Source organism: Pseudomonas tritici (assembly GCF_014268275.3).
Taxonomy (GTDB): Bacteria; Pseudomonadota; Gammaproteobacteria; order Pseudomonadales; family Pseudomonadaceae; genus Aquipseudomonas; species Aquipseudomonas tritici.
Genome location: NZ_CP077084.1, coordinates 1 through 115343 on the forward strand (window position 1 = coordinate 1; position 115343 = coordinate 115343).

Consider the following 115343-nt stretch of genomic DNA (forward strand, 5'->3'; position numbering starts at 1 on the left):
ATGTCCCGACTCAATCCCCGGCAGCAAGAAGCCGTGAACTACGTCGGCGGCCCTCTATTGGTGCTCGCCGGTGCAGGCTCCGGCAAGACCAGCGTGATCACCCGCAAGATCGCGCACCTGATCCAGCAGTGCGGCATCCGCGCCCAGTACATCGTCGCCATGACCTTTACCAACAAGGCCGCGCGGGAAATGAAAGAACGTGTCGGCACCCTGCTCAAGGGTGGCGAAGGCCGCGGGCTCACCGTGTGTACGTTCCACAACCTGGGGCTGAACATTATCCGCAAGGAGCATGCACGTCTGGGCTACAAGCCAGGTTTCTCGATTTTCGACGAGACCGACGTGAAGTCGCTGATGACCGACATCATGCAAAAGGAATACGCAGGCGACGACGGTGTGGATGAGATCAAGAACATGATCGGCGCCTGGAAAAACGACCTGATCCTGCCCGCCCAGGCCCTGGAAAACGCACGCAACCCCAAGGAACAGACTGCCGCCATCGTCTACACCCACTACCAGCGCACGCTAAAGGCGTTCAACGCGGTGGACTTCGATGACCTGATCCTGCAGCCGGTCAAGCTGTTCGAGGAACACGCCGACGTCCTCGAAAAATGGCAGAACAAGGTGCGCTACCTGCTGGTGGACGAATACCAGGACACCAACGCCAGCCAGTATCTGCTGGTGAAGATGCTGATCGGCAAGCGCAACCAGTTCACCGTGGTCGGCGACGATGACCAGTCGATCTACGCCTGGCGTGGCGCCCGCCCGGAAAACCTGATGCTGCTCAAGGACGACTACCCGTCCCTGAAAGTGGTGATGCTGGAGCAAAATTACCGCTCCACCAGCCGCATCCTGCGCTGTGCCAACGTGCTGATCTCGAACAACCCCCACGAGTTTGAAAAACAACTGTGGAGCGAGATGGGCCACGGCGACGAGATCCGCGTGATCCGCTGCCGCAACGAAGACGCCGAAGCCGAGCGCGTGGCCGTCGAGTTACTGACCTTGCACCTGCGCACCGACCGCCCCTACAGCGACTTCGCGATCCTGTATCGCGGCAACTACCAGGCCAAGCTGATCGAGCTGAAGCTGCAGCACCACCAGATTCCGTATCGACTGTCGGGCGGCAATAGCTTTTTCGGACGTCAGGAAGTGAAAGACCTGATGGCCTACTTCCGTCTGATCGTGAACCCGGACGACGACAACGCGTTCCTGCGCGTGATCAACGTGCCGCGCCGGGAGATCGGCTCCACGACCCTGGAAAAACTCGGCAACTACGCCACGGAACGCAAGATCTCGATGTACGCCGCTACCGACGAAATCGGCTTGGGCGAACACTTGGACACGCGCTTCACCGACCGCCTGGCGCGCTTCAAGCGCTTCATGGACAAGGTGCGCGAGCAATGCGCCGGCGAAGACCCGATCAGCGCCCTGCGCAGCATGGTCATGGACATTGACTATGAAAACTGGCTGCGCACCAACAGTTCCAGCGACAAGGCCGCGGATTACCGCATGGGCAACGTCTGGTTCCTGATTGAAGCGTTGAAGAACACCCTGGAAAAAGACGAAGACGGCGAGATGACCGTCGAGGATGCCATCGGCAAGCTGGTGCTGCGCGACATGCTCGAGCGCCAGCAAGAAGAGGAAGACGGCGCCGAAGGTGTGCAGATGATGACCTTGCATGCATCCAAGGGCCTGGAATTCCCCTATGTGTTCATCATGGGCATGGAAGAGGAAATCCTCCCGCACCGCTCCAGCATCGAAGCCGACACCATCGAAGAAGAGCGCCGCTTGGCCTACGTGGGCATTACCCGCGCGCGTCAGACCCTGGCCTTCACCTTTGCAGCCAAGCGCAAGCAGTACGGCGAAATCATCGATTGCGCGCCCAGCCGGTTCCTGGATGAACTGCCGCCGGACGACCTGGCCTGGGAAGGCAATGACGACACCCCGACCGAGGTGAAGGCCGTTCGCGGCAACACCGCCTTGGCGGATATACGCGCGATGTTAAAGCGCTAGAATCGACTACTTTTTAATCTACTTTCGGCGCGCACCGCGCCATTAGAGGAAGCTTTCCGTGGAAGCACTGCACAAGAAAATTCGCGAAGAAGGCATCGTGCTTTCCGATCAGGTACTCAAGGTCGACGCCTTTTTGAACCACCAGATCGACCCGGCACTGATGAAACTGATCGGCGATGAATTCGCCGCGCTGTTCAAGGATTCGGGCATCACCAAGATTGTCACCATCGAAGCCTCTGGCATCGCACCGGCGATCATGACCGGTCTGAACCTGGGTGTACCGGTGATCTTCGCGCGCAAGCAGCAATCGTTGACCCTGACGGAAAACCTGCTGTCGGCGACGGTGTACTCGTTCACCAAGAAAACCGAAAGCACCGTAGCCATCTCGCCACGTCACCTGACCAGCAGCGACCGCGTGCTGGTGATCGATGACTTTTTGGCCAATGGCAAAGCGTCCCAGGCGCTGATTTCGATCATCAAGCAGGCGGGCGCGACCGTTGCCGGCTTGGGGATTGTGATCGAGAAGTCGTTCCAGGGCGGCCGCGCGGAGCTGGATGCGCAGGGTTATCGGGTGGAGTCGCTGGCGCGTGTGAAATCGCTGGCCGGTGGCGTGGTCACCTTCATCGAATAACTTGATAACACCGCAATTAAATGTGGGAGCTGGCTTGCCTGCGATGATGGCCTGTCAGTCGACATCTTTGTCGCCTGACACGCCATCATCGCAGGCAAACCAGCTCCCACATTTGGTCTGGATGTTCGTTAGTGCCCGGTGGCCTGGAGGCCGGCGAGTAATAACCGCTGATACAGATCCTCTTTCAGCCCCTCCGGCTTATCCAACCGCATCCGCTTCAAATGCTCCGGATAAGCCTCCGGTTCAGGCGCATCCAACGCCGCCTTGCCTAACTCCAGCATCTCCGTCAGCTTGAATTTGCTCTTGAGCCAGTTCAGCGCCCGCAACAAATCTCGTTCCTCATCGGTGAAATCACTGCCCAGTGGATATTCCGGAAACAACCGACGATGGCGCGCTTGAATCGCCTGTAGCCGCTCGGGCGTGTTATCGGCAAAGCGCGGATCCAGCTGGAAATCCTTGGGCAACTTGCCGGCTTTTTGCGCCTGTTCGATCAAATCGTCCTGGAAGCGTGAGTCAGTAATGTTAAGCAATGCCTCGATAACCCGGGCATCCGTCTGCCCACGTAAATCGGCGATCCCATACTCGGTGATGACAATATCCCGCAGGTGCCGGGGAATCGTGCAATGCCCATAGTCCCAAACGATATTGGAACTGACCTCCCCCGCTGACTCGCGCCAGCTGCGCAGGATCAGGATCGAACGCGCGCCTTCCAGTGCATGGCCCTGGGCCACGAAGTTGTACTGCCCGCCCACACCGCTGAGCACGCGACCGTCTTCCAACTGGTCGGCTACACCCGCGCCAAGCAACGTGACGATAATCGCGCTGTTGATAAACCGCGCATCCCGGCGTTGCAGGCGCTTGAGTTCTTCCTGGCCGTACAGCTCGTTGATGTAGCTGATGCGAGTCATGTTGAATTCGAGGCGCTTGGCGTGGGTCATTTCCTGCAGGCGCTGGTAAAAACTTCTCGGGCCGAGGAAGAAACCACCGTGGATCGAGATGCCATCAGGCTGCGCCGCATCGTCGAGCGTGCCGGCGTTGGCCTGCTCCTGGGTCGTTACATCCGGGTAAACCTTACGGCGAATAATCCCCGCGTCCGCCAGTACCAGCAGGCCGTTGACGAACATCTCGCTGCAACCATACAGGCCACGGGCAAACGGATCGACACCACCTTCCCGGCTGATCAAAGGCGCCCATTGATACACATCGATGTCGGTCAGCAGCAGCCGGTAGGCCTCGTTGTCGGCTTGGCGCGCCAGCAACGCAGCGGTCAGCGCATCGCCCATTGAGCCGATACCAATCTGCAAGGTGCCGCCATCGCGCACCAGGGTGCTGGCATGCAGGCCGATAAAGTGATCCTGGAAACCCACCGGCATATTCGGCGTGGAGAACAGCGTGGTGCTGTCTTTTTCATCGATCAGGTAGTCGAAGGCGTCCATACCCAACTCGGAATCGCCGGGCATGTAGGGCAAATCGCCATGGACTTGGCCAACGATCAGCACGGTTTCCCCCGCATCACGTCGCTTGGCGATCATCGGCAGCAGGTCGAGGGTGATGTCCGGGTTGCAGCTCAGGCTCAGGCGATCAGGGTGTTCGGCGCTGCTCGCAACCAATTGCGCCACCAAGTTCAGGCCGGCGGCGTTGATGTCGCGGGCAGCGTGGCTGTAGTTGCTGCTGACATAGTCCTGCTGCGCCGACTCGCTGTGGAGCAAGCTGCCGGGCTGCATGAAGAACTGCTGCACGTGGATATTTTTTGGAAGACTGTCTTTATGCAGGTCAGCGAGGAAATCCAGCTCGGGGTAATCGCCAAACACTCGTTCGATAAAGGGTTCGAGAAAGCGTTTCTGCAGGCCATCGCCCATCGTCGGCCGGCCAAGACTTAGGGCGGTATAGATCGTCAGCGCCCGATCCGGCAATTTAGCGATGCGCCGGTACAGCGCGTTAGCAAACAGGTTGGGCTTGCCCAGGCCAAGCGGCATGCCCATGTGGATATGCGCCGGCAAGCGCGCCAGTACGTCATCAACTGCTTGCTCGATTGAACACAACTGCACCATCCGACCCTCCTGAACATTCCGTGATTAGGGGTTGGACAGAGAGTGGCGGGTCTTTGCTGCAAAGAACAGTGGTGAAACACAATTTGCGGGCACAAAAAAGCCGCTCGTAAGCGGCTGTTTTGGCGAAGATCGGCTGATTAGAGGCCGGACATCTTCTTGATGGCGCCTTTAAGGTCATCATCCGAGCAGTCAGCGCAAGTACCCTTAGGTGGCATGGCATTGATACCGGTGATCGCCTTGGCCAGAATGCCGTCGAGGCCGCCCTGGTGGTCGGCTCGCTCTTTCCAGGCGGCGGTATCACCGATTTTTGGCGCGCCCAGCAGGCCGGTGCTGTGACATGCGTTGCAGTGTTTGGCGATGATTTCGTCGGGGGTTTTCGCCCCACCGCCACCCGCTGCCACGGCGACTTCCATTCCCTTGCATTCCTGACCCTGAACACACACCTGGCCGACAGGCTCCAGGCGCTTGGCAATGTCATCATTGGTCGCAGCTTGAGCGCTGACAGCCCATAGGGCCAGTACGGTTGCTGGTGCAGCCAGCATTTTCATAATTAGGTTCACGCGTTCACCCTCAATGGTGGCTATTCACGCCTGCGGCCACGGTTTCGCAGGCGGCGAAAGTATAACGGTTAGCCCGCCTGGCCGAAACAACCCTATTAAACAAAGGGAGATTCAGCTTCACGGAATACTGCTACGGGAACCTCTGCAATGCTGGCAGGGCGCCTCTATTCTTAAAAGTTCGCGGGTGTGGCTGCGCTGATTAGTCGCGCCGGCACATCGAACGGGTTGCGAAAACGATGGGGCTTGGTGCTTTCAAAGTAGTAGCTATCGCCAGCTTCGAGCACAAAAGTTTCAAGACCGACCACCAACTCCAGGCGACCTTCCACCAGAATCCCGGTTTCTTCGCCTTCGTGGGTGAGCATTTCTTCGCCCGTGTCGGCGCCCGGCGGGTAGATTTCGTTGAGAAACGCAATCGCCCGACTGGGGTGAGCCCGGCCGACCAGTTTCATGGTGACGGCGCCGTCAGAGATGTCGATCAGCTCATTGGCTTTATAGACGATCTGCGTCGGTATTTCCTGGAGGATCTCCTCGGAAAAGAACTCGACCATGGACATGGGGATGCCGCCCAGCACCTTGCGCAAGGAGCTGATCGAGGGGCTGACGCTGTTTTTTTCGATCATCGAAATGGTGCTGTTGGTGACACCCGCGCGCTTGGCGAGCTCACGCTGGGAAAGACCCTTCAGTTTACGGATGGATTGCAGTCGTTCGCCGACGTCCAATGCAGGTGCCTCCTAGGATTCAGGCTTTGTTGTAATTGAGCGTTATCATGGCGACAGCGTTCAGTATTTACAACACTTGGGCCTAAATCCCGGACGGTTGTGTTCGTGCCTGACGATCAGGCCCCGGAATAGAGCCTTGGCACGCGGCGCAGATTGCAGAACAGCTGATAGGGAATGGTTTCGGCGGCAACCGCCACATCACTGGCCAGGATGTTTTTGCCCCACAACTCCACTGTAGAACCTAGCCCGGCCTGCGGTACGTCCGTCAGGTCGATACACAGCATGTCCATCGACACGCGGCCCAGCAATTGGCTGCGCTGCCCGGCCACCAGCACCGGGGTTCCCGTCGGCGCGTGACGCGGGTAGCCATCCGCATAACCCATGGCAACCACACCAATGCGCATCGGCTTGGGCGTGATGAACTTCGCGCCGTAGCCCACCGGCTCACCGGCCGGCAATTCCCGTACACAGATCACCTTGGATTCCAGCGTCATCACCGGCTGCAAACGCGCCGCCACCGCCTGGTCTTCACCAAACGGCGTGGCGCCGTAAAGCATGATGCCGGGGCGAACCCAGTCGCTGGACACAGTCGGCCAGCCCATGACCGACGGTGAGTTGCGTAGGCTGACCTCGGCCGACAAGCCCTGGCGCGCTGCTTCAAACACCTCAACTTGTTCATCACTGCGCACGCAGTCGAGTTCATCGGCGCGGGCAAAGTGACTCATCAGTACGATTTTGGCCACTTTGCCGCTGGCCAGCAGGCGCTGATAAGCCTCGTGATAATCCTTGGGGTGCAGGCCAACGCGGTGCATGCCGGAGTCGAGTTTGAGCCAGATGGTCAGCGGCTTGGTCAGCCTGGCCTGTTCAATGGCTTCCAGTTGCCATAGCGAATGCACCACGCACCAGAAATCATGCTCGATGATCAGCGGCAGCTCGTCGGCTTCGAAAAAGCCTTCCAGCAGCAGCACTGGCGCACGAATCCCGGCGGCGCGCAGCTCCAACGCTTCCTCGATGCATGCCACGGCAAATCCATCAGCCTCGGCTTCCAACGCCTGTGCCACGCGCACGGCACCATGGCCGTAGGCATCGGCCTTGATCACGGCAAGGGCCTTGGCCCCCGTGACTTCACGGGCCAGTTTGTAATTGTGACGCAGGGCTTGGAGGTCGATCAGGGCACGGGCTGGACGCATGGCGGCAGGCTTCTAGGCGGCAGAGTGAAGAAAAACCGGTACCGACAGACAGCGTCGGCACCGGGAGAGGGATCTTGCTTAAGGCAGGGCCGCCACGACGGACAGCTCCACCAGGATTTCCGGTTCACACAGCTTGGCTTCAACCGTGGCACGGGCCGGGGCAACGCCCTTGGGCAGCCACTTGTCCCACACCGCGTTCATGCCGGCGAAATCGGCGTCGATGTCTTTCAAGTAAATCGTCACCGACAACAGCTTGGTCTTGTCGGTGCCGGCCAGGCCCAGCAAACGCTCGATATTGGCCAGGGTTTCACGGGTTTGCTGTTCAATCCCGGCGGTCATGTCGTCGCCGACTTGCCCGGCCAGATACACGGTACCGCCGTGGACAACGATCTGGCTCATGCGCTCATTGGTGAGCTGGCGCTGGATTGACATGTCGTGCGGACTCCTGGTGGTTGCCATAACGGGAAATATCGAGGCCTTCGGCGCTGATCTGTGGGGTTTTCTTGGCCATCAGGTCAGCCAGCAAGCGGCCGGAGCCACACGCCATGGTCCAACCGAGCGTGCCGTGACCGGTATTCAGGAACAGGTTCTTGAACGGGGTGGCACCGACAATCGGCGTGCCGTCGGGCGTGGTCGGGCGCAGGCCGGTCCAAAACGAAGCTTGGGTCAAATCGCCGCCCTGAGGATAAAGGTCGTTGACGATCATCTCCAGGGTTTCGCGCCGACGCGGGTTAAGCGACAGGTCAAAACCGGCTATTTCAGCCATGCCGCCGACGCGGATGCGGTTATCGAAACGGGTAATCGCGACCTTGTAGGTCTCGTCGAGAATGGTCGACGTCGGCGCCATCGCCGGGTTCGTGATCGGTACGGTCAGCGAGTAACCCTTGAGCGGGTAGACCGGCGCCTTGATCCCCAGCGGCTTGAGCAATTTCGGCGAGTAGCTGCCGAGGGCCAGCACGTAGCGGTCGGCAGTTTCCAGCTTGCCATCGATCCACACGCCGTTGATGCGGTCACCGGCGTAGTCGAGCCGCTGGATATCCTGCTCGAAGCGGAACTCCACACCCAGTTGCGTGCACATATCGGCCAGGCGCGTGGTGAACATTTGGCAGTCGCCGGTTTGGTCATTCGGAAGGCGCAAGGCACCGGCGAGGATATCCGTGACGCTGGCCAGGGCCGGTTCAACGCGGGCGATGCCGGCGCGGTCGAGCAGTTCGAACGGCACGCCGGACTCTTTCAACACGGCGATGTCTTTGGCGGCACCGTCGAGTTGTGCCTGGGTGCGGAACAGTTGGGTAGTACCGAGGCTGCGGCCTTCGTAGGCAATGCCGGTTTCAGCGCGTAGCTCGTCGAGGCAGTCGCGGCTGTATTCGGACAGGCGGACCATACGCTCCTTGTTCACCGCATAACGGCTGGCGGTGCAGTTGCGCAGCATCTGCGCCATCCACAGGTATTGGTCGATATCGGCGGTGGCCTTGATCGCCAGCGGTGCGTGGCGTTGCAGCAGCCATTTGATGGCCTTGAGCGGCACGCCCGGCGCGGCCCACGGCGATGCATAGCCTGGGGACACCTGGCCGGCGTTGGCGAAACTGGTTTCCATGGCGGCGGCAGGTTGACGGTCAACGACTACGACGTCAAAGCCGGCCCGCGCCAAATAGTAGGCACTGGTCACACCAATCACGCCGCTACCCAAGACCAGAACGCGCATTTTTATATCCTCATCGCGGGCATGGCCGCTGACGTGTGTTATTCGAGCAATGATGAGCGCAGTGTAAAAAACAATTGCCAGTGCATTTCACTATATAACTGCCTATATTTGGCGACAATTCTCGGCAAAAACCCTTTTCACAGAGGCGTATCCCCTATGCGTACCAACACCCAGACCAAGCGGGAGCTGGACAAGATCGACCGCAACATCCTGCGCATCCTGCAAACCGACGGACGTATTTCGTTCACGGAATTGGGGGAGAAGGTCGGGCTGTCGACCACGCCCTGTACCGAGCGAGTGCGCCGTCTGGAGCGTGAAGGGATCATCATGGGCTACAACGCGCGGCTCAATCCCCAGCATTTGAAAGGCAGTTTGCTGGTATTTGTCGAGATCAGCCTCGATTACAAATCCGGCGACACCTTCGAGGAATTCCGCCGCGCCGTGCTGAAACTGCCGCACGTGCTGGAGTGCCATTTGGTATCTGGAGACTTTGACTATCTGGTGAAAGCGCGGATCTCCGAGATGGCGTCGTACCGCAAACTGCTCGGCGATATCCTGCTCAAGTTGCCCCATGTGCGGGAGTCCAAGAGCTATATCGTGATGGAAGAAGTGAAGGAGAGCCTGAACCTTCCGATCCCGGACTGACTGACACAACACCGTCAACTGTGTCAGCTGGCTTGCCCGCGATAGCGGTGTATCAATCGGCACATGCGGGCCTGGCACACCGCTATCGCAGGCAAGCCAGCTCCCACATTAACCGAGTCAGACCAGCACTTGCCGCGTGCTCGCCATGTATTCGTGGATCTGCTTTTCCACCCGCGGGTGAATCAGCTCCACCGGCCGCCGCCCGTTAGGGCACGGCAAAGTCTTGGTAGTGCCGAACAGCCGACAGATCAACGGCCGCTCGTCGTACACCGTGCACCCGTTGGGCCCCAGGTGCACGCAGTTCAGCTCATCCATGGCCGCGTCCTGCTCGGCAGCAGTCTTGCGCGGCAGGCGCGACATTTCCTCGGGCGAAGTGGTCACCGGCCCACAGCAATCGTGGCAACCGGGGACGCACTCGAACGAAGGTATCTGCCGACGCAGCGCGCTGATTTTCTGACTGTTGCAACTCATCGAAACATTTACCGAACGGCGACTAAGTATGGATTCTGCCGTAAAACGCCCTGCGCAGACAGCTTCGTCCGACCGCTGTATCCTGCGTCAAATTTTCCAAACAGGGATGCTCCCATGACCGCCAGCGCCCGGCACACCGCCTCTTACTACGCCGCCAGCAGCGTGCCGCAACCGGATTACCCCGTGTTGGCAGGCGAAGTCACTGCCGATGTGTGCGTGGTCGGCGGCGGTTTTTCCGGGCTGAACACGGCGCTGGAGCTGGCCGAGCGCGGGTTCAGCGTAGTGCTGTTGGAGGCGCGCAAGATCGCCTGGGGCGCCAGCGGACGTAACGGTGGCCAGTTGATTCGTGGCGTCGGCCATGGCCTGGACCAGTTCGCCAATGTGATCGGCACCGATGGTGTGCGCCAAATGAAGCTGATGGGCCTGGAAGCCGTGGAGATCGTGCGTGAGCGCGTCGAACGTTTTCAGATCCCCTGCGACCTGACCTGGGGTTACTGCGACCTCGCCAACAAACCCCGAGACCTCAAAGGCCTGGCGGACGACGCCGAAGAACTGCGCAGCCTCGGTTATCGCCATGAGGTGCGCCTGCTGCAAGCAGACCAGATGAGCAGCGTGATCGGCTCCGAGCGCTACGTGGGCGGCATGATCGACATGGGCTCGGGCCACTTGCATCCGCTCAACCTGGCCCTCGGCGAAGCCGCCGCCGCGCAGCAATTGGGCGTGAAGCTGTTCGAGCAGTCCCAGGTCACGCGCATCGACTACGGCCCCGAGGTCAACGTACACACCGCCCAGGGCAACGTGCGCGCCAAGACCTTGGTGCTGGCGTGCAACGCCTACCTCAATGGCCTCAACCCGCACCTGAGCGGCAAGGTGTTGCCCGCCGGCAGTTACATCATCGCCACCGAGCCGTTAAGCGAAGCTCAGGCCAGCAAACTGCTGCCTCGGAATATGGCGGTGTGTGACCAGCGGGTAACGGTGGATTACTTCCGACTGTCCGCCGACCGCCGCCTGTTGTTCGGCGGTGCCTGCCACTATTCCGGCCGTGATCCCCAGGACATCGGCGCCTATATGCGCCCGAAAATGTTGCAGGTATTCCCGCAGTTGGCCGATGTAAAAATCGACTATCAATGGGGCGGCATGATCGGCATCGGCGCCAACCGCCTGCCCCAGATTGGCCGGCTCGCGGAGCAGCCCAACGTGTATTACGCCCAGGCCTACGCCGGCCATGGGCTCAACGCCACGCACCTGGCGGGCAAGCTGCTCGCTGAAGCCATCAGCGGCCAGCAACAGGGCCGCTTCGACCTGTTCGCCCAGGTGCCGCACATGACGTTCCCTGGCGGCAAGCACCTGCGCTCGCCACTGTTGGCGCTGGGGATGCTCTGGCACCGCTTCAAAGAGCTGGTGTGAATCAGCTGCGCCAGAAAGGTTTCAACCCTTCCTGGCGCGTCTGTTCAGCGCTCAGCCCGACGTCGCGCAATTGCTCACGGGTCAAGTGCAGCAAAGCCTTGCGCGTTTGACGGCGGTGCCAGAACAGGTTCCAGCGGCTGACGTTGCGCGGCGCCGTCGCCCGCTCCTGCCCAGCCTCCAGTTCCTGGCTGTGTAACGCCAGCCGCACATCGCTCATACCGTTCATTTTGCTGCCCCTCATTTGCGTTGTCGCCTTGAGTGACAAGCATGAGTGCGCAGCACAAACCAATACAGATTCAACCTGCTTATATTAAATCCATACAGACACTGCCTATTGGCGCCTGAATCCTGTATTTTCGCCCAATCTGTACTGGTCCCCGGGGAGCGACCACCATGACCCTTTATGTGAACCTCGCCGAATTATTGGGCACGCGCATCGAACAAGGCTTCTATCGCCCCGGTGATCGCTTGCCGTCTGTGCGGGCCTTGAGTGTGGAACATGGGGTCAGCCTGAGCACCGTGCAGCAGGCCTATCGATTGCTGGAAGATAACGGCCTCGCTATGCCCAAGCCGAAATCCGGCTATTTCGTACCGGTCGGCCGCGAGCTGCCAGCCCTGCCCGAAATTGGTCGACCGGCCCAACGACCGGTAGAGATATCCCAGTGGGACCAAGTGCTGGAGCTGATTCGCGCGGTGCCGCGCAAAGATGTCATACAGATGGGGCGCGGCATGCCAGATGTGCTGTCCCCCACCCTGAAACCTTTGCTGCGCAGCCTCGCCCGCGTGAGCCGCCGCCAGGACCTGCCCGGCCTGTATTACGACAACATCCTCGGCTGTATGGAGCTGCGCGAGCAAATTGCGCGACTGTCATTGGATTCCGGCTGCCAGTTGACCGCCGAGGACATCGTGATCACCACCGGTTGCCATGAGGCGCTGTCCGCCAGCATCCATGCCATTTGCGAGCCTGGCGACATCGTCGCAGTGGATTCGCCGAGCTTTCACGGCGCCATGCAGACCCTCAAGGGCCTGGGCATGAAAGCCTTGGAAATCCCTACTGACCCGATCACCGGCATCAGCCTCGAAGCGCTGGAACTGGCGCTGGAACAGTGGCCGATCAAGGTCATCCAGCTGACCCCCAACTGCAACAACCCCCTGGGCTACATCATGCCGGAGGCGCGCAAGCGGGCACTACTCACCCTGGCCCAGCGCTTTGACGTGGCAATCATTGAGGACGATGTGTACGGCGAATTGGCCTATAGCTACCCGCGCCCGCGCACCATCAAGTCCTTCGACGAAGACGGCCGTGTACTGCTGTGCAGCTCGTTCTCGAAAACCCTGGCGCCCGGTTTGCGCATTGGTTGGGTGGCTCCCGGTCGATACTTGGAGCGCGTGCTGCACATGAAATACATCAGCACGGGTTCCACGGCGACACAACCGCAGATCGCCATTGCCGAATTCCTGAAAAACGGGCACTTCGAGCCGCATTTGCGGCGGATGCGCACCCAATACCAGCGTAATCGCGACTTGATACTCGATTGGGTCAGCCGCTATTTTCCGACAGGCACCCGCGCCAGCCGGCCCCAGGGCAGCTTCATGCTATGGGTCGAGCTGCCGGAGGGCTTTGATACCTTGAAGCTCAACCGCGTGCTGATGGAGCAAGGCGTCCAGATTGCCGTAGGCAGCATTTTTTCTGCATCGGGCAAGTACCGGAACTGCCTACGCATGAACTACGCTGCCAAGCCTACGCCGCAGATTGAAGAAGCTGTGCGCAAGGTGGGGGCTGCCGCGAGCAAAATGCTGGCCGAGGCAGCCGACTGACCTTTCGCAGAAAATCGCCGTCATATGCCGACAACCGCCCTGATCTGGAAGCAACTCCCTTGATGATGCAACGGCTATTACCGTTTTTCCTGTTGGGAGCCCTGGCTCTGGGCGGCTGCGCCACGGCGCCTGCACCGCGTATCCCGAGCGATGCCCTGCCCGCGGCGCAGTCGTCGTTCGGCCGCTCTATCCAGGCCCAGGCCGCGCCGTATCAAGGGCGCTCGGGTTTTCGCCTGCTGCCCAACAGCAGCGAGGCCTTCATGGCCCGCGCCGAACTGATCCGCAACGCCCAGACCAGCCTGGACCTGCAGTACTACATCGTGCACGACGGCATCAGCACGCGCATGCTGGTGGACGAACTGCTCAAGGCCGCCGACCGTGGCGTGCGCGTGCGCATCCTGCTGGACGACACCACCAGCGACGGCCTCGACCAGATCATCGCCACGCTCGCCGCCCACCCCAAAATCGAAATCCGCCTGTTCAACCCCCTGCACCTGGGGCGCAGCACCGGCGTGACGCGCGCCATGGGCCGCTTGTTCAACCTGTCACTGCAGCATCGGCGCATGCACAACAAGCTATGGCTGGCGGACAACAGCGTGGCCATCGTCGGCGGACGCAACCTGGGGGATGAGTATTTCGATGCAGAGCCCAACCTGAACTTCACCGATATCGACATGCTCAGCGTGGGCCCGGTAGCCGAGCAGCTTGGACACAGTTTCGACCAGTACTGGAACAGCGCCCTGAGCAAGCCCATCGACAACTTCGTTTCCAATACACCTTCCAAAGGCGACCTCGCCGACGCGCGCGCGTACCTGGAAGCATCGCTGGCCGAATCGCGCCAGCAGAACCATGCACTCTACAACCGCTTGCGCACCTACCAGACCCAACCGCGCATGGACATCTGGCGCCGCGAACTGATCTGGGCCTGGAACCAGGCGCTGTGGGACGCACCAAGCAAGGTGCTGTCCAAAGCCGACCCAGACCCTCGGTTGCTGCTCACCACTCAACTGGCACCGGAACTGGAAGGGGTCAGCCATGAGCTGATGATGATCTCGGCGTATTTCGTGCCGGGGCAACCGGGGCTGGTGTACCTGACCGGGCGCGCCGATGCGGGGGTGTCGGTCAGCCTGCTGACCAACTCCCTGGAAGCCACTGACGTGCCGGCTGTACACGGCGGTTATGCGCCCTATCGCAAGGCGCTGCTGGAACACGGCGTGAAGCTCTACGAACTGCGCCGTCAACCCGGTGACCCCAGCGCAGGCAGCGGGCCGCATCTGTTCCGGCGCGGCACCTTCCGCGGCTCGGACTCCAGCCTGCACAGCAAGGCGATGATCTTTGACCGGCAGAAATCGTTTATCGGCTCGTTCAACTTCGACCCACGCTCAGTGCTGTGGAATACCGAAGTCGGCGTGCTGGTCGACAGCCCCGAGCTGGCGGAGCACGTGCGCAACCTAGCGCTGCAAGGCATGGCACCGGCCTTGAGCTATGAGGCGAAATTGCAGGATGGCCAAATAGTGTGGGTGACCGAGGATAACGGCCAACTGCACACCCTGACCCGCGAGCCGGGCAGTTGGTGGCGACGGTTCAATGCGTGGTTTGCAACGTCAGTTGGCTTGGAACGCATGCTCTAGAGCCAGAGGAGATCAACTGTGGGAGCTGGCTTGCCTGCGATGGCGGAGTGCCAGGCAACGGATAAACTGCTGACCCACCGCTATCGCAGGCAAGCCAGCCCCCACATATTGATCGCATTTCAGGGTCAGGCCGGTTGCGCCACGCCGAACGCGCCTTGGCGCAGCAACAGCACCACCAATCCCAACGCACCGGCTGCCATTAGCAGCGGCAGTGCATGCCCGCTGATCCACTGGCTGCCCGCCCCTGCCACCAAAGGGCCGATCAGGCAACCGATGCCCCACAGTTGCGCCACGTGGGCATTGGCGCGCACCAGGGCATCGTCGCGATAACGCTCGCCGATCAGGATCAGCGACAGGGTAAACAAGCCTCCAGCACTCGCGCCGAACAACACCCAGATCGGCCAGATCAACGACGTATGCATCAACAACGGAATCGCCAGGCTCGACGCAAGCAACAGCACCGCACAACTCAGGAACAGCGTGCGCCGAGGCAGGTAGTCGGCCAGTGCACCAATGGGCAACTGCAGCAACGCATCGCCGACCACCACCGTACTGACCATGGCCAAGGCGATTTCGGCGGTAAAGCCTTGTTGCAGGCAGTAAATCGGCAACAACGTCAGAATCATCGCCTCGAACGCAGCGAATAACGCCACCGCCCACGCAATCGCCGGCAGGCTCAGACAGAAACGCCACAAGTCAGCGAAGGTCACGCTGAAGGACTCGGCAGTCGGTGCGCCGGAGCGTCCCAGCAACAGCAACGGCGCCACCACCAACAGACCGACGCCGACCCAGAAACCGTAGTCATGGTCGGTGCCGATCAAGCCCAGCAACAATGGGCCAGACAGTTGGCTCAGGGCATACGTGCAGCCATACAGTGCCACCAGACGGCCGCGCCATTGCTCCACCACCAACTGGTTGATCCAGCTTTCGCCCAGGATAAATACGATGGTCAGGATCACCCCGATCATCAGGCGTAGCACCAGCCACACCGGGTAGCTGGGCAGGATCGCCAACAAGCCGATGGACACCGCGCCCGCCCACAAACACAGGCGCATGAGGTTGGCGGTTCCGAGCCAGGAGGCCATGCGACTGGACACCTTCGCGCCGAGCAGCACACCGAAGGCCGGCATCGCCGCCATCACGCCGATGGCAAAACTGCCATAACCCCAGCTTTCCAGGCGCAGGGACACCAGCGGCATACTGACGCCCAGCGCCAGGCCGACACTGAGCACCGAGGCCAAGACGGCGAAATAGGTCGCCCAACGCATGTCCACGCTCCTGTGGATAATTCTTAAGGTCATACAAAACAGTGTGGGAGCTGAGTTTGTGTAGAAGCTGGCTTGCCTGCGATCGCATCACCTCGGTATGACTGACATACCGAGGTGTCTGCATCGCAGGCAAGCCAGCTCCCACACAAGCCCGCTCCCACATTTGGACTGCGGTGTTGCTTAGAGCTTGATCCAGGTCGACTTCAGCTCGGTGTACTTGTCGAACGCATGCAGCGATTTGTCGCGACCATTGCCCGACTGCTTGAAGCCACCAAACGGCGCGGTCATGTCGCCGCCATCGTATTGGTTGACCCACACGCTACCGGCACGCAGGGCTTTGGCGGTCAGGTGCGCCTTGGAGATGTCTGCCGTCCACACCGCGGCAGCCAGGCCGTAGACGGTATCGTTGGCGATCTTGATCGCTTCTTCTGCGCTGTCGAAGGTGATCACCGACAGCACTGGGCCAAAGATCTCTTCCTGGGCGATCTTCATCGCGTTGGTCACGCCGTCGAAAATCGTCGGCTCGACGTACGTGCCGCCCGTCTCTTCCAGGGTGCGCTTGCCGCCAGCTACCAACTTGGCGCCATCGGCATGGCCGGCTTCGATGTACGAAAGCACGGTGTTCATTTGCTGGGTATCCACCAGCGCGCCCACGTTAGTGGCTGGGTCCAGCGGGTTGCCGGGCTTCCAGCCCTTGAGGGCTTCGATCACCAGCGGCAGGAAAGTGTCCTTGATCGAACGCTCCACCAGCAGACGCGAACCCGCGGTGCACACTTCGCCCTGGTTGAACGCAATGGCGCCAGCGGCAGATTCGGCGGCCGCTTGCAGGTCCGGCGCATCGGCGAACACGATGTTCGGGCTCTTGCCGCCCGCTTCCAGCCACACGCGCTTCATGTTCGATTCACCGGAGCGAATCAACAGTTGCTTGGCGATTTTGGTCGAACCGGTGAACACCAGGGTGTCGACGTCCATGTGCAGCGCCAGCGCATTGCCCACGGTGTGGCCGTAACCCGGCAGCACGTTGAACACGCCTTTTGGAATACCGGCTTCAACGGCCAGGGCCGCGATACGGATGGCGGTCAGCGGGGACTTTTCGGACGGCTTGAGGATTACCGAGTTACCGGTGGACAGCGCCGGGCCGAGCTTCCAGCAGGCCATCATCAGCGGGAAGTTCCACGGCACGATAGCGCCCACCACGCCGACAGGCTCGCGGGTCACCAGACCCAGTTGGTCGTGCGGGGTGGCGGCAACTTCGTCGTAGATCTTGTCGATGGCCTCGCCGCTCCAACTCAGGGCATTCGCCGCGCCGGGTACGTCGATGTTCAGGGAGTCGCTGATCGGCTTGCCCATGTCCAGGGTTTCAAGCAGCGCCAGCTCCTCGGCATTGGCCTTGAGCAACGAAGCGAAACGGATCATGGTGGCTTTGCGTTTGGCCGGTGCCAGGCGCGACCACACACCGGAATTGAACGTGGCGCGGGCGTTTTCCACGGCGCGCTGGGCATCGGCGACGTCGCAGCTGGCAACGGTGGTCAGCAGGCGGCCATCGACCGGGCTGATGCATTCGAAGGTGTCACCGGAAACGGCAGCGGTGTACTCGCCATTGATGTAGGCGCGGCCTTCGATCTTCAGATCCTTGGCGCGTTGTTCCCAGTCGGCACGGGTCAGGGTGGTCATGCGAGTGTCCTCCTCTTATTGAACACGAGGGCCAGGCGATGTCCCCCGGCAGCCTCAAAGAATGCTTGCCCCGCCAGCCATCTGTTCGGCTCAAGGCAGCTGCCACCCTAAACCAGCGGCTGGGGGTGTTTCAATATATTTGACATAACGCCAGTAAACGCCCTTGCGATGTTCATTTTAATAAACATAGACTTTGGGCTCTCCAACCGCAGGCCAGACGGGAACCGCACATGAGCATCCAGGACATCGTCGACTTCAGCCAAGCCAAGACCGCCGCCGAGCGCTACCGCCCTGCTGCCGAAAAAATCCTCAAGGGCGATCCCGAGCAAACGGTCTACAACCACTACAACAGCCCGTGCGGCCAAATGAGCGCCGGGGTCTGGGAAGGTGAGGTCGGGCACTGGAAGGTCAACTACAGCGAGCATGAGTACTGCGAGATTGTGCAGGGCGTGTCCGTCCTGCGTGATGCCGACGGCAACGCCAAGACCTTGCGCGCCGGTGACCGCTTCGTGATCCCGGCCGGTTTCAGCGGCTCCTGGGAAGTGCTGGAGCCGTGCCGCAAGATCTACGTAGTGTTTGAACAGAAAGCCTGATCAGCAAATTGCAGGCAAAAAAAAGCCCGAATCGTGAGAGACGGGCTTTTTTTCACATTGAAGAAAACCAATTACTTGATTTTGCCTTCTTTGTAGATCACGTGCTTGCGAACGCGCGGGTCGAACATTTTCTTTTCGAGCTTGTCCGGGGTAGTACGCTTGTTCTTGTCGGTAGTGTAGAAGTGACCAGTACCGGCGCTAGAGATCATTCGAATCAATTCACGCATGATATAGCTCCTTAAATCTTGCCAGCGGCACGAATTTCGGCCAGCACGACAGTGATGCCACGCTTGTCGATGATACGCATGCCTTTAGCAGATACGCGCAGACGGACAAAACGTTTCTCTTCTTCAACCCAGAAGCGGTGATGCTGCAGGTTTGGCAGGAAACGACGACGGGTTTTGTTATTTGCGTGGGAAATGTTATTCCCAGTCACCGGACCCTTACCGGTAACTTGACATACTCTCGACATGCCTCAGCCCTCTAAAACCACATGCCCAACCCGGCATGGGTTGGCCGCTTAATCTCTCAGTCATTTGGCGCCAGGCGCCGCGTTTCTTTAGGGTCTTACCGGCTACACCTACAAGCGAAGGAACCGGGCCCCTAGAAAAGAGCGCTGCTTTATACCAGAAAGACCCTAGTGCAACAACAGCCCGTGTGTTTTTACCGGCGTAAATCTCGGCGGCAAACGCCTGAACCGTTGCTAATAGGGGCCGCAGTAACAATCGACCACTCGTCGCACAGAATGATTTACAGCGCCCGCGCGCGCAGTGAAGCGCACGGCGGAACGCGCTGAGGCGCCATCAAAACAGCATTTCAGGCAAAAGCACAGGCAAAAATGGGCTAGTCATTTATCTGTCAGACCTCTACGGTAGGACTTTTCCAGACTGCACTCGCAGATGGGCCTTCGATCTGCAAAGGAAACCGAACATGCGCCTCGCTGCCCTACCGCTATTGCTTGCCCCTCTATTTATCGCTCCGGCGGCTGTTGCTGCCACCAATCTGAGCGTTTGCACCGAGGCCAGCCCCGAAGGGTTCGATGTGGTGCAATACAACTCATTGACCACCACCAATGCTTCAGCCGACGTGCTGATGAACCGCCTGGTGGACTACGACGCGGCCAGCGGCAAGCTGGTGCCAAGCCTGGCAGACAGCTGGGAAGTCTCGCCGGATGGCCTGACCTATACCTTCAAGCTGCACCCGGATGTGAAGTTTCATCGCACCGAATACTTCACCCCAAGCCGTACCCTGACCGCGGAAGACGTGCGCTTCAGCTTCGAACGCATGCTCGACCCGGCCAACCCGTGGCACAAGATCGCCCAGAGCGGTTTCCCCCATGCGCAGTCGCTGCAGTTGCCCGCACTGGTCAAGAAGATCGACGCTCTTGACCCGCTGACCGTGCGCTTTACCCTCGATCACGCCGACTCCACCTTCCTCGCCGCCCTGAGCATGGGCTTTGCCTCGATCTACCCGGCCGAATACGCCGACAAACTGCTCAAGGCCGGCACGCCGGAGAAGCTCAACAGCCAGCCCATCGGCACCGGGCCGTTCATCTTCAGCCGCTTCCAGAAAGATGCCGTGGTGCGCTACAAGGCCAACCCGGACTACTTCGCCGGCAAACCGGCTGTGGATAACTTGATCTTCGCGATCACGCCGGACGCCAACGTGCGCCTGCAGAAATTGCACCGCAATGAATGCCAGATTGCCCTTTCGCCCAAGCCGCTGGACGTGGGCGAGGCCGAAAAGGACCCGGCGCTCAAGGTGGAGAAAACCGCCGCCTTCATGACCGCCTTCGTGGCCATTAACAGCCAGCACCCGCCCCTGGACAAGCCCGAAGTACGCCAGGCGATCAACCTGGCCTTCGACAAGGGCAGTTACCTCAAGGCCGTGTTTGAAGGCACTGCCGAAGCCGCGAACGGACCTTTCCCGCCCAACACCTGGAGCTACGCCAAAGAGCTGCCCGGTTATCCACAGGACCTCGCCAAGGCCAAGGGGCTGCTGGACCGTGCCGGGCTCAAGGATGGTTTCAAGACCACTATCTGGACCCGCCCCACCGGCAGCCTGCTGAACCCCAACCCGAACCTCGGCGCACAACTGCTGCAGGCTGACCTGGCCAAGGTCGGCATCCAGGCCGAGATCCGCGCGATCGAATGGGGCGAGTTGATTCGCCGCGCCAAAGCCGGCGAGCACGACTTGCTGTTCATGGGCTGGGCCGGCGACAACGGCGACCCGGATAACTTCCTTACCCCGCAGTTCTCCTGTGCGGCAGTCAAATCCGGCACCAATTTCGCCCGCTACTGCGACCCCGCCCTGGACAAGCTGATCAGCGCCGGCAAGACCACCAGCGAGCAGGGAGTACGCAGCAAGCTGTATCAGCAGGCCCAGGCGCAGATCCAGCAGCAAGCGTTGTGGCTGCCGCTGGCGCACCCTACGGCATTTGCCCTGACCCGCAAGAATGTCGAGGGCTATCAGGTGAGCCCGTTCGGGCGCCAGGATTTCTCCAAGGTCAGCGTCAAGCCCTGACAACCAAGCCCGCCCCCATGGGCGGGCTTACATCCACCCGTATTCCGCCATCGACAACGGATCGCCATCGCCCACAATGATGTGATCCAGTACCCGCACGTCCACTACTTCCAAGGCCTTTTGCAGCAACTTGGTCAATTTTCGATCAGCCGCACTGGGCTCTGCGCTGCCGGAAGGATGGTTGTGGCACAGGATCAAGGCCGCCGCGTTATACGCCAGGGCGCGCTTGACCACTTGCCGGGGGTAAACCATCGCCGCGTCAATGGTGCCCTGGGATAACGCTTCGAAACCCAGCACCCTGTGTTTTGAGTCGAGAAACAGGCAACCGAAGATCTCGTGAGGCTCATGGCGCAGCAAAGCCTTCAGGTAATCACGCACGGCTACCGGGCTTTCCAGCACCGAATCCTTACGCAGGCGCTCGGCCATATGTCGCCGGGACATTTCCAGCACTGCCTGCAACTGGGCAAATTTCGCCGGCCCAAGGCCCAATTGCTGGTTGAACAGCACCTGGCTGGCCTCCAACAATGGGCGCAAGCCACCGAATTGCGCCAACAGATGGCGCGCCAAGTCCACCGCGCTCCTGCCAGCGACCCCGGTACGCAGGAAGATCGCCAGCAGCTCGGCATCCGACAGGCTCGCCGCGCCCCATTCCAAAAGCTTCTCTCGCGGCCGCTCTGCTGCTGGCCAATCGCGAATACTCATCCCGCCTCCCTTTCCCTATGCGTCCTATGCGCCACGTGCACCGCTGTTGCCTCGCGGACGCTGTGTTATCGTAGGCCCTCTTTTTTGCCGCGATTTCCCCTGGGGAGGGGGCATCGCAGGCGCCACTGAACTGGCATCACTGAACTGGAAAGGCAAACCAATGCAGCGTCTGTATCGGAAACGCATCGTTCTCGGCGTTGGCGGCGGCATTGCCGCCTACAAGAGCGCAGAGCTGGTCCGCAGGCTCCTGGACCAAGGCGCCGAAGTGCGCGTGGTCATGACTCGCGGCGGCAGTGAGTTCATCACGCCGTTGACCATGCAGGCCTTGTCCGGGCACCCGGTTCACCTGGATCTGCTGGACCCGGCGGCCGAAGCCGCCATGGGCCATATCGAGCTGGCCAAATGGGCCGACCTGGTGCTGATCGCCCCGGCCACCGCCGACCTGATCGCCCGCCTGGCCCAAGGCATCGCCGATGACCTGCTGACCACCCTGGTACTGGCCACCGACGCCACCGTCGCCATCGCCCCGGCCATGAACCAGGCCATGTGGCGCGACCCGGCCACCCAGGCCAACACCCAACTCCTGCAAAGCCGTGGCCTCAAGGTATTCGGCCCGGCGTCCGGCAGCCAGGCCTGCGGCGACGTCGGCATGGGTCGCATGCTTGAAGCCACCGACCTGGCCCAGTGCGCCGCCGAGTGCTTCCAGCACTTGGCACTCACTGGCAAGCATGTGCTGATCACGGCTGGCCCAACCCAGGAAAACATCGACCCGGTGCGCTACATCACCAACCATAGCTCAGGAAAAATGGGCTTTGCGCTGGCCGAAGCGGCGGTCGAGGCAGGCGCACGCGTTACCTTGATCACCGGCCCGGTGCATTTGCCGACCCCGGATCGGGTCACGCGAATCGACGTAGTCAGCGCCCGCGACATGCTCGCGGCCTGTGAGGCGGCCATTCCGTGCGACCTGTTTATCGCCTCGGCAGCGGTTGCGGACTACCGCCCGGAAGTCGTCGCCCCGCAAAAGCTCAAGAAAGACCCTACGAGCGGTGACGGCCTGCTCCTGCAAATGGTGCGCAACCCGGACATTCTGGCCACCATCGCCACGCGCCCGGACCGTCCGTTCAGTGTCGGCTTCGCCGCCGAGACCGAGCATTTGCTGGACTACGCAGCACGCAAATTGAAAGACAAAAACCTCGACCTGATCGTTGCCAATGATGTCGCCAACCCGAGCATCGGCTTCAACAGCGAGGAAAACGCCTGCAGCGTGATCGACCGCGAGCTGCACGCCACCCTTTTCGCCCAGACCAGCAAAGGCAAGATTGCCCGCCAACTGATCTCTTTTATCGCCCAACGGCTGAACCAGGTTTAATGTCCATGCACGCTTTGCAAGCCAAGATCCTCGACCCACGCATCGGCAACGAATTCCCGCTGCCAGCCTATGCCACCCCGGGCTCCGCCGGCCTCGACCTGCGCGCCATGCTCAAGCAAGACACAGTGCTTGAGCCGGGCCAGACCATTCTGATTCCCACGGGCCTGTCGATCTACGTCGGCGACCCTGGCCTCGCTGCGCTGATCTTGCCGCGCTCCGGCCTGGGTCATAAACACGGCATCGTGCTGGGCAACCTGGTGGGCCTGATCGACTCGGACTATCAGGGCGAGCTGATGGTGTCATGCTGGAACCGTGGCCAGACCGCGTTCAACATCGCCGTCGGCGAGCGCATTGCCCAGTTGGTACTGGTGCCGGTCGTACAGGCACATTTCGAACTGGTAGAGGAATTCGACGAAACCCAGCGCGGCGCGGGCGGGTTCGGGCATTCCGGCAGCCACTGACTAAGCTGAATCTGGCCGGGCGCCGTTGCCCGGCCCGACGCCACCGCTGGGCTTTCAGGACGAAGAATGCGCGGATTTTATCAGCGAGATTTCTCCATAGAAATCAACGCATTACGCAGACAACAAGTCGGGGCCAGCACTCCGATGGCATTTTTGCACAACGAACTCTCTGCCGAAAACACCGTCATACCCTTCAGTTTGAGCCTGCCGGTCAGTCACATTAAGGCCAGCCTTGCCCCCTTCAGATGGAGTTTCCCCCCGCGATGAGTACCGCAGCCCGCGTAGCCCCGACATTCCCCGACAGCATCTTTCGCGCCTATGACATTCGTGGCGTGGTGCCCAAGACCCTGACTGCCGAAACGGCCTACTGGATTGGTCGCGCCATCGGCTCCCAGAGCCTGGCCCAGGGCGAGCCCAACGTCTCGGTTGGCCGTGACGGTCGCCTGTCCGGCCCGGAGCTGGTGGAACAACTGATCCAGGGCCTGGCCGACAGCGGTTGCCATGTCAGCGACGTGGGCCTGGTGCCGACGCCTGCGCTGTACTACGCAGCCAACGTACTGGCCGGCAAGTCCGGGGTGATGCTCACCGGCAGCCATAACCCGTCGGACTACAACGGCTTCAAGATCGTCATCGCTGGCGACACCCTGGCCAACGAACAGATCCAGGCCCTGCACAACCGCCTGAAGACCAACGATCTGACCAGCGGCCAGGGCACCGTCACCAAAGTCGACATCCTGCAACGCTACTCTGATGAAATCACCCGTGACGTCAAACTCGCGCGCCGCCTGAAAGTGGTGGTGGACTGTGGCAACGGCGCGGCCGGCGTGATCGCGCCGCAGCTGCTCGAAGCCCTGAACTGCGAAGTGATCCCATTGTTCTGCGACGTTGACGGCAACTTTCCGAACCATCACCCGGACCCGGGCAAGCCTGAAAACCTGGTGGACCTGATCGCCAAGGTCAAGGAAACCGGGGCTGATGTGGGCTTGGCCTTCGACGGCGACGGCGATCGCGTAGGCGTGGTGACCGAAACCGGTGAAATCGTGTTCCCGGATCGCCTGCTGATGCTGTTCGCCCGCGACGTGGTCGCGCGCAACCCCAACGCCGAGATCATCTTCGACGTGAAGTGCACCCGCCGCCTCACGCCGCTGATCAAGGAATATGGCGGTCGCCCGCTAATGTGGAAGACCGGTCACTCGTTGATCAAAAAGAAAATGAAGGAAACCGGCGCGCTGTTGGCCGGCGAAATGAGCGGCCATGTGTTCTTCAAGGAACGCTGGTTTGGGTTTGACGATGGGATTTACAGTGCCGCACGCCTGCTGGAGATCCTCAGCAAGGAAAAATCCACGGCCGAAGAGCTGTTTCAGACCTTCCCGAATGATATTTCTACGCCAGAGATCAATATCCATGTGACCGAGGAGAGCAAATTCAGCATCATTGACGCACTGCACGATGCGCAATGGGGCGAAGGCGCCAACCTGACCACCATTGATGGTGTGCGAGTCGATTACGCCAAAGGCTGGGGCCTGGTTCGCGCGTCCAACACCACACCGGTGCTGGTCCTGCGTTTCGAGGCGGATACCGAGGCTGAGTTGCAGCGCATCAAGGACGTGTTCCACGCCCAGTTGAAACGTGTTGCCCCTGATCTCCAATTACCGTTCTGATTTTTAACCGGAGCCCTGAATGACCCTCGAACGCGAAGCCGCTGCCAACACTGCCAAGGTCCTTTCCGAAGCGTTGCCTTACATCCGACGCTACGTCGGCAAGACGCTGGTGATTAAGTACGGCGGCAATGCCATGGAAAGCGAAGAGCTGAAAACCGGCTTTGCCCGCGACATCGTGTTGATGAAAGCCGTGGGGATCAACCCGGTGGTAGTCCACGGTGGCGGCCCGCAAATCGGCGATCTGCTCAAGCGCTTGTCGATCGAGAGTCACTTCATCGATGGCATGCGCGTCACTGACGCGCAAACCATGGACGTGGTGGAGATGGTCCTCGGCGGCCAGGTCAACAAGGACATCGTCAACCTGATCAACCGCCACGGCGGCAGCGCCATCGGCCTGACCGGCAAGGACGCAGAGCTGATCCGCGCAAAAAAACTGACGGTGACCCGCCAGACGCCAGAGATGACCCAGCCGGAAATCATCGACATCGGCCAAGTGGGTGAAGTCATCGGCATCAACACCGACCTGCTGAACCTGCTGGTGAAAGGTGACTTCATCCCGGTGATCGCGCCGATCGGCGTGGGTGCAAACGGCGAGTCCTACAACATCAACGCCGACCTGGTGGCCGGCAAGGTGGCTGAAGCGCTGAAGGCTGAAAAGCTGATGCTGCTGACCAACATCGCCGGCCTGATGGACAAGGAAGGCAAGGTGTTGACCGGCCTGACCACTCAACAAGTGGACGAGTTGATCGCCGACGGCACCATCTACGGCGGCATGCTGCCTAAAATCCGTTGCGCGCTGGAAGCGGTGCAAGGCGGTGTGGGCAGCTCGTTGATCCTGGATGGCCGGGTACCGAATGCGATCCTGCTGGAAATCTTCACCGACACGGGTGTGGGCACGCTGATCAGTAACCGCAAGCGTCCGTAGCTGCAAACAAAAAGGCCCCCGCTTAACTCAATTGAGCGGGGGCCTTCGTGTTTGTACGCGGTCCCACTGTGGGAGCTGGCTTGCCTGCGATGGCGGCGACACATTCAACAATTCTATTGCCTGATACACTGCTATCGCGGGCAAGCCCGCTCCCACAGGAGATCTGTGTCAGACGCCGAATTGTTCGCGGTACGCACGCACAGCCGGCAGGTGTTGCTTGAGCTGCGGATCATCTTCCAGGAACTGCAGCACCTGGTTCAACGACACGATGCTCACCACCGGAATACCGAAGTCGCGCTCCACTTCCTGGATCGCCGACAATTCACCGTTGCCACGTTCCTGGCGGTTCAGCGCGATCAGCACGCCGGCGGCCTTGGCGCCGTCCTGGGACGCGATGATCTGCATCACTTCGCGGATAGCAGTACCGGCCGTGATCACGTCATCGATGATCAACACATCGCCAGTCAGCGGCGCGCCCACCAGGCTACCGCCTTCGCCATGGGCCTTGGCCTCTTTGCGGTTGAAGCACCACGGCAGGTCCTGCCCGTGATGTTCAGCCAGGGCCACGGCAGTTGCAGCCGCCAGGGGAATGCCTTTGTAGGCCGGGCCGAACAAAACGTCGAAGGAAATACCGCTTTCGACGATGGCTGCCGCGTAGAAACGACCCAGCTGAGCCAGGGCCGAACCCGAGTTGAACAAGCCCGCATTGAAAAAGTACGGGCTGGTGCGCCCGGACTTGAGAGTGAACTCACCGAAGCGCAAAACGCCGCGATCGATGGCAAAACGAATGAAATCGCGTTGATACGCCTGCATGAAAAAAGCCTCAGATACCACGGATTTAGCTAATTAGGTAGACGGCGTGTATCATACACGCACGCGATTTTTGGGGCCATTTATGCGGATCATCAGTGTGAACGTTAATGGTATTCAGGCTGCAGTCGAGCGTGGTTTGCTCAGTTGGCTGCAAGCCCAGAATGCCGACGTCATCTGCCTGCAGGATACCCGCGCCTCCGCCTTTGAACTGGACGACCCAGCCTTCCAACTGGATGGCTACTTCCTTTATGCCTGCGATGCCGAAGTGCCCACCCAAGGTGGCGTGGCTTTGTATTCGCGGTTGCAACCCAAGGCGGTCATCAGCGGCCTCGGCTTCGAGACAGCCGACCGCTACGGGCGCTACCTGCAAGCCGATTTCGATAAGGTCAGCATCGCGACCTTGCTGCTTCCTTCGGGGCAGAACGGCGATGAAGACTTGAACCAGAAGTTCAAGCTAATGGACGATTTCGCCCGTTATCTGGATAAACAGCGGCGCAAACGTCGCGAGTACATTTATTGTGGCTCGCTGTACGTGGCGCAACAGAAGCTGGATATCAAGAACTGGCGCGACAGCCAGCAATCCCCGGGTTTCCTGGCGCCAGAACGCGCCTGGATGGACGAGATTGTCGGCAACATGGGCTACGTGGATGCCCTGCGCGAAGTCAGCCGCGAAGGCGACCAGTACAGCTGGTGGCCGGACAACGAACAGGCTGAGATGCTCAACCTGGGCTGGCGTTTCGACTACCAGTTGCTGACCCCAGGCCTGCGCCGGTTCGTTCGCAGCGCACGCCTGCCGCGCCAGCCGCGCTTCTCGCAGCACGCGCCGCTGATCGTGGACTACGACTGGACATTGACCATCTGAGGTCTTTTTCCAGGCACAAAAAAACCGGCATCGCTGTCGGTTTTTTTGTGCCTGCTCATTATTTGATCACGCGCCAGGTCAAGGGGTAGCGATAGGCAATGCCCTTGTTGGCCTTGATACTGCCGATGATCGTCAGCACCACAGTGGCAATCGCCAGCGCAAACATCAGGAAAAACCCAACCACCGCAAAGGCCAGCACGATGCAAACCATCCAGGCGATGGCCACGGTGATCTGGAAGTTCAGGGCTTCCTTGCCCTGATCATCAATGAACGGGTCCACTTCTTTCTTCATCTGCCACAGGATCAGCGGCCCTACGACACTGCCGAAAGGGAACACAAACCCCAGAAACGCCGCGAGATGGCACAACATTGCCCCCTGACGCACTTCGTAGGAAGGCGTAGGCACCGGCATTTGGCTGTCATTCATGGCGTTTCTCCTTGAGGCCGACTCAGTCAGCCAGTGCGGCGTTCTGCAGTTCGAAAATCTCGGTCATGCCTTTCTGGGCCAGGGCCAGCATGGCGTTCAGATCAGCCGGCTGGAATGGCGCGCCTTCGGCAGTGCCCTGCACTTCGATGAAGCCACCAGTGCTGGTCATCACCACGTTCAGGTCGGTCTCGGCGGCCGAGTCTTCCAGGTAGTCCAGGTCCAGCACAGGCTCGCCTTGGTACATGCCTACCGATACGGCAGCGATCATTTGCTTGAGCGGGTCACCGCCTTTCAGGCCGCCACGCTTCTTGATCACTTTGAGTGCATCAACCAGGGCGACCATGGCGCCGGTGATGGACGCGGTGCGGGTGCCGCCGTCGGCCTGGATCACGTCGCAGTCGACGTACAGGGTCACGTCGCCCAGCTTGGACATATCCAGGGCTGCGCGCAGGGAACGACCGATCAGGCGCTGGATTTCCAGGGTGCGGCCGCCTTGCTTGCCACGGCTGGCTTCACGCTGGTTACGCTCACCGGTGGCGCGCGGCAGCATGCCGTACTCGGCGGTCAACCAACCCTGGCCCTGGCCTTTAAGGAAACGCGGTACGCCGTTTTCGACGCTGACGGTGCAGATCACCTTGGTATCGCCAAACTCGACCAGTACAGACCCCTCGGCGTGTTTGGTGTAGTTGCGGGTGATGCGGATCGAGCGGAGCTGATCGGCAGCGCGACCACTTGGACGTTTCATAGGGAGACACCTGTACTGAGGACGAAAAACTGCCGAGCATTATAGAGCCGCGAGCCGATTCGGGGCACTGCTAAAAAATCCGGTTACGAATGGTCGAGTTTGGGCGTGCTCGCCCACTGCGCTACAATCCTGCGCCTTCTTAACCATCAGCCCGTGTTTGCGGGACTGCAACGCGAGGTACCTCCATGGTGCACAGCATGACCGCCTTCGCCCGCGTCGAAAAAGCCGGCGTACAAGGCACCCTGAGCTGGGAGCTGCGCTCGGTCAACAGCCGCTACCTGGAACCGCACCTGCGTCTGCCGGAGTCATTCCGCGACCTCGAAGGCGCCGTGCGTGAGGCGCTGCGCCAGGGCATCTCCCGAGGCAAGCTGGAATGCACCCTGCGCTTTACCGAAGAAACCACCGGCAAGCCGCTGCAGGTTGATCGCGACCGCGCGGCACAATTGGTGGCCGCCGCCGAGACCATCGCCGGCCTGATCAAGCAGCCTGCCGCGCTCAACCCACTGGAAGTGCTGGCTTGGCCTGGCGTATTGGTGGCCGACGCCACCGACCCGCAAGCCCTCAACGCCGAAGCCCTCGCCCTGTTCAACCAGGGCTTGAAGGAGCTCAAGGCAGGCCGCGAGCGCGAAGGCGCCGAGCTGGCACGCCTGATCAGCGAGCGTCTTACCTCCATCGAAGAAGACGTGGTCACCCTGCGCGAGCTGGTGCCGCAGATGCTCGCCACCCAGCGCCAGAAGGTGCTCGACCGCTTTACCGACATGAAGGCCGACCTCGACCCGGTGCGCCTGGAACAGGAAATGGTGTTGCTGGCGCAGAAGAGCGACGTCGCCGAAGAACTCGACCGCCTGAGCACCCACATCCTTGAAGTGCGCCGCGTGCTCAAATCGGGCGGTGCCGCCGGTCGGCGCCTGGACTTCCTGATGCAGGAACTCAACCGCGAAGCCAATACACTGGGCTCCAAGGCGTTCGATCCGCGTAGTACCACGGCTGCGGTCAACCTCAAAGTGTTGATCGAGCAGATGCGCGAACAAGTACAGAATATTGAGTAAGGCAACCTCCATGACCCACAGCACCGGCACCCTTTACATCATTTCCGCCCCCTCGGGCGCGGGCAAAAGCAGCCTGGTCAAGGCCCTGACCGACGCTGACGAGCAGATCCGCATCTCGGTTTCCCACACCACCCGCGCCATGCGCCCGGGTGAGGTGAACGGCGTGCACTATCACTTCGTCGAACGCACCGAGTTCGTCAAGATGATCGAGCACGGCGACTTCCTCGAGCGCGCCGAAGTCTTCGGCAACCTCTACGGCACGTCGCAAAGCCACTTGCAGCAGACCCTGGACGAAGGCCACGACCTGATTCTGGAAATCGACTGGCAGGGCGCCGAGCAAGTGCGCCAACTGATGCCCAAGGCGCGTTCGATCTTCATCCTGCCGCCGTCGCTTGAAGCCTTGCACCAGCGCTTGAAAAATCGCGGCCAGGACAGCGACGAGATCATCGAAGGCCGCATGCGTGAGGCCGTCAGCGAAATGAGCCATTACGTCGACTATGACTACCTGATCATTAACGACGATTTTGCCCACGCGTTGGACGATTTGAAGGCGATTTTTCGCACCAACCAGCTCCAGCAAAAGCGCCAACAACAGCGTTTCGGCAAATTACTGGCCGAACTGCTCGGCTGATTGGCTCTTCCCAAAACCGCTGCAAGGGCTTTACATTGGCGCTTGTAGCGGTTTTGCGAGGGCCTGCGAAAAATCAGCGCTTCCCTAAACGCTGGTGATTTTTTAAACTGTTTAGTCCGCTCGCCCAACCGGGCAGCGCGCATCTTGCATTCGCTCCGAGGAATACCATGGCCCGCGTAACCGTTGAAGACTGCCTAGAACACGTGGATAACCGCTTTGAGCTGGTCATGCTCTCTACCAAGCGTGCCCGTCAACTGGCCACTGGCGGCAAAGAGCCCCTGGTCCAGTGGGAAAACGACAAGCCTACCGTTGTAGCCCTGCGTGAAATCGCTGAAGGCCTGATGAGCTACGAGTTCATCGCCAACGCCGAAATCGTTGAAGACGAACCGCTGTTTGCAGCGTTCGAGGACGAGTCCAACGAGGCCGTCTAAGCCTATGCCTGGTCGACGTAGCACGGCGCGGGGTCACAGCCAACGGCAGGAGTTCACACTTTGCCGAGCATAGACGCCCTCGCCGATCGCTTATCGGCCTACCTCGGCCCAGACCAGGTCAACCTGGTCCGCCGAGCGTATTTCTACGCCGAACAAGCCCACGACGGCCAACGCCGCCGTAGTGGCGAGGCGTATGTCACGCATCCCCTTGCGGTGGCAAATATTCTTGCCGACATGCACATGGACCATCAAAGCCTGATGGCCGCAATGCTGCATGACGTGATCGAAGACACCGGTATCGCCAAAGAAGCGCTGCAAGCGCAGTTCGGTGAAACCGTGGCCGAACTGGTCGACGGGGTCAGCAAACTGACCCAGATGAACTTCGAGACCAAGGCCGAAGCCCAGGCGGAAAACTTCCAGAAGATGGCCATGGCCATGGCCCGCGACATTCGGGTGATTCTGGTCAAGCTGGCCGACCGGCTGCACAACATGCGCACGCTGGAAGTGCTGTCCGGCGAAAAACGCCGGCGCATCGCCAAGGAAACCCTGGAGATCTACGCGCCCATCGCCAACCGGCTGGGCATGCATGCCATCCGTATCGAGTTTGAAGACCTCGGTTTCAAGGCCATGCACCCGATGCGTTCGGCGCGCATCTACCAGGCGGTGAAACGCGCCCGGGGCAACCGCAAGGAAATCGTCAACAAGATCGAAGAGTCGCTGAGCCATTGCCTGGCGATCGACGAGATCGAAGGCGAAGTCAGCGGGCGGCAGAAGCACATCTACGGCATCTACAAGAAGATGCGCGGCAAACGTCGGGCCTTCAACGAGATCATGGACGTGTACGCGTTCCGGATCATCGTCGACAAGGTTGACACCTGCTACCGCGTGCTCGGCGCTGTACATAATTTGTACAAGCCCCTGCCCGGCCGCTTCAAGGACTACATCGCGATTCCCAAGGCCAACGGCTACCAATCGCTGCATACCACGCTGTTCGGTATGCATGGTGTGCCGATCGAGATCCAGATCCGCACCCGCGAAATGGAAGAGATGGCCAACAACGGCATCGCCGCCCATTGGCTGTACAAATCCAGCGGCGACGAGCAGCCCAAAGGCACCCATGCCCGCGCCCGCCAGTGGGTCAAGGGCGTGCTGGAAATGCAGCAACGTGCCGGCAACTCCCTCGAATTTATCGAAAGCGTGAAGATCGACCTGTTCCCGGACGAGGTCTACGTGTTCACGCCCAAAGGCCGGATCATGGAGCTGCCCAAAGGCTCCACGGCGGTCGACTTTGCCTACGCGGTGCACACCGACGTGGGCAACAGCTGCATTGCCTGTCGGATCAATCGCCGCCTCGCGCCGCTGTCCGAACCGCTGCAAAGCGGCTCCACGGTCGAGATCGTCAGCGCGCCGGGCGCACGCCCGAACCCAGCCTGGCTCAACTTTGTGGTCACCGGCAAAGCGCGCACACATATCCGTCACGCCCTGAAGCTACAGCGCCGCTCCGAATCCATCAGCCTCGGCGAACGCCTGCTGAACAAGGTACTTAATGGTTTCGACAGTGCCCTAGACAAAGTTCCTACAGAGCGTGTGCAAGCGATGCTTCACGAGTATCGCCAGGAAACCATCGAAGATCTGCTGGAAGATATCGGCCTGGGCAACCGCATGGCCTACGTCGTCGCCCGCCGCTTGCTCGGCGAAGGTGAGCAGCTACCAAGTCCGGAAGGCCCACTGGCGATTCGCGGCACCGAAGGCTTGGTGCTCAGCTACGCCAAGTGTTGCACGCCGATCCCGGGCGACCCGATTGTCGGCCACTTGTCGGCGGGCAAAGGTATGGTGGTGCACCTGGACAACTGCCGCAACATCACCGAAGTCCGTCACAATCCGGAAAAATGCATCCAGCTCTCGTGGGCCAAGGATGTCACCGGCGAATTCAACGTCGAGTTGCGCGTCGAGCTGGAACACCAACGCGGCCTGATCGCCCTGCTGGCCAGCAGCGTCAACGCGGCCGACGGCAATATCGAGAAAATCAGCATGGACGAGCGCGATGGTCGCATCAGCGTGGTCCAGCTGGTGGTCAGCGTGCACGACCGTGTGCACCTCGCCCGCGTGATCAAGAAACTGCGCGCCCTGATCGGTGTGATCCGCATCACCCGTATGCGGGCATAGGCCTTCAAATACGTCATCACCTCTTACAAGGAGTCATAAATGACCAAGACCGTTATCACCAGCGATAAAGCCCCGGCCGCGATCGGCACTTACTCCCAGGCGATCAAGGCGGGCAATACCGTCTACATGTCTGGCCAGATCCCGCTGGACCCAAGGACCATGGAACTGGTGGAAGGCTTTGAAGCACAGACCGTGCAGGTCTTCGAAAACCTCAAGTCGGTTGCTGAAGCTGCTGGCGGTTCGTTCAAGGACATCGTCAAGCTGAACATTTTCCTCACCGACCTGAGCCACTTCGCCAAGGTCAACGAGATCATGGGCAAGTACTTCGAACAGCCGTACCCAGCCCGCGCTGCCATCGGCGTTGCTGCCCTGCCAAAGGGTGCACAGGTTGAGATGGACGCGATTCTGGTCATCGAGTAAAACACCCGGCGCGGCCCTCCCATAGGCTGCGCCGACTTCGTTTTAAAAGGATTTCATGATGCGCAAAGCGCTTGTAGCCTCATCACTGCTCGCCCTGCTGCTCGGCGGCTGCGCCAGCAACCCTGCCGACCTGGACGTGAGCGGCACCTGGATCAACCAGGTCGCCATCGATGCGGCAGCCAAAGGCGGCCCTTTGCGTGAAGCCTTGCAAAGCTATGGCCCTAACCTCGAATGGGAGGTTAATACCAAGGCTTCGCAGGCGCGCTACTACAACGGCTTTGAAGTAGCCGAAGGCAAATTGCTGGGTGAAAAATCCGGCGCCTGGAGCGTGGATTTCTACGGCAGCTCAGCTACCGAACTGAAGCGCAAAGGCAAACAACTGCTGCAATCGGCCAACGACAACGAGCCGGAACAGCTGTTTGCCCGCGCCAAGGACCCCGCGCCGGAAGGTGCCCCCATAGGCGCCAACTTTGAGCGTGCGCTGTACGCGACCTACATGGGCGGCGACTGGAAGATCAGCGACGGCTTCGGTAGCGGCGCCATCGTGCAGTTCCAGGCTGACGGCAAGGTTGTCGGCTTGCCTAATGTTGATCGGTACTCGCTGTGCCTGGCCGGTGATTGCGCCTCGATGAGCGGCGGCTATGACAGCATCTGGCTGCAACTCAACGGCCAGGGCAACCCGTGGATTTTCTTGCGCAAAGGCAAGCAGCTGGAAATCTTCCAGGCGATCAATACCGCGCGAGCGGATGAAGTGCCTTCGTTTACGCCCGGACCGCGGCAGTGGTTGCTGGAAAAATAATTAAGTAGCCAAACACAGCTCCCACATTTTTTGACTGTGTTTCAGCCTTTGAGGATCGCCGCGTAGCCTTCGCGGTAAGTTGGGTAGGTCGGCGCCCAGCCCAGCGTCTTCGCTCGCGCATTGCTGCACTGCTTGCTGCCGGCACGACGCACACTCGCATCCTCGGACCACTCCGTCACACCCAGATACTCGCGCAACCACGCCACCACTTCCGCCAGCGGTGCGGGCGCATCGTCGACGCCGATGTAGACCTTATCCAGCGAGCCACCCTGCTCCACATGCCGCAACAAAAACGCCAACAAGCCCGCCGCGTCATCCGCATGAATGCGGTTGCCATATAAAGGCGGATCGATTGCGACACGGTAGCCCTGGCGAACCTGGGTCAGCAGCCATTCGCGGCCTGGGCCATAAATACCGGTCAGACGCACGATGCTGGCCGGGATGCCACTATTGAGCGCCACTTGCTCAGCCTCCAGCATCACTTGCCCGGAATAACCCTTGGCTTGAGTCTCCGACGTTTCGTCGACCCACTCTCCATTCTGCTGCCCATAGACGCTGCTGCTGGAAACAAACAGCAAGTGTTTCGGCTCCTGACCGTAGTCGCCCAACCACTCCAGTACGTGTTTCAACCCTTCTACATAAGCGGCGCGATAGCCGGCTTCGTCGTGATCTGTCGCAGCGGCGCAATACACCAGGTAATCCACCCCGCCGATCGGCCAGGTGTCAGGGCAATCCTTGTTGAACAGGTCGCCGGCAATGCCAATCACGCCGGCGGGCAGCCGCGAAATATCCCGCCGCAAGCCGTGCACCTCCCATCCCGAGGCGAGCAATTGGCTAGCCAGCCGACTACCCACATCGCCACATCCGGCAATCACAACAGAAGGCGCTGACATCACAAAACTCCGTATTGAAAGGTCTAGGTTAGCCGTCGCGGTAGACCGACGGCCAGAAAAAGCACAAATAAAGTTACTGTATTACTTCTGTTAACAAGAATTACTTGCAATAATAACCGCCCATTTGTCCTCGACCCCTTGGGTCTGGAAGGACGATCACTCATTTTTTTACTCAGGTCCGGCCAGCATGACACGTAATACAACCCCCGCTTCGCCAACCAAGCCTCACAGCCCATCCCGCGCCTGGCGCGCGATTGCTGCGCTGCTGTTCAGCGTTCTGCTGGCACCGACCGCCGCCTTTGCTGATGCCACCGCGCCGACGACCCCGCCTGCTGCTGCCGCACCGGCCGCTCCGGCCGCCGCGCCAGCCGCTACCGACCCGGCCCAGGCTGCTGACCCAGCCTCCACCGACGACACCGGCGTAGTTCTGGAAGAAGACAACACCTTGGGCATGGCCCACGACCTGTCGCCGTGGGGCATGTATCAGAACGCCGACGTCGTAGTGAAAGCCGTCATGATCGGCCTGGCCATTGCCTCGATCATCACCTGGACCATCTGGATCGCCAAAGGCTTCGAGCTGCTGGGCGCCAAGCGTCGCCTGCGTAGCGAAATCGTCCACCTGAAAAAGGCCACCACCCTTAAGGAAGCGAGCGAAAGCGCGACCAAGAAAGGCACCCTGGCCAACACCCTGGTGCACGACGCGCTGGAAGAAATGCGCCTGTCGGCCAACGCCCGCGAGAAAGAAGGCATCAAGGAACGCGTGGCCTTCCGCCTGGAGCGCCTGGTGGCGGCCTGCGGTCGAAACATGAGCAGCGGCACCGGCGTGCTGGCAACCATCGGTTCCACCGCGCCCTTCGTCGGCCTGTTCGGTACCGTGTGGGGCATCATGAACAGCTTCATCGGCATCGCTAAAACCCAGACCACCAACCTTGCCGTCGTTGCCCCCGGCATCGCCGAAGCCTTGCTGGCTACTGCCCTGGGCCTGGTTGCCGCGATTCCTGCGGTGGTGATCTACAACGTCTTCGCCCGTTCGATTGCCGGCTACAAGGCCCAGGTATCGGACGCGTCGGCAGAAGTCCTGCTGCTGGTCAGCCGCGACCTCGATCACCTGCCTACCGAGCGCAGCTCGCAACCGCACATGGTGAAAGTGGGGTAATCGGCCATGGGCCTGCATTTGAATCAAGGCGACGACGAACTCGTCGAGAACCACGAAATCAACGTCACGCCGTTTATCGACGTGATGCTGGTGCTGCTGATCATCTTCATGGTGGCCGCACCGTTGGCGACCGTGGACATCAAGGTCGACCTGCCCGCGTCCAGCGCCAAGCCTGCGCCGCGGCCGGAGAAGCCGATCTTCCTCAGCGTCAAGGCGGACCAACGCCTGTTCCTGGGTGAAGAAGAAGTCAAGACTGAAACCCTGGGGCCGGTGCTCGACGCCAAGACCCAAGGCAAGAAAGACACGACGATCTTCTTCCAGGCCGACAAAGGCGTGGACTACGGCGACCTGATGAGCGTGATGGATGCCCTGCGGGCAGCCGGCTACCTCAAGGTAGGCCTGGTCGGACTTGAGACGGCAGCCAAGAAATGATCACAACGCGCCACAAACTGACGCGTTATGGCACCAGCCTCGCCGTCGTACTGGGCGTGCATGCCGTCGCGATCGCTATCGCGCTTCATTGGTCAGCGCCGCGTACGGTGCAGTTGCCACCGGCTGCCATGGTCATCGACCTGGCACCGATGCCAGCCCCACCGCCGCCGGCACCGCCCAAGGTGGTCACGCCGCCGCAACCGCCTGCCCCGGTCGAAGAGCTGCCCCTGCCGAAACTGGCCGAGGCACCCAAGCCGACGATCCAGGTGCCCAAGCCCGTCAAGCCCAAGCCAAAACCGCAGCCGCCCAAACCTGTGGAGAAAAAGATCGAGCCACCCAAGGAGAAACCCTCCGAGGAACCGCCGAGCGACGCTCCACCGACTAACACGCCAGCGGAAAAATCGGCCCAGCCCGTACCTGGCCCGTCGCCGCAACAGGTCGCCGCCAAAGCGTCCTGGGAAGGCGCACTGTTGGCGCACTTGCAGAAGTACAAAAAGTACCCGCCAGGTGCCCAGGCCCGTGGCAAAGAAGGCTTGAACCGCCTGAAATTTGTGGTGGATGCCGAAGGCAACGTGCTGTCCTACGAGTTGGTGGGCCGTTCCGGCAACGCTGACCTGGACCGCGCAACCCTGGACATGATCCGTCGTGCCCAGCCGCTGCCCAAGCCGCCAGCCGATATGTTGAAAGGCGGCAGCATCGAGATCGTTGCACCGTTCGTGTACAACATCGAGAAACGCCGTCGCTAAAGGTTGCAGGAGTCAGCTTGTGTGGGAGCTGGCTTGCCTGCGATAGCATCACCTCGGTGCAACTGATAGACCGAGGTGCCTGCATCGCGGGCAAGCCCCACATTTGAATTCACTGCCTCAAAAAATCCGTTTTTAGCTAAATCCTCCGCACTCCCCGCTCAATCCCCAGCAAAGTTCTGATAACGTGCGTCTATCGATTGCAGCCGGTATGCTTGGCCCGCAACTTCATGGACGCCCGCTATGACTCTTACAGAATTACGCTACATCGTTACCCTCGCCCAAGAGCAGCACTTCGGCCACGCGGCCGAGCGTTGCCACGTCAGCCAGCCGACGCTGTCGGTGGGCGTGAAAAAGCTTGAAGACGAACTCGGTGTGCTGATTTTCGAGCGCAGCAAGAGCGCCGTGCGCCTCACCCCGGTGGGCGAAGGCATCGTGGCCCAGGCCCAGAAGGTACTGGAGCAGGCGCAAAGCATTCGCGAACTGGCCCAGGCCGGCAAAAACCAGCTGACTGCACCGCTGAAAGTCGGCGCCATCTACACCGTCGGCCCGTACCTGTTTCCGCACCTGATCCCGCAACTGCATCGCGTCGCGCCGCAGATGCCGCTGTATATCGAAGAAAACTTCACCCACGTATTGCGCGACAAACTGCGCAACGGCGAGTTGGACGCGATCATCATCGCCTTACCGTTCAACGAAGCAGACGTACTGACCCTGCCGCTCTACGACGAGCCGTTCTACGTGTTGATGCCCGCCTCCCACCCGTGGACACAAAAAGACACTATCGATGCCGGCCTGCTCAACGACAAGAGCCTGCTGCTGCTCGGCGAAGGCCACTGCTTCCGCGACCAGGTGCTGGAAGCCTGCCCGACGCTGACCAAAGGCAACGACGGCGCCAAGCACACCACGGTGGAATCCAGTTCCCTGGAAACCATTCGCCACATGGTCGCTTCCGGCCTGGGCATTTCAATCCTGCCGCTGTCGGCAGTGGACAGCCATCACTACGCCCCCGGCGTAATTGCAGTGCGCCCACTGACGCCGCCGGTGCCGTTCCGCACCGTGGCGATCGCCTGGCGCGCCAGCTTCCCACGGCCCAAAGCGATTGAGATCCTCGCCGACTCGATTCGCCTGTGTTCGGTGGCCAAGCCGCCTGCCGCGAGCTGAGCAACGGTATGACGGAGCTGTCGCAGGTGTCGGTGACGGCACTCAAGGGTGTCGGCGAGGCCATGGCCGAGAAGCTGGCCAAGGTCGGCCTGGAGAACCTCCAGGACGTGCTGTTTCACCTGCCCCTGCGCTACCAGGATCGCACCCGCGTGGTGCCCATCGGCCATCTGCGCCCTGGGCAGGATGCGGTGGTCGAAGGCACCGTCAGCGGCGCCGACGTGGTGATGGGCAAGCGCCGCAGCCTGGTCGTGCGCCTGCAGGACGGCACCGGCGGCCTGAGCCTGCGCTTTTACCATTTCAGCAACGCGCAGAAGGAGGGCCTCAAACGCGGCACCCGCGTGCGTTGCTATGGCGAAGCGCGGCCCGGCGCGTCGGGCCTGGAGATCTACCACCCGGAATACCGCGCCATCACTGGCGACGAACCGCCGCCGGTCGACACCACACTCACCCCGATCTACCCCCTCACCGAAGGCTTGACCCAGCAGCGCCTGCGCCAACTGTGCATGCAGACCCTGGCGATGCTTGGCCCGAAGAGCCTGCCCGACTGGCTGCCCCTGGAACTGGCCCGCGACTATCAACTGGCGCCGCTGGACGATGCGATTCGCTACCTGCATCACCCGCCCGCCGACGCCGATGTCGATGAACTGGCGCTGGGTCATCACTGGGCCCAGCACCGCTTGGCCTTTGAAGAACTGCTGACCCACCAACTGTCCCAGCAACGCCTGCGCGAGAGCATGCGTTCCCTGCGCGCGCCGGCGATGCCCAAGGCCACGCGTTTGCCTGCCCAATACCTGGCCAACCTCGGCTTCGCGCCGACCGGTGCCCAGCAGCGCGTCGGCAATGAAATCGCCTACGACCTCAGCCAGAAAGAGCCGATGCTGCGGCTGATCCAAGGCGACGTGGGCGCGGGCAAGACCGTGGTCGCCGCCCTCGCTGCCTTGCAAGCACTGGAAGCCGGTTACCAGGTAGCGCTGATGGCACCCACCGAGATTCTCGCCGAACAGCACTTCATCACTTTCAAGCGCTGGCTCGAACCGCTGGGCCTGGAAGTCGCGTGGCTGGCCGGCAAGCTCAAGGGCAAGGTGCGTGCGGCCGCGCTGGAGCAAATCGCCGGTGGCGCACCGATGGTGGTGGGCACCCACGCACTGTTCCAGGACGAAGTGAAGTTCAAGAACCTCGCCCTGGTGATCATTGACGAACAGCACCGCTTCGGCGTGCAACAGCGCCTGGCCCTACGCCAGAAAGGCGTGGGTGGCCGGATGAACCCGCACCAGTTGATCATGACCGCGACGCCGATCCCGCGCACCCTGGCCATGAGCGCCTACGCCGACCTCGACACTTCGATCCTAGACGAATTGCCGCCCGGCCGTACCCCGGTCAACACTGTGCTGGTCACCGACACCCGTCGTGTCGAAGTGATCGAGCGCGTACGCGGTGCCTGTGCCGAAGGCCGCCAGGCGTATTGGGTGTGCACCCTGATCGAGGAGTCCGAAGAACTGACCTGCCAGGCGGCCGAAACCACCTTTGAAGACCTCACCAGCGCCCTGGGTGAGCTCAAGGTCGGGCTGATCCACGGGCGCATGAAACCTGTGGAAAAGGCCGCGGTGATGGCCGAATTCAAGGCCGGCAACCTGCAACTGCTGGTGGCCACTACCGTGATCGAGGTGGGGGTGGACGTGCCCAACGCCAGCCTGATGATCATCGAAAACCCCGAGCGCCTTGGCCTGGCGCAACTGCACCAGTTACGCGGCCGTGTTGGCCGGGGCAGCGCCGCCAGCCATTGCGTGCTGCTCTACCACCCGCCACTGTCACAGATCGGCCGTCAGCGCCTGGGCATCATGCGCGAAACCAACGACGGTTTTATCATCGCCGAAAAAGACCTCGAACTGCGCGGCCCCGGCGAAATGCTCGGCACTCGCCAGACCGGCCTGCTGCAATTCAAGGTTGCCGACCTGATGCGCGACGCCGACTTGCTCCCCGCCGTGCGCGATGCGGCGCAAGCGTTGATGGAACGCTGGCCGGAACACGTCAGCCCGTTGCTGGATCGCTGGCTCAGGCACGGGCAGCAATACGGTCAAGTGTAAGGTGCGACGCACTTAACCGACCTACAGGTGTATCAAGCTGGTTATACTTCGATGACTGTACGAAATTGGATCAGGCCATGTCAGAAGTCGCCCTCGCCACAGCCCCACTGACCGCCCCGCCGGTCATTCGGGCTCTGCTCGCAAAACTCGCCATCCCCTACACGGAAGTCAGCGATCTACCGGGCCTGAATCCTGCGCAAAAGGTCCAGGCGGTGCTGCTGGAAGATGCAGTGGGCGCGCTGATGGTGCTGTTCCCGCAGAACCAGCTGCTCGACCTCAACCGCCTCGCCGAGCTCACTGGCCGCCGCCTTATCGCCGTGTCGCCGGACCGCGTCGCACGCATGCTCGGCAAACATGAGCTGAGCCTGTTGCCGGGCCTGCCGCCGCTCACCAGCTCGCCGTGCCTGTACGAAGGCAGCCTGCTCAACGAGCCGAGCCTGCTGGTGCATTCGGGTGAAGCAGGCCTGTTGCTGGAGATCTCCAGCGACGCCTTCAAGACCATGCTCACCAAGGCCAGCGCCGGCCACTTCGGCGAGCCGCTGAGCAACATCCGCCCCAACCTTGACCGCCCGAATGATGACCGTGAGGAAATCACCCAGGCCATGCAGGCGTTCACCGCGCGCCGCATCCAGCAGCGCCTGGAAGCGACCATCGAGATTCCCCCGCTGGCCGACACTGCGCAGAAGATTATCAAGCTGCGTGTCGACCCCAACGCCACCATCGATGACATCACCGGCGTAGTGGAGACCGACCCGGCCCTGGCCGCGCAAGTCGTGAGCTGGGCCGCGTCGCCGTACTACGCGTCGCCGGGCAAGATCCGCTCCGTTGAAGACGCCATCGTGCGCGTGCTCGGCTTTGACCTGGTGATCAACCTGGCGCTGGGCCTCGCGCTGGGCAAGACCTTGAGCCTGCCCAAGGACAACCCGCACCAAGCCACGCCGTACTGGCATCAGTCGATCTACACCGCCGCCGTGATCGAGGGCCTGACCCGCGCCATGCCGCGCGCCCAGCGCCCGGAAGCCGGCCTGACCTACCTCGCCGGCCTGTTGCACAACTTCGGTTATCTGCTGCTGGCGCACGTGTTCCCGCCGCACTTCTCGCTGATCTGCCGTCACTTGGAAGTCAACCCGCACCTGTGCCACAGCTATGTCGAGCAACACCTGCTGGGCATCAGCCGCGAGCAGATCGGTGCCTGGCTGATGCGCTACTGGGACATGCCGGATGAGTTATCCACCGCGCTGCGCTTCCAGCACGACCCGACTTATGACGGGCAATACGCTGAGTATCCGAACCTGGTGTGTTTGGCCGTGCGCTTGTTGCGCAGCCGGGGGATTGGTTCCGGGCCGGATGAGACGATTCCGGATGCGCTGCTTGAGCGCCTGGGGCTGACGCGGGACAAGGCTGAAGAGGTAGTCGGCAAAGTGCTGGATGCCGAGGTGTTGCTCCGCGAACTGGCTTCCCAGTTCAGCCAGGGCTGAGTCTATTGCCTGTTACTCCGCTATCGCAGGCAAGCCAGCTCCCACATTTTGACCGAGTACATTCTTTGGAATGCGGTCGAATGTGGGAGCTGGCTTGCCTGCGATGAATCCACCTCGGTCTACCTGTAAGACTACTTCTTTTTCTTCGGCTTCAAATACTTGGTCAACCCCTGGAACCAGATTACCAGCGCCGGGTTGCCCTTGATCTGGATCGACTTGTCCTGAATCCCCGTCATGAACGCCAGTTGCTTGTTCTTCGCCTGCATCGTGGCGAAGCCGTAGGCGGCATCTTTAAAGGCAATGGCAAACGCCGGCGCAGGGTGAACACCTGAGCGGCTGGTGATGCGCTGGTCTTTGACGATGAAGTGACGGGCAACCTTGCCGTCGAGGGTCTGCAGCTGGAAAGCCAGGTCTTTATCACCCAGTTGCTGCTGGAAGGCAGGATTGGTGCGGCTGGCTTTGCCCATCATCAGGCCCAGCACCCACAGCAGAAGACGAAATTTCATGCACACGGCCTCGATGTAATTATTGAGTGGCCGCAGCAGTTTAACGATTTGCAAAGAGAACGCCACCGATCTAGCGCATTAGCGGAAGATCGGCTGGCGTTTGACGCTTATAGCAGCATGTTACTTAAACGTTTGGGCAAGGTACCGGTGCCCAGTCGACCAGGTTTGGATCGCGGCAGGCGCCTTCCATCTGAGCCTTGCCGGCGCTGGCGACCTGCTTGCTTTCAGCTTGCTTGGCCTGAACGGTCTGGATGCTCTTCTCGGTGGTGACCGCTTCTTTAGGCACGACCGGCAAGTCCTTCTTCTTCGCGACTTTTGGCGGGTTCTTGCCTTTCTTGGCCGGTACAACCGGCGGCGCCACGTCGGCCTGGGCCACGGTGACCACGTCATTACGCTGCACGCCTACTTGCTGCAGGTCTTTCTCGTAGGCCTGGGTGTAGTTGTTCAGGTCTTCGCTGGCTTTGCCGTTGACCGCGACGATCAGGTCATTGGATTCCTTCAGGCCTGAAACGATTTCCGCCAGGCGCTTGCGGCCTTCAGTGTCGTTGACGGTCTTGGCCTTGCGGTCGGCCACCAGCTTGGTGAATGCGCTCTGGTAGCACTGCTGCGAGGCTTTGGCGTAAGCGGTGCTGCGGTCGATGTCGGACGCGCTTTTGTTAAAGTCGGTGGAGTAGGAAGCAATGCGTTGGTTGTCATCGCTGATCTGCTTCTGACGCTCGGTGTAGTAACCCGCCGCGCCGCCAGCCAGGGCGCCGCCCGCAGCGCCAATCGCGGCGTTGCGGCCGCGCTTTTCCTTGTCGCCAGTGAAAGCACCCAGCAGTGCACCGCCGGCCGCGCCGATGGCCGCGCCAGTGACGACCGACTTGGTCATGTCCGAATCAGTCGCGCGCAGGTGCTGCACCGGCTCGTAGCAGTTCGGGTAGTACTCGACCTTGGTGCTCGACGCGACCTTGGAGGCCGGCGACGTGGCACAACCGGTCAGCACAGTGCTGAAGCCGGCCGCGATCAGCAGCAAGTGACGCTTGGAAACCGCCTTACGGGAAAAAAGCATAGGTGTGTTCTCTTTTAAGTTTGACTTGCCCAGCACGGCCCACCGCCGCCTGAGTCCCTTCCAAGCTCGCCATACAGCCAGCGATCATCGCTGACCGCTCGCTGCGAGCAATTCCTTCAAGATCGTCGCCGGGTCGGCCCGCTGTTGCTTGCGGTAGTTGCCGACATGACGAACGAACAGTGTTGCGCGCGTCACCAGGCTCTTGCCGAGCACAGGCTTGCGATCCAACTCTTCCTTGATCCGTTGAAACTGCGCCTGGATCACCGCATCGGTATAGCGCGTGCCGGTGGCCAGGTTGTCGATATAGATCGCCACTGCGCCATCCAGCGCGCTGCGGCCGTTGGCAATCGCCATGTCAAACAGCTGCGCGCTGGCCTCGTCTTTGTTGTCGATAGCCTGCTGACGACTCTTTTGCAGATTGGCCAAGCGAATGTTGTAGTTGCTGATGGTTTCGGCCACCAACGCGGCGGACTGAATCAGGTTGCCCGCCGCTTCTTCGCGTTGCTGGGCGATCAGCGAGACGTTGCGCTTAAGTTCTTCGTTGACCAGCCCAAGCTCGGCTTGCAGCTTGGGGTCGACGCTGGCAGCGATAATACTGTCCAGGCGTTTGGTCGGGTCCTGGGCGTCGTCGATGGCGTCAGTCAGCGAAGCCAGGCGGCCCTCCTTTTGCCACTGCGCGAACAGTTCCTTGTAGCGCGAACGCGGCGCCGACAATGCGCCAATCGCCACGCGAAAGCCGGTGGTCTCGTTGCTTTGCTCGGTGCCGTCGGCCGCAAACAGCGGGTACTCGCGGCGCATGCCGGTGAACAGCGTGCCCTCGCCTTCCAAATAGTTGCCGCCCTTGACCACAAAGCCGCCATAGGTGCCCTGACGGCGCCCGGCATGCACCAGCTGGAAGGATTCCTGGACCATTTCCGCCGCATTGCCGATCACGTCGAACAGGCCAATCGGGTTAGGCAATTTGGTGCCGATGGGCATCAGGCGTGCGGCCTGGCCAGTGCCGCCGGCGACCTGGTTGAACACGGCGTAATCGCCGAGCGGGCCGTCGCTTTCGCTGCCCTCAACACGGCGCGGAAACAGGCGCCCTTCAAGGTCCTGACGGCTCACGGCTTGGCCACCGCGCGCGGCGTATTCCCATTCCACTTCGGTGGGCAGGCGCACAAAGCCCAGCCCGCCATCCTCCGCTGACGAGCCGCGCCCACTGACCGGCAGCAACTCGCGGTGGTATTTCATCAGCCAGGCGCTGTACACCGCCGAGAAGCGCTCGGCTTCAAAGCGCGACAGTTTCACCTTGGGCAAGCGCCCGGCCATGCCGGTTGGCGCATCGCACGCCGGCGCCGGTTCGCCACTGGCCAGTGACTGCGCCTGGGCCATCACTTGGGCGTATTGGCGTGCAGTCACTTCGTACTTGCCGATGAAGTACAGCATGGGCTTGAGCGGGGTCTTGGCGTCAGTCTTCGGCATCAATGGCGCGATGACTTTGTTCCAGTCTTTGGGCAAGTCCTTGAGGGTGAACTGGCCGTTGATGAAGTCGCGGCGGTAACCGGAAATAAACGACTGCTGATAGCCCGCTTCGCCTTCGGCAAAGGGGTAGCCGAGGCTGATTTCGCGATCGTCCAGGGTCCCTTGGGCCAGCACGTAGGCGTAGCGGAATACCATGTTGCCTTCACACGGCAGCGGCAGGCTCACGTCATCCGGCAACGGCTTGGGGTTGTCGAGTTTGTCACTCGCTTCATCAGCCCAGGCCATCGAGGCCAGGCTCAGCGCCACGGCGGCGCCCAGTAACTTATACATCTCTGATTCCTTCAGAAGCCTGGATACGCGCCACTCGCCAACCGCCACACACCGCCGCCACGGCGCTTACGCCGAGCACAGCAGCCAGGGCCAGGCCGTAATGACGCGCCAGCAGATGGCTGGCGTATTCGCCCGGCACCTGCACAAATAGTTGATTCAAAGCGGCCTCGGCCAGGCCATACAACCCGGCACTGAGCGCAGCAGCAAAACCTGCGCTGTACAGCGCCTGCACCACCACAAACACCAACAGCCCGCCTGTGGAAAACCCCAACAGGCGCAACACGGATAACTCTCGACGCTTGCGCGCCACGGCGGCCAACGCTCCGGCAAAGATCGCCGCAAACGCGCCCGCCAATGCCAGCCCGCAGATCACCCAGAATACGATCGACAGGTTGCGGCTTAACGACTGCACTTGCGCAATGGTCTGCGCCTGGGTCGACACCAACACATTCTGTCCCGCGAAATACACCCGCAGCGGCTCCACATCGGTGAGATTGCGGGCATACAGGCGAAACGCGGGATACACGCGCTGTTCGCTCACTCCCGCCTCATCACCGGCCCAACCCAACGTCGGCACTGCACGGCCATCGCGATAATCTTCAACCGCTTCCAGCAAACTCAATTCAGCAAACAAACCGTCACGGGCAAAGGCTTCCAGCGGCAATACCGCCAACACCTGCACGCGCATGCGCTGGGCTTCTACGCGCCCTGCCACTTGCCGAGCAAAGCTGGTCTCCAGCCAATCGCCGGGCCGCGCCGCGAGCTTCTCAGCAGCGGTGTGGCTCAGCACGATCTGCTCCAGGCCCTTTGGCACCGGCAGACCGCCCAACAACGGATCACCCGCCGCGGTCGGCAGCATTTCCAGGCTCAGCGTACCCACTTGCGCCGTCGCTGCAATCTGCCGCGTACGGGGCACGGCAAACGCCACGTCACTGCGCTGACTGAGCTGCTCGATAAATGCACTGCTGAATCGACCACCGCCCAACGGAATAATTTCACGGGTGGCGGGGTCGGTCTGCAAACGTTCGGTCAAACTGCTAACCAGTCCAAATTTCAGGCCGAATAACACCAGCAACGGCGCGATCACCGCCACCAGCGCCAGCACCGAACAGGCCGACAGCCACGCATCGTTGCGGTAATCCTGCCAGGCCAGCGACGCCACCAGGCCGATGCGCATCAGCACGCCTCCCCAAGGGTGGCGGTGACGCCGCCGTCGGTGTCGCGACGGCAACTGATACGTCGCACCTGCAAGCCACTGGCGCGCGCCAGGGGCTCGTCATGGGTGGCGATCACACACGCCGCGCGGTGTTCGCGAGCCTGGGCCAGCAACGCCTGCATCACGCGCTCGGCATTCAAGGGGTCCAGCGACGCCGTCGGTTCGTCTGCCAACACCAGTTGCGGTGCATGCGCCAGCGCACGGGCGCAGCTGACGCGCTGGCGTTGGCCCACGGAGAGCGCCGCCGGTTTCTTGGCCAACTGGTCGCTGATTTCCAGCTGCTCGGCCAGGCGTGCCACGCTGCCGTCATCCTTCAAACCCAGCAGTTGCCGCGACAGGGCGATATTGCCACGCACATCGAGAAAGCCCAGCAAGCCACCGGTTTGCAGCACATAGCCCAAATGCTGGCTGCGCAATGCGGCCAGCGTGGATTGCTGATCGCTGCGCCACAGCCCACGGATATCGTGCTGATTGAATTCAAACTGCCCGACCTGATCCGGCGCCAGGACCAGCGCCAACAGGTCCAGCAACGTGCTTTTGCCACACCCGCTGGGCCCGACGATCGCCAATTGCTCACCCGCGCGCAGCGCCAGCGCCGGAATCACCAGGCTATAGCGCTGGCTGCCGACGCCCCGGCTCTTGTGCACCGCGTTCAGGTTCAGCATCACGGCAGCGTCGACAACGGCACGCGGTACAACGCATCACCCGGCTCGGCATCGCCGAAACGGACCCAATTGGCCACGTCATTGTGGAAGGTCTCGTAGAGGCGGATTTTCGAATCCAGCTCGTCGATAAAGTCTTCCTGCTCGGCCACGCTCAACGACAACCACAGGTCCTGGGTCATGTTCAGCGATTTGCTGCGGTACGGCAGGCCTTCGAGGTATTCGCCGAGGATGCCGCCGTCGGCGAGGTTGCCGCCCTTGCGCAAGGCTTGCGGGTCGCGGCTCATGTAGGCCGAGGCGCTGGCGATTTCCTGGAAGAAATCCTTGGGTGAGGTCTGGGTCTTGCGCGCCGCATCGACAATCAGTTTCAGCGACTGCTGCAGGTCATTGAGCTGCAACTTGGTCAGCATCACGCACACCTGGAACGCCGGCAGCGCCGGGTTGGTGAGGTCGCGGTCGGCGGTCCATGCGCTGACCAGTTGCGGCGCCTGGCTTGCGGTTTTGCGCCCCAGGAAATCCATGTGCATGGCATAGCCGACTGCTGCGGATTTGTCTGCCAAGGTTGGTGCAGAACTCAGCAACGGCACCGGCTGCGGCGTATTGCTGCGCACCTGGTGCACCAGGTTGGCGAACACCGTGCCGATCTCGTCGACGCGCTCGCCCAGCTTGCGCACGTCGCCACCCGGCACCGGCGTGTAGAGGTCGCCGATCTGCGGGTTGGCGTCGGCGGTGAGGATGCGGTACTGGCTTTCGGCGCCGGCGTGGGTTTTCTTGCCGGCATCGGTGCGCAGGTGCAGGGCGTAGATCTTGATCTGCTTGCCCAGCGCGGCCTGACGCACTTCCGCCTCGTTCATCTGGGTGGCGGCAAACGGGTCGTTCTTGCGCAGTGCGCCAGCATCGGTGACCAGCAGGATGATGCGCCCGCCGTAACCGGACCAATCCATGCCGTCCACCGCCTGCATCACCCCGGCGAACGCATCTTCGTTGAACGAATGGCTGGACACGGTGGACGCCTTGACCTGGCGCGCCATGTCGAGGAAGCGTTGCGGGTCGCGACCTTGATCGAGGCTGATCAGGGTCTTGGCGACGTATTCCAGGCCAGGGGTTTTCTTAATGCTGCTGCGAAAACCCACCATGCCGAAGCTGACACTGTCTAACTCGCCGCGCTCGCCGATGCGGGTTTGCAGTTCGTGCACCACGTCACGGATCTGGTCGATGTAGGGCTGCATCGACACGGTGGTGTCGACCACCAGCACAACGGCCGTGCGGAAGGCGTCGGCATTCGCCTTGATCACAGGCGTGGCCGGTTTAACCGCGCTGGTACCTGGATCAATGGAGGCCACATTGAGCAACTGCACCGGCTGGCCGTTTTCGTCAAAGCTCTCTTTGGAGTCGAAGATCGGCAACAGGTAGAACTGGTTCTGCGGCACGGCGCTGGCAGTCGGTTCCAGCGCAAGGATCTGGCTATTGTCTTCGCTGTTTTTCTGCGCCTTGGCCAGCACGCCTTTGGCGGCGGCCGGGTCGGCCAACAGCTTTTCCACTTCGCCCGATTGACGCAGGAACATCACCGGCGCCCGCCCCGAGCGCTCGGTAAATTTCAGCACCAGGCTCTGCTTCCAGTCGCTGACCTGCGCGGCCGGCAACCAACCGTCGCTGCGCCCATCGGTGGCCGCGCCGACGCGTACCCACGGGCTGCCGTCGACGTCTTTGCGCTGGTAAACGTAGAGTACGGAGAACGCCGGCAGCGCCTTTCCTGGCGCGCTGCCTGCATCCGCTGAAAGCTTCGCACCGGGCTTGCTGAGCACGCGCTGGAACAGGGTCTTCTTGCCCGCCATCAACAGCGGGCGCTGACCGCCATCCACTTCAGCGACTGGCGGTGGCGTCACCTTGGGCACCACCGCAGCAGGCGGTTTGGCCGGCTCATCGCTGCCGCTCAACCACCAATAACTGGCGCCACCAATGGCCAATGCAACCGCTACCGCAACAGCGGCCAGGGCCAACACCGGCCCACGGCGTTGCTCGGACACGGCTTTGTGTTGCGTCGAAGTCACCACAGGTTGGCGCACTGCAGGTTGCGGCTGTGGTTTATCGGTCGGAATATCGATGGTGACCGGGGTCATGCCCGCCAGATCAAAGCTCAGCGGGATCGGCAGCGGCCGCACCAGCGTGGCTTCCGGTGAATCCGCCGGCAGTTGGTCCAGCGCCAGCAACAACGCCGCCGCATCCGGGAAGCGTTCCGCCGGGTCCTTGGCCAACAGCTTGCGCAGCACGCCCTGATAACGGCCGTGGTGCACCGGCAATTCCGGCAACGGCTCGGTCAGGTGTGCGAGCGCAGTCGAAAGCGCATCGGTGCCGCTGTAGGGCAGCTTGCCGACAAGGATTTCATACAGCACCACGCCCAGCGCATACAGGTCGGCGCGGCCGTCGATCTCCTGGCCCCGCGCCTGTTCCGGGCTCATATAGCTCGGCGTGCCCACGGCAAAACCGGCCTGGGTAAATTGAGTGCGGTCATCCAACGACTTGGCGATACCAAAGTCGGACAGCACCGCCGTGCCATCAGCGCGAAACAGAATGTTCGCCGGCTTCACATCGCGGTGCACCAGGCCTTGGGCGTGGGCATAACCCAACGCCGAAGCGATCTGGCGGATCAGCGTCACGCCCTGCTCCGGCGTCAGCCCAGCGGCAATGCGCTCCTTGAGCGTGCCGTTGGGCAGGTACTCCATGGCCATGTAATACAGCTCACCGACATTGCCGATGTCATGGATGGTCACCGTGTGCGGGTGCGACAAGCGCGCCAGGGTCTTGCCCTCGCGCAGGAAACGCTCGCAAAAGCTCGGGTCGGCCGCCAGTGCCGCCGCCATCACCTTCAGCGCCACCTTGCGCTCCAGCGAACGCTGGGTCGCCAGGTACACGCTGGCCATGGCGCCTTCGCCGATCTCGCCTTCAATGTCATAACCCGGGATGACGATGTTCATGACGATACCTTCACGACGATGGCGGTGATGTTGTCCGGCGCGCCCCGGCTAAGCCCGAGGTGCACCAGGCTGCGCACGATTTCATCCGGCGTGTCATGGCTGAGGACTTCGCGGATTTCATGGTCTTCGACGGTCTTGTTCAGCCCATCGCTGCACAGCAGGTAGCTGTCGCCGGGGGCGATCAGCAGGTCAACCGCCGCCAGCTCCAGCTGGGCTTCTACGCCCACCGCGCGGGTGACGATGTTGGCGCGCGGATGCGTGCGCGCATCGGCTTCGCTGAGCAAGCCGCTGTCTTGCAGGTCCTGCACGTAGCTGTGGTCGCGGGAAATGCCTTCAAGCACGCCGTCACGCAGGCGATACAAGCGGCTGTCACCGGCCCACAGGCACACGCCGCGCAAGCCGCGCGCCGCCAGCAACACCACGGTGCTGCCCATCATGATCACGCCACGGTTGGCGGTTTCTTCGCGCACGGCAGCGTTGATGCGAATCAGGTCATTGCGCAAGGCCGCAGAGTATTCTTCAAGGGAACGGCCCAGCGGCACACCGCGCAGGCTATCGACGATCAGGCTGCTGACATAATCCCCCGCCGCATGCCCGCCCATGCCATCGGCGACGGCCCACAGGCGGTTTTCCGGCAGGTCCAGGCAGGCGTCTTCATTGACCTGGCGGACCATGCCCACATGGCTTTTGCTCGCGGATTTGTACGTCGACCCCATCTACACCACACCTTCTTGTCCGAGCAAAAACTGCGCAAAATCGCCAGCGGCAGGCAGGCCCTGACACCGCAATAAACCAGGGGAAATCTGTTGCGAACCACGGCCCCACCACAAACTCGCGCCTTCACAGGCCTGTTCGGCGAGTGCGGTCATGCGCCCATGGGGCACGGTAGCGCTCACGCGCTGCAGGCCGGCGAAGCGGCTGTCCACTGCGCGCGGCTCAGTCGCCGGCAAGCCCAGGGTGTCGAGGCCGTCATTGAAACGCTCAAAGGTGGCGCCGGCATCCAGGGTACTGAGCAACAGTTCTTCGGCCTGCTCGAACCAGGTGTCCGGCCCGCCCACGAGGGACGCTGGATTGGTGTCGTGATCAAGCAGCGCCACCACTGCCAGCGGGAAATACCGCCCGACCCGGTCAATGCTCGGCATCACCACACCCGCCGCCGCATCCGGCCCGCATACGCCCGGCGCCAATACAAAACGCCACAACGGGCTGACCAGGTACACATTGAGCCAATCACCGCCGAGGCTGTTTTGGCTGGCGAGCAAGCCTGCCGCCAGCCAGCTGTCCCACGGGCCGATAAAACTCTGGGGCAAGGCGCGGCTGACAAAGTCGCCGCGGCTGGCCAACTTGCCGTAGAAACCCAGCGTCGTCATAGCCGCTCCGGCAGGCTGAAGCCGCTGAGCACGCGGCTCTTGAACGGGTTGAAGGCGCTGTTGGCGCGCAACTCGTAGGCGATGCTCGCGCCGTCGACCCGCAGGCGCAGGTTGAAACGATCCGGCGAATTACCGGCGGTGAGGTCCGATTGCTCCAGCAAACGGAACCACGCCCACGGCCCGTCGAGGGTCACACCGGAGCGGCCACTGGCCGACGGCGGCATGATGGAAATACGCACCACACCAATGCTGCCGGGGTTCGGCCATTGCATCGCAACCGGTCGGCTTGGGCCGTGGTCGTAGCTCAATTGCTGGCCATCGAGGTCGAGCAGGAACTGGGTGATGGTCGGGTCCATCGACACGGGCTTGAGTTCGAAACGCACGACGGGCTGCGTGCCCCCCGATCTGAAGAACGCATCACGAATGGTCGCTGCACGCTGGAAGGTTTGCAGCACGCCCGGTGCAATCCCGAGTTTCTGCGCCGCGCCCGGCTGCCAGCGCCAGGTTTGTGCGGAGGTGTCGACGTAAGGCTGCAGGTATTTGCGGAAGTAGTTGTCCATCACCCCGCCCACGCCGAAAAATTGGCCGAAGTCGTCCAAGGTGGCATCGCGCGCGCTGCCCGGCGACATCGGATAACGCCCAGCCAGGGACTGGCGATACACGTTGACCACTTCACTGACCCACGCCGCGTTCAGTTGGTTACGCACCCCGCCCATCATGCTGTTGGTGGTGGAATTGACCACCGACTTGACCATGCCCTGCACCAGCGGCGGCTGGCGCTCGGCATTCAGGCTGACCCGCGTGGCCGCAGCCGCCGCCTGGTTCTTCGCCTCGCCCAGCAACGCATCGCCGCTGGCGCCGACCATGGCGCTGACCTGCACATACAGCGCGTTCATGTCCGTGAGCAGGCCGTCGATGGCCGCCGGTTCGCCTTCGCCCTTGCTGACGATGCTGTTGAGTTCGGCGAAGTGCGCGGTCACCGGATCATCCGCTGCTTGCGGTGCATTGGAGGTCGGTTGTTCCTGGCCGAGCAGACTGCCCAGGCGCTCCTTGAGCTTGTCGACGCCGCCTTCTACCGGCACGCCTTTGGCGGCCAACTGGCGTTCTTCGGCTTGCAGGTCGGTTTCCTTGGCCACCGCCACCAGCAGTTTTTTCAGCGGCGAGGTCGGGCCGGATATCACCCGCAATACGTCGGCCGCCTGGGCCACGCTGGTGATCGGCACAAAGTCGATGTCCGCCAGCAAGGCATCCCACTGGCGCTGGTAGTCCTGGAAATACAAGCGGCGCACATCGGCGGCCAGGCTCACCACGTTCTGCTGGTCGGCCTGTTCATGGCCCAGCACCCATTGCTCTTCGGCAAGGGTGCCGGTCTGGTTCAGGCTGCTCAGCAGGAACGCCTGACGATAGCCTTTGGCGGTGAAGAACCCACTCAGCGGCTCGCCCAACGGCTTGCCGCTTTTACGGCTGAACACCAGCGCCGCGTCACGGCCGGCGGCTTCGTTGATACGAAAATCCGGAATGCCTTCGGGCAGTTTCTGGCGCTTGACCCGGTCGTAGACGCGCTGGGCCACCGGCAGTTGTTGCAACTGGCGGCGCAGGTCATCAATCAAACGTGGGTCGAGGCGCGCGCTTGGCGGATGGCGCTCGAACAACGCCTGCAAGTGCCCGGCCAGGGCCTGGCGCTGATCAGCCGGCAGGTCGCGCGGCAGGTTGCGGTCCCAGTCGAGGGCGATCCAGGCCTTGATGAAGTCCGGGTCGTAATGCTCGGTGTCAGCGAGCATCAGGTAGGCCTTGAGGCCTTCGTAGAGGAAGTCGGAATTGCCGCCGCCGTGCAGTTGCTCTTCGATACGCGTCACCAGGCGTGGCGCGAACACGGCGATCAACAGCTTGCGGTAGACGCTGGCGGATTCGGCTTCGAGCATGTCGCCTTGGTACAGCCCCAGGCCTTCGGACCAGCTCGGCGAGTCGCCTGCCAGGTTCTTCACGGCGTTGAGCAACGGCAGCACGGCGAGCACTTCGCGCTGCGCCGGGCTCAGGTTCTGGACGGTCTGGCCCAGCGGCGCGACCTTTTGGTCGACCTGGGCGATATACGCCTGGTTGGCGCGATAACTCACCCACCACAGGCTGCTGACCACCACCACCAACGCAACGGTGGCGGCGAGGACACCACGAGCAATCCACTTGCGCCGCCGCTCGACCTTGGGGTTCACCCCCACCAGGCCACGCTCGGCAAACGCCACGGCGGTGAAGAGTTTTTCGATGAAGTAACTGCGGCCGGTGCCGCTCTGGCGTGCCAGGTGCTGGCGGTCCAGATTCATGCTCTGGGCCATCGCGCCGATCAAGCGATCAATCGGGCTGCCTTCCTGGGTACCACTGGTGAAATACACACCGCGCAGCAACACGCGCTCCTCAAACGCATTGGGCTTGAACACGCCTTCGAGGAAGCTTTGCAGGCAATCCTTCAACGCGCCGAACTGCTGCGGGAAACCGTAGATCAGGTCGCGCCGCGCTGGGTCACGTTCCTGTTGCAGGCGTTCGACCAGGCGTTCGTTGAGGCGCTGTTCCAGGCCGGAGAATTCGCTCTGCAGGTGCGCTAGCGGGCTGTCACTGTTCTTGCCATCGTCCAGGGCAAAGGTCATGCCCCACACCTGGGCGCGGTCTTCCTTGCTCAGGTTGTCGAAGAACTCCATGAAGCCCGGCACCAGGTCGAGCTTGGTGAGCATCAGGTAGATCGGGAAACGCACGCCCAGTTGGGTGTACAGCTCCTGGATACGCAGGCGGATGGCCGCGGCGTGGGCGGCACGTTCAGCATCGGTGCCCAGCAGCAAGTCCGACAGGCTGATGGCGATAAAAGCGCCATCGATAGGCCGACGCGAGCGCTGCTTTTTCAGCAGGTCGAGGAAGCCCAGCCACGCGGCTTTATCCACCGTGGAGTTGCTGTCCTGGGTGGTGTAGCGCCCAGCGGTGTCGAGCAACACGGCCTGGTCGGTAAACCACCAGTCGCAGTTACGTGTACCACCAACACCACGCACGGCACCCGCGCCCAACTGCGCGGCCAATGGGAAATGCAGCCCGGAATTGACCAGCGCGGTGGTCTTGCCCGAACCCGGTGGGCCGATGATTACGTACCATGGCAGCTCGTAAAGATTGCGGCGCTCATCGCCACCGAGCTTGGCCTTTTTCAGCAGCGTCAGCGCTTCGTCCATGCGCTGGCGCAAGGTGGTGAGTTCTTCGGCCGTGGCGACGCTGTTGGGGTCGGCCGGGGTTTCGGCGGCCAGGCTGCGCATCACTTCGGCGGCCTGGCGGCGGGCCTGGATGATGCGGAACACGCGGTAGGCAATCCACAGCGCAAACACCAGGATGATCAGCGCCCAACGGCGCCCTTCCGGCACCAGCACGTCGAGCAACGGCCCGACAAACCAGATGATCAAACTCAGGGCGATCAGGCCCAGCACGGGGATCACCCAGCGAATCATAAAACTGAAAAACGCCTTCACTCGACGCCCTCCGCCAATACGGTGATTTCAACCCGACGATTACGGGCGCGGCCTTCGGCTGTAGCGTTGGTGGCTACCGGCTCGGTGTCGCTTCGGCCCTCGGCGCTGAAGCGATCCGCCTGGCCGGTCTTGGCCGCGAGGATCTCCAGCACTGACTTGGCCCGTGCTTCGGACAACGCCCAGTTGGACGGGAAGCGCAGCGTGGCAATCGGGCGGTTGTCGCTGTGCCCGGTAACGCGCACCTGGCCCTTGACCTTGCGGATGGCGTCGGCGATGCGCAGCATCAGCGGCTGGTAGTCATCCACGATGCTTGAGCTGGCGGACGCAAACAGTTCATCGCCACGGATGGTCACCACGGAACGGTCGACGGCATCTTCAACGGCAACGCGGCCGGCCTTGATGTCTTCCACCAGGAAGCCAGCCAGGCGCGGGCGTTCGATCACTTTCGGCTGTGCCACGGGACGGTCGATGGCCTGCACCGGGATTTCGCCCAGTGCATGGATATTCTTGAACACCGGCTCGGCATCCGAAGCGAGCTTGAGGCGCAGGCCAAACAGCAACGCCAGCAACAGCGCGACGCCGATGGCCACGGCGATCCACGGCGGCATGAATTGCGCCAGGCGATCCCGTGCCACGGTCACGCCGCGCCAGTGCGGCGACAGCTCGCGCTCATGTTCGCCACGGGCGCTGCGGATAGCGGCGGCGGTGCGTTCACGCAGGGTTTCCAAATGGCTGCGACCGTCGTTCATCACGCGGTAGCGGCCTTCGAAACCCAGGCACATGCACAGGTATAACAGCTCCAGCAGATACAGGCGTTCCCGTGGGCTTTGCAGGCAGTGATCAAGCAACTGGAAGACTTTTTCCCCGCCCCAGGCTTCGTTATGCACGGTGATCAACAGGCTTTGCTTGCCCCAATCACTGGTGCTGCCCCAAGGCGTGCTCAACACCGCTTCATCAAGGGCGGTGCACAACGCGTAACGCGCCAACAGCACTTCGTTGCGGGCGATGCCGGCCGCCTCTGCGCGCTCTTCGAACTGGCGCAGGTAGGCCAGCAATTGCGCGCGCAGGCTGGCCGGCGCCGGGTGGGCGATGGTGTTGCGCAGGCGCGTCAGCAAGGCGAGCAAAGGGCCGGCGGCGCTTTCCAGCGGGTTGAGGCCCTGGCTCTTGCCAGTGAGCATCGGCGCAGCCGGCATCGCCAGCGGCGAGGGTTCAGCACGCACAGGCTCCGGCGCACGGCCACCGGGGCGCGGCATGAACTGGGTGCGGTCATCATCATTGGGATGCATCGCGGATTATCCTCGGATCGCCCAGAAGGCCAGGTTCAAGCCCGGGAACTGCCCGGCGATGTGGAAAGCGAAACCGCCGGAATTGCTCAGCTGTTGCCAATGCTCGCTGCCACGATCCAGCTCGTAATACGTCGAGCCTGCGTGGTACGGCAGTTGGCGTGGCGCCACCGGCAACGGCAACAGGCCGATCCCCGGCAGTTGCAGGTTAACCATGTCGCGGATGTGCTCCACCGAACCGACTTTGCTCTGCTGGCCGAAGCGCGCGCGCAGGGTTTCACCGGGCACATCGGCGCGCACCACCAGGATGAAGCTGGCGCTGTCGATCAGGGTTTTGTCGGCCAGCATCGCCACGTGGATGCCATAGGCTTTCTCCACAATCGGGATCGGCGTGGCTTTGCTGTCGATCAGCATCGACAGCGCTTCACGCAGCGCGGCCATGACCGGGGCGAAGCTCAGCACCAGGTCGTCGTGCTGGTAGTGCGGGTATTCCTGAGGGCGCCGGCCCGAGGTCGAGAACGTCGAAAACTCGCCGGCCAGGCTGACCAATTCACTGAAGAAGCGTTCAGGATGCAGCGGGCTCAACTGGCTCAAATGCTGGATCAGCGGTTGGGCCCGGTTGACCAATTGCAGCAGCATGAAATCGGCAATCTCCGAAGCACCACCCGCGCCCGAGGCAACTACGCGGCCGGCCAGGGCTTCGCCGCGCTGGTGCAGCAGGCCGAGCAGCTCGCTGCGAAACGCCGTCAGCGGTTTGCTTGCGGCCACGTCCAGTACGGGCGGGATGTAAGTGTCGTCGAGCACCAGCGCACGGTCGACGCGTTTTTCCTTGATGCGCACCAGGCCGATAGCGGCGTAATCGCTGACGCCATCCTGGGCGGTCAACAGGCGCAGGGCGCGAGAGCCGACAGCCACTGGCGCACGGTTTTCGAAGGGGGCGTTGTCGTCACGTACTTCCCGCACCTGGCTCACATAACGCGCGGCTTCCAGGGCCTCGCCTTCGTCCACGGTATCGCGGGCGCCGGCGCGCTTGAGCGGCAAGGCCAGGTACACCAGGCCGTCGCGCAGGTTGTCGTCGATATTCAGCGGGCTCGGCGCGAGGTCATCATGGGGGATGTTGAAGGGCGTACCGTCGGGCAACAGGCCGCGCGCCGAGACGATTGCCAGTTTGCCCTGGGCCAGCAGGCCCTGATCGATCAGCAACTCGGAAAACCCCCAGGCGCCTGCGGACAACGGGCGGCTGCGGGCGTCGATCAGGTTTTCCAGGTAACGGTCATGCTGTTGGAAGTGCTGCGTTCCAATGAACATGCCTTCCGACCAGACCACGCGATTGTTCCAGGACATGGGGGCTCCGATTGCTTCTTATTGGGCAGGGCTGGATGGGGAGACCACGACGTCGGCGCGCACGGCACGTACATCGAGGCTGATCTGGTATTCGGTGTACTGGCGCGCGGGCACGTTGATCACCGTGCGCCATTGCGCGCGGTCCAACTCTCGATAGCCCACCAACAGCCCGATCTGGCGCGTGGACGGGTCGAGGTCGCGCTGGATGCTCAGTTGCTCGCCGGGCTGCACCATCACTTCGTCCTGGTCCAGCAGGTCCAGGCCGAGCGTGGATTGCGCGCGATCCGCCAGGGCGAAGTAATCGGCGCGTGCGAAGGTGGCGGCGTTTTTCAGCTCGAAAATACGCACCCGCACCGGGGCGGCCTGGCCGTTGGCGCCGGGGTTAAGCCCGTTGATCGCGTGGAAGTGCAGCTCGACAGCAGCTGTATCGGCCTCTGCTTCTGCCACCGCTTCGGGTTTCGCGGCGTCTTTGGCACACGCCGTCAGCAGTAGCAAGGTGGCGACTGCGAGTAAAAACCTGGGAATCATCCTGCGTCCTCAATGACGTACTTAGCTATCCGTTAATCCATGTGTTGCGGCGCGGGTTTAGCGACGCTGTCGTGCGCTGTGTTCTTCGTAGGCCCGGCTGAATTCGCGGCCGAACAGGTCCTGGAAATCTTCCTGGGCCTCGCGGGAAATATTGCTGTAGAGCTCGGTGAACTGCTGCCAGTACTGGGCCTGGCGCGAGCCGTTGAAAATGCTCGACAGCCCGCCGGGCTTGCCCATGCGTTCTTCCAATTGCGCGGGTTCAAAACGGCTGAGCAGGTGCTTGATCGCCGCCTCCACGCCGGCCATCACCGCCAGTTGGTGGGCACGCAGGTCGTTGAAACTGTCGCGTACGGCGAGGTCCGGTGCCATGAACGCCTGGTTACCGTGACGCAGCAAAAGCAGCAACGCTTCGTCGGCATTCGGGGCGAATTTCAACGGATTGTTTTCTGCAGGCTGGATCATCGTCTGCTGCATGCGGAATTCGCCCTTGAGGCTGGCGCGGGCACGCAACACGTCGATCAGGCCTTCGACCATCAGACGGTAGCTGCGGCCGATGCTTTCCATCTGGGCTTGCGCCTGGGTTTTATCGAGGCTCAGTTGATCGAGACCAGCACCGCGCAGGAAGGCTTGCAGGAGATCGGGTTGTTGGCTGTCTGCCACTGGGAGCACAGGCTCGACCACGGGTGGCGGCTGGATCGCCGGCGCGGGCGGTGGAGTGGGTGGTGCGCTGACCACCGGCGCCGGCGCATCGCCAAGCAGGTCCCAATCCTCAGGAATCACCGAACCTGACACCACAGGTTTCTCGACCACTGGCACGGTGACGGGCGTCGGCGGGCGGAAGTCATGCTGTTCAGAAGGCACGTGATCCGCCACGGTCGGCGGCGGCACGGCGGTGGGGCTGAGGAAGTCAAACAGGTCCGGCAGGGTGTCCATCGACGAAGCGCCCTGGAACTGGGGCGCGATAACCGGTGCTGGGATTGGCGTGGGCGTGCTCACCACGGCGCCCAGCAGCGCTTCAAAGCTGTTCGGCGAATCACCGGCAAACGGCTGGCTCTCGACGGCCTGCACGTTGAAATCGATACGTGCCTGGATCTCGTAATCGCCGATACGGATCAACTCACCATCTTGCAGCGGCTCGCTGTTACCCCGGCGCATACGAACACCCGCTTTAACCAACTCCACACCATTAGTGCTGTTATCGGTTAGGTAATAACGGCCGTCTTTGTATTGAATAACACAGTGTTGCGAGGAAACCAGGCGCTCAGGGTCAGGCAGGATCCAGTCATTTTCCGAGCTGCGGCCGATAGCAATCGCGCCCTGGTTCATGGACTTTTCGGAGCATTGCCCAGGGGTAATCTTGTGATAACTAGTGATAGTCAAACACAGCGACATCTTGCCTCCTTGCTGATACTTCGCGCGCGGTCGATTCCCGGAACTGCGCCTCCGGGATATCCTCATCAGGTCGAGCAACCGACCCTATAACCTGCCAATGCCAGCATGATCGCTGATCTTAACTGGGCTCTGTGACAAAAATCCTGCCCCGGTGCGTCGTTCGACCCACCAGTCGCCCAGGTTGTTAAGCACCGCACATCTGTCACAGAGGGCGAATAGCTTACCTTGACAAGGCATAAGTACTACACCAAAAATGCACAACTTCTTGAATACCAGTAATGGCACATTAATAGCAGTGCGCCTATATGACCAAGAAAACATGCAAAGTTCCTCGCGCAACTAACGCATGAATTGCCCGTCATCTAACGGGCTGATAGGGAGATCGATTTCAGTGGATGTGCCGTTGCTGCTCACCGCCGTTTCTACGACTTCGCCGTGTGGCGAAGACATGGAATATGACGCGCAATTTTTGCAATTGGAGCGTGATGCCAAGGGCCAACCCGAGCGCAGCATGGGCGACTCCACCCTGCCCGCTGAACCGCCGGAATGGCGCAGCATCCAGCAGCAAAGCCTCGACTTGCTGGCGCGCAGCAAAGACCTGCGCATCACCCATTTCCTGCTGCAAAGCTCCCTCGCCCTGCAGGGCGTGGCTGGCTTAGCCGAAGCCCTGACACTGATCAACGCGTTGCTGCGCGACTACTGGGCCGACCTGCACCCGCGTCTGGATGCCGACGACGATAACGACCCCACTGTGCGCATCAACGCCCTCACCGGCTTGACCTGCGACACCAACATTCGCCTGCTGCGCGAAAGCATCCTCACGCGTTCACGCACTTTCGGCCCCGTGAGCCTGCGCGCTGCGCTCAACGCCAGCGGCCTGCTGAGTTTCCCCGATGAACAACTCGGCGCCCAGCAACTCACCGCCGCGTTCCTCGACAGCGACCCCGAGCAACTGCAAGCCACCCGTGACGCCCTGATTGCAGCGCGTGCGGCGTGCGAAGCCATCGAACAGCAAGTCAATGATCAGGTCGGTTCCGCCCAGGGCGTGGACCTCAGTGCCTTGAAGCAGCCGCTTAAACAGGCGTTGCAGATACTCAATCAAGCGGTGCCTGGCGCCGACAGCAGCAGCGAACCCGAGGCCGTCAGTGACGACAATGCCCCCTCGGTCGACTTCGCCGCCGCCCCCGCAGCACCGCGCCCCGCTGGCGATATCGCCAACCGCGACGATGTGTTGCGCAGCCTCGACAAGATCCTTGCGTACTACACCCGGCACGAGCCTTCGAGCCCGTTGCCGGTGCTGTTGAACCGGGCGAAGCATCTGGTGCACGCCGACTTCGCGGCCATCGTGCGCAATCTGATTCCCGACGGCATGTCCCAATTTGAAAACCTGCGCGGCCCGGACGGCGAGTAAGCCGCCCGGCAGTCCAGTAACAACACCGTCGCTCAAGCGACCAGGAGCAGCAACGTGGCGAAGCAAAGTTCTCAGAAATTCATCGCGCGCAACCGCGCGCCTCGAGTGCAGATCGAGTACGACGTCGAGCTTTACGGCGCCGAGAAAAAGGTCCAGCTGCCCTTCGTGATGGGTGTGATGGCCGACCTCGCCGGCAAGCCTGCCGAGCCTTTGGCGGCGGTGGCTGACCGCAAGTTCCTTGAAGTGGACGTCGACAACTTCGACTCACGCCTCAAGGCCATGCAGCCGCGCGTGGCCTTCCACGTACCGAACGAGCTGACCGGCGAAGGCAACCTGAGCCTGGACATCACCTTCGAAAGCATGGACGACTTCAGCCCGGCCGCCGTGGCACGCAAGGTCGACTCGCTGAACCAACTGCTCGAAGCCCGCACCCAGCTGGCCAACCTGCTGACCTACATGGACGGCAAGACCGGCGCTGAAGAAATCATCATGAAGGCGATCAAGGACCCGGCATTGCTTCAGGCACTTGCCAGCGCGCCTAAGCCTGCAGGGGACCAGTAATCATGACTGACAATACCGCCCGCGAAGGCTCCCAGATCCTGGGTACCCAGACCGAAGAAGCCAGCGAGTTCGCGAACCTGCTGCTGCAGGAATTCAAGCCCAAGACCGAGCGTGCCCGCGAAGCCGTCGAAACCGCTGTGCGCACCTTGGCCGAACAGGCCCTGGCGCAAACCGACCTGGTGTCCAATGACGCGATCAAGTCGATCGAATCGATCATCGCCGCCATCGACGCCAAGCTGACCGCCCAGGTCAACCAGATCATCCACCATCAGGATTTCCAGCAGCTGGAAAGCGCCTGGCGTGGCCTGCACTACCTGGTCAACAACACCGAGAGCGATGAGCAGCTCAAGATCCGCGTGCTCAACATCTCCAAGCCCGAATTGCACAAGACCTTGAAGAAATTCAAGGGCACCGCGTGGGACCAGAGCCCGATCTTCAAGAAGATGTACGAAGAAGAATACGGCCAGTTCGGCGGCGAACCGTACGGTTGCCTGGTGGGCGACTACTACTTCGACCAGTCGCCTCCCGACGTAGAGCTGCTGGGCGAGCTGTCGAAAGTCTGCGCCGCCATGCACTCCCCTTTCATCGCTGCGGCTTCGCCGACCGTGATGGGCATGGGCTCGTGGCAGGAACTGTCGAACCCGCGCGACCTGACCAAGATCTTCACCACCCCGGAATACGCGGGCTGGCGCTCGCTGCGTGAATCGGAAGACTCGCGCTACATCGGCCTGACCATGCCGCGCTTCCTGGCACGCCTGCCGTACGGCGCCAAGACCGACCCGGTGGAAGCCTTTGCTTTCGAAGAAAACACCGACGGTGCCGACAGCTCCAAGTACACCTGGGCCAACGCCGCGTACGCGATGGCGGTGAACATCAACCGTTCGTTCAAACATTACGGCTGGTGCTCGCGCATCCGTGGCATCGAGTCCGGCGGCGAAGTGGAAAACCTGCCGGCCCACACGTTCCCTACCGATGACGGTGGCGTGGACATGAAGTGCCCAACCGAAATCGCGATCAGCGACCGCCGTGAAGCGGAACTGGCGAAGAACGGCTTCATGCCGCTGCTGCACAAGAAAAACACCGACTTCGCCGCGTTCATTGGCGCGCAATCGTTGCAGAAACCGGCCGAATACGACGATCCGGACGCCACCGCCAACGCCAACCTGGCCGCGCGCCTGCCGTACCTGTTCGCCACCTGCCGTTTCGCTCACTACTTGAAGTGCATCGTGCGCGACAAGATCGGCTCCTTCAAAGAGAAGGACGAGATGCAACGCTGGTTGCAGGACTGGATCCTCAACTACGTGGACGGTGACCCGGCGCACTCCACCGAAACCACCAAGGCCCAGCACCCATTGGCTGCCGCCGAAGTGATCGTGGAAGAAGTGGAAGGCAACCCGGGGTACTACAACTCCAAGTTCTATCTGCGCCCGCACTACCAGCTCGAAGGGCTGACCGTGTCGCTGCGCCTGGTATCGAAGCTGCCTTCCGCTAAAAGCGCCTAACTGACTCATGAACCGGCTCCTCTGTGGGAGCCGGGCTTGCCCGCGATGCAGGCGACGCGGTCTGCCAGTCAGACCGCGTCGCCTGCATCGCGGGCAAGCCAGCTCCCACAGAAAAGCAAAGCCCCATTGGGCTTAACCAAATTTCGTGGCTTGGGCCACACAGGGAGAAAACATGGCTGTTGATATTTTCATCAAGATCGGCGACATCAAGGGCGAGTCCATGGACAAAGCCCACAAGGACGAAATCGACGTACTGAACTGGAGCTGGGGCATGGCCCAGTCCGGCAACATGCACGTTGGCGGTGGCGGCGGCGCGGGTAAGGTGAATATCCAGGACCTGTCGCTGACCAAATACGTCGACAAGGCTTCGCCGAACCTGATGATGCACTGCGCCAGCGGCAAGCACATCGACAAGGTCAAGCTGACCGTGCGCAAGGCCGGTGGCGAAAGCCAGGTCGAGTACATGGTGATCAACCTGGAAGAAGTGCTGGTCACCTCGCTGAGCACCGGCGGTTCGGGCACCGATGACCGCTTGACCGAGAACGTCACCCTGAACTTCGCCCAAGTGATGGTTGATTACCAGCCGCAGAAAGCCGACGGCACCAAAGACGGCGGCGCGATCAAGTTTGGCTGGAACATCCGTTCCAACACCAAGCGCTGATAGCCCTTGTGGCCATGGCTTCGCGCCATGGCCACAAGCATCCGCCCCGCTGAAAAACTGTCCCCTCACAACCCGTCCGTGGAGCTGCTTTGGTGGTAACTGAAATCGCTTCCCGCGACCGTCTGCAACCGTCCCTGCTGGACCGGCTGACTGACGACGACCCAACCAACCCCAAGGAAAGCGCCGACAAACGCGTGCTGTCCCTGACCCAATTAAAAGCCTCGGTGCTGCGCGACCTGGCGTGGCTGCTCAACACCACGTCGTTGCTGGATGCCGACGCCACGCTGCACACCCCGGCCGGTACCTCGGTGGTCAATTACGGCCTGCCGGCGCTCGCGGGCAACAGCGTTTCCAGCGTGGACATCAAGGCGCTTGAAGCCTTGATCTACCAGGCTATTGCCACTTTTGAGCCACGCATTCTGCGCCACACCCTGCGCGTCAAAGCCCGCGTCGGCCATGGCGAGATGAACCACAACGCGCTGAGTTTCGAGATCGAAGGCGACCTGTGGGCGCAGCCGGTGCCGTTGCGCCTGTTGCTGCAAACCGACCTGGACCTGGAGTCCGGCCATGTACGTGTGGTCAACGCCGACCAGCGGAGACGCCCATGAACCCGCGCCTGCTGGAGCTGTACAACCAGGAACTGCACCACGTGCGCGAAAGCGCCGCCGAGTTCGCCAAGGAATACCCGAAGATCGCCAGTCGGCTGACCCTGTCCGGTATGGACTGCGCCGACCCGTACGTCGAACGCTTGCTCGAAGGCTTTGCCTACCTCACGGCCCGCGTGCAGCTCAAGCTCGACGCCGAGTACCCGACCTTCACGCATAACCTGCTGGAAATCGCCTACCCGCACTACCTGGCACCGACGCCGTCGATGACCGTGGTGCAATTGCAGACCGACCCGGACGAAGGCTCGCTGGCCAGCGGTTTCCCCCTGCCCCGCGACACGGTATTGCGTGCCGCGCTGGGCCGTGAAACCCAGACTTGCTGCGAGTACCGCACCGCCCACCCGGTGACGTTGTGGCCGTTGCAGGTGAGCAACGCCGAGTACTTCGGCAACCCCGCCGCCGTGCTCGGGCGCCTGGCTGCGAGCGAGCCGAAGGCCAAAGCGGGCTTACGCCTGACCCTGCGCACCGGCGCCGAGTTGCCGTTCAACAGCCTGGACCTAGATAACCTGCCGCTGTACCTCAGCGGTGCCGATGAGCAACCGTTTCGCCTTTACGAACAGTTGCTGGGCAACGCCTGCGCGGTGTTCGCGCGCAAACCCGGTGGCGATTGGGTCGAGCGCCTGCCGCCAGACGCGCTGCGTTCCCGTGGTTTTGACGATGCCGACGCGGCCATGCCGGTGGTTGCCCGCGCGTTCCAGGGCTATCGCCTGTTGCAGGAATACTTCGCCCTGCCCCATCGCTTCCTGTTCGTCGAATTCGCCGAACTGAGCCGTGCGGTCAAGCGCTGCGACGGCCAGGAGCTGGAACTGATCGTACTGTTTGACCGCCACGAACCGAGCCTGGAAGGCAGCGTCGGCGCGGCGCAGTTCCTGCCGTTTTGCACCCCGGCGATCAACCTGTTCCCGAAACGGGTGGACCGTATTCACCTGTCTGACCGCGTCAACGAACACCATGTGATCGCTGACCGCACGCGTCCGATGGATTTCGAGATTCACTCCTTGAGCGGCATCACCGGCCACGGCACCGGGCCGGAACAGCCGTTTTTGCCGTTCTACGCGGTACGCGATCCATCCCGCTACGGCCGCGACCAGGCCTATTACACGGTGCGCCGTGAGCCGCGCGTGCTGTCCAGCGACCAGCGCCGCAACGGCCCGCGCTCCACGTACGTGGGCAGCGAAACCTTTGTCAGCCTGGTGGACAGCCGGCAGTCGCCGTACCGCCATGACCTGCGCCAACTCGGCGTGACGGCGCTGTGCACCAACCGCGATTTGCCGTTGTTCATGAGCGTGGGCAACGGCAAGACCGACTTCACCCTGGCCGACAGCGCCCCGGTGTTGTCCGTGCGGTGTGTGGCAGGCCCAAGCCGCCCTCGCGCCAGCCACGCCCATGACGCCAAGGCCTGGCGCCTGATCAGCCAACTCTCGCTCAACTACCTGTCCCTGAGCGAACAGGGCCAAGGCGCGGCAGCCTTGCGCGAACTGCTGCGCCTGTATGGCGACAGCAACGACGCAGCCCTGCAATTGCAGATCGAAGGCCTGCGCGAAGTCAGCAGCAAAGCCGTGACCCGACGCCTGCCCATGCCCGGCCCGATTGTGTTTGGGCGTGGCCTGGAAATCACTCTGGAATTTGATGAAAACGCGTTTCGCGGCACCGGCGTGTTCCTGCTGGGTGCAGTACTGGAACGCTTCCTGGCACGCTACGTGTCGATCAACAGTTTTACCGAGACGGTGATCCGTACCACCGAACGCGGCGAGATCATGCGATGGAAAGCCAAGCCCGGACGTCGTCCGACCCTGTGAGTACCCTTGATGCGATGCATCAGGCGCCCTGGGAATACGATTTCTTCCAGGCGCTGCGGCGTATCGAGTGTGAATCGCCCGAGCTGCCGCGCCTGGGCCATTCCCTGCGCCTGGCGGATGACCCGTTGCGCCTGGGCCAGCAGGCTGATTGCACCTTCGCCCCGGCCACACTGGCCTCGGTCGATCCGGGTGGCGATGGCAAGCCGGCGCGACTGGAGCAATTCTTCTTTGGCCTCGGCGGCCCCAACGGCCCGTTGCCGCTGCATATCACCGAATACGTACGCGAACGCCAGCGCAACAACGCTGACAGCACCAGCAAGCAGTTTTTGGATGTGTTCCACCATCGCCTGCTGAGCCTGTTTTACCGGGCCTGGGCCGAGGCACGGCCGACGGTCAGCCACGACCGCCCGGACGATGATTACTGGTCTGCACGCCTGGCGGCCTTGAGCGGTCGTGGGATGCCGAGCCTGCTCAATCAGGGACTCATCCCTGATACCGCGAAGCTGCATTACAGCGGCCACCTATCGGCGCAAACCCGTTACCCGGACGGTTTGAAGGCGATCCTCGGCGAGTATTTCGGCCTGCCGGTGGAGATAGAAGAATACGTCGGCCAATGGCTGGAATTGCCCGAACGCAGCCGCGTGGGCGTGAGCGCCAACAGGCTGGGTGTGGACTTTTGCCTGGGCAGCTTCGTGTGGGACCGCCAGCACAAATTCCGTATCCGCCTGGGTCCGCTCAAGCTGGATGACTACATGGGCATGCTGCCCGGCCATCAGCCGTTCAACGAGCTGGTGGCGTGGGTGGCCGAGTACCTGGGCCATGAATTGGACTGGGACCTGAACCTGGTTTTGCAACAACCCGAAGTCCCGGCGCTGCAACTCAACGGCCAGTTCCGCCTGGGCTTCAACACCTGGCTCGGTAGCCCTGCGCACGACGCCAACGACCTAATCCTGGCCCGGCATTACGCCGATCAGGCCACCACCTCAAGGAATCCAGAGCATGGGTGAAATCAGTCGCGCCGCACTGTTCGGCAAACTCAACAGCGTGGCCTACAAGGCCATCGAAGCCGCCACCGTGTTCTGCAAGCTGCGGGGCAACCCGTATGTGGAACTGGCTCACTGGTTTCATCAATTGCTGCAACTGCAGGACTCGGACCTGCATCGCATCATCCGCCAGTTCAACCTGGAACCGGCACGCCTGGCCCGTGACCTGACCGAAGCCCTGGACCGCCTGCCGCGCGGCTCGACTTCGATCACTGACTTGTCGTCCCATGTGGAAGAAGCCGTGGAGCGCGGCTGGGTCTACGGCAGCCTGATGTTTGGCGAAAGCCAGGTGCGTACCGGTTACCTGGTGCTGGGTATTTTGAAGACGCCGAGCCTGCGCAATGCGTTGCTGGGCCTGTCGTCGGAGTTCGACAAGATCAAGGCCGAAGCCCTGAGCGAACGCTTTGACGAATACGTCGGTGACTCACCGGAAAACGCCCTGAGCGCCAGCGATGGCTTCAATGCCGGCGCCGTGCCGGGCGAAGCCAGCGGTGCCATGGCGCCGAGCGCGATGGGCAAGCAGGAAGCGCTCAAACGCTTCACCGTCGACCTGACCGAGCAGGCACGCAGCGGCAAGCTTGACCCTATCGTGGGGCGTGACGAAGAGATCCGCCAACTGGTCGACATCCTGATGCGCCGCCGCCAGAACAACCCAATCCTTACTGGCGAAGCTGGCGTGGGCAAGACCGCCGTGGTCGAAGGTTTCGCCCTGCGCATCGTCGCCGGCGACGTGCCGCCTGCACTCAAAGACGTGGAACTGCGCAGCCTCGACGTGGGCCTGCTGCAAGCCGGCGCCAGCATGAAAGGCGAGTTCGAACAGCGCCTGCGCCAGGTCATCGAGGACGTGCAGGCGTCGCCCAAGCCGATCATCCTGTTTATCGACGAAGCCCACACGTTGGTGGGTGCCGGTGGTGCTGCAGGCACTGGCGATGCGGCCAATCTGCTCAAGCCTGCATTGGCGCGCGGCACCTTGCGTACCGTGGCCGCCACAACTTGGGCCGAGTACAAGAAGCACATCGAGAAAGACCCGGCCCTGACCCGCCGCTTCCAGGTAGTGCAGGTTGCCGAGCCGTCGGAAGACAAGGCGCTGCTGATGATGCGCGGCGTGGCTTCGACCATGGAGAAACACCATCAGGTGCAGATCCTCGATGAGGCGCTGGAAGCCTCGGTCAAGCTGTCCCACCGCTACATCCCGGCGCGTCAGTTGCCGGACAAATCCGTGAGCCTGCTGGACACCGCCTGCGCACGCGTCGCCATCAGCCTGCACGCGGTGCCGGCGGAAGTGGACGACAGCCGCCGTCGCATCGAAGCGCTGGAAACCGAGCTGCAAATCATCGCCCGCGAGCATGCCATCGGTATTGCGATTGGTGCGCGCCAGACCAACAGCGAAGCGCTGCTGAGCGCTGAACGTGAGCGCCTCGCCACGCTGGAAAGCCGCTGGGCCGAAGAGAAAACCCTGGTGGACGAACTGCTCGCTACCCGCGCGACTTTGCGCGAGAAAGCCGGCGCCGTAGACAGTGGCGACGACGCCTTGCGCGAGCAACTGGTCGACCTGCAACAGCGCCTCAGCGCACTGCAAGGCGAAACCCCGCTGATCCTGCCGACCGTGGACTACCAGGCCGTGGCCTCGGTGGTCGCCGACTGGACTGGCATCCCGGTCGGCCGCATGGCGCGCAACGAACTGGAAACGGTGCTCAACCTCGACCAGCACCTGAAAAAACGCATCATCGGCCAGGACCATGCCCTGCAGATGATCGCCAAGCGGATCCAGACTTCGCGCGCCGGCCTCGACAACCCGAGCAAGCCGATTGGCGTGTTCATGCTGGCCGGTACCTCCGGCGTGGGCAAGACCGAAACTGCCCTGGCCCTGGCCGAAGCCATGTATGGCGGTGAGCAGAACGTCATCACCATCAACATGAGCGAATTCCAGGAAGCCCACACCGTGTCGACCCTCAAGGGCGCGCCACCGGGCTATATCGGCTATGGCGAAGGCGGCGTGCTGACCGAAGCGGTACGGCGTAAACCCTACAGCGTGGTCCTGCTGGATGAGGTGGAAAAAGCCCACCCGGACGTGCATGAAATCTTCTTCCAAGTGTTCGACAAGGGCGTGATGGAAGACGGCGAAGGCCGGGTGATCGACTTCAAGAACACCCTGATCCTGCTGACCACCAACGCCGGTACCGAGCTGATTTCCCGGGTGTGCAAAGACCCGGCGAACGTGCCGGAGCCGGAAGAAATCGCCAAGGCCCTGCGCCAGCCGCTGCTGGAGATTTTCCCGCCGGCGCTGCTCGGCCGACTGGTGACGATTCCGTACTACCCGCTGAGCGACGAAATGCTCAAGGCGATCACCCGCCTGCAACTCGACCGCATCAAGAAGCGCGTGGAGAACACCCATAAAGTCGCCTTCGTCTACGACGACGAGGTGGTCGACCTGATCGTCTCGCGTTGCACCGAAACCGAAAGCGGCGGGCGCATGATCGACACCATCCTGACCAACAGCCTGCTGCCGGACATGAGCCGTGAATTCCTCACGCGCATGCTCGAAGGCAAGGCGTTGGCGGGGGTGCGGATCAGCAGTCGGGATAATGAATTGCACTACGACTTCAGCGACGCAGATTGACCTGACGGAACACGGTCAAAATGTGGGAGCTGGCTTGCCTGCGATAGCGGTGTATCAGTCAACATAAATGTTGAATGTTCAATTGCTATCGCAGGCAAGCCAGCTCCCACATTGGATTCGGTTCCTTCAGTAATCAAGACCTTTACAGGACGCCCAATGCTATTCAACCAAGCCTCACGCCTGGCCAAGATCACCAGCCCCCTCGGGCCGGATGTGCTGTTGCTCAATGAAATGGGCGGCGGTGAAGAGCTGGGCAGGCTGTTCAACTACGAACTGCAACTGACGTCCCTGGACGCCAACATCGACCTCAACCAGTTGCTCGGCAAACCCATGAGCGTGGGCCTGCAACTGGCGGACGGCGGCGAGCGGCATTTCCACGGCATCGTTGCGCGGTGCAGCCAGAACATCGATCAGGGCCAGTTCGCCAGTTACCAGGTGACGCTGCGCCCGTGGCTGTGGCTGCTCAGCCGCACGTCGGACTGCCGGATTTTCCAGAACCTGAGCATTCCGCAGATCATCAAGCAGGTGTTTCGCGACCTGGGTTTTTCCGACTTCGAAGACGCCCTGAGCCGGCCGTACCGCGAGTGGGAATACTGCGTGCAGTACCGCGAGACCAGCTTCGATTTCGTCAGCCGCTTGATGGAACAGGAAGGCATCTACTACTTCTTCCGCCACGAACAGGACCGCCATGTGCTGGTGCTGGCCGACGCCTATGGCGCCCACACCACCGTGCCCGGCTACGCGTCGATCCCGTACTACCCCAAGGACGAGCAGCAGCGCGAACGCGACCACATGCACAACTGGCACCTGGCGCAGGAAGTGCAGCCAGGCTCGCTGGAGCTCAACGACTACGACTTCCAGCGACCCAGCGCCAGCATCGACGTGCGCTCGGCCATGCCGCGCCCGCACACCGCCGGCGACTATCCGCTGTACGACTACCCCGGCACCTACGTGCAAAGCGAAGACGGCGAGCACTATGCGCGCACCCGCATCGAAGCCCTGCAAACCCTGCACGAACAGATCGAGTTCAGCGGCAATGCACGGGGCCTGGGTTCGGGGCATCTGTTCAGCCTCACCGGCTTCAGCCGCCAGGACCAGAACCGCGAATACCTGATCGTCGGCTGCCGCTACTACATCGTCCAGGAAAGCCTGGAAAGCGGCGGCGGCTCGGGGTCGGCGCAATTCGAAAGCAGCCTCACCTGCATCGACGCCCAGCAGAGCTTCCGCCCACTGGCCAACACCCACCGCCCTATCGTCAAAGGCCCGCAGACCGCCCTGGTGGTCGGCCCCAAAGGCGAAGAAATCTGGACCGACCAATACGGCCGCGTGAAGGTGCACTTCTACTGGGACCGTCACGACCAATCCAACGAAAACAGCTCGTGCTGGATTCGTGTGTCGCAATCCTGGGCCGGCAAGAACTGGGGCTCGATGCAGATTCCCCGGATCGGCCAGGAAGTGATTGTGAGCTTCCTCGAAGGCGACCCCGACCGGCCGATCATCACCGGCCGCGTGTACAACGCCGAGCAGACGGTGCCCTACGACCTGCCGGAAAACGCGACTCAGAGCGGCATGAAGAGTCGATCCAGCAAAGGCGGCACGCCGGCCAACTTCAATGAAATCCGCATGGAGGACAAGAAGGGGTTGGAGCAGTTGTATATCCATGCCGAGAGGAATCAGGACATTGTCGTCGAAGTCGACGAAAGCCATTCCGTGGGGCATGACCGTAACAAAAGTATCGGCCACAACGAGACGGTGACCATCGGCAACAACCGCCTGCGCATCGTCAAGCAGGAAGACATCCTCTCGGTGGGCCAGAGGAAGACCGACAGCATCAGCCAGAGCTACGTCATCGAAGTGGGCGAGAACCTGCGCCTGGTCTGCGGTGAAAGCATCCTGGAGTTGAATGCGAGCGGGCAGATCAACCTCACCGGCGTGCAAATCAGCTTCTACGCCAGCGGCGACGCCGAGTTCAACACCGGCGGCGTGCTGCACCTGAACAACGGCGGCGGCCCCGGTGCCACGCCCGATGGCCAGGGCCAGAAAGGCGCTATCGACGCCAACATTAAAGCCGCGTTCCCCGCGCCTAAAAGTTCCTGACGAGACCTGTCTGCCATGACGTACCGGATCAACGAATTTCAGTTTCAACTGCCTGCGGGTGAGCTGCAGGACGCGACGATCAATATCCTCAAGTTTCCTGAATTGGGGACGTCCCTGATCGTCAGCCGCAGCTTGCTGGCCGAAGGCGAAACCCTGCACAGCAACTTCAATGACCAACTCCAGCGCCTGGAAAAACAGGTGCAGGATTTGCGCTATCAACCGGGTGTGGACGTGCGCCTGGGCGCGGCTCAAGAAGTGGAAGGCATTGAGCTGCGCAGCCAGTTCAATAAGGGCAATGACAAGGTGTTCCAGTACCAACTGGCGCTGGTGTTGCCGGGTACGCGCAAGATGCTTGCGTTGAGTTATGTGAAGGCTGACAAGCTTGGGGACGCCGAGGCGGCGCACTGGTCGACGATCAAGAGCTCGCTCGTGTTCGACGTCCCCCAGTGAAGCGGCCTTTGCATGTCTGACGCACTGCTCTGGGCTGCGCGCCTGGGCGATGGGCTGTCCCACACCTCTGTCATGGCGGACATCCTCGGCGGCGTGCTGGAAGTGGCGGCTAACGTGGCGATTACCGCGCTGGCAACCGCTGCGGTGGTGGCGGCTACCGGCATTACCGTCGCGACCGGTGGACTGGGGGCCTGCGTGCTGGGGGCGGTAGTCGGCGTCATCGTCGGCATCGCCATGAGCAAGACCGGGGCCGACAAGGGGTTGAGCGCCATGTGCGAGGGAATCGGCAACGCGCTGTTCCCTCCCTCGGTCATGGCCACAATCCTCAGCGGGTCCACCGACACACTGATCAACGCCTTGCCCGCTGCGCGCGCGGCCGGCGTCGTGCCCTCCCACGTTGCACCTGCGGGCACCGAAACCGAAACAACGCCGCCAGCACCGGAACACAGCGAAGAGCCCGGCTACCTGGACATGGCCAAAGGGTTCTTTGCGCAAATGTGGCGCCCCACCGTCGCCACGCCAGCGCCCGGTGCAGTCCCTAAACCGCTGGACGTGGTGACCTGCACAAAACACCCGCCGATGCCGCCGCAGTTTCTGGCCGAAGGCTCGGAAAAGGTCACGGTCAACGGTCAACCGGCGGTACGCAGCGGTGACCGGAGCACCTGCGACGCCACCGTGGTGTCGTCGGGGCTGATTTCGCCCAATGTGACGATCGGCGGGGGCTCAGTGGTGGTGCGCGAGATCCGCAGCGGCAAGACGCCGGGCGTTGGCCTGGCCGTCACCGCGCTGATGATGCTCAAGGGGGGTAAAGGCAAGTTCCTCAGCAATCTTCCCTGCATGCTGCTGGCAGGCGTCAACTCGTTTGTGGTCAGTCAGGCCATGGGCGCGCTGGCCAACGCCGCCATGGGCTCTTCCAATCCGGTGCACGCGAGCACGGGGGCCAAAGTGCTGGGCGGCCCCGAGGAGCTGGATTTCGCCTTGCCCGGGATCATGCCCATCGACTGGCAGCGCTTCTACAACAGCCGGGATGAACGCCGCGATGGCTTGTTTGGTGCCGGCTGGAGTGTGCCCTATGAAGTCAGCGTGCAGCTGCTGCCTCACCTTGAAGGGGGCGACTACGCGTTGTACATCGACGAGCAGGGTCGACGTATCGACATGGGTTCGATCCCTTTGGGGGGTGCCGTGTTCAGCGCTGGCGAAGGCCTCAGCGTCAAGCGTCACTTGAGCGGCCAGTGGCTGATCGAAAGCGCAGACGGCTTGTACCGGCTATTCGATCCGGCGCCACAGGACGCATCGTTGCTACGCCTGAGCCAACTGGGAGATCGCAACGACAACCGAATCCACCTCGACTATGACGACGATGGTCGCCTGCAGGGCCTGCGTGACACCTTTGGCCTGGTGAGGGTCGAGCTGACGTACGACAACACTTGGCCCCATCGCGTCAGCCGAATCGAACGCCTGTATCCCGACCAACACCGTGAAGTACTGATGCATTACGCCTACGACGCCCGTGGCGACCTGGCCTCTGTACGCCAGTCCGACGGGCACGTGAAGCGCCGTTTTGCCTATGATGCCGGGCGGCGCATGGTCGAGCATCAATTGCCCACCGGCCTTCGTTGCTTCTATCAGTGGGCCAAGGTTGACGACCTTGAATGGCGTGTTGTCCGGCATTGGACGGAGGCCGGGGACACCTACACATTCGACTATGCGTTGGATACAGGCATCACCCGTATCACCGACGGGCTGGCGCGCGTCAGCAGTCGACACTGGGATGAGCGACACCAGATCATCGCGTCCACCGATGCACTGGGGCGAACCTGGGCCTTCCGGTGGAATGATGATAGCCAACTGCTGGGCGCAACCGACCCTCTCGGTGGGCATTATCAGTTCAGCTACGACGATGCCGGCAACCTGACTGAGACCCTCGACCCCCTGGGGCGCAGTGAATCGACCTTGTGGCTGGAGCACTGGGCGCTGCCACTGGCGGAGACCGATGCCGCTGGCAATACCTGGCAGTACGATTACGACTCGCGGGGCAACTGCATTCGCGAAACCGACCCACTGGGCAACCGCACGGTCTATCACTATGACGGACACGGCCAAGTCAGGGAGATCATCGACGCCAGCGGCAAGCGCAAGACCTTGCGCTGGTCCCCACTGGGTCAATTGAGCGAGCACACCGACTGTACGGGCCTTACCACCCGTTTGAGCTACTGCAAGCGAGGCTTGCTGCTGGCCAGTACCGACGCGCTCGGGGAACGCACCACCTTCAATTATGACGATCAGGGCCGACTGATCAGCAAGCAGTTGCCCGATGGGCGCAGCGAGCACTATCAGCGTGACGCCAGCGGCCAGTTGATCGGCTACAGCGACCCTGCCGGCCACACCACGCGCTTCGAGCATTCGTCGAACGGCCAGTTGCGCCAGCGCATCGACGCCCATGGCCGCCGTGTGGAGTTGAGCCATGACGTCTATGGCCGCCTGCACAGCCTGACCAACGAAAATGGTGAGCACTACCGATTCGACTGGGACGACGGTGATCGCCTGACGCTCGAACAGCGCCTGGACGGCTGTCGAAAACGGTACACGTACGACCCGCTGGACAATGTCACCCAGGTAGAAACCCTCGCATCGTCCGACGCCGAGCCCGCCATCATTCATGATCTGGAGCGGGATGCAGCAGGCCGGCTGATCGCCAAGCGCACCGTAGATGGTTGCACGACGTACCGCTACGATGAACTCGACCAAGTCACAGCCATCACCTTTACAGGGCACGATGGCGAGCAGCAAACCCTGGGCTTCGGTTATGACGCCCTCGGTCAGCTGACCCTCGAACAAAGCGCCGCCGGTTGCCTGGAGCATCTCTACGACGAATTGGGCAACCTGACCCAGACCCGACTTCCCGACGGCCGCTGGCTCAACCGCCTGCGCTACGGTAGCGGGCACTTGCATCAGGTCAACCTGGATGGGCAGGTCATCAGTGACTTCGAGCGGGACCGTCTGCACCGCGAAGTGCTGCGCACCCAGGGCCGTATCAGTACGCGTAGCGAATATGACCGCAGTGGACGTCTGCGTGTCCGCCAGCGCCGCCAACCGGACCACTCGCTGTTACATCCACCGGCGCAGACACGCTTGGGCTATGACGACAGCGACCAACTGGTCGAACGCTACGACAGCCAGCCCGGCGCGGCACACCGCCAATTGCTGCATTACGACGCTACCGGCCGCATTCTGGCTAGCCAGGACAACCTCTTGGGCCAACGGGAAGCCTTCCGCTACGACCCGGCGGCTAACCTGCTGGACGGCTCAGGACAGGTCGCCAACAACCGATTGCTGACCTACCAGGACAAACATTACCGCTATGACGGTTTTGGCCGGATGGTTGAAAAGCGCAGCCTTCGGCGCGGCACCCAACGCTTCAGCTACGACGCGGAGCAACGGCTGGCACAGGTGCACAACGATGACGGTTCCTGGGTCATCATGACCTATGACCCGCTGGGCCGGCGCACCGCCAAGACCATCTACGACCGCAACGGTGTGCAGCGGAGCCAGACACGTTTCACTTGGGACGCGCTGCAACTCGTGCAGGAGCACTGCAATCAGCAGACCAGCCTCTATATCTATGCCGACGAGGGCTACGAACCACTGGCCCGTATCGATGGCACAGGTGACCTTCAAAAAATCCGCTACTACCACAACGACCTCAACGGTTTGCCCGAACGCCTCACCGAGAGCGACGGCCATACGGTGTGGCAAGCGCGCTATGAAGTCTGGGGCAATACCGTCGAGGAAAGCCGAGAACCCTATTTCATCGAAGAACAGAACCTGCGCTTCCAGGGCCAGTATCTGGACCGGGAAACGGGGCTGCACTACAACACTCTGCGCTTTTATGACCCGGATATCGGGCGCTTCACCACACCCGACCCCATCGGTCTGGCCGGCGGCCTGAATCTCTATCAATATGCGCCCAACCCGCTGAGCTGGATTGACCCGCTGGGCCTGATGAAATGCTCCAGCCCACCCAAGGGGCGCAAGGTCAGTCGCACCGTGTATCGGTTCGAGGAACCGGGGCGCATCGGGACCACTTGGCAGGCGCACAAGTGGAATGTGGAGTCCACACACCGCTACACCACCAAAGGCGTCGGCGGGGTGTATGGCGCGAACTCACGGAAAACCGCGCTGGGCGAGGTCACGCACTGGAAGGTCGACCTGTCCAAACGGGTGTTGGTCAGCAAGAAAGTGCAGCTCAATAATGTCTTGGACCTGACCCGCGCCGATGTGCGCAAACAGCTAGGGGTCAGCCTTAAAAGCATCACCGGCTCGAAGTACACCGAGACCCATCAGATCGGCAACTGGGCCAAGGCCAACGGCTATGATGGAATCCTGGCGCCATCGGCACGCAACCCGACCGGCAGCAACTTGATCTCCTTTGCAGGTTTTTGAACATGGAACGACTGGAAAACGAATACCCGGGTGACGCGGACTGGCAGAGCACAGTGGCCTTGTATGAAGAAGACTACCTTGACGACGATGCGCGTGAACTGGCCAAGGCCTTGGGCGGCCATCTCGACATGGCAGTGATACTGCGCGGGAAACGGGGCCTTGAGGAGGGGTTGTGGTGGATCGGGCAAAAGGTTCCGGCACTGGACAACATCACCCCACTGGCATGCCTGGAAAGTCCCACGCTGATAAAACGGTTGAAGACAGCACTGATGCGTATGCCATGACACTCAAGGACACGGCGACTATGGAAAGTTGTGCGTTCAATTCAATCAGGCACGGAAGTGCAGTCCTTGTCTGATGCACTCTGGGCTGCCCGGATGGGCGATGCGCTCTCCCACACCTCGATGATGGCGGACATCCTTGGCGGGGTGCTGGAGGTGGCGGCCAATATCGCGATCACCGCCGTGGCAACCGCTGCGGTGGTTGCCGCCACTGGCATTACCGTTGCGACCGGTGGGCTTGGCTGTTTCCTGCTGGGTGCCGTGGTGGGCACGATTGTCGGCCTGGCCATGAGCAAGACCGGGGCCGACAAAGGCCTGACGAATTTATGCGACACGTTCGCCAACGCGCTGTTTCCGCCCACGGTGCAGGCCAATATTCTTACCGGCTCCACCAACACCCTGACCAACAACATCCCCGCCGCCCGCGCCGCCGGGGCGATCAGTTCCCATGTCGCGCCAGCTGGGACCGAGTTAGAAGAGCCCGCGCCCGAGCCAGAAGCCAGTTACCTGGACATGGCCGGGAGCTTCTTCTCGCAGATGTGGCGCCCTACGGTTGCGACTCCCGCGCCCGGCGCCGTGCCCAAGCCGCTCGACCTGGTGGTGTGCATGAAGCACCCACCGATGCCGCCGCAGTTTCTTGCCGAAGGGTCGGACAAGGTCACGGTCAACGGCCAGCCGGCGGTGCGCAGCGGTGATCGCAGTACCTGCGATGCAACCGTGGTGTCGTCGGGCCTGATTTCTTCCAACGTGACCATTGGCGGTGGTTCGGTGGTGGTGCGTGAAATACGCAGCGGCAAGACCCCGGGTGTGGGGTTGGCGGTCACGGCGTTGTTGATGCTCAAGGGTGGCAAGGGCAAGTTCTTCAGCAAGTTGCCGTGCATGCTGATCGGCGGAGCCACTTCGATGGCGGTCAGCAGTGCGATGGGGGCGATGGCCAACGCAGCGATGGGTTCGTCGAATCCGGTACATGCGGCGACAGGCGCGAAGGTACTGGGCGACGTCGAAGAGCTGGACTTCGTCTTACCCGGCATCCTGCCGATCGACTGGCAACGCTTCTACAACAGCCGCGACGAACGCTCGGGCAGCCTGTTTGGCGCTGGCTGGAGCGTGCCCTATGAAGTGTGCGTAGAGATCCGCCCGCATCCCGAAGGCGGCGAGACGCTGATCTATACCGACGAGCAGGGACGCCCGATTGACATGGGTTCGATCCCGTTGGGCGGCGCGGTATTCAGCCCCGGTGAAGGGCTCGCCGTGCGGCGACACCTCAATGGGCAGTTGTTGATTGAAAGCGACGACGGCCTCTACCGCTTGTTCGAACCCACTCCGGCCAATCCCTCACTGCTGCGTCTGAGCCAACTGGGCGATCGCAACGACAACCGCATCCATATTGACTATGACGAAGTAGGGCGCCTGGTACGTCTGCGCGATACTTTCGACTTGGTGCAGGTTGAGCTGATACGTGACCAAGACCATCTGACCCAGATTGAGCGCCTGTACCCCGACCAACGCCGCGAAGTGCTCGTTAGTTACGGCTACGACACGGCCGGCAATCTGGCTGAGGTGCGTGACGCAACCGGCCAGGTGCAACGGCGTTTTGCCTACGACATCGGTCAGCGAATGGTGGAGCATCAATTGCCCACCGGGTTGCGCTGCTTCTATGAATGGGCCTTGATTGAGGATTTGGAATGGCGCGTGGTTCGGCACTGGACCGATGAGGGTGACACTTACCAGTTCGACTATGACTTGAAGGCTGGCCTCACTCGCATCACCGATGGTTTGCAGCGCGTCAGCACTCGCCATTGGAACACTCAGCACCAGATCATTCAGTACCGCGATAATCTCGGTCAGACCTGGCTGTTCGAGTGGAACGACGAACGCCAATTGCTCAGCGCCACCGACCCCCTGGGTGGGCGCTATGAGTACAGCTACGATGAAAGCGGCAACCTGATAGGCGAGACCGACCCGCTGGGCCGCAGCGACTCGACTTTGTGGCTGGAACACTGGGCGCTGCCGCTGGTAGAAACCGACGCCGCCGATAACAGTTGGCAGTATCGCTACGACCCGCGCGGCAATTGCATTGCCGAAACCGATCCGCTGGGCAACGTCACGCGCTACCGCTATGACGCTCATGGCCAGCCCGTGGAAATTATTGACGCCACCGGCAAAAGCAAAAAACTGCGCTGGAATCCGTTCGGGCAACTGGCCGAGCACATCGACTGCTCAGGTTATCCAACGCGCTTCAGCTACGACGAGCGGGGGTATTTGCAGGTCATCACCGACGCCCTTGGCGAGCGCACTCAATTTATCTACGACGCTCAGGGGCGCTTGCTCAGTACCCAACTGCCGGACGGCCGCACCGAGCACTATCAGCGCGATGTCAGCGGTCAGCTGGTGGGTTACACCGACCCGGCCGGACACACCACGCTTTACCAACACAACCGCCGTGGCCAAGTGCGCCAACGCACCGACGCACATGGGCGGCAGGTGCAGTTCGGCTATGACAGCTATGGACGGCTGCAAGCGCTAATCAACGAGAACGGCGAACGCTATCGTTTTGCGTGGGACGCCGGGGATCGGCTGACTGAACAGCAAGACCTCGACGGCAGCGCCAAGCACTACAGCTATGACCCGCTGGATAATGTCACGGCGGTGACTGCTGTGCCGGCGCCTTACGGAAACGGGCTGGCCCTGGTGCCCGAAACGCCGCCCGCACCCATCATTCATCGGCTGGAACGTGATGCGGTTGGCCGGCTCATCGCCAAAACCACCGACGATGGCCGTACCGATTACAGCTACGATGCGGTGGACCAGCTCACGGCTGTCACCTTCACCGATTCGCAGGGCAACGCCCAAGCCCTGGGCTTTGCCTACGACGCCCTCGGCCAACTGCTTTGCGAGCAGAGTTCGGCAGGCAACCTGCAACACCACTACGACGAACTTGGCAACCTGATCCAAACCCAACTGCCGGAAGGCCGCTGGCTCAACCGCCTGTACTACGGCAGCGGCCACCTGCACCAGGTCAACCTGGACGGCCAGGTCATCAGCGACTTCGAGCGTGACCGCCTGCACCGCGAAGTGCTGCGCACCCAGGGCCAGCTCAGCACCCGCAGCGAATACGACCGCAGCGGCCGCCTGCGTTCACGCCAGCGCCGTCACGCCAGTCAGTCAACCTTGCTGCCCGCTGCGGCGCAAAAACAGTTTGAATACGACCCCGCCGACAACCTGATCGGCAAACTCGACCAACAACCCGCTGCGCAACACCGCCAGTTGCTGCACTACGACGCCACCGGCCGCATCATCGCCAGCCAGGACAGCCTGCACGGCCAGCGTGAAACCTTCGCCTACGACGCCGCAGCCAACTTGCTAGACGGTCCCCAGGCCGGTGCCGGGTTGGTGGTGCATAACAAGCTGCTGACTTATCAGGACAAGCGTTATCGCTACGATGCGTTTGGACGGATGATTGAAAAGCGCAGTGCCAAGCGCGGGTTGCAACGTTTTGCCTACGATGCCGAAAGCCGACTGATCGAAGTGCGTAATGAAAAAGGCAGCGTGGTCAGGATGACCTATGACCCGCTGGGTCGACGCATCGAGAAAACTGAGCATGGCAGTGATGGTTATCCGCTGGGAGAAACTCGATTCACCTGGGACGGACTGCGGTTATTGCAGGAGCATAAGCACAGTCAGACCAGTCTTTATGTTTACGACAATGACGGCTATGAACCCCTTGCCCGCGTCGACGGTACTGGTCCGTTGCAGAAGATTCGCTACTACCACAACGACCTGAACGGGTTGCCCGAACAACTGACCGAGGCCGATGGGCACAGCGTCTGGCAGGCGACTTATCGGGTGTGGGGCAACACGCTGGAGGAAGTGCGCGAGCCTTATTACATTGAAGAGCAGAACCTGCGGTTTCAGGGGCAGTATCTGGACCGGGAGACGGGGCTGCATTTCAACACGTTCCGGTTTTATGATCCGGATGTGGGGCGGTTTACAACGCCGGATCCGATAGGTTTACACGGAGGTTTGAATTTCTATGCGTACGCGTCCAATCCGTTCGGTTGGATCGACCCACTCGGCTTGTCCTGCCGTCTGAACTCCGTGGGTAGAACACCAGGCAAAGCCAGCCGTACAGGGAAAGCGGTGATAGCGCGGATGAGAGCCGAAGGGAAAATAGTTGGCTCCGGAAAAAACATGCGGTTCCAGAGCACTGATAAAAAGTGGTACTCGATCAAAGATGCTGATATGGCTCATAAAACCGATGCTGTTAAATATTGGAACAGCAAAGGTGGTTACCACGGAGCTAAAACCAAGGAAGTGAGAGGTTGGATGCGCGATCCTGACAACTATGAGCTGGAATACTATTCCCACAACCGATCAAAAGGCGCACTGCTGACGGACCGGTACAAGGACCCCGGCGACTTTATCGGCCCGGCAGAAAAGCCTAAATATTAGTAAGGATTATGTATGAAAGACTTGGCAGACGAAAATCCAACACTGGCAGACAAAATCATGGCTGTCATGGCGATGGGCAATGATCTCGATGAGCAAAACAAAAAAACTGAAGCGCAGGTCCTGTACCAACAGGCATGGGATTTACTGCCTGAGCCAAAGCTTGAGTGGGCGCCCTTATCGTCGTGGGTTACAGGTTCTTTCTTCAACCTTCACTTCGACAGCGGCGATTTCCAGGCAGCTGAGTCATGGGCACAAAAGACGCTTGATGGCCGAGAGTCAGATATTGATACCGGCCCACTGATAAACGTCGGAATGGTATTTCTCGAATTGGGAAAAAAGGCCGAGGCTTACAAAGCCTTTGATGAGGCGTATGGGTTCGGTCAGGCACGGGCCTTTCAAGAAAGACCAAAGAAATATCTGAATTTTTATTTGGATGAAAAGAAAAAGAGCCATTGATTGCTAGCCTAAACAAAAAATGGGCACCCGATCCAGTCGGCGTGCCCATTTTTCCTACCACCCCGCCCCCTTCGAGACGGTAACGCCATTACGCGTTAACAGTGTCTTTCAGCGATTTGCCCGGCTTGAACGCGACAGTGTTGCTCGCCTTGATTTTCACCGGCTCACCGGTTTGCGGGTTTTTGCCGGTGCGGGCGCCGCGATGGCGTTGCAGGAAGGTGCCGAAGCCAACCAGGGTGACGCTGTCCTTGCGGTGCAGGGCGCCAGTGATTTCTTCGAGAACGGCGTTGAGGACGCGGTTGGCCTGTTCTTTGGTGAGATCCGCTTTTTCAGCGATGGCGGCTGCGAGTTCTGGTTTACGCATAAGTGAAGCCTCTTTGACGGTTTTTTGTTGTTATGTCCGTGCTGCTCATCGTTGGAGCAACGCCCAAAGCGCCGCAGGCTCTACTCTGCGGCAGACGGGAGTGAGGATGGCATGCCCTCGCACGCTCCGCCAGTCTCGCGGCGACCTTTCTAGGGTGAAAAACGTGCTTATTCCGACAGAACGACCGGTATTTACGCCAGCAGTGGCGGAAGTTCTTTGTTGAGGGCAAGTTTTTCCATCACGGCGGTGCCGGTCAGTGCGTAACCCAGCAGGCGACCGCTGGCGTCGCGGCACAGGGCCTTGATGTCGGCACCCTCGCCGTCAACGCTCCACACGCCTTCGGTGCCCCGTGGTGGGGGTGAAACCACCAGCGGGCAGACCGGCGTCTTGACGGTCACTGGCATCGGGCCGTAGCTGACGGCCGTGGCATTGCCGGCCAAGGTCTGGGCCAGGGCGCGGGCGCAACTCATCAGCGGCATCACGTACAGCAGGTTCAAGCCGTCGACTTCGGCGCAGTCGCCCAGAGCGTAGATGTTGGCGTGGGAGGTCTTGAGGTGGCGGTCCACCATGATCCCGCGATTGGTCTGCAAGCCGGCAGCAGCGGCCAAGTCGACACGTGGGCGCAGGCCGATGGCGGAGACCACCAGGTCGCAGGCGATCACTTCACCGTCCGAGAGGTGCGCTTCCAGGCCGCCTGCGGTACGCAGCAGGCGATTGAGCACCGGGCCCAGGTGGAAGCGTGCACCAAGGCCTTCCAGCCCGGCTTGCACCGCCGCGGCCGCTGCCGGGTGCAGCAGGGTCGGCATGACTTGTTCGCACGGCGCCACCAAGTCGATTTCATAACCGCCAAGGATCAGGTCGTTGGCGAATTCGCAGCCGATCAGGCCTGCGCCGAGCAGCAGCACGCGGCGTTTGCCGGCAGCGGCAGCGCGGAAGCGTGCGTAGTCTTCGAGGTCGTTGATCGGGAAAATCAGTTCAGCCGCATCGCCTTCAACCGGTACGCGCACGGTTTCTGCGCCCCAAGCCAGGATCAGGTCGCGGTAGGCCACCGCTTCCTCGCCGATCCACAGGCGCTTGTGGCCGGGGTCGATGCCGCTGACGCGGGTGTGGGTGCGCACTTCGGCCTTGAGTTGCTCGGCCATGGCGCCCGGTTCGGCCATGCTCAGGCCATCGGCTTCCTTGTTCTTGCCAAAGCCGGTGGAGAGCATGGGTTTGGAGTAGGAGCGCCCGTCATCCGCGGTGATCAGCAGCAATGGGGTCTCGCTGTCGAGCTTGCGAAACTCCCGGGCCACGTTGTAACCGGCCAATCCTGTGCCGATGATCACGACAGGTGCGTTCATTCCTTTCTCCTTGTAGTACGGTTCTTAAATTTGCAGATCAGCCGATTTCGATCATTTCGAAATCCATTTTGCCCACGCCGCAGTCCGGGCACAGCCAGTCTTCCGGGACGTCCTGCCACAGGGTGCCCGGAGCGATTCCGTCATCCGGCCAGCCGTCTTTCTCGTCATAGATCAGGCCGCAGACTACACATTGCCACTTCTTCATTACTTGCTTCCTCAGGGTCCAGGCAGTTTGGCCGACGGTCGATGGATCCAGCGTTGCCGTGCGGCTCAGGGCGTTTTGTACTGATCGGGGCCGGCAGATGCAAGCACGATCGACGCAAGGCACCGGTTCAGCGCGGCAAAAGTCCAAGGTGCCATGGTAAGCTCGCCGCCTCTTTTGCTGCCAATACTGACTCACCGTGCCGCACTCAATCGACCTTCCCGATGCTTGCCAGTGGCTGACCCAGAGCCGTTTGATCCCTGCGCCCGCGCCCTTGACCCTCAACTGGCTGTTCAACGAAGACTCGCTCACCCGGCGGCTGACATGGCTGTCGGACGACGGCTTCAGCGTGACGCCACTGTTCGAAGGCTGGCAGCCACTGCGCGATGATGAATGTGCTGCCCTGGCGCTGGCGCCGGCCAGTATCGGCTGGGTGCGTGAAGTGTATTTGCGTGGGCAGGGCCAGCCGTGGGTGTTCGCGCGCAGTGTGGCGGCGCGCAGTGCCTTGCAGGGCGACGGCTTGCACATGGATGAGTTGGGCAGCCGATCACTGGGCGAATTGCTGTTTTGCGACCAGGCCTTCACCCGCCAGGCGATCGAGGTGTGCCATTACCCGCGGCAGTGGTTGCCCACGGCGGACCAGGCCGACGGGCTGTGGGCACGCCGCTCACGCTTTGATCGCGGTGCGCTGAGCGTGCTGGTGGCGGAGATCTTTTTGCCGAGCTTCTGGCACGCGCTGCATGCCCATCCGGAGAACTGCTGATGTATCAACGCCTGCTCAAATCCCTGAACCGCCTTAACCCGAGGGCCTGGGATTTCATTCAGTTGACCCGGATGGACAAACCCATTGGCATCTACCTGCTGCTGTGGCCAACGCTGTGGGCGCTGTGGATTGCCGGCAAGGGTTCGCCGTCCTTTATCAACATCGTGATTTTCGTGTTGGGCGTGGTGCTGACCCGGGCAGGCGGCTGCGTGATCAATGATTGGGCCGACCGCAAGGTCGACGGCCATGTGAAGCGCACCGAGCAGCGCCCGCTGGTGAGCGGCAAGATCAGTTCCAAGGAAGCGCTGGTGTTTTTTGCAGTGCTGATGGGCATCAGTTTCCTGCTGGTGCTGTTGACTAACGCCACCACTATCCTGCTGTCCCTCGGTGGTTTGGCGTTGGCGGCGAGCTACCCGTTCATGAAGCGTTACACCTATTACCCTCAAGTGGTGCTGGGCGCGGCGTTTTCGTGGGGCATGCCGATGGCGTTTACCGCCGAGACCGGCAGCTTGCCCGCCGCTGCCTGGCTGCTGTACATCGCGAACCTGCTCTGGACGGTGGGCTATGACACTTATTACGCGATGACCGACCGTGACGACGACTTGAAGATCGGCGTGAAATCCACCGCCATTCTGTTCGGTGATGCCGATCGCGTGATTATCCTTACCCTGCAGGGCCTGGCGTTGGTGTGCCTGTTGCTGGCCGGTACACGGTTTGAGCTGGGCGGCTGGTTCCACCTGGGGTTGCTGGCGGCGGCTGGATGTTTTGCCTGGGAGTTCTGGTACACCCGCGACAAGGATCGGATGAAGTGCTTCAAAGCGTTTTTGCACAACCACTGGGCGGGGTTGGCGATTTTTGTCGGAATTGTGGCGGACTACGCGTTTCGCTGAGCGCCGTTTTTCGTGGTGATCGAACTGACGCCCTCGACTTGCTCGCGAAGGCGTCAGAAGCACCGCGTGGTCAGGGCTTGATCACATGCCACGCCCCACCCTTGCCATCACCGGTCTTGTCACCGGCCTTTTTATCATCCTTGTAGGTGTAGACCGGCTTGCCGTCATAAGCCCACTGGCTGGTCTGGTCGTCGCGGGTGATCACGGTCCATTTGCCCATGGAGGTATCGGTGGACTCAGCCTTCAGCGGCGGCCAGTTGGTCGCGCACTGGTCCTTGCACACTGACTTGCCGTCAGCATCCTTGTCGAAGGTGTAGAGGGTCATGCCCTTGTGGTCGACCAGCATCCCATCTTTAGTCATCGCCGGCTCCGCCGCGAACGCCAGGGTCGGCAGCGTTAACACGGCCGTTACCAGCAGGGCTTTCCAGGAAATCGTGCTGTAAGTCATCGGAACCTTCCTATTTTGGTTGTCAGGATTCGGACCCACAGCGTAGTCCACAGAGGCGAGAATTGCCCGAGCGACTAAATTACTGTCACACGACTGCAATAATTCCGTTATCTAATGCGGCGCAAGACAGTTAAATGACAAGAGGATTTTTGAGCATGGTTGGCAGGAGCATTCTGATTGTTGACGACGAAGCGCCCATCCGCGAGATGATCGCCGTTGCGTTGGAAATGGCCGGCTATGACTGCCTGGAGGCGGAGAACTCCCAGCAGGCCCATGCCATTATCGTCGACCGCAAGCCGGACTTGATCCTGCTGGACTGGATGCTGCCCGGCACCTCCGGCATCGAGCTGGCCCGCCGTCTCAAGCGTGACGAGCTGACCGGAGACATCCCGATCATCATGCTCACCGCCAAGGGCGAAGAGGACAACAAGATTCAGGGCCTGGAAGTCGGCGCGGATGACTACATCACCAAGCCGTTTTCCCCACGAGAACTGGTCGCTCGTCTGAAAGCCGTATTGCGCCGCGCCGGCCCCACCGATGGCGAAGCGCCGATTGAAGTCGGCGGCCTGTTGCTGGACCCGATCAGCCACCGCGTGACCATCGACGGCACGCCGGCAGAGATGGGCCCTACCGAATATCGCCTGCTGCAGTTCTTCATGACCCACCAGGAGCGTGCCTACACGCGCGGCCAACTGCTCGACCAAGTGTGGGGCGGCAACGTGTATGTGGAGGAGCGCACCGTGGATGTGCATATCCGCCGCCTGCGCAAAGCCTTGGGCGAGGCCTACGAGAATCTGGTACAAACCGTGCGCGGCACTGGCTATCGGTTTTCCACCAAGGGCTGAGCCTGCCATCTTTTTAAGAGCCCGACTTAACAGCTGACAAGGACGCATGTTCAAGTGAATCAAAACTGGCATGGCACCCTGATCCGCCACATGCTTTTGCTGATCACCGGCTGCCTGTTGGTGGGCCTGGTCAGTGGTTATTACGGCTGGAGCCTGGCAGTCGGCATTGCCTTGTACCTGGGCTGGACCCTCAAGCAACTGCTGCGTCTGCACGAATGGCTGCGCCAGCACAAACCCGACGAAGCACCACCCGACGGCTACGGCCTGTGGGGCGAGGTGTTCGACAGCATCTACCACCTGCAACGCCGCGACCAACGGGTGCGCGGGCGCCTGCAGGCGGTGATCGACCGGGTGCAGGAATCCACCGCCGCGCTCAAAGACGCGGTGATCATGCTCGACAGCGACGGCAACCTGGAATGGTGGAACCGCGCGGCCGAAACCCTGCTGGGCCTCAAGACGCCCCAGGACAGCGGCCAGCCGGTCACCAACCTGGTGCGCCACCCGCGCTTCAAGGAGTACTTCGAACAGGAGAACTACGAAGAAGCCCTGGAAATCCCCTCGCCCACCAATGACCGCGTGCGCATCCAGCTATACCTGACGCGCTACGGCAACAACGAACACCTGATGCTGGTGCGCGACGTGACCCGCATTCACCAGTTGGAACAGATGCGCAAAGACTTCGTTGCCAACGTCTCCCACGAGCTGCGCACGCCTCTGACCGTGATCTGCGGTTACCTGGAGACGCTGCTGGACAACGTCGACGAGATCAACCCGCGCTGGAGCCGGGCCCTGCAGCAGATGCAGCAGCAAGGTTCGCGCATGCAGACGCTGCTCAACGACCTGCTCTTGCTGGCTAAGCTTGAGGCAACTGACTACCCGTCGGATAACCATCCGGTGGCGGTGCAAAGCCTGTTGCAGACCATCAAGAACGACGCCCAGGCCCTCTCCGGTCAACGCGGGCAGCAGATCACCCTGGAAGCCGACCCGACCGTGCTGCTCAAAGGCAGCGAAGGCGAGTTGCGCAGCGCGTTTTCCAACCTGGTGTTCAACGCCGTGAAGTACACCCAGGACAAAGGCAATATCCGCATCCGCTGGTGGGCCGACGAACAGGGTGCACACTTGAGCGTGCAGGACTCCGGCATCGGCATCGACGCCAAACACCTGCCGCGCCTGACTGAGCGTTTCTACCGCGTCGACTCCAGCCGCAACTCCAACACCGGCGGCACCGGGCTCGGCCTGGCGATCGTCAAGCACGTGCTCTTGCGCCACCGCGCCCGCCTGGAAATCAGTAGCGTGCTGGGGCATGGCAGTACGTTTACCTGCCATTTTCCGCCGGCGCAGATGACGCGTTCGCGGCTGGTTGGCACAGACGAGTAACTCGAAAACGACGCTGGACTAACTGTGGGAGCGGGCTTGCTCGCGAATGCGGTGGGTCAGCTACGAATGAGTTGACTGAGCCACCGCTTTCGCGAGCAAGCCCGCTCCCACAGGGATATGAGTTGTTTTGGAGATTGTATTCCTTGCCCCGCCCGGCAGTGGGCACTAGGCAAGCGCCCCGTCAGCCGCTACATTGGCCGACTTGCGCCTGCCCTTCAGGCTCACCTGCCACCCTTTATTGAACACGGAACCTGCAAAACCCCATCATGGACCCTTCCCCTGGTATCACCCTCGCTACGCTCTTCGCCGACTTCGGCATGATTCTTTTTGCACTGGTCCTGGTACTGCTCAACGGTTTCTTCGTTGCGGCGGAATTTGCCATGGTCAAACTGCGCTCGACTCGGGTCGAGGCCATCGCCCACACCAACGGCTGGCGCGGGCAGATCCTGCGCACCGTACACAGCCAGCTCGACGCCTACTTGTCGGCCTGCCAGCTGGGTATCACCCTCGCCTCCCTGGGCCTGGGCTGGGTCGGTGAGCCGGCCTTCGCACACATCCTCGAGCCGCTGCTGGGCGCGATGGGCGTCGAGTCCCCGGAAGTCATCAAAGGCGTGTCGTTCTTTGCCGCCTTCTTCGTGATTTCCTACCTGCACATCGTGGTTGGCGAACTGGCGCCCAAGTCCTGGGCAATTCGCAAGCCCGAGCTGCTGTCGCTGTGGACTGCGGTGCCGCTGTACCTGTTCTACTGGGCCATGTACCCGGCGATTTACCTGCTCAACGCCAGCGCCAACGCCATCTTGCGCATCGCCGGCCAAGGCGAGCCTGGCCCGCACCACGAACACCATTACAGCCGCGAAGAACTCAAACTGATCCTGCACTCCAGCCGTGGCCAGGACCCGAGCGACCAAGGCATGCGCGTACTCGCCTCCGCCGTGGAAATGGGCGAGCTGGAAGTGGTGGACTGGGCCAACTCCCGGGAAGACCTGGTGACCCTGGACTTCAACGCCCCGCTCAAGGAAATACTCGCGCTGTTCCGTCGTCACAAATTCAGCCGTTACCCGGTATATGACGCGGTGCGCAACGAGTTCGTGGGCCTGTTGCACATCAAGGATTTGCTGCTGGAGCTGGCCGCCCTGGACCACATCCCCGAATCCTTCAACCTGGCCGAGCTGACCCGCCCGCTGGAGCGTGTGTCGCGGCATATGCCGTTGTCGCAGTTGCTGGAGCAGTTCCGCAAAGGCGGCGCGCACTTCGCCCTGGTGGAGGAAGCCGACGGCAACATCATCGGCTACCTCACCATGGAGGACGTGCTGGAAGTACTGGTTGGCGATATCCAGGACGAACACCGTAAGGCCGAGCGCGGCATCCTGGCCTATCAACCGGGCAAGCTACTGGTACGCGGCGATACCCCGCTGTTCAAGGTGGAGCGCTTGCTGGGTGTCGACCTGGACCACATCGAAGCGGAAACCCTGGCCGGGCTGATCTACGACACCCTCAAGCGGGTGCCGGAAGAGGAAGAAGTGCTGGAGGTGGAAGGCTTGCGCATCATCATCAAGAAGATGAAAGGGCCGAAAATCGTGTTGGCCAAGGTGCTGCTGCTGGATTGAACCCTCAATTGCCCAACGCGAAGTTGGGCAATGCACCCACTGGCTGGTTGAACTCGTACGGGATCGACACCAGCCCCGCCTCGCTGGCGCGCTGCACCACAAAATGCAGATGCGGCCCGCTGCTGTTGCCGGTATTGCCCGACAACGCCAGCGGGCTTCCCACCGCTACACGCTGCCCTGCCCTGACACTCACCGAACCTTGCTTGAGGTGCAGGTACACGCCCTCGGTGCCGTCATCGTGACGCACCCGCACGAAATTGCCTGAGGCATCACTGCCACGCCCCTCCTGCTCAGTCTCGGTCTTCACCACCACACCGCTGCGCGCCGCAATGATCGGCGTGCCTTCCGGCATGGCGATGTCCATGGCGTAGCGGCTCTTGGCGTCGGTGTGGCTGAAGCTACCGTTGGGGCCTTGGCTCAGGCGGAACGGGCCGCCGCGCCAGGGCAAGGGATAGCGGTAGGCTTGTTGTGAATAACGCGGTTGGGGCGCCAGGGGCATCAGCGGTTTCACGCGTTCGACCCTACGCTCCTGGATCACAAACGCCTGGGCACCCGGGGTTTGCCGGTCACTGAAAAACACCTCGCCATTGGCATCGGTGGATTTGTAGAGGGTCATGGCCTGGGTCGAAGTGACGACCGCTGCCAGCCCGCAGCACAGTAGTAAGCGCATGAGCATGGCGTGAACCTGCCGATATGACTGCACGGGAGATTAGCTAGCGATCGTTACAGTCTGTAGTGAGCGGGCTTGTCCCGCGCTGGGTGGCGAAGCCGCCCTAATGCAGCCACCGCATTTTTTCAGATGAAACGCGTCGTCTGGTTTTGGGGCGGCTTCGCCACCCAGCGCGGGACAAGCCCGCTCACTACAAATCACGCACCCGGCACAAAATGCTTCTGCGCCGTACCGCGTGCAATCAGGCGGGAGATGTAGTCGAGCTTCTGCGCGTCCTGGTCGATAAACCGGAAGGTCAGTTGCAGCCAGTCGCTATCAGGCTTGGGTTCGAAGGCGACGATGGCATGCAGGTAGCCGTTGAGGCGCGCCACTTCAGCGTTGTCGCCTTGTTCCAGGTCGAGCACGGCGCTTTCCAGTACCTGAGGCAGGACTTCGCCGCGACGGACCACCAACAGCGCTTCCTTTATGCTCAACGCCTTGATCACGCATTGTTGGGTGCCACTGGACAGGCGCAACTGACCTTGACCACGACCGCCGGCCGGGGATGCCGCGGCAGGCGCTTGAGCCGCTGGGCTGTTGAGCAGGCCTCGGCTCGGAGCAGGAGCAGCAGCCACTGGTGCCGACTTGACCGCTTCGGGTTTGCCGCCGGTCAGGGCGCTCAGGGAGTCGTTGCCGAAGGCCGAGTTCATCTTGGTGGGTGCGCTGGCGACCAGGGCGTCGAGGCGGCCAACCTTATGCAGCGCCTGCTTGACCTTGCTCAGCAGCTGTTCGTTGGTGAACGGCTTGCTGACGTAGCCGGAAACCCCGGCCTGGATGGCCTGGACCACGTTTTCCTTGTCGCCACGGCTGGTCACCATCACAAATGGCATGGCCTTGAGGTGAGGTTGCTCACGGCACCAGGTCAACAGCTCAAGCCCGGACATCTCCGGCATTTCCCAGTCGCACAGCACCAGGTCGAAGGATTCGCGCATCAGGATGGCCTGGGCCTTTTTACCGTTCACCGCGTCTTCAAGCTTGATCCCGGGGAAGTAGTTGCGCAGGCACTTCTTCACCAGGTCGCGGATAAACGAGGCGTCATCCACCACCAATACACTGACTTTACTCATCGACCCTTCATCCTATAAAAACTTCGGCACGCAAGACGCCTGACTGATGGCATTTTGCCAAAACTCTGCAGTCACGTTCGGACTATCTTTCATCCGAAACGTAATAAATTCAGCTGCCGCAAACGAAAACGCCCGACCAAAGGCCGGGCGTTAATTTCTCGGGCAACCTTACTTATCGTCAGTTACGCCCGGAACATTAGGGATTTGATCGACTGAACCTTCAACTTCGGCCTTCATGCGCTTGAGGCCCATGTGCCGTACGTCGGTGCCGCGCACCAGGTAGATCACCAATTCCGAGATATTGCGCGCGTGGTCGCCGATCCGCTCCAGGGAGCGCAGTACCCAGATAATGCTCAAGACCCGCGAGATAGAGCGCGGGTCTTCCATCATGTAGGTCGCCAGCTCGCGCAGCGCGGTCTTGTACTCGCGGTCAATGACCTTGTCGTACTGGGCCACCGACAGGGCCAGGTCAGCGTCGAAGCGCGCAAACGCGTCGAGTGCATCACGCACCATGTTGCGCACCTGGTCGCCGATATGACGCACTTCCACGTAACCACGCGGTGCTTCGCCTTCTTCGCACAGCTGGATGGCACGGCGGGCGATCTTGGTGGCTTCGTCGCCGATGCGCTCCAGGTCGATCACCGACTTGGAGATGCTGATGATCAAACGCAGGTCGGACGCTGCCGGTTGGCGACGGGCGAGAATGCGCAGGCATTCTTCGTCGATGTTGCGTTCCATCTGGTTGATCTGGTCATCGATCTCCCGCACTTGCTGGGCCAGGCCCGAGTCGGCCTCGATCAGCGCAGTGACGGCGTCGTTGACTTGCTTTTCCACCAGCCCGCCCATCGCCAGGAGGTGGCTGCGCACTTCCTCGAGCTCGGCGTTGAACTGCGCGGAGATGTGGTGGGTAAGGCCTTCTTTGCTAATCATGTTGGCGTCCTTGGAGCGTCCGGTAAGGTGCGGAGAACCGCAGCGTCAGTGCGATGAGAACCACAGCGTCCTAGCCGTAGCGACCGGTGATGTAGTCTTCGGTCTGCTTCTTCGCCGGATTGGTGAACAGGGTATCGGTATCGCCGAATTCCACCAACTTGCCCATGTACATGAACGCGGTGTAGTCGGAAACCCGCGCCGCCTGTTGCATGTTGTGGGTCACGATGACGATGGTGAACTTGGACTTGAGCTCGTAGATCAGCTCTTCAACCTTCAGCGTCGAAATCGGGTCGAGTGCCGAGCAAGGTTCGTCGAGCAGCAGCACTTCCGGTTCCACCGCGATGGTGCGCGCGATCACCAAACGTTGCTGCTGGCCGCCGGACAAGCCGAGTGCCGACTCGTGCAGGCGGTCTTTGACCTCGTCCCACAGCGCCGCGCCCTTGAGTGCCCACTCAACCGCTTCGTCGAGAATGCGCTTCTTGTTGATGCCCTGGATGCGCAGGCCGTAGACCACATTTTCGTAGATGGTCTTGGGGAACGGGTTGGGCTTCTGGAACACCATGCCCACGCGACGACGCAGCTCGGCCACGTCTTCGCCCTTGCGGTAGATGTTGGTGCCGTAGAGGTTGATGGCACCTTCCACGCGGCAACCGTCGACCAGGTCGTTCATGCGGTTGAAGGTGCGCAGCAGCGTCGACTTGCCGCAGCCCGACGGGCCAATGAAGGCGGTCACACGCTGCTTGGGGATGTTCATGCTGACGTCGAACAGCGCCTGCTTTTCACCGTAGTACAGGCTCAGGCCCGGCACTTCGATGGCCACGGTTTCCTGGGCCAGGCTCAGGCTCTGCTTGTCGCGACCCAGGGCAGACATGTTGATGCCGTGGGAATGGGTGTCTTGTTGCATGGGATGCTCCCTGTGCTACCAATTCGTTTCGTTGAACCGCCGGGGCGGTTTACTCAAAAATCTGTGTCTGGCGCTGGCCCCTGTGGGAGCTGGCTTGCCTGCGATGGCATCACCGCGGTGTACCTGCTAAACCCAGTCGTCTGCATCGCAGGCAAGCCAGCCCCCACATTGACCGTGTCCGGCCCGCTTAGCTGTCCAACGCCTTGTATTTTTCGCGCAGGTGGTTACGGATCCACACCGCCGACAAGTTGAGCGTGGCGATCACCAGCACCAGCAACAAGGCGGTGGCGTACACCAGTGGCCGTGCCGCCTCGACGTTAGGGCTCTGGAAGCCGACGTCATAAATATGGAAGCCCAGGTGCATGATCTTCTGGTCCAGGTGCAGGTACGGATAGTTGCCGTCCAGCGGCAGCGACGGGGCCAGCTTCACTACACCGACCAACATCAGCGGCGCCACTTCACCGGCGGCGCGGGCCACGGCGAGGATCATGCCGGTCATCATCGCCGGGCTGGCCATCGGCAGCACGATCTTCCACAGCGTTTCCGCCTTGGTCGCGCCGAGTGCCAAGGAACCTTCACGTACGGTGCGAGGAATCCGCGCAAGGCCTTCTTCGGTGGCCACGATCACCACCGGCACCGCCAGCAGCGCGAGGGTCAACGAAGCCCAAAGCAGGCCCGGCGTACCGAAGGTCGGCGCCGGCAGGGCTTCGGCGAAGAACAGGCGGTCAACCGAGCCACCCAATACATACACGAAGAAGCCCAGGCCGAACACGCCGTAGACGATGGCCGGTACGCCGGCCAGGTTGTTCACGGCGATACGGATGATGCGCGTCAACGTGTTCTGCTTGGCGTATTCACGCAGGTACACCGCCGCCAGCACGCCGAACGGCGTCACGATCATTGCCATGATCAGGGTCATCATCACGGTGCCGAAGATGGCCGGGAAGATCCCGCCTTCGGTGTTGGCTTCCCGCGGGTCATCGCTGAGGAATTCCCAGACCTTGCTGAAGTAGAAGCCGATCTTGGTCATCGTGCCCATGGCGTTAGGCTGGTAGGCGTGCACCACTTTGCCGATGCCGATTTCCACTTCCTTGCCGTTGCCGTCACGGGCGGTCAGCGAGTCGCGGTTGAACTGGGCATGCAGGTCGGCCAAGCGTGCTTCGATGTCTTGGTAACGGGCATTCAGTTCGGCGCGGTCAGCGTCCATGTCGGCTTGGGCGGCGGCGTCGAGCTTGCCTTCCAGCTCCAGTTTGCGACCGTGCAGGCGGATGCGTTCAAGGCCGGCGTTGATCGCGCCAATGTCGGACTTCTCCAGGGTCTTGAGCTGGACAGCCAGCTTGTTGACGCGGTCGACACGGGCCTGCAGCTCTGGCCACGCAGCTTCGCCTTCGGCGATGACCTTGCCATCCTGTTTGACGTTGACCAGCGTGCCGTAGAAGTTGCCCCACTCACGCCGCTCGATGGTCATCAGGTTCGCAGGCGTGGTCTGGTCCTTGAGCCACTCGCCGACGATCCAGGTGAAGTCGTTGCCGTTCAGGTCGCGGTTGCCGACCTTGATCAGCTCGCGGGTCATGAATTCCGGGCCTTGGTCCGGCACGGGCAGGCCAGCGCTTTTCAGGCGCTCACGCGGTACTTCTTCTTTCTGCACCACTTCGCCGATGACGATGTGATTGGCCTGGCCCGGTACGGTGTAGTTGGCCTGGATCAGGTCGGCTGGCCAGAAGTGGCCCAAACCACGCACCGCAATCACAGCCAGCAAACCAATGGTCATGATGACCGCGATGGACACCGCGCCACCGCTGATCCAGACGCCCGGGGCGCCGCTCTTGAACCATCCATTCAGGGAGTTCTGTTTCACAGACTTCTACCTTTCTTAAAGCGACGAGTATTTCTTGCGCAGACGCTGACGGATCAGCTCGGCGAGGGTGTTCATGATGAAGGTGAACAACAGCAGCACCAGCGCCGAGAGGAACAGCACGCGGTAGTGACTGCCGCCGACTTCCGACTCGGGCATTTCCACCGCGACGTTGGCCGCGAGCGTGCGCAGGCCTTCGAACAGGTTCATTTCCATCACCGGGGTGTTACCGGTGGCCATCAACACGATCATGGTCTCGCCGACAGCGCGGCCCATGCCGATCATCAGCGCCGAGAAGATGCCCGGGCTGGCGGTCAGAATCACCACGCGCGTCATGGTCTGCCACGGGGTGGCGCCCAGGGCCAGGGAGCCCAGGGTCAGGCCGCGCGGCACGCTGAACACAGCGTCTTCGGCGATGGAGTAAATGTTCGGGATCACCGCGAAGCCCATGGCCAAACCGACCACCAGGGCGTTGCGCTGGTCGTAGGTGATGCCTAGGTCGTGAGAGATCCACATACGCATGTCACCGCCAAAGAACCAGGTCTCCAGGTAGGGGCTCATGTACAGCGAGAGCCAACCCACAAACAGGATCACCGGGATCAGGATCGCACTTTCCCAACCATCGGGAACGCGCAGGCGGATCGACTCAGGCAGGCGGCTGAACACGAAGCCGGCGACCAGGATGCCAATCGGCAACAGCATCAGCAGGCTGAAAATCCCCGGTAGATGCCCTTCCACATACGGCGCCAGGAACAGGCCGGCGAAGAAGCCGAGGATCACCGTCGGCATGGCTTCCATCAGCTCGATCACCGGCTTGACCTTGCGGCGCAGGCTCGGAGCCATGAAGTAAGCGGTGTAGATCGCCGCGGCAACGGCGAGCGGCGCAGCCAGCAGCATGGCGTAGAACGCAGCCTTCAAGGTGCCGAAGGTCAGCGGGGCCAGGCTCATCTTGGGTTCGAAGTCGGTGTTGGCGGCGGTCGATTGCCAGACGTATTTAGGCTCGTCGTAGTTTTCGTACCAGACCTTGCTCCACAACGCGCTCCAGGAGACTTCCGGGTGCGGGTTGTCCAGCATCAACGGCTGCAACTTACCGCCGGCTTCCACGATCACGCGGTTGGCGCGGGGCGACAGGCCATACACGCCTTGTCCGTCGACGACCGGGTCAACCAGCAGCGTGCGGTGCGCGGTGCTGTGGAACACGCCAAACTTGCCGGAGGCATCGAGGGCAGTGAAGCCTTTGCGACGCTCTTCAGCGGAAATTTCAACGATAGGCGTGGTGCCCATCTGGAAGGTGCGGATCTGCTTGAGGTGCTGCTCGCCATCCGGGTCACGGGCCATGAACCACTGGGCCAGGCCGCCCTTGGAGTTACCGATGATCAGCGAGATACCACCCACCAACTGAGTGCTGGCGGTGACTTCAGCGTTGCCGTCTTCCAGCAGCTTGTAGCGACCGTTGAGGCTGTTGTCGCGCAGGCTGAATACATCGGCGAGGGCACGGCCGTTAATCACATAGAGCCACTGCTGGCGTGGGTCGATGAAGATCGCCTTCACGGGCTCAGTCATTTGCGGCAGCTCGATACGCTTCTGCTCACTGGTGACTTCGCCGGTCATCATGTTTTCTTCGCGGCTCAGGGACAGCACGTTCAAGTGCGAACCGGCCGAACCGGCGACTACCAAGGTGGAGTCCGTGGCATTGAGGGCGACGTGCTCCAACGGACGGCCGGCGTCATCCAGCACGATCGGGGTTTCACCGTAGGGGTATTCGATTGCAGGCGAAATGGTTTTGTTGCCGTCCGGGTAGGACACCTTATAGGTGTGGCGGAACACCAGGGACTGGCCGTTGGACAAACCCAGGATCACCAGCGGGCTGCCGGGTTGGTCTTCACCGATGGACGCAACGCTGGTGCCGGCGGGCAGGGGCAGGTCGACACGCTTGAGTTCGGCGCCCGTCGCCACATCAAAGAACAGCGCCTGGCCCTTGTCGGAAACCCGCATGGCAACTTGGTTCTGTTCTTCGAGGGAGATCATCAGCGGCTTGCCGGCGTCCTGGATCCAGGCCGGGGTCAGTGCGTCTTCCTTGGTCAATGAGGCGCCCTGGAACAAGGGCGCGACGACATAAGCAAGAAAGAAGAAAATCAGGGTGATGGCGCCGAGGACAGCGAGGCCGCCGACCAGTACATACCAACGGGTCAGTCGGTCCTTGAGCGCGCGAATGCGGCGTTTGCGTTGCAGCTCAGGCGTATTGAAATCAATGCGCTTGGGGGGAGAAGTCGTCGTCATGGTGGAATTGGCCAGATCATTCATGCGCACACCCTAGCGATCCTGTATGACAGAAAGATGACAGTGCAGTGACGCAACAAATCCGCCGCGAAGCATAGCTGGCAGCGGATTGGAAAATTCGGATGCGGAGCCGGCAGGCCGGCCCCGCAGAGGCAATCAGTTGCCTTCTTTCAGACCCAGGTCAGCCAGTGCCTTGGCGGCGACTTTGGCTGGCAGTGGGATGTAGCCGTCTTTCACTACAACTTCCTGGCCCTGTTTGGACAGCACCAGCTTCACGAACTCAGCTTCCAGCGGAGCCAGAGGCTTGTTCGGGGCTTTGTTGACGTAAACGTAGAGGAAGCGCGACAGCGGGTATTTGCCGTTCAGGGCGTTTTCTTCGCTGTCTTCGATGAACTCAGTGCTGCCTTTCTTGGCCAGGGCCACTGTTTTCACGCTGGCGGTCTTGTAGCCGATGCCCGAGTAACCGATGCCGTTCAGCGAGGAGCTGATCGACTGCACGACCGAAGCCGAGCCTGGTTGTTCGTTCACGTTTGGCTTGTAGTCGCCTTTGCACAGGGCTTCTTCTTTGAAGTAGCCGTAGGTGCCGGACACCGAGTTACGACCGAACAGTTGTACTGGCTTGTTAGCCAGGTCGCCGGTCACGCCCAGGTCACCCCAGGTTTTCACGTCGGCTTTGCCACCGCACAGGCGAGTCGAGGAGAAGATGGCGTCGACTTGTTCCATGGTCAGGTGCTGGATCGGGTTGTCCTTGTGCACGAATACAGCCAAGGCATCCACGGCAACCGGGATAGCGGTTGGCTTGTAGCCGTACTTCTGCTCGAAGGCGGCCAGTTCGGTGTCCTTCATCTTGCGGCTCATCGGGCCCAGGTTGGAGGTGCCTTCAGTCAGCGCAGGTGGCGCAGTAGCGGAGCCGGCAGCTTGAATCTGAATGTTGACGTTCGGGTATTCCTTCTTGTAACCCTCGGCCCACAGGGTCATCAGGTTAGCCAGGGTATCGGAACCAACGCTGGACAAGTTGCCCGACACACCAGTGGTCTTAACGTAAGCCGGGATTGCCGGATCAACACCAGCGGCCACCGCGTTGGCGGTCGCAACGCCAGCAGCGACAAAAGTCATTGCCGCCATCAAACGTTTCAGTTTCATGCCTTGCTCCTAGCAGATAGGGATAATTGGATCGGGGCCAAGTATCAGGAGGCCGTGTGAACACTCTATGTCGGGAATGTGACAGTTAGATGAAAGGCCACTATTGGCAAGGGAGGGGATAAAGCGAGGAACGGCCATCACTCCCACGCAGGCCGTGGGAGCGATCGTTATCAAACAATCAGCGGGCGCGCTTCCACAGATACCCACCCACTACCATCCCCATCACACACAGCGCGGCAACGTAGTAGGCCGGGCCCATCGGGCTTTCTTTCATCAACAGCGACACGGCCAGCGGCGTCAGCCCGCCGAACACGGCGTAGGCCACGTTATAGGAGAACGACAACCCGCTGAAGCGCACCACGGGCGGGAAGGCTTTGACCATCACGTATGGCACCACGCCGATGGTGCCTACGAACAGGCCGGTCAAGGCGTACAGCGGGAACAGCCAGTCCGGGTGGGCCATCAGGCTGTGATACAGCGTCCAGGAAGTCGCCAGTAACAGCGCACATCCGCTGATCAGCACGCGGCCAGCGCCGAAGCGGTCGGCCAGGGCGCCCGAGGCGATGCAACCCAGGCTCAGGGTGACGATGGCCAGGCTGTTGGCCTGCAGCGCCACGGTCGGGCTGAAGTGGTAGACGGTTTGCAGCACGGTCGGGGTCATCAGGATGACCACCACGACGCCGGCCGACAGCAGCCAGGTCAGCAGCATCGACAAGACGATGGCGCCACGGTGGTCGCGCAGCACGGCGCGCAATGGCAGCTCGGCGGCCAGGGTCTTGCGTTGCTGCATTTCGGCGAAGATCGGTGTTTCATGCAGCCAACGGCGCAGGTACACCGACAGCAGGCCGAACACACCGCCAAGCAGGAACGGGATCCGCCAGGCGTAATCCGAGACCTGCTCCGGGCTATAAAGCGTGTTGATGGCGGTGGCCACCAGCGAACCCAGCAAAATGCCGGCGGTCAGGCCGCTGGTCAGGGTGCCGCAGGCATAGCCGATATGGCGTGGTGGTACGTGCTCGGAGACAAACACCCAAGCGCCTGGTACTTCGCCACCAATGGCTGCGCCCTGGATGATGCGCATCAACAGCAGCAGGACCGGGGCCCACAGGCCAATCTGTGCGTAAGTCGGCAGCAGGCCCATGATCAGGGTCGGCACGGCCATCATGAAGATGCTCAGGGTGAACATCTTCTTGCGACCCAGCAGGTCACCGAAGTGCGCCATGATGATGCCGCCCAACGGGCGTGCCAGGTAGCCCGCGGCGAAGATGCCGAAGGTCTGCATCATGCGCAGCCATTCGGGCATGTCGACGGGGAAGAAGAGTTTTCCGACCACGGTGGCGAAAAACACGAAAATGATGAAATCATAAAATTCCAGCGCCCCGCCCAAGGCAGACAGCGACAGGGTTTTGTAGTCGTTGCGGGTCAGCGGGCGCGAAGGTTGCGCACTGCTTGCGGGCACGGAGGACATGGCAAGGCTTCTCTTATTAGTCAGAACGGCAAGCCCGAGGTGTTGGCAGGGCCGGAGCAGGTTCGGCAAGATAGCAAATCGCCCGGAAAAGCACACCAGAAGCACAGTTGCCACAAAAAGCCCCCATACAGCCGCGAATTGCCGACCAAATGAGCCCCCAGAGGTCGTCGTGGCGCCAGGGTCCCGATATACTCGGCCCTTACAGGCGCAAGAACCGCAGTCTTGAGGGGCTGCTGTGCCAAAACGTTGTTGGGTGCCGTCCAGCCGATTTGGCAGAGTTTCCCTTTAGTACGCCTTACGAGAAACGCATCACGCGGTGTATGTTGGTGCTGAAACGTTTTTCCATAAGACGGCTATCCACTTGAAATACCCATGAAGCGTCACGGGTCAGAGGCCCTCGGCATGATCGAACTCGAACAAGAAGATCCAATCCCGCAAGGCGATCTCGCCCTGCAAATCACCGCGCTTCCACGTGAAACCAACGGTTTCGGCGATATCTTCGGCGGCTGGCTGGTCGCGCAGATGGACCTCGCCGGCACCGCCATGGCCAGCAAGGTCGCAGGCGGGCGTGTCGCCACCGTGGCGATTGATCGCATGGCGTTCCTTGTGCCGGTTGCGGTGGGCGCGCAGCTTTCCTTCTATACCCAGGCCTTGGAAATCGGCCGCAGCTCGATCCAGATGATGGTCGAAGTGTGGAGCGACGACCCGCTGTCCAGCGAATGGCGCAAGGTCACCGAGGCCGTATTCGTGTTTGTCGCCATCGATGGCAGCGGCCGTACGCGTTCGGTACCGTCACGCGCGCGTTAAACCTCACACGGTTTTGACGGTCAATTGCCCCATTGCCTGCCATTGAAGAGTGTTGCTATGCCTACGCCCCACGTTGAGACCGCGAAAATCGACGAGCTGGATTGCTGGCGCATCCGCCACAACGGCGCCGAACTGATGGTGGCCCAACAGGGTGCACATATCTTCAGTTACGGACGCGACGGCGAGCAGCCGCTGATCTGGCCGAACCCTGACGCGGTGTTCAAGCAAGGCAAAGGCATTCGTACCGGTGTGCCAGTGTGCTGGCCGTGGTTTGGCGTATTCGACCGCAACCCCCAGAGCGTCAAGGCGATGCGTCAAGGCGATCAGCCTGCCGGCGCGCACGGTTTTGCGCGCACGGCACGCTGGGAATTGGCCGGCACCGAGCTTGAAGGCGAGGCATTGCGTGTTGACCTGGTGCTGCCAGTACCTACGGGCGGCTTCCCTGGCTGGCCCCATCTAGTCGACCTGAGGCTGAGCCTGCTGCTCGACGACCAACTGCATATCCGCCTCACCAGCCACAACCGTGGCACTCACACCGTGACCTTCAGCCAGGCGCTGCACACCTATTTCGCCGTGAGCGATGTGCGCAACGTGCAGGTCGAAGGGCTGGACGGATCGGCGTATATCGATACCGCCGACGGCTGGAGCACAAAACAGCAATTCGGGCTGCTGCACTTCACCGGCGAGACCGACCGAATCTACCTGGATACACCAGCGCAGTTGAGCATCATCGATAACGACTGGCAGCGCCGCATCCAGCTCACCAGCCAGGGTTCGAAGTCGACCGTGATCTGGAACCCTTGGACCGAGCGTGCCAAAGCCTTTGATGACATGGCTGATGATGGCTGGACAGGCATGCTGTGCATCGAAACAGCGAATGTGCTGGATGATGTGGTAAGCCTGGCACCCGGTGAAAGCCACACGCTGGGCGTGAGCATCGCCGGTATCGCCCTGTAAACGCTGATCAAAATGTGGGAGCTGGCTTGCCTGCGATGCAGAAGATTCGGCGTATCAGTGATACCGAGCCGATGCTATCGCAGGCAAGCCAGCTCCCACACTGATTGGTGTTGAGCCCTAGAGATCAGATTCCTTCACCACCCGCACCTTCCCCGCATCCAGGGCATAGGCGGCGTCGGCCAAATCGTTGTTGACCTTCTCCACCTTCAACGTGCCCGTGACCCACAGCGGCGTGTAGATATCGTCCAGCTTCAGCCCTTTGGGATAACGCACCAACACTAATTGGTTAGGCGGCGGTGGCGGCACATGGATACACGCGCCCGGATACGGCACCAGGAAGAACAGCGTGCTGCGGCCCTTGGCGTCGGTTTCCAACGGCACCGGGTAACCGCCGATGCGGATGTTCTTGCCGTTCATGGCCGCCACGGTCTTGGTGGAATACATCACCGCCGGCAAGCCTTTGCTTTGTTTCAAGCCGCCTTTGTCGGTAAAGGTGCCTTGGGCTTCGGGCGAGTTGTGGTCGATCTCGGGCATGGCTTCGAGGGCTTTTTGATCCGACAGCGGCATCAGGTCGAGCCAGTCGGTTTCCGGCAGTTCGCCGGCGTGTGCCAGGCCAGGGCCCAGCAAGAGGAGAGTCAATAGAAGACGGCGCATGGAGAAGCTCGGCAAGTACAAGTGCCGAGCATTCTAGCCCTCTGCGCCTGCGCAGCGCAGAGGACTTTGTCGGCTGATTACTTTCTTTTGATCAGGCCGTAGATCACCAGCAGCACGATGGCGCCGACCAAGGCACCGAGGAAGCCTGCGCCTTGACCCGCCTGGTAGATACCCAGTGCCTGACCACCGTAGGTAGCGGCCAGGGAGCCGGCGATACCCAACAGGATGGTCATGATCCAGCCCATGCTGTCGTCGCCAGGCTTGAGGAAACGCGCGAGCAGACCGACGATCAAGCCGATGAAGATGGTTCCGATGATACCCATGGCATTTCCCTCTGATTGAATGTGAGTCATGCCAAAGCCTAGCCAGGCTTTAGCATCCTGCAATCAGAGAGACGACGGTGACCAATGGTTCCCGCCGCCCCTCGGCTTATTGCTCGGCGATCAGCGCTTCGACCTTGAGGATCTGCGCTTGCAGCGTCGCGCGGTCCTTGCTGCGCAGGTTGGCGTGACCGACCTTGCGCCCGGCCTTGAAGGCTTTGCCGTAGTGATGCAGGTGGCAGTCATCGATCGCAATCACACGCTCAACCGGCGGTACCACACCGATGAAGTTGAGCATGGCGCTTTCGCCGACCTTGGCCGTGGAACCCAGCGGCAAGCCCGCAACCGCCCGCAGGTGGTTTTCGAACTGGCTGCACTCGGCACCTTCGGTGGTCCAGTGCCCGGAGTTGTGCACGCGCGGGGCGATTTCGTTGGCCTTCAGGCCACCGTCGACTTCAAAGAACTCGAACGCCATCACGCCCACATAGTCCAGTTGCTTGAGCACACGGCTGGAATAATCTTCGGCCAGTGCCTGCAACGGGTGATCGGTGCTGGCCACGGACAGCTTGAGAATGCCGCTGTCGTGGGTGTTGTGCACCAACGGGTAAAAGCGGGTTTCGCCATCACGGGCACGCACAGCGATCAGCGAGACTTCGCCGGTGAACGGCACGAAGCCTTCCAACAGGCACGCGACGCTGCCCAATTCGGCAAAGGTACCGACCACATCGGCGGCAGTGCGCAGGACTTTCTGGCCCTTGCCGTCATAACCCAGGGTGCGGGTTTTCAGCACGGCCGGCAGGCCGATGTTGGCGACAGCGGCGTCCAGGTCTGCCTGGGACTGGATGTCGGCGAAGGCCGGGGTCGGAATGCCCAGGTCCTTGAACATGCTTTTCTCGAACCAGCGGTCGCGGGCAATGCGCAAGGCTTCTGCGCTCGGATAGACCGGCACGAACTGCGACAGGAACGCTACGGTTTCAGCCGGGACGCTTTCGAACTCGAAGGTCACCAGATCGACTTCGTCGGCCAGCTGACGCAGGTGGTCCGGGTCGCTGTAGTCAGCCCGCAGGTGTTCACCCAAGGCGGACGCGCAGGCGTCCGGCGCCGGGTCCAGGAAAGCGAAGTTCATCCCCAGCGGGGTGCCCGCCAAGGCCAGCATGCGGCCCAGTTGGCCGCCACCGATTACACCGATTTTCATCGTCAACAACCTCAGGCGATACGTGGGTCTGGATTGTCCAGCACGCTGTCTGTCTGCTCAGCGCGGAATTTTTTCAGCACCGCGTGGAACTGCGGGTGCTTGGCGCCCAGGATGCTGGCGGACAGCAAAGCGGCGTTGATCGCGCCGGCCTTGCCGATCGCCAGGGTCGCCACCGGAATGCCGGCTGGCATCTGCACGATGGACAACAGCGAATCCACGCCCGAGAGCATCGCCGACTGCACCGGCACACCAAGTACCGGCAGGTGCGTCTTGGCCGCGCACATGCCTGGCAAGTGCGCTGCACCGCCGGCACCGGCGATGATCACCTCGATGCCACGGGATTCTGCTTCATCGGCATACTGGAACAGCAAATCCGGGGTGCGGTGGGCGGAGACCACCTTCACTTCGTACGGAATGCCGAGTTTTTCCAGCATATCGGCGGTGTGGCTAAGGGTGGACCAATCGGACTTGGAGCCCATGATCACGCCAACCAATGCACTCATCGTCGTGCCTCTTCTCTCTGGGCGCCCGCGGGCGCGTCAAAAAACAACAAGCCACGCGGGAAATCCGGCGTGGCTTGTTGTACGAAATTGGGCCGGTTGGACCGGCCGAAGGCCGCGCAGTATACCGTAATAATTAAGATAAACAGCCCCTTGGATGACCATCTGTCTAGCGGCGCAAAGTGGCGGTTTTATTGACTTATGAGTCAGTCCAAGGCGCTGGAGAATCATGTGGGAGCAAGCCCGCTCCCACATTTGATGTTCGTCGCTCTCAGGTGCCTTGCGCCGCGCCACCTTCCAACTTGCGCCACAACAACCGCACGTTCGCCTTGCGCACCAACGCACAGCGATACAAACGAATCTCCAGCGGCACGTGCCATTGCGGCCCGCCGCACACCACCAATTCCCCGCGCGCCAGTTCAGCGCGCACGCTGAGCTGCGGCACCCAGGCGATACCCAACCCTTCCAAGGCCATGCTTTTGAGGCTGTCCGCCATGGCGGTTTCGTAAACCGTGGTAAAGCGCAGCGCACGCTGGCGCAGCAGCAAGTGCACCGAACGCCCGAGAAACGCACCGGCGCTGTAGGCCAGCAACGGCACGCTGCCCTCGCCTTCCAGGTCAAACAACGGTTTGCCGTCGGCATCGGCGGCGCACACCGGGAGCATTTCGGTGTTGCCCAAGTGCAGCGACGGGAAGATTTCGGCATCCATTTGCATGGCGGCATCGGGGTCGTAGAACGCCAGCATCAGGTCGCAGCCGCCCTCGCGAAGGGCGTGCACGGCGTCACCAACGTTAGTGGCGACTAACCGCGTGGCGATGTTCAGGCCTTCGTTGCGCAGTTGCGCGATCCAACGTGGGAAGAAACCCAATGCCAGGGAGTGAGCGGCCGCCACTTGCATGACCTCTCCCTGCCCGCCTTCCAGGTGATGCAAATGGCGCAGCACTTCACCGAGCTGCTCGACCACTGTGCGCGCGGTGACCAGGAACAACTGCCCCGCCGCCGTCAGCTCCACGGGGGTGCGGGAGCGGTTGACCAAGGTCAGGCCCAGCGCGGCTTCCAGGCTGCGGATGCGTCGGCTGAACGCCGGCTGGGTGACGAAGCGCCGTTCTGCCGCCTGGGAAAAACTGCGCGTTGCCGCCAGGGCGCTGAAGTCTTCCAGCCATTTGCTCTCAAGGTTCATCACTTCCTCCCACGGGTACGCACCATTTTGGCACACACGCCCGCCATCATAGCTGGGTCACACGCGCATTATGCCGTTTGTGCATAGGCCAGTGTTTAACAGCATTGGCCCAAAAACGTCTACACGCCTAGCATTCGCAGCGTTCCGGCCTGTTCCGGGTCCCTATCGAGATGATTTCCGTCATGTCCTCCGCTGCATCATTCCGCACAGAAAAAGACCTGCTTGGCGTACTCGAAGTACCTGCCCAAGCGTATTACGGCATCCAGACCCTGCGAGCGGTGAATAACTTCCGCCTCTCGGGCGTTCCGATTTCGCATTACCCGAAATTGGTGGTCGGCCTGGCAATGGTCAAGCAAGCAGCCGCTGACGCCAACCGCGAGTTGGGCCAGCTCAGCGAAGCCAAGCACGCTGCCATCAGCGAAGCCTGTGCCCGCCTGATCCGCGGCGATTTCCACGAAGAGTTCGTGGTGGACATGATTCAAGGCGGCGCCGGCACTTCAACCAACATGAATGCCAACGAAGTCATCGCCAACATCGCGTTGGAGGCCATGGGCCACAACAAGGGCGAATACCAGTACCTGCACCCGAACAACGACGTGAACATGGCGCAGTCGACTAACGACGCCTACCCGACCGCGATCCGCCTGGGTCTGCTGCTGGGCCATGACGCGCTGCTGGCCAGCCTCGATAGCCTGATCCAGGCGTTCGCTGCCAAGGGCGTCGAGTTCAGCCACGTGCTGAAAATGGGCCGCACCCAATTGCAAGACGCCGTGCCAATGACCCTCGGCCAGGAATTCCGCGCCTTCGCAACCACCCTGGGTGAAGACCTCGCACGCCTGAAAACCCTGGCACCGGAGCTGTTGACCGAAGTGAACCTGGGCGGCACCGCCATCGGTACCGGCATCAACGCCGACCCGCGCTACCAGGCCCTGGCGGTACAACGCTTGGCCGTGATCAGCGGCCAGCCGGTCGTACCGGCCGCCGACCTGATCGAAGCCACCTCCGACATGGGCGCGTTCGTGCTGTTCTCCGGCATGCTCAAGCGTACCGCAGTGAAACTGTCGAAGATTTGCAACGACCTGCGCCTGCTGTCCAGCGGCCCACGTACCGGCATCAACGAAATCAACCTGCCGGCACGCCAGCCAGGCAGCTCGATCATGCCCGGCAAGGTCAACCCGGTCATTCCGGAAGCCGTTAACCAGGTCGCGTTCCAAGTCATCGGCAACGACCTGGCGCTGACCATGGCAGCCGAAGGCGGCCAACTGCAACTGAACGTGATGGAGCCGCTGATCGCCTTCAAGATCTTCGACTCGATCCGCCTGCTGCAACGCGCCATGGACATGCTGCGCGAGCACTGCATCGTCGGCATCACCGCCAACGAAGCCCGCTGTCGCGAACTGGTGGAGCATTCCATCGGCCTGGTCACCGCGCTGAACCCTTACATCGGCTACGAAAACGCTACCCGCATCGCACGTATCGCCCTTGAAAGCGGGCGTGGCGTGCTGGAACTGGTGCGCGAAGAAGGCTTGCTCGACGACGCCATGCTCGACGACATCCTGCGCCCCGAAAACATGATTGCCCCACGTTTGGTCCCGTTGAAGGCCTAAGCGTTTGTTGCACCGCTCACCAGGTTGAGGGACTAGACACCTCTCACCTTTTGAGGGCCTGAAGGCTCGTTCTTCAGGCCCTTTTTTTTGCCTTGAGGTTGCGAAATGACGCCCATAAAAACTCCAATATCGCCCTGCAAACCCACCTTGACCGCCACTGCGTGGCTGAAACCTTTAATCAGCCCGAGCAGACGAATCACGTTCGCCTAGGTATAGTGCCGCCCCTCTCGCGTCTGCGGCCGTCGGTAACGAGGCCCTCAAACAGCGCGAAACCGCATGAATAACAACCCGCAAAAGGATTGGGGTCGAACTGTCGCGCACTGCCTGGTGCGATGCGACGGCGTTGAACCGTCCTGCGTTTGCCATTAGAAAAATCAGCGAGGAACACTCCATGCTCGAAGTCATCAACGACTTCCTCTCAGGGAAAGTACTGATCGTGCTCATTGTCGGGCTCGGCGGTTATTTCACGATTCGCTCGCGTTTCGTTCAATTGCGTCACTTCTTCCACATGTTTTCGGTGTTTAAAGACAGCCTCAAGAGCAGCTCGGGCCAGCTCAGCTCGTTCCAGGCGCTGATGCTCAGCCTGGCCGGCCGTGTGGGTGCCGGTAACATTGCCGGTGTCGGCATTGCCGTGACCCTCGGTGGCCCGGGCGCCGTGTTCTGGATGTGGGTCACCGCGTTGGTGGGCATGTCGTCGAGTTTCATCGAGTGCTCCCTCGGCCAGCTGTACAAACGCACCGACGCCGAAGGCACCTACCGTGGCGGCCCGGCTTACTACATCCAGCACGGCCTGCAAAAACGCTGGTTGGGGATGGTCATGGCGTTCCTGCTGTTGGTGACGTTCGGCTTTGCCTTCAACGGCCTGCAAGCGCACGCCGTGACGCACTCGCTGAACAACGCCTTTGGCCTGGACACCACCTACACCGGCCTGGCGCTGGCAGTATTACTGGGCCTGGTGTTCATCGGCGGGATCAAGCGCATCGCTTCGATCGCCGACCTGCTGGTGCCAGTCAAGACCTTGGTCTACATCGCGGTAACCCTGTACGTGATCGTGCTGCAATTCGACCACGTGCCAGCCATGCTCGCGACCATCGTCAAGAGTGCCTTCGGCCTCGACCAAGCCTTCGGTGGCCTGGTAGGCAGCGCGATCATCATGGGTGTGAAACGCGGCGTGTTCGCCAACGAAGCCGGCTTGGGCAGTGCGCCTAACGTGGCGGCGGTGGCTTCCGTGGAACACCCGATTGCCCAAGGCGTGGTCCAGGCGTTCAGCGTGTTCCTCGACACCTTCGTGATCTGCACCTGTACGGCATTGCTGATCCTGCTTTCCGGTTTCTACACCCCAGGTTTTGAAGGCGACGGCATTGCCCTGACCCAGAACTCCCTGGCCGCCGTGGTCGGCGATTGGGGCCGCATGTTCATCTCGGTGGCCCTGGCGTTGTTCGTGTTCACCTCGATCATGTACAACTACTATCTGGGCGAGAGCAACCTGCGCTTTTTGGTCGGCAACAACCGCAAGGTGTTGATGGGCTATCGCGCGCTGGTGCTGGTGCTGATTTTCTGGGGTTCCATCGAAAACCTCGGCACCGTGTTCGCCTTCGCCGACATCACCATGACGATGCTGGCGTTCGTTAACCTGTTCGCCCTGGCGTTCCTGTTCAAGATCGCCATGCGCATCTTGAATGACTACGACAACCAGCGCGCGGCGGGCATCAAGACCCCGGTGTTCGATTCCAGCCAGTTCCCTGACCTGGACCTGGACCGCAAGGCCTGGCCGGCCAACCCGGTGAAGTCCGAGCCAGCGGCTCAAGCGTCGGCTGAACTGAACGCTCAACCGCAACGCTAAGCCTAGAGAGATGACACGCCGCCCGGCCTTGGGCATGCTCTGGGCCCGGCGGCGTTTTTCGTTCAGGAGAATCTTCGATGCAATCAGCCAACAACGTGATGGTGCTCTACACCGGCGGCACCATCGGCATGCAGGCCAGCGCCAACGGCCTGGCCCCGGCATCCGGTTTCGAAGCGCGCATGCGCGAGCAACTGGCCGACGCGCAGGTGCCGACGTGGCGCTTTCTGGAAATGTCACCGCTGATCGACAGCGCCAATATGACCCCCGCCTACTGGCAGCGCCTGCGCACCGCCGTCGTTGAGGCCGTGGACGCAGGCTGCGATGCCGTATTGATCCTGCACGGTACCGACACCCTGGCCTACAGTGCGGCGGCCATGAGCTTCCAACTGCTGGGCCTGCCGGCACCGGTGGTGTTCACCGGCTCGATGCTGCCCGCCGGCGTGCCCGACAGTGATGCCTGGGAAAACGTCAGCGGCGCGCTGCAAGCCTTGGGCAAAGGCTTGGCGCCAGGTGTGCACTTGTACTTCCATGGCGCGCTGATGGACCCGACGCGCTGCGCGAAGATCCGCAGCTTCGGGCGCCATCCCTTCGCCGCCTTGCAACGCCAGGGCGGTGTGCCGCGCGCCACCGCCTTGCCTGCTGCGTTGGAGTATCGCCAAGCCAAGGGCCTCGCCACGGTCGGCGTACTGCCGCTGGTGCCGGGTATCGACGCGGCGGTGCTGGACGCAGTGATCGGCAGCGGCATTCAGGCGTTGATCCTGGAGTGCTTCGGCAGCGGCACCGGGCCAAGCGATAACCCTGGGTTCCTCGCCAGCCTCCAGCGTGCGCAGGACCAGGGAGTGGTGGTGGTTGCGGTCACTCAATGCCATGAAGGCGGCGTGGAACTGGATGTCTACGAAGCCGGCAGCCGTTTGCGCGGCGTGGGCGTGCTGTCCGGTGGCGGCATGACCCGCGAAGCGGCCTTCGGCAAGCTCAATGCACTGATCGGCAGCGGTTTGTCGTCCGACGAGACTCGAAGCCTGGTGGAAACCAACCTGTGCGGCGAACTGGGCTGACCCGCCGCCGTACATAAACACCGCCAAGCCTGGCCGAGCGATTTCTAGCATGGCAGCACCCGAGGCACGACCTCGGGCGTTGCCATCACTCGCTCACCAGGACTTGCCATGCCCGCCGCCAGCTCCACCGCCCCTCAACGGCACAACGCCGCCGCCGCCCTGCTCACCCAACTGTCCATCGGCCCCGCCTTTCGCGAAGTCGCCGCCCTGCTGCTGCGCGAACAATTGCAGGAACGCTACCCGCACCTGGACATCAACCCCGACATTGCCATGGTCGGCACGGCCACCTGGAAAATCGCCGAAGACCAGGTGCTCACCGGCCCCACCCACTACCATGCACTGACCGATATCCTCGAGCGCCAAGCGGTGTCGGGGGTGCCTGCCCTGTACATCGAAGGCGAACATTTCCTCACGCAACAACCCATCGTCGAGCCGGCGTTGCACCTGCCGGTGCGCATCCAGGACATCGCAAGGATCCTCAACCTGCTGGCACCAGTGATGCTGCGGGCCTATCAGCAGCGGCAACTGGATTTCTGGAACCAGCCCACCGGCAGCAGCGCCGCTCACTGGTATGAGCTGGCCGACACGCTGCGCAGCGTGTGGAACGTGGAGCAGGCACCGGGCTGGAGCAAGGACGATTGCCTGATCGCGCGCCAGGTGTCCCTCGCGCCAGACCTGGCCTATCGAAAAAGCCAAAACTCCTACGCCACCCGCGCCTATGTGCTGGACATCGATGGCGTGGACCCCGACGGCACCGCGCACCACCTGGACGATCACTTGATCACGGTGCTGATCGGCAAACAGCAGGAACAGGAAATCATCCTCTCCTATTCGCCGTTGCTCGGCTATCACCGCTACACCTCGCTGGCCAAGTTGGGCGGGCAAGTCCTCGACTGGGTGGATCCGTCCAAGAACCACACGAAAATCCAGTGGCGCCTGGTCGAACCCGAGGGGGACTTTTTCGACTACCTGGCCTGCGAACTGGTGACGCTCCAGATCAAGGCCATCGGCGCCATCGACTTTGCCACCCTGCTGGACGATGCCAGCGATGCGCCGCTTGCCGCGCCGCCCAGCACCGAGCTTGCGGGCAAGGGCCCAGGTCCGCAGTGGTTCCAGCAGGCCTTGCCGGCTTGGCTCAGCGTGGCGCCCACCTCGGACCTGATCGCTTATTCGCGGCATATGAAGGACCTCGCGGCCCTCAATAACCGCAATGCAGGGGCGTCTTATCAGGATGGCATCGTGCCGATCCGCCAATACGCTCAGGAGCAGCTTCAGGCACAGATGCTCAAGGAGCATCCCGACGCCACCCACCTGATGCTCGACCGCTTTGACATCGTGGTGCAACGCCCGGTGATGTGGGGCACATTCGTGGTGCCTGGACAGATTGAAACTTCAGTGTTCAGCCTTGTGGACCTGGCCCTGCAAAACCTTATCGCCCTGCCCTGGGGCTCCCGCGCACTGCGCCCGAAAGGCGGCCAGGACCTGCCCGACTGGCTGACCATTGAGTATGTGAAAAACCTGATCACCCAAGTCGATATCGGTCGCACCTACCCGGCCCTGATCAAAACCACACTGCTCGACGACCCGCAGGTCAGCGCCCAGCGCCAGCAGCTCTACAGCCAGCACTTGCGCGTGCAACTGCCGTTGCTGGCACTGCAATGCAAGATCCGCGGGGAAGCCGGGATCGACGAGCGTGGCTACCGCTACGTGGTCGCGGTGATGGCAGACGAGGTGGCCGACCGCCAGGTGGATGGCTATCCGATCGTCATACGGCCACTGGCGTTTTCCCCCACGCGGCGGCTGGATAACTCGCAGGATGTGGTGGCGAATATGTTCGTGATCGCCCCGCAAGACCCTTCAGCCGGGCCCTGCCTGTTGTACCGGCCGCTGCTGGACCAACCCCTGAGCCAATACCCTTCACCCAGCAACTTGCTGTATGCCATCCAGCAATCCACCAGCCTGCGCGAATCGGTGCTGGCGTGGTTGCCTGACGACGTGCGCAGTGACTACGCCCGCTATGTGTTTCCCGGCGCATTGCCGTCGCCTTGGGCGGTGGTGGACTTCCTGGTAGACCCACTCAAGGCCTGGACCATGGGCGGGCCGATCGTTTTAGGCGAGCCGCCGCTCAATGGCGAGCCGTTCGCCGCCTTGTTCAAGGCCAACGCCAATGCCTTGGTAGAGCTGGCAGACCGGCAATCGGTGTCCAATGTCGAGGCGCGCTGGGCCAGCTTCAAACACGCTGGCTGGTTGATCTTCAATAGCACCTTGCCGTTTCTCGGCGGTGCGGTGGGCGCCGCCGCGTGGATCTGGCAGATCATGGAGCAGTTGCAGGCGGTTGCCGATGCGCAGCAGCAACCGGATGAACAAGCCGCCTGGGCCGCCTTCACCGATCTGCTGCTGAACCTCGGCGTGGCGATCGCGTTGCACTGTGTGAGCCGTAACGCGCCACGCCGCACTGGTAAGGCGAGCACGCCCCAGGCGCCACCCCGCTCGTTGCTCAAACCCGTACCGGCGGTGGTCAAGCTGGCGACTGTCGCCCCCGAGCAACTGGCCGAAAGCCATACGCGCCCGGTGCACACCAGCGGCGCGGTGAACCGCTCGCCTGCGCGCCTGGGCATCGTACTCGACAGCTTCAAGGTGGAAAAACCCGCCGCCCTGGGCGACCCCATCAGCACCACCGGTCCCCTCCAGCATCTGTGCCAGATCGGTCACGACTACTATGCCCTGGTGGGTGCGCGCTGGTTCCAGGTGCGCGTCGATGAAAACGACAGCGTGATTATCGTCGACCCCAAGCGCCCCGGTCGCACCGGACCGCCGCTGATCAGCAACCGCCTGGGTGCCTGGTTTGTCGATACGCGCCTGCGCCTGCGCGGTGGCGGCCCCAAGCGCTTGATCAGCAAAGCCCAGACCCTCGCGCAAAAGCGCGCCGAGATGTTGCGCAAACAGTTGAGCGATTTCGAGGCCGAGAAGAAAAAGGCCCAGGATGAATTGCAGCAGGCACACAGGGCCATGTCAGAGCCCGGCCCTTCCACATCGACCGCCGCCAAGCGGCGCCAATACCTGCAAAAACTGCACACCCAGAGCGAAGACTACGAAAGTGCCTTGCAGAACCTCAAAGAGCTGAACCTGCATGCGCCATTACCGGACTACCCGCAAAAAGCCCTCAACTACGTCAAGGCCCAGACCGAACTGACCAGCGCCGGCATCCGCGAAACCATGACCGAGTTCACCCCCGCGCTGCGGTCGGTGCTGGACCTGATTGAACGCCAGGCCGACGAGCCTCAGGATCGCTACATTGAAGAAGCCCAGCGCATGAATACCCTGAGCCAGGAAATGCTCACGCACTTGGAATACATGCAGACCCGCTTCACTGAACTGCAGAAACTGGCCAAGGACGGCACCCGGCTGATCAGTACGACCCAGGGCACTTTGCCGGCCTACAGTGTCGATGATCTAAAAGCCCTGCAAGTGACCATGGCGCGCAACCTGTGCCTGCCCAAAGATACCCTTGCCAGCCTGCCGGAAGCCTGGCATACCATCGACCAGATTGTCGACAGCGCCGATGTGGCCCTGCAATGCCTGCGCGACACCTTGCGCGAACACAGCGACAGCCGCCTCGATGAACGCATCGACACCTTGAGCAGCCTGGTGGAACAGTTCCAGTTGCTTGATGAGCGCCTGACGGACTTCACCGAGCAATACGCCGATCACGCCATCCAGGCCCCCGTCCAAGGCCTGCGCGAGCAATTTGCCGCGTTCAACCGGCGTGCGATCAGCAACCTGGCCTTGCTCAGTGCCGAACGCACTATCCTGAAAAACCGCCCCACGCCGCTCCCGACCCCGCCCCGGCCGCAGAAAAAGTTCATCCGCACCCGCTACAGTGGCTTGCTGATCGGTGAACCGCGCCTATCGGATGTCGGGCAGGAAACCGGCCTGGTGGATATTCGCTCGCCGCTGACGCATAAAGTGGTCGCGACCTACCATGAAAAAAACCAGGGCATATGGGTCGAGCGCCTGAAAACACCCCCCCACAGTCCACCGGTGGTGGATTTGCTACAGAGCATCGTCAACGGCCAGGACCTGCTCGACACGCTGCCCGCTTTCCTGCAACGCGCCGAAACCCATGCCGCCCAGGCAGACCGCACACCCATCGGCATCGAACACCTGTATCACCACCGCGCCCTGCAACTGGAAAAGGCCATGGCCGCCATCGACACGGCGTTGACCCGCAGCAATGCGACAGGCAGCTCGAACCTGTCGGCCAGCACGGTTAACAAAGCGCTGAATGCGGCGGCTGAAAATCTCTACCGGCAAAGCAACGTGCACGTGGAAAAACTGCTCAAGCAGCGCCCGCCGACGGTGGCGGCGGTGCAATGGCTCAAAAGCCATAACGCGATCAGCATCAAGAAAACCCAGACTCGTCGCCGCGTGAAAAGCCTGCGTCCGGACTACCTGGACGAGTACACCATCAGCGAACGCGGCACCCAGCAAGTGCTTTGGTATGCACACTTTCACTACAGCACCAGCTGGATTCCGGCCAAGGCATACCTCAGTGCGCGCCTCAAAACCGTGGAGGAACACCGCGTGGGCCTCGCTGCCGACAGTCCAACGCGCCTGAACAATGCACAGAAAACCGCGTTCTACCGCAGCGAGATCAGCCTGGAACA

At 61.5% G+C, this 115343-nt stretch carries 96 protein-coding genes and 1 pseudogene (1 of these 97 running past the window's edge); 50 read left to right on the forward strand and 47 right to left on the reverse strand.

Annotated elements, in window-relative coordinates:
* Both rep and HU722_RS00010 read left to right on the forward strand, forming a co-directional pair.
* On the forward strand, window positions 1-2010 hold the full coding sequence (gene rep / locus HU722_RS00005) for a DNA helicase Rep (protein WP_049710948.1): 2010 nt from the start codon (window positions 1-3) through the stop codon (window positions 2008-2010).
* Window positions 2011-2068: 58 nt separating this feature from the next.
* Window positions 2069-2641 carry a xanthine phosphoribosyltransferase gene (locus tag HU722_RS00010; protein ID WP_003195447.1) on the forward strand — a complete coding sequence of 191 codons (573 nt, stop codon included), beginning with the start codon at window positions 2069-2071 and terminating at the stop codon, window positions 2639-2641.
* 128 nt (window positions 2642-2769) lie between these two features.
* On the opposite strand, the gene HU722_RS00015 is transcribed toward HU722_RS00010, so the two are convergent.
* The 6 genes from HU722_RS00015 to dadA form a co-directional block, all read right to left on the reverse strand.
* The gene (locus HU722_RS00015; RefSeq protein ID WP_065891319.1) at window positions 2770-4692 is read right to left on the reverse strand and encodes an acetyl-CoA hydrolase/transferase C-terminal domain-containing protein; all 1923 of its coding nucleotides are present in this window, start codon (window positions 4690-4692) and stop codon (window positions 2770-2772) included.
* Window positions 4693-4829: 137 nt separating this feature from the next.
* On the reverse strand, window positions 4830-5240 hold the full coding sequence (locus HU722_RS00020; RefSeq protein ID WP_003195451.1) for a c-type cytochrome: 411 nt from the start codon (window positions 5238-5240) through the stop codon (window positions 4830-4832).
* Between the two features lie 182 nt (window positions 5241-5422).
* Window positions 5423-5971, reverse strand: coding sequence for a cupin domain-containing protein (locus tag HU722_RS00025; protein WP_003176893.1), 549 nt, complete (start codon window positions 5969-5971; stop codon window positions 5423-5425).
* Window positions 5972-6087: 116 nt separating this feature from the next.
* Window positions 6088-7161, reverse strand: coding sequence for an alanine racemase (gene alr / locus HU722_RS00030; RefSeq protein WP_065875464.1), 1074 nt, complete (start codon window positions 7159-7161; stop codon window positions 6088-6090).
* 78 nt (window positions 7162-7239) lie between these two features.
* Complete coding sequence (locus tag HU722_RS00035; protein ID WP_065875465.1) at window positions 7240-7593, reverse strand: RidA family protein; 354 nt, start codon at window positions 7591-7593, stop codon at window positions 7240-7242.
* The gene (gene dadA, locus HU722_RS00040; protein ID WP_065891318.1) at window positions 7565-8866 is read right to left on the reverse strand and encodes a D-amino acid dehydrogenase; all 1302 of its coding nucleotides are present in this window, start codon (window positions 8864-8866) and stop codon (window positions 7565-7567) included. Before dadA ends, HU722_RS00035 begins: the two co-directional genes overlap by 29 nt.
* A 156-nt stretch (window positions 8867-9022) precedes the next feature.
* Here dadA and HU722_RS00045 point away from each other — a divergent pair, with 156 nt between their 5' ends.
* A complete protein-coding gene (locus HU722_RS00045; protein WP_003176896.1) occupies window positions 9023-9511 on the forward strand; it encodes an Lrp/AsnC ligand binding domain-containing protein in 489 nt (162 codons plus the stop codon).
* Between the two features lie 117 nt (window positions 9512-9628).
* Here the strand turns inward: HU722_RS00045 and HU722_RS00050 are convergent, their stop codons facing one another.
* Window positions 9629-9982, reverse strand: a complete 354-nt coding sequence (locus HU722_RS00050) for a YkgJ family cysteine cluster protein (protein WP_016975913.1) — start codon at window positions 9980-9982, stop codon at window positions 9629-9631.
* Between the two features lie 114 nt (window positions 9983-10096).
* Between HU722_RS00050 and HU722_RS00055 the strand changes: the two genes are divergently transcribed.
* The gene (locus HU722_RS00055) at window positions 10097-11389 is read left to right on the forward strand and encodes an NAD(P)/FAD-dependent oxidoreductase (protein WP_065891317.1); all 1293 of its coding nucleotides are present in this window, start codon (window positions 10097-10099) and stop codon (window positions 11387-11389) included.
* A 1-nt stretch (window position 11390) separates the two neighbouring features.
* Here the strand turns inward: HU722_RS00055 and HU722_RS00060 are convergent, their stop codons facing one another.
* A complete protein-coding gene (locus HU722_RS00060) occupies window positions 11391-11615 on the reverse strand; it encodes a DUF1127 domain-containing protein (protein WP_186754425.1) in 225 nt (74 codons plus the stop codon).
* Window positions 11616-11782: 167 nt separating this feature from the next.
* Between HU722_RS00060 and HU722_RS00065 the strand changes: the two genes are divergently transcribed.
* Complete coding sequence (locus HU722_RS00065; protein WP_065875469.1) at window positions 11783-13207, forward strand: aminotransferase-like domain-containing protein; 1425 nt, start codon at window positions 11783-11785, stop codon at window positions 13205-13207.
* Window positions 13208-13269: 62 nt separating this feature from the next.
* Complete coding sequence (locus HU722_RS00070; RefSeq protein WP_065875470.1) at window positions 13270-14838, forward strand: phospholipase D family protein; 1569 nt, start codon at window positions 13270-13272, stop codon at window positions 14836-14838.
* Between the two features lie 125 nt (window positions 14839-14963).
* Here the strand turns inward: HU722_RS00070 and HU722_RS00075 are convergent, their stop codons facing one another.
* Together HU722_RS00075 and HU722_RS00080 are read right to left on the reverse strand one after the other, a co-directional pair.
* On the reverse strand, window positions 14964-16106 hold the full coding sequence (locus tag HU722_RS00075) for an MFS transporter (RefSeq protein ID WP_065875471.1): 1143 nt from the start codon (window positions 16104-16106) through the stop codon (window positions 14964-14966).
* Window positions 16107-16286: 180 nt separating this feature from the next.
* The gene (locus tag HU722_RS00080) at window positions 16287-17780 is read right to left on the reverse strand and encodes an aldehyde dehydrogenase (protein WP_065891316.1); all 1494 of its coding nucleotides are present in this window, start codon (window positions 17778-17780) and stop codon (window positions 16287-16289) included.
* Between the two features lie 230 nt (window positions 17781-18010).
* On the opposite strand from HU722_RS00080, the gene HU722_RS00085 reads away from it, so the two are divergent.
* Window positions 18011-18373: a cupin domain-containing protein gene (locus HU722_RS00085; protein ID WP_065891315.1), complete on the forward strand. Its 363-nt coding sequence runs from the start codon at window positions 18011-18013 to the stop codon at window positions 18371-18373.
* 71 nt (window positions 18374-18444) lie between these two features.
* Here HU722_RS00085 and rpmG read toward each other — a convergent pair whose 3' ends face one another.
* Window positions 18445-18600: a 50S ribosomal protein L33 gene (rpmG, locus tag HU722_RS00090; protein WP_003176906.1), complete on the reverse strand. Its 156-nt coding sequence runs from the start codon at window positions 18598-18600 to the stop codon at window positions 18445-18447.
* 11 nt (window positions 18601-18611) lie between these two features.
* Entirely contained in the window at window positions 18612-18845 is a 234-nt protein-coding gene (gene rpmB / locus HU722_RS00095; protein WP_003176907.1) for a 50S ribosomal protein L28, read from the reverse strand.
* 458 nt (window positions 18846-19303) lie between these two features.
* Between rpmB and HU722_RS00100 the strand changes: the two genes are divergently transcribed.
* The gene (locus HU722_RS00100) at window positions 19304-20896 is read left to right on the forward strand and encodes an ABC transporter substrate-binding protein (protein WP_065891314.1); all 1593 of its coding nucleotides are present in this window, start codon (window positions 19304-19306) and stop codon (window positions 20894-20896) included.
* Window positions 20897-20923: 27 nt separating this feature from the next.
* Here the strand turns inward: HU722_RS00100 and radC are convergent, their stop codons facing one another.
* Window positions 20924-21598, reverse strand: coding sequence for a RadC family protein (gene radC, locus HU722_RS00105; RefSeq protein WP_065875475.1), 675 nt, complete (start codon window positions 21596-21598; stop codon window positions 20924-20926).
* Window positions 21599-21758: 160 nt separating this feature from the next.
* Here radC and coaBC point away from each other — a divergent pair, with 160 nt between their 5' ends.
* The 4 genes and pseudogenes from coaBC to argB all read left to right on the forward strand — a co-directional run bounded on the left by coaBC (window position 21759) and on the right by argB (window position 26014).
* The gene (coaBC, locus tag HU722_RS00110; RefSeq protein WP_043048060.1) at window positions 21759-22967 is read left to right on the forward strand and encodes a bifunctional phosphopantothenoylcysteine decarboxylase/phosphopantothenate--cysteine ligase CoaBC; all 1209 of its coding nucleotides are present in this window, start codon (window positions 21759-21761) and stop codon (window positions 22965-22967) included.
* Window positions 22968-22972: 5 nt separating this feature from the next.
* Window positions 22973-23428, forward strand: coding sequence for a dUTP diphosphatase (dut, locus tag HU722_RS00115; RefSeq protein ID WP_003213270.1), 456 nt, complete (start codon window positions 22973-22975; stop codon window positions 23426-23428).
* A 254-nt stretch (window positions 23429-23682) separates the two neighbouring features.
* Window positions 23683-25089, forward strand: a pseudogene (locus tag HU722_RS00120) (phosphomannomutase/phosphoglucomutase); the annotation flags it as partial.
* A 19-nt stretch (window positions 25090-25108) separates the two neighbouring features.
* Window positions 25109-26014, forward strand: coding sequence for an acetylglutamate kinase (argB, locus tag HU722_RS00125; RefSeq protein ID WP_017735763.1), 906 nt, complete (start codon window positions 25109-25111; stop codon window positions 26012-26014).
* 168 nt (window positions 26015-26182) lie between these two features.
* Here the strand turns inward: argB and pyrE are convergent, their stop codons facing one another.
* Window positions 26183-26827 carry an orotate phosphoribosyltransferase gene (gene pyrE / locus HU722_RS00130; protein ID WP_003195489.1) on the reverse strand — a complete coding sequence of 215 codons (645 nt, stop codon included), beginning with the start codon at window positions 26825-26827 and terminating at the stop codon, window positions 26183-26185.
* An 82-nt stretch (window positions 26828-26909) separates the two neighbouring features.
* Here pyrE and crc point away from each other — a divergent pair, with 82 nt between their 5' ends.
* Entirely contained in the window at window positions 26910-27689 is a 780-nt protein-coding gene (crc, locus tag HU722_RS00135; RefSeq protein ID WP_003195493.1) for a catabolite repression control protein Crc, read from the forward strand.
* 58 nt (window positions 27690-27747) lie between these two features.
* Here the strand turns inward: crc and HU722_RS00140 are convergent, their stop codons facing one another.
* Both HU722_RS00140 and rph read right to left on the reverse strand, forming a co-directional pair.
* Entirely contained in the window at window positions 27748-28116 is a 369-nt protein-coding gene (locus HU722_RS00140) for a DUF4870 domain-containing protein (RefSeq protein ID WP_065875476.1), read from the reverse strand.
* 22 nt (window positions 28117-28138) lie between these two features.
* Window positions 28139-28861 (reverse strand): ribonuclease PH, encoded by a 723-nt coding sequence (gene rph, locus HU722_RS00145; RefSeq protein WP_003213280.1) that lies wholly within the window; start codon window positions 28859-28861, stop codon window positions 28139-28141.
* Between the two features lie 185 nt (window positions 28862-29046).
* Here rph and HU722_RS00150 point away from each other — a divergent pair, with 185 nt between their 5' ends.
* From HU722_RS00150 to HU722_RS00175, 6 genes are all read left to right on the forward strand, one after another.
* A complete protein-coding gene (locus HU722_RS00150; RefSeq protein ID WP_049710930.1) occupies window positions 29047-29910 on the forward strand; it encodes a YicC/YloC family endoribonuclease in 864 nt (287 codons plus the stop codon).
* A gap of 10 nt (window positions 29911-29920) precedes the next feature.
* A complete protein-coding gene (gmk, locus tag HU722_RS00155) occupies window positions 29921-30541 on the forward strand; it encodes a guanylate kinase (RefSeq protein WP_065875477.1) in 621 nt (206 codons plus the stop codon).
* Between the two features lie 167 nt (window positions 30542-30708).
* Window positions 30709-30972: a DNA-directed RNA polymerase subunit omega gene (gene rpoZ / locus HU722_RS00160; RefSeq protein WP_003176920.1), complete on the forward strand. Its 264-nt coding sequence runs from the start codon at window positions 30709-30711 to the stop codon at window positions 30970-30972.
* A gap of 60 nt (window positions 30973-31032) precedes the next feature.
* A complete protein-coding gene (gene spoT, locus HU722_RS00165) occupies window positions 31033-33138 on the forward strand; it encodes a bifunctional GTP diphosphokinase/guanosine-3',5'-bis pyrophosphate 3'-pyrophosphohydrolase (RefSeq protein WP_065875478.1) in 2106 nt (701 codons plus the stop codon).
* A gap of 39 nt (window positions 33139-33177) precedes the next feature.
* The gene (locus HU722_RS00170) at window positions 33178-33558 is read left to right on the forward strand and encodes a RidA family protein (RefSeq protein ID WP_065875479.1); all 381 of its coding nucleotides are present in this window, start codon (window positions 33178-33180) and stop codon (window positions 33556-33558) included.
* Between the two features lie 58 nt (window positions 33559-33616).
* Window positions 33617-34357 carry a hypothetical protein gene (locus HU722_RS00175; RefSeq protein WP_065891313.1) on the forward strand — a complete coding sequence of 247 codons (741 nt, stop codon included), beginning with the start codon at window positions 33617-33619 and terminating at the stop codon, window positions 34355-34357.
* Between the two features lie 41 nt (window positions 34358-34398).
* Here the strand turns inward: HU722_RS00175 and HU722_RS00180 are convergent, their stop codons facing one another.
* Complete coding sequence (locus HU722_RS00180; protein WP_065875481.1) at window positions 34399-35250, reverse strand: SDR family oxidoreductase; 852 nt, start codon at window positions 35248-35250, stop codon at window positions 34399-34401.
* 187 nt (window positions 35251-35437) lie between these two features.
* Here HU722_RS00180 and exbB point away from each other — a divergent pair, with 187 nt between their 5' ends.
* The 6 genes from exbB to HU722_RS00210 all read left to right on the forward strand — a co-directional run bounded on the left by exbB (window position 35438) and on the right by HU722_RS00210 (window position 42307).
* A complete protein-coding gene (exbB, locus tag HU722_RS00185) occupies window positions 35438-36406 on the forward strand; it encodes a tonB-system energizer ExbB (protein ID WP_065891312.1) in 969 nt (322 codons plus the stop codon).
* A 6-nt stretch (window positions 36407-36412) separates the two neighbouring features.
* Entirely contained in the window at window positions 36413-36838 is a 426-nt protein-coding gene (exbD, locus tag HU722_RS00190; protein WP_017526806.1) for a TonB system transport protein ExbD, read from the forward strand.
* Window positions 36835-37584 carry a TonB family protein gene (locus HU722_RS00195; RefSeq protein ID WP_065880286.1) on the forward strand — a complete coding sequence of 250 codons (750 nt, stop codon included), beginning with the start codon at window positions 36835-36837 and terminating at the stop codon, window positions 37582-37584. The genes exbD and HU722_RS00195 overlap by 4 nt, the downstream gene beginning before the upstream one ends.
* Window positions 37585-37824: 240 nt before the next feature.
* Entirely contained in the window at window positions 37825-38745 is a 921-nt protein-coding gene (locus HU722_RS00200) for a hydrogen peroxide-inducible genes activator (protein ID WP_003213305.1), read from the forward strand.
* Window positions 38746-38753: 8 nt separating this feature from the next.
* Complete coding sequence (gene recG / locus HU722_RS00205; RefSeq protein ID WP_065880385.1) at window positions 38754-40829, forward strand: ATP-dependent DNA helicase RecG; 2076 nt, start codon at window positions 38754-38756, stop codon at window positions 40827-40829.
* Between the two features lie 77 nt (window positions 40830-40906).
* Window positions 40907-42307, forward strand: a complete 1401-nt coding sequence (locus tag HU722_RS00210) for an aminoacyl-tRNA deacylase and HDOD domain-containing protein (RefSeq protein WP_065875484.1) — start codon at window positions 40907-40909, stop codon at window positions 42305-42307.
* A gap of 131 nt (window positions 42308-42438) precedes the next feature.
* Here the strand turns inward: HU722_RS00210 and HU722_RS00215 are convergent, their stop codons facing one another.
* From HU722_RS00215 to tagH, 13 genes are all read right to left on the reverse strand, one after another.
* A complete protein-coding gene (locus HU722_RS00215; protein WP_003195530.1) occupies window positions 42439-42813 on the reverse strand; it encodes a hypothetical protein in 375 nt (124 codons plus the stop codon).
* Between the two features lie 124 nt (window positions 42814-42937).
* Window positions 42938-43864: a type VI secretion system-associated lipoprotein TagQ gene (gene tagQ / locus HU722_RS00220; RefSeq protein ID WP_049710921.1), complete on the reverse strand. Its 927-nt coding sequence runs from the start codon at window positions 43862-43864 to the stop codon at window positions 42938-42940.
* 84 nt (window positions 43865-43948) lie between these two features.
* On the reverse strand, window positions 43949-45658 hold the full coding sequence (locus HU722_RS00225; protein WP_065891311.1) for a formylglycine-generating enzyme family protein: 1710 nt from the start codon (window positions 45656-45658) through the stop codon (window positions 43949-43951).
* Window positions 45651-46835 (reverse strand): ABC transporter permease family protein, encoded by a 1185-nt coding sequence (locus HU722_RS00230; protein ID WP_065891310.1) that lies wholly within the window; start codon window positions 46833-46835, stop codon window positions 45651-45653. Before HU722_RS00230 ends, HU722_RS00225 begins: the two co-directional genes overlap by 8 nt.
* Window positions 46835-47539 (reverse strand): ABC transporter ATP-binding protein, encoded by a 705-nt coding sequence (locus tag HU722_RS00235; protein ID WP_065891309.1) that lies wholly within the window; start codon window positions 47537-47539, stop codon window positions 46835-46837. Before HU722_RS00235 ends, HU722_RS00230 begins: the two co-directional genes overlap by 1 nt.
* The gene (locus tag HU722_RS00240; protein WP_065891308.1) at window positions 47539-50511 is read right to left on the reverse strand and encodes a serine/threonine-protein kinase; all 2973 of its coding nucleotides are present in this window, start codon (window positions 50509-50511) and stop codon (window positions 47539-47541) included. Before HU722_RS00240 ends, HU722_RS00235 begins: the two co-directional genes overlap by 1 nt.
* Complete coding sequence (locus tag HU722_RS00245) at window positions 50508-51227, reverse strand: PP2C family protein-serine/threonine phosphatase (protein WP_065891307.1); 720 nt, start codon at window positions 51225-51227, stop codon at window positions 50508-50510. Before HU722_RS00245 ends, HU722_RS00240 begins: the two co-directional genes overlap by 4 nt.
* A complete protein-coding gene (tagF, locus tag HU722_RS00250) occupies window positions 51228-51881 on the reverse strand; it encodes a type VI secretion system-associated protein TagF (RefSeq protein ID WP_065875490.1) in 654 nt (217 codons plus the stop codon).
* Window positions 51878-55378 carry a type VI secretion system membrane subunit TssM gene (tssM, locus tag HU722_RS00255; RefSeq protein WP_065891306.1) on the reverse strand — a complete coding sequence of 1167 codons (3501 nt, stop codon included), beginning with the start codon at window positions 55376-55378 and terminating at the stop codon, window positions 51878-51880. Before tssM ends, tagF begins: the two co-directional genes overlap by 4 nt.
* Window positions 55375-56664 carry a DotU family type VI secretion system protein gene (locus tag HU722_RS00260; protein WP_065875492.1) on the reverse strand — a complete coding sequence of 430 codons (1290 nt, stop codon included), beginning with the start codon at window positions 56662-56664 and terminating at the stop codon, window positions 55375-55377. The genes tssM and HU722_RS00260 overlap by 4 nt, the downstream gene beginning before the upstream one ends.
* Before the next feature lie 6 nt (window positions 56665-56670).
* On the reverse strand, window positions 56671-58005 hold the full coding sequence (gene tssK, locus HU722_RS00265) for a type VI secretion system baseplate subunit TssK (RefSeq protein WP_065875493.1): 1335 nt from the start codon (window positions 58003-58005) through the stop codon (window positions 56671-56673).
* Window positions 58006-58023: 18 nt separating this feature from the next.
* Window positions 58024-58533 (reverse strand): type VI secretion system lipoprotein TssJ, encoded by a 510-nt coding sequence (tssJ, locus tag HU722_RS00270; protein WP_065875494.1) that lies wholly within the window; start codon window positions 58531-58533, stop codon window positions 58024-58026.
* 57 nt (window positions 58534-58590) lie between these two features.
* Complete coding sequence (gene tagH, locus HU722_RS00275) at window positions 58591-59925, reverse strand: type VI secretion system-associated FHA domain protein TagH (protein ID WP_065891305.1); 1335 nt, start codon at window positions 59923-59925, stop codon at window positions 58591-58593.
* 391 nt (window positions 59926-60316) lie between these two features.
* On the opposite strand from tagH, the gene tssA reads away from it, so the two are divergent.
* The 14 genes from tssA (at window position 60317) to HU722_RS00345 (ending at window position 82366) form a co-directional block, all read left to right on the forward strand.
* Window positions 60317-61336, forward strand: coding sequence for a type VI secretion system protein TssA (gene tssA, locus HU722_RS00280; RefSeq protein WP_065891304.1), 1020 nt, complete (start codon window positions 60317-60319; stop codon window positions 61334-61336).
* 54 nt (window positions 61337-61390) lie between these two features.
* Window positions 61391-61897 carry a type VI secretion system contractile sheath small subunit gene (tssB, locus tag HU722_RS00285; protein WP_003231688.1) on the forward strand — a complete coding sequence of 169 codons (507 nt, stop codon included), beginning with the start codon at window positions 61391-61393 and terminating at the stop codon, window positions 61895-61897.
* Between the two features lie 2 nt (window positions 61898-61899).
* Entirely contained in the window at window positions 61900-63399 is a 1500-nt protein-coding gene (gene tssC, locus HU722_RS00290; protein ID WP_065875497.1) for a type VI secretion system contractile sheath large subunit, read from the forward strand.
* Between the two features lie 172 nt (window positions 63400-63571).
* The gene (locus HU722_RS00295; RefSeq protein ID WP_005792512.1) at window positions 63572-64060 is read left to right on the forward strand and encodes an Hcp family type VI secretion system effector; all 489 of its coding nucleotides are present in this window, start codon (window positions 63572-63574) and stop codon (window positions 64058-64060) included.
* Window positions 64061-64152: 92 nt separating this feature from the next.
* Window positions 64153-64668, forward strand: coding sequence for a type VI secretion system baseplate subunit TssE (tssE, locus tag HU722_RS00300; protein ID WP_005792513.1), 516 nt, complete (start codon window positions 64153-64155; stop codon window positions 64666-64668).
* A complete protein-coding gene (gene tssF, locus HU722_RS00305) occupies window positions 64665-66524 on the forward strand; it encodes a type VI secretion system baseplate subunit TssF (RefSeq protein WP_049710907.1) in 1860 nt (619 codons plus the stop codon). The genes tssE and tssF overlap by 4 nt, the downstream gene beginning before the upstream one ends.
* Window positions 66488-67531 (forward strand): type VI secretion system baseplate subunit TssG, encoded by a 1044-nt coding sequence (gene tssG / locus HU722_RS00310; protein WP_065875498.1) that lies wholly within the window; start codon window positions 66488-66490, stop codon window positions 67529-67531. The genes tssF and tssG overlap by 37 nt, the downstream gene beginning before the upstream one ends.
* A complete protein-coding gene (tssH, locus tag HU722_RS00315; protein WP_065875499.1) occupies window positions 67524-70187 on the forward strand; it encodes a type VI secretion system ATPase TssH in 2664 nt (887 codons plus the stop codon). Before tssG ends, tssH begins: the two co-directional genes overlap by 8 nt.
* Before the next feature lie 156 nt (window positions 70188-70343).
* A complete protein-coding gene (locus tag HU722_RS00320) occupies window positions 70344-72284 on the forward strand; it encodes a type VI secretion system Vgr family protein (protein WP_065875500.1) in 1941 nt (646 codons plus the stop codon).
* 15 nt (window positions 72285-72299) lie between these two features.
* Window positions 72300-72734, forward strand: coding sequence for a DcrB-related protein (locus HU722_RS00325; RefSeq protein ID WP_065875501.1), 435 nt, complete (start codon window positions 72300-72302; stop codon window positions 72732-72734).
* Window positions 72735-72746: 12 nt separating this feature from the next.
* A complete protein-coding gene (locus tag HU722_RS00330) occupies window positions 72747-77177 on the forward strand; it encodes an RHS repeat-associated core domain-containing protein (RefSeq protein ID WP_065875502.1) in 4431 nt (1476 codons plus the stop codon).
* Between the two features lie 2 nt (window positions 77178-77179).
* Window positions 77180-77461 carry a hypothetical protein gene (locus HU722_RS00335; protein WP_065875503.1) on the forward strand — a complete coding sequence of 94 codons (282 nt, stop codon included), beginning with the start codon at window positions 77180-77182 and terminating at the stop codon, window positions 77459-77461.
* A 66-nt stretch (window positions 77462-77527) separates the two neighbouring features.
* Entirely contained in the window at window positions 77528-81910 is a 4383-nt protein-coding gene (locus tag HU722_RS00340) for an RHS repeat-associated core domain-containing protein (protein ID WP_139113248.1), read from the forward strand.
* Between the two features lie 12 nt (window positions 81911-81922).
* Window positions 81923-82366: a tetratricopeptide repeat protein gene (locus HU722_RS00345; protein WP_065875504.1), complete on the forward strand. Its 444-nt coding sequence runs from the start codon at window positions 81923-81925 to the stop codon at window positions 82364-82366.
* Between the two features lie 88 nt (window positions 82367-82454).
* Here HU722_RS00345 and HU722_RS00350 read toward each other — a convergent pair whose 3' ends face one another.
* The 3 genes from HU722_RS00350 to HU722_RS00360 all read right to left on the reverse strand — a co-directional run bounded on the left by HU722_RS00350 (window position 82455) and on the right by HU722_RS00360 (window position 84275).
* The gene (locus HU722_RS00350) at window positions 82455-82730 is read right to left on the reverse strand and encodes an HU family DNA-binding protein (protein WP_003176958.1); all 276 of its coding nucleotides are present in this window, start codon (window positions 82728-82730) and stop codon (window positions 82455-82457) included.
* 191 nt (window positions 82731-82921) lie between these two features.
* The gene (locus tag HU722_RS00355) at window positions 82922-84070 is read right to left on the reverse strand and encodes an NAD(P)/FAD-dependent oxidoreductase (RefSeq protein WP_065875505.1); all 1149 of its coding nucleotides are present in this window, start codon (window positions 84068-84070) and stop codon (window positions 82922-82924) included.
* Window positions 84071-84107: 37 nt separating this feature from the next.
* Complete coding sequence (locus HU722_RS00360; RefSeq protein ID WP_003213373.1) at window positions 84108-84275, reverse strand: rubredoxin; 168 nt, start codon at window positions 84273-84275, stop codon at window positions 84108-84110.
* 196 nt (window positions 84276-84471) lie between these two features.
* Here HU722_RS00360 and HU722_RS00365 point away from each other — a divergent pair, with 196 nt between their 5' ends.
* Window positions 84472-85035 carry a chorismate--pyruvate lyase family protein gene (locus HU722_RS00365; protein ID WP_065875506.1) on the forward strand — a complete coding sequence of 188 codons (564 nt, stop codon included), beginning with the start codon at window positions 84472-84474 and terminating at the stop codon, window positions 85033-85035.
* Window positions 85035-85925 carry a 4-hydroxybenzoate octaprenyltransferase gene (ubiA, locus tag HU722_RS00370; RefSeq protein ID WP_065875507.1) on the forward strand — a complete coding sequence of 297 codons (891 nt, stop codon included), beginning with the start codon at window positions 85035-85037 and terminating at the stop codon, window positions 85923-85925. The genes HU722_RS00365 and ubiA overlap by 1 nt, the downstream gene beginning before the upstream one ends.
* A 70-nt stretch (window positions 85926-85995) precedes the next feature.
* On the opposite strand, the gene HU722_RS00375 is transcribed toward ubiA, so the two are convergent.
* A complete protein-coding gene (locus HU722_RS00375) occupies window positions 85996-86373 on the reverse strand; it encodes a COG4315 family predicted lipoprotein (protein WP_065875508.1) in 378 nt (125 codons plus the stop codon).
* Window positions 86374-86528: 155 nt separating this feature from the next.
* Between HU722_RS00375 and phoB the strand changes: the two genes are divergently transcribed.
* The 3 genes from phoB (at window position 86529) to HU722_RS00390 (ending at window position 90202) form a co-directional block, all read left to right on the forward strand.
* Complete coding sequence (gene phoB / locus HU722_RS00380) at window positions 86529-87218, forward strand: phosphate regulon transcriptional regulator PhoB (protein WP_010207570.1); 690 nt, start codon at window positions 86529-86531, stop codon at window positions 87216-87218.
* Window positions 87219-87272: 54 nt separating this feature from the next.
* Window positions 87273-88595 (forward strand): phosphate regulon sensor histidine kinase PhoR, encoded by a 1323-nt coding sequence (gene phoR, locus HU722_RS00385; RefSeq protein WP_065875509.1) that lies wholly within the window; start codon window positions 87273-87275, stop codon window positions 88593-88595.
* Window positions 88596-88861: 266 nt separating this feature from the next.
* Window positions 88862-90202 carry a hemolysin family protein gene (locus HU722_RS00390; protein WP_065875510.1) on the forward strand — a complete coding sequence of 447 codons (1341 nt, stop codon included), beginning with the start codon at window positions 88862-88864 and terminating at the stop codon, window positions 90200-90202.
* Window positions 90203-90206: 4 nt separating this feature from the next.
* On the opposite strand, the gene HU722_RS00395 is transcribed toward HU722_RS00390, so the two are convergent.
* The 8 genes from HU722_RS00395 to HU722_RS00430 form a co-directional block, all read right to left on the reverse strand.
* The gene (locus HU722_RS00395; RefSeq protein ID WP_065875511.1) at window positions 90207-90878 is read right to left on the reverse strand and encodes a M23 family metallopeptidase; all 672 of its coding nucleotides are present in this window, start codon (window positions 90876-90878) and stop codon (window positions 90207-90209) included.
* Between the two features lie 191 nt (window positions 90879-91069).
* Complete coding sequence (locus HU722_RS00400; protein WP_065875512.1) at window positions 91070-91978, reverse strand: response regulator; 909 nt, start codon at window positions 91976-91978, stop codon at window positions 91070-91072.
* 168 nt (window positions 91979-92146) lie between these two features.
* Window positions 92147-92908, reverse strand: coding sequence for a phosphate signaling complex protein PhoU (phoU, locus tag HU722_RS00405; protein WP_049710891.1), 762 nt, complete (start codon window positions 92906-92908; stop codon window positions 92147-92149).
* A gap of 70 nt (window positions 92909-92978) precedes the next feature.
* A complete protein-coding gene (gene pstB, locus HU722_RS00410; RefSeq protein ID WP_049710890.1) occupies window positions 92979-93812 on the reverse strand; it encodes a phosphate ABC transporter ATP-binding protein PstB in 834 nt (277 codons plus the stop codon).
* Window positions 93813-93999: 187 nt separating this feature from the next.
* Window positions 94000-95670, reverse strand: coding sequence for a phosphate ABC transporter permease PstA (gene pstA, locus HU722_RS00415; RefSeq protein WP_065875513.1), 1671 nt, complete (start codon window positions 95668-95670; stop codon window positions 94000-94002).
* Between the two features lie 15 nt (window positions 95671-95685).
* A complete protein-coding gene (locus HU722_RS00420) occupies window positions 95686-97719 on the reverse strand; it encodes an ABC transporter permease subunit (RefSeq protein ID WP_175403037.1) in 2034 nt (677 codons plus the stop codon).
* 384 nt (window positions 97720-98103) lie between these two features.
* A complete protein-coding gene (locus HU722_RS00425; RefSeq protein ID WP_049710887.1) occupies window positions 98104-99090 on the reverse strand; it encodes a phosphate ABC transporter substrate-binding protein PstS in 987 nt (328 codons plus the stop codon).
* Window positions 99091-99268: 178 nt separating this feature from the next.
* Entirely contained in the window at window positions 99269-100558 is a 1290-nt protein-coding gene (locus HU722_RS00430; RefSeq protein WP_065875515.1) for an MFS transporter, read from the reverse strand.
* Window positions 100559-100960: 402 nt separating this feature from the next.
* On the opposite strand from HU722_RS00430, the gene HU722_RS00435 reads away from it, so the two are divergent.
* Both HU722_RS00435 and HU722_RS00440 read left to right on the forward strand, forming a co-directional pair.
* Window positions 100961-101365 (forward strand): acyl-CoA thioesterase, encoded by a 405-nt coding sequence (locus HU722_RS00435; protein ID WP_003176975.1) that lies wholly within the window; start codon window positions 100961-100963, stop codon window positions 101363-101365.
* 57 nt (window positions 101366-101422) lie between these two features.
* Window positions 101423-102322 (forward strand): D-hexose-6-phosphate mutarotase, encoded by a 900-nt coding sequence (locus tag HU722_RS00440; protein WP_065875516.1) that lies wholly within the window; start codon window positions 101423-101425, stop codon window positions 102320-102322.
* Window positions 102323-102439: 117 nt separating this feature from the next.
* Here HU722_RS00440 and HU722_RS00445 read toward each other — a convergent pair whose 3' ends face one another.
* The 5 genes from HU722_RS00445 to HU722_RS00465 all read right to left on the reverse strand — a co-directional run bounded on the left by HU722_RS00445 (window position 102440) and on the right by HU722_RS00465 (window position 106171).
* Window positions 102440-102976: a DUF3299 domain-containing protein gene (locus HU722_RS00445; RefSeq protein WP_010207590.1), complete on the reverse strand. Its 537-nt coding sequence runs from the start codon at window positions 102974-102976 to the stop codon at window positions 102440-102442.
* 77 nt (window positions 102977-103053) lie between these two features.
* Entirely contained in the window at window positions 103054-103299 is a 246-nt protein-coding gene (locus tag HU722_RS00450) for a GlsB/YeaQ/YmgE family stress response membrane protein (protein WP_003231726.1), read from the reverse strand.
* Window positions 103300-103405: 106 nt separating this feature from the next.
* The gene (locus HU722_RS00455) at window positions 103406-104491 is read right to left on the reverse strand and encodes a 5-(carboxyamino)imidazole ribonucleotide synthase (protein ID WP_065875518.1); all 1086 of its coding nucleotides are present in this window, start codon (window positions 104489-104491) and stop codon (window positions 103406-103408) included.
* A gap of 11 nt (window positions 104492-104502) precedes the next feature.
* Window positions 104503-104994, reverse strand: coding sequence for a 5-(carboxyamino)imidazole ribonucleotide mutase (gene purE / locus HU722_RS00460; RefSeq protein ID WP_003176980.1), 492 nt, complete (start codon window positions 104992-104994; stop codon window positions 104503-104505).
* A 268-nt stretch (window positions 104995-105262) separates the two neighbouring features.
* A complete protein-coding gene (locus HU722_RS00465) occupies window positions 105263-106171 on the reverse strand; it encodes a LysR substrate-binding domain-containing protein (protein ID WP_065875519.1) in 909 nt (302 codons plus the stop codon).
* Between the two features lie 182 nt (window positions 106172-106353).
* On the opposite strand from HU722_RS00465, the gene aspA reads away from it, so the two are divergent.
* The 4 genes from aspA to HU722_RS00485 form a co-directional block, all read left to right on the forward strand.
* Window positions 106354-107778, forward strand: a complete 1425-nt coding sequence (gene aspA, locus HU722_RS00470; RefSeq protein WP_025854459.1) for an aspartate ammonia-lyase — start codon at window positions 106354-106356, stop codon at window positions 107776-107778.
* A gap of 391 nt (window positions 107779-108169) precedes the next feature.
* Window positions 108170-109621 carry an alanine/glycine:cation symporter family protein gene (locus tag HU722_RS00475; RefSeq protein ID WP_065875520.1) on the forward strand — a complete coding sequence of 484 codons (1452 nt, stop codon included), beginning with the start codon at window positions 108170-108172 and terminating at the stop codon, window positions 109619-109621.
* A gap of 77 nt (window positions 109622-109698) precedes the next feature.
* Window positions 109699-110676, forward strand: coding sequence for an asparaginase (locus HU722_RS00480; protein ID WP_065891302.1), 978 nt, complete (start codon window positions 109699-109701; stop codon window positions 110674-110676).
* A gap of 108 nt (window positions 110677-110784) precedes the next feature.
* Window positions 110785-115343, forward strand: the 5' portion of a protein-coding gene (locus HU722_RS00485) for a sbcc family protein (RefSeq protein WP_186754423.1). 49 nt of this gene lie beyond the right edge of the window; 4559 of the gene's 4608 nt are visible here — the first part of the coding sequence; it begins with the start codon at window positions 110785-110787; its stop codon lies off the right edge, out of view.

Excerpts from the sequence above, each read along its gene's own strand:
- rep (WP_049710948.1), top strand. The coding sequence starts at position 1 with ATGTCCCGACTCAATCCCCGGCAGCAAGAAGCCGTGAACTACGTCGGC.
- HU722_RS00015 (WP_065891319.1), bottom strand. The coding sequence starts at position 4,692 with ATGGTGCAGTTGTGTTCAATCGAGCAAGCAGTTGATGACGTACTGGCG.
- HU722_RS00020 (WP_003195451.1), bottom strand. The coding sequence starts at position 5,240 with ATGAAAATGCTGGCTGCACCAGCAACCGTACTGGCCCTATGGGCTGTC.
- alr (WP_065875464.1), bottom strand. The coding sequence starts at position 7,161 with ATGCGTCCAGCCCGTGCCCTGATCGACCTCCAAGCCCTGCGTCACAAT.
- HU722_RS00035 (WP_065875465.1), bottom strand. The coding sequence starts at position 7,593 with ATGTCAATCCAGCGCCAGCTCACCAATGAGCGCATGAGCCAGATCGTT.
- dadA (WP_065891318.1), bottom strand. The coding sequence starts at position 8,866 with ATGCGCGTTCTGGTCTTGGGTAGCGGCGTGATTGGTGTGACCAGTGCC.
- HU722_RS00045 (WP_003176896.1), top strand. The coding sequence starts at position 9,023 with ATGCGTACCAACACCCAGACCAAGCGGGAGCTGGACAAGATCGACCGC.
- HU722_RS00050 (WP_016975913.1), bottom strand. The coding sequence starts at position 9,982 with ATGAGTTGCAACAGTCAGAAAATCAGCGCGCTGCGTCGGCAGATACCT.
- HU722_RS00055 (WP_065891317.1), top strand. The coding sequence starts at position 10,097 with ATGACCGCCAGCGCCCGGCACACCGCCTCTTACTACGCCGCCAGCAGC.
- HU722_RS00060 (WP_186754425.1), bottom strand. The coding sequence starts at position 11,615 with ATGAACGGTATGAGCGATGTGCGGCTGGCGTTACACAGCCAGGAACTG.
- HU722_RS00065 (WP_065875469.1), top strand. The coding sequence starts at position 11,783 with ATGACCCTTTATGTGAACCTCGCCGAATTATTGGGCACGCGCATCGAA.
- HU722_RS00070 (WP_065875470.1), top strand. The coding sequence starts at position 13,270 with ATGATGCAACGGCTATTACCGTTTTTCCTGTTGGGAGCCCTGGCTCTG.
- HU722_RS00075 (WP_065875471.1), bottom strand. The coding sequence starts at position 16,106 with ATGCGTTGGGCGACCTATTTCGCCGTCTTGGCCTCGGTGCTCAGTGTC.
- HU722_RS00080 (WP_065891316.1), bottom strand. The coding sequence starts at position 17,780 with ATGACCACCCTGACCCGTGCCGACTGGGAACAACGCGCCAAGGATCTG.
- HU722_RS00085 (WP_065891315.1), top strand. The coding sequence starts at position 18,011 with ATGAGCATCCAGGACATCGTCGACTTCAGCCAAGCCAAGACCGCCGCC.
- rpmG (WP_003176906.1), bottom strand. The coding sequence starts at position 18,600 with ATGCGTGAATTGATTCGAATGATCTCTAGCGCCGGTACTGGTCACTTC.
- rpmB (WP_003176907.1), bottom strand. The coding sequence starts at position 18,845 with ATGTCGAGAGTATGTCAAGTTACCGGTAAGGGTCCGGTGACTGGGAAT.
- HU722_RS00100 (WP_065891314.1), top strand. The coding sequence starts at position 19,304 with ATGCGCCTCGCTGCCCTACCGCTATTGCTTGCCCCTCTATTTATCGCT.
- radC (WP_065875475.1), bottom strand. The coding sequence starts at position 21,598 with ATGAGTATTCGCGATTGGCCAGCAGCAGAGCGGCCGCGAGAGAAGCTT.
- coaBC (WP_043048060.1), top strand. The coding sequence starts at position 21,759 with ATGCAGCGTCTGTATCGGAAACGCATCGTTCTCGGCGTTGGCGGCGGC.
- dut (WP_003213270.1), top strand. The coding sequence starts at position 22,973 with ATGCACGCTTTGCAAGCCAAGATCCTCGACCCACGCATCGGCAACGAA.
- argB (WP_017735763.1), top strand. The coding sequence starts at position 25,109 with ATGACCCTCGAACGCGAAGCCGCTGCCAACACTGCCAAGGTCCTTTCC.
- pyrE (WP_003195489.1), bottom strand. The coding sequence starts at position 26,827 with ATGCAGGCGTATCAACGCGATTTCATTCGTTTTGCCATCGATCGCGGC.
- crc (WP_003195493.1), top strand. The coding sequence starts at position 26,910 with ATGCGGATCATCAGTGTGAACGTTAATGGTATTCAGGCTGCAGTCGAG.
- HU722_RS00140 (WP_065875476.1), bottom strand. The coding sequence starts at position 28,116 with ATGAATGACAGCCAAATGCCGGTGCCTACGCCTTCCTACGAAGTGCGT.
- rph (WP_003213280.1), bottom strand. The coding sequence starts at position 28,861 with ATGAAACGTCCAAGTGGTCGCGCTGCCGATCAGCTCCGCTCGATCCGC.
- HU722_RS00150 (WP_049710930.1), top strand. The coding sequence starts at position 29,047 with ATGGTGCACAGCATGACCGCCTTCGCCCGCGTCGAAAAAGCCGGCGTA.
- gmk (WP_065875477.1), top strand. The coding sequence starts at position 29,921 with ATGACCCACAGCACCGGCACCCTTTACATCATTTCCGCCCCCTCGGGC.
- rpoZ (WP_003176920.1), top strand. The coding sequence starts at position 30,709 with ATGGCCCGCGTAACCGTTGAAGACTGCCTAGAACACGTGGATAACCGC.
- HU722_RS00170 (WP_065875479.1), top strand. The coding sequence starts at position 33,178 with ATGACCAAGACCGTTATCACCAGCGATAAAGCCCCGGCCGCGATCGGC.
- HU722_RS00175 (WP_065891313.1), top strand. The coding sequence starts at position 33,617 with ATGCGCAAAGCGCTTGTAGCCTCATCACTGCTCGCCCTGCTGCTCGGC.
- HU722_RS00180 (WP_065875481.1), bottom strand. The coding sequence starts at position 35,250 with ATGTCAGCGCCTTCTGTTGTGATTGCCGGATGTGGCGATGTGGGTAGT.
- exbB (WP_065891312.1), top strand. The coding sequence starts at position 35,438 with ATGACACGTAATACAACCCCCGCTTCGCCAACCAAGCCTCACAGCCCA.
- exbD (WP_017526806.1), top strand. The coding sequence starts at position 36,413 with ATGGGCCTGCATTTGAATCAAGGCGACGACGAACTCGTCGAGAACCAC.
- HU722_RS00195 (WP_065880286.1), top strand. The coding sequence starts at position 36,835 with ATGATCACAACGCGCCACAAACTGACGCGTTATGGCACCAGCCTCGCC.
- HU722_RS00200 (WP_003213305.1), top strand. The coding sequence starts at position 37,825 with ATGACTCTTACAGAATTACGCTACATCGTTACCCTCGCCCAAGAGCAG.
- recG (WP_065880385.1), top strand. The coding sequence starts at position 38,754 with ATGACGGAGCTGTCGCAGGTGTCGGTGACGGCACTCAAGGGTGTCGGC.
- HU722_RS00210 (WP_065875484.1), top strand. The coding sequence starts at position 40,907 with ATGTCAGAAGTCGCCCTCGCCACAGCCCCACTGACCGCCCCGCCGGTC.
- HU722_RS00215 (WP_003195530.1), bottom strand. The coding sequence starts at position 42,813 with ATGAAATTTCGTCTTCTGCTGTGGGTGCTGGGCCTGATGATGGGCAAA.
- tagQ (WP_049710921.1), bottom strand. The coding sequence starts at position 43,864 with ATGCTTTTTTCCCGTAAGGCGGTTTCCAAGCGTCACTTGCTGCTGATC.
- HU722_RS00225 (WP_065891311.1), bottom strand. The coding sequence starts at position 45,658 with ATGTATAAGTTACTGGGCGCCGCCGTGGCGCTGAGCCTGGCCTCGATG.
- HU722_RS00230 (WP_065891310.1), bottom strand. The coding sequence starts at position 46,835 with ATGCGCATCGGCCTGGTGGCGTCGCTGGCCTGGCAGGATTACCGCAAC.
- HU722_RS00235 (WP_065891309.1), bottom strand. The coding sequence starts at position 47,539 with ATGCTGAACCTGAACGCGGTGCACAAGAGCCGGGGCGTCGGCAGCCAG.
- HU722_RS00240 (WP_065891308.1), bottom strand. The coding sequence starts at position 50,511 with ATGAACATCGTCATCCCGGGTTATGACATTGAAGGCGAGATCGGCGAA.
- HU722_RS00245 (WP_065891307.1), bottom strand. The coding sequence starts at position 51,227 with ATGGGGTCGACGTACAAATCCGCGAGCAAAAGCCATGTGGGCATGGTC.
- tagF (WP_065875490.1), bottom strand. The coding sequence starts at position 51,881 with ATGACGACGCTGGGTTTCTACGGCAAGTTGGCCAGCCGCGGCGACTTT.
- HU722_RS00260 (WP_065875492.1), bottom strand. The coding sequence starts at position 56,664 with ATGCATCCCAATGATGATGACCGCACCCAGTTCATGCCGCGCCCCGGT.
- tssK (WP_065875493.1), bottom strand. The coding sequence starts at position 58,005 with ATGTCCTGGAACAATCGCGTGGTCTGGTCGGAAGGCATGTTCATTGGA.
- tssJ (WP_065875494.1), bottom strand. The coding sequence starts at position 58,533 with ATGATTCCCAGGTTTTTACTCGCAGTCGCCACCTTGCTACTGCTGACG.
- tagH (WP_065891305.1), bottom strand. The coding sequence starts at position 59,925 with ATGTCGCTGTGTTTGACTATCACTAGTTATCACAAGATTACCCCTGGG.
- tssC (WP_065875497.1), top strand. The coding sequence starts at position 61,900 with ATGACTGACAATACCGCCCGCGAAGGCTCCCAGATCCTGGGTACCCAG.
- HU722_RS00295 (WP_005792512.1), top strand. The coding sequence starts at position 63,572 with ATGGCTGTTGATATTTTCATCAAGATCGGCGACATCAAGGGCGAGTCC.
- tssF (WP_049710907.1), top strand. The coding sequence starts at position 64,665 with ATGAACCCGCGCCTGCTGGAGCTGTACAACCAGGAACTGCACCACGTG.
- tssG (WP_065875498.1), top strand. The coding sequence starts at position 66,488 with ATGGAAAGCCAAGCCCGGACGTCGTCCGACCCTGTGAGTACCCTTGAT.
- tssH (WP_065875499.1), top strand. The coding sequence starts at position 67,524 with ATGGGTGAAATCAGTCGCGCCGCACTGTTCGGCAAACTCAACAGCGTG.
- HU722_RS00320 (WP_065875500.1), top strand. The coding sequence starts at position 70,344 with ATGCTATTCAACCAAGCCTCACGCCTGGCCAAGATCACCAGCCCCCTC.
- HU722_RS00325 (WP_065875501.1), top strand. The coding sequence starts at position 72,300 with ATGACGTACCGGATCAACGAATTTCAGTTTCAACTGCCTGCGGGTGAG.
- HU722_RS00330 (WP_065875502.1), top strand. The coding sequence starts at position 72,747 with ATGTCTGACGCACTGCTCTGGGCTGCGCGCCTGGGCGATGGGCTGTCC.
- HU722_RS00335 (WP_065875503.1), top strand. The coding sequence starts at position 77,180 with ATGGAACGACTGGAAAACGAATACCCGGGTGACGCGGACTGGCAGAGC.
- HU722_RS00345 (WP_065875504.1), top strand. The coding sequence starts at position 81,923 with ATGAAAGACTTGGCAGACGAAAATCCAACACTGGCAGACAAAATCATG.
- HU722_RS00350 (WP_003176958.1), bottom strand. The coding sequence starts at position 82,730 with ATGCGTAAACCAGAACTCGCAGCCGCCATCGCTGAAAAAGCGGATCTC.
- HU722_RS00355 (WP_065875505.1), bottom strand. The coding sequence starts at position 84,070 with ATGAACGCACCTGTCGTGATCATCGGCACAGGATTGGCCGGTTACAAC.
- HU722_RS00360 (WP_003213373.1), bottom strand. The coding sequence starts at position 84,275 with ATGAAGAAGTGGCAATGTGTAGTCTGCGGCCTGATCTATGACGAGAAA.
- ubiA (WP_065875507.1), top strand. The coding sequence starts at position 85,035 with ATGTATCAACGCCTGCTCAAATCCCTGAACCGCCTTAACCCGAGGGCC.
- HU722_RS00375 (WP_065875508.1), bottom strand. The coding sequence starts at position 86,373 with ATGACTTACAGCACGATTTCCTGGAAAGCCCTGCTGGTAACGGCCGTG.
- phoB (WP_010207570.1), top strand. The coding sequence starts at position 86,529 with ATGGTTGGCAGGAGCATTCTGATTGTTGACGACGAAGCGCCCATCCGC.
- HU722_RS00390 (WP_065875510.1), top strand. The coding sequence starts at position 88,862 with ATGGACCCTTCCCCTGGTATCACCCTCGCTACGCTCTTCGCCGACTTC.
- HU722_RS00395 (WP_065875511.1), bottom strand. The coding sequence starts at position 90,878 with ATGCTCATGCGCTTACTACTGTGCTGCGGGCTGGCAGCGGTCGTCACT.
- HU722_RS00400 (WP_065875512.1), bottom strand. The coding sequence starts at position 91,978 with ATGAGTAAAGTCAGTGTATTGGTGGTGGATGACGCCTCGTTTATCCGC.
- phoU (WP_049710891.1), bottom strand. The coding sequence starts at position 92,908 with ATGATTAGCAAAGAAGGCCTTACCCACCACATCTCCGCGCAGTTCAAC.
- pstB (WP_049710890.1), bottom strand. The coding sequence starts at position 93,812 with ATGCAACAAGACACCCATTCCCACGGCATCAACATGTCTGCCCTGGGT.
- HU722_RS00425 (WP_049710887.1), bottom strand. The coding sequence starts at position 99,090 with ATGAAACTGAAACGTTTGATGGCGGCAATGACTTTTGTCGCTGCTGGC.
- HU722_RS00430 (WP_065875515.1), bottom strand. The coding sequence starts at position 100,558 with ATGTCCTCCGTGCCCGCAAGCAGTGCGCAACCTTCGCGCCCGCTGACC.
- HU722_RS00435 (WP_003176975.1), top strand. The coding sequence starts at position 100,961 with ATGATCGAACTCGAACAAGAAGATCCAATCCCGCAAGGCGATCTCGCC.
- HU722_RS00440 (WP_065875516.1), top strand. The coding sequence starts at position 101,423 with ATGCCTACGCCCCACGTTGAGACCGCGAAAATCGACGAGCTGGATTGC.
- HU722_RS00445 (WP_010207590.1), bottom strand. The coding sequence starts at position 102,976 with ATGCGCCGTCTTCTATTGACTCTCCTCTTGCTGGGCCCTGGCCTGGCA.
- HU722_RS00450 (WP_003231726.1), bottom strand. The coding sequence starts at position 103,299 with ATGGGTATCATCGGAACCATCTTCATCGGCTTGATCGTCGGTCTGCTC.
- HU722_RS00455 (WP_065875518.1), bottom strand. The coding sequence starts at position 104,491 with ATGAAAATCGGTGTAATCGGTGGCGGCCAACTGGGCCGCATGCTGGCC.
- purE (WP_003176980.1), bottom strand. The coding sequence starts at position 104,994 with ATGAGTGCATTGGTTGGCGTGATCATGGGCTCCAAGTCCGATTGGTCC.
- HU722_RS00465 (WP_065875519.1), bottom strand. The coding sequence starts at position 106,171 with ATGAACCTTGAGAGCAAATGGCTGGAAGACTTCAGCGCCCTGGCGGCA.
- aspA (WP_025854459.1), top strand. The coding sequence starts at position 106,354 with ATGTCCTCCGCTGCATCATTCCGCACAGAAAAAGACCTGCTTGGCGTA.
- HU722_RS00475 (WP_065875520.1), top strand. The coding sequence starts at position 108,170 with ATGCTCGAAGTCATCAACGACTTCCTCTCAGGGAAAGTACTGATCGTG.
- HU722_RS00480 (WP_065891302.1), top strand. The coding sequence starts at position 109,699 with ATGCAATCAGCCAACAACGTGATGGTGCTCTACACCGGCGGCACCATC.